Source organism: Phytohabitans houttuyneae, assembly GCF_011764425.1.
Classification (GTDB): Bacteria; Actinomycetota; Actinomycetes; order Mycobacteriales; family Micromonosporaceae; genus Phytohabitans; species Phytohabitans houttuyneae.
Genome location: NZ_BLPF01000003.1, coordinates 1078960 through 1190699, shown reverse-complemented (window position 1 = coordinate 1190699; position 111740 = coordinate 1078960). Strand labels below are relative to the sequence as shown.

General features: G+C 73.4%; 106 protein-coding genes, 3 tRNA genes and 3 pseudogenes (1 of these 112 running past the window's edge). 50 read left to right on the top strand and 62 right to left on the bottom strand.

Going from position 1 to position 111740, the window contains the following annotated elements; all coding sequences use genetic code 11:
* Positions 1–484: the 3' portion of a glutamate ABC transporter substrate-binding protein gene (locus Phou_RS40350; RefSeq protein ID WP_173067739.1), read on the top strand. 464 nt of this gene lie to the left of the window's left edge; only the last 484 of its 948 coding nucleotides appear in the window; the start codon falls outside the window, past its left edge; its stop codon occupies positions 482–484.
* On the opposite strand, the gene Phou_RS40345 is transcribed toward Phou_RS40350, so the two are convergent.
* Positions 472–786, bottom strand: a complete 315-nt coding sequence (locus tag Phou_RS40345; protein ID WP_173067736.1) for a hypothetical protein — start codon at positions 784–786, stop codon at positions 472–474. The two genes, Phou_RS40350 and Phou_RS40345, sit on opposite strands and share 13 nt — an antisense overlap.
* Before the next feature lie 330 nt (positions 787–1116).
* On the bottom strand, positions 1117–1332 hold the full coding sequence (locus tag Phou_RS51735; RefSeq protein WP_218579504.1) for a hypothetical protein: 216 nt from the start codon (positions 1330–1332) through the stop codon (positions 1117–1119).
* An 87-nt stretch (positions 1333–1419) separates the two neighbouring features.
* Here Phou_RS51735 and Phou_RS40335 point away from each other — a divergent pair, with 87 nt between their 5' ends.
* Positions 1420–2106 carry a helix-turn-helix transcriptional regulator gene (locus Phou_RS40335; RefSeq protein ID WP_173067733.1) on the top strand — a complete coding sequence of 229 codons (687 nt, stop codon included), beginning with the start codon at positions 1420–1422 and terminating at the stop codon, positions 2104–2106.
* A 6-nt stretch (positions 2107–2112) separates the two neighbouring features.
* Here Phou_RS40335 and Phou_RS40330 read toward each other — a convergent pair whose 3' ends face one another.
* A complete protein-coding gene (locus tag Phou_RS40330) occupies positions 2113–2823 on the bottom strand; it encodes a TetR/AcrR family transcriptional regulator (protein WP_173067730.1) in 711 nt (236 codons plus the stop codon).
* Positions 2824–2982: 159 nt separating this feature from the next.
* On the opposite strand from Phou_RS40330, the gene Phou_RS40325 reads away from it, so the two are divergent.
* The 5 genes from Phou_RS40325 (at position 2983) to Phou_RS40305 (ending at position 7854) form a co-directional block, all read left to right on the top strand.
* Positions 2983–3804 (top strand): siderophore-interacting protein, encoded by an 822-nt coding sequence (locus Phou_RS40325; protein ID WP_173067727.1) that lies wholly within the window; start codon positions 2983–2985, stop codon positions 3802–3804.
* A gap of 147 nt (positions 3805–3951) precedes the next feature.
* Positions 3952–4965 carry an ABC transporter substrate-binding protein gene (locus Phou_RS40320; RefSeq protein WP_218579503.1) on the top strand — a complete coding sequence of 338 codons (1014 nt, stop codon included), beginning with the start codon at positions 3952–3954 and terminating at the stop codon, positions 4963–4965.
* The gene (locus Phou_RS40315; protein WP_173067721.1) at positions 4952–6004 is read left to right on the top strand and encodes a FecCD family ABC transporter permease; all 1053 of its coding nucleotides are present in this window, start codon (positions 4952–4954) and stop codon (positions 6002–6004) included. The genes Phou_RS40320 and Phou_RS40315 overlap by 14 nt, the downstream gene beginning before the upstream one ends.
* Positions 6005–6007: 3 nt before the next feature.
* Entirely contained in the window at positions 6008–7078 is a 1071-nt protein-coding gene (locus Phou_RS40310) for a FecCD family ABC transporter permease (protein WP_173067718.1), read from the top strand.
* The gene (locus tag Phou_RS40305; protein ID WP_173067715.1) at positions 7075–7854 is read left to right on the top strand and encodes an ABC transporter ATP-binding protein; all 780 of its coding nucleotides are present in this window, start codon (positions 7075–7077) and stop codon (positions 7852–7854) included. Before Phou_RS40310 ends, Phou_RS40305 begins: the two co-directional genes overlap by 4 nt.
* A gap of 169 nt (positions 7855–8023) precedes the next feature.
* Here the strand turns inward: Phou_RS40305 and Phou_RS40300 are convergent, their stop codons facing one another.
* Complete coding sequence (locus Phou_RS40300) at positions 8024–8272, bottom strand: hypothetical protein (RefSeq protein WP_173067712.1); 249 nt, start codon at positions 8270–8272, stop codon at positions 8024–8026.
* A gap of 151 nt (positions 8273–8423) precedes the next feature.
* Between Phou_RS40300 and Phou_RS40295 the strand changes: the two genes are divergently transcribed.
* Positions 8424–10043, top strand: a complete 1620-nt coding sequence (locus Phou_RS40295; RefSeq protein WP_173067709.1) for a cellulose-binding domain-containing protein — start codon at positions 8424–8426, stop codon at positions 10041–10043.
* A gap of 112 nt (positions 10044–10155) precedes the next feature.
* Entirely contained in the window at positions 10156–11595 is a 1440-nt protein-coding gene (locus Phou_RS40290; RefSeq protein WP_173067706.1) for a cellulase family glycosylhydrolase, read from the top strand.
* A 9-nt stretch (positions 11596–11604) separates the two neighbouring features.
* Here Phou_RS40290 and Phou_RS40285 read toward each other — a convergent pair whose 3' ends face one another.
* From Phou_RS40285 to Phou_RS40270, 4 genes are all read right to left on the bottom strand, one after another.
* Positions 11605–11859, bottom strand: a complete 255-nt coding sequence (locus Phou_RS40285; RefSeq protein ID WP_173067704.1) for a hypothetical protein — start codon at positions 11857–11859, stop codon at positions 11605–11607.
* Between the two features lie 14 nt (positions 11860–11873).
* On the bottom strand, positions 11874–12551 hold the full coding sequence (locus Phou_RS40280) for a YceI family protein (RefSeq protein WP_173067701.1): 678 nt from the start codon (positions 12549–12551) through the stop codon (positions 11874–11876).
* Positions 12552–12755: 204 nt separating this feature from the next.
* Positions 12756–13556 (bottom strand): SAM-dependent methyltransferase, encoded by an 801-nt coding sequence (locus tag Phou_RS40275; protein ID WP_173069031.1) that lies wholly within the window; start codon positions 13554–13556, stop codon positions 12756–12758.
* 81 nt (positions 13557–13637) lie between these two features.
* Entirely contained in the window at positions 13638–14069 is a 432-nt protein-coding gene (locus tag Phou_RS40270; protein WP_173067699.1) for a hypothetical protein, read from the bottom strand.
* 49 nt (positions 14070–14118) lie between these two features.
* On the opposite strand from Phou_RS40270, the gene Phou_RS40265 reads away from it, so the two are divergent.
* Complete coding sequence (locus tag Phou_RS40265; protein ID WP_246274276.1) at positions 14119–14538, top strand: pyridoxamine 5'-phosphate oxidase family protein; 420 nt, start codon at positions 14119–14121, stop codon at positions 14536–14538.
* Between the two features lie 101 nt (positions 14539–14639).
* On the opposite strand, the gene Phou_RS40260 is transcribed toward Phou_RS40265, so the two are convergent.
* Entirely contained in the window at positions 14640–16745 is a 2106-nt protein-coding gene (locus Phou_RS40260) for a cellulase family glycosylhydrolase (RefSeq protein WP_173067693.1), read from the bottom strand.
* Between the two features lie 111 nt (positions 16746–16856).
* Positions 16857–18116 carry a pectate lyase gene (locus Phou_RS40255; protein WP_173067690.1) on the bottom strand — a complete coding sequence of 420 codons (1260 nt, stop codon included), beginning with the start codon at positions 18114–18116 and terminating at the stop codon, positions 16857–16859.
* Between the two features lie 226 nt (positions 18117–18342).
* Here Phou_RS40255 and Phou_RS40250 point away from each other — a divergent pair, with 226 nt between their 5' ends.
* Positions 18343–20442 carry a sigma-70 family RNA polymerase sigma factor gene (locus Phou_RS40250; protein ID WP_173067687.1) on the top strand — a complete coding sequence of 700 codons (2100 nt, stop codon included), beginning with the start codon at positions 18343–18345 and terminating at the stop codon, positions 20440–20442.
* A gap of 22 nt (positions 20443–20464) precedes the next feature.
* Positions 20465–22093 (top strand): discoidin domain-containing protein, encoded by a 1629-nt coding sequence (locus Phou_RS40245; protein WP_173067684.1) that lies wholly within the window; start codon positions 20465–20467, stop codon positions 22091–22093.
* On the opposite strand, the gene Phou_RS40240 is transcribed toward Phou_RS40245, so the two are convergent.
* The 7 genes from Phou_RS40240 to Phou_RS40210 form a co-directional block, all read right to left on the bottom strand.
* On the bottom strand, positions 22073–22561 hold the full coding sequence (locus Phou_RS40240) for a GNAT family N-acetyltransferase (RefSeq protein WP_173067681.1): 489 nt from the start codon (positions 22559–22561) through the stop codon (positions 22073–22075). The two genes, Phou_RS40245 and Phou_RS40240, sit on opposite strands and share 21 nt — an antisense overlap.
* 83 nt (positions 22562–22644) lie before the next feature.
* Complete coding sequence (locus Phou_RS40235; protein ID WP_173067678.1) at positions 22645–23337, bottom strand: cupin domain-containing protein; 693 nt, start codon at positions 23335–23337, stop codon at positions 22645–22647.
* On the bottom strand, positions 23334–24227 hold the full coding sequence (locus Phou_RS40230; RefSeq protein WP_173067675.1) for a DUF6807 domain-containing protein: 894 nt from the start codon (positions 24225–24227) through the stop codon (positions 23334–23336). The genes Phou_RS40235 and Phou_RS40230 overlap by 4 nt, the downstream gene beginning before the upstream one ends.
* Complete coding sequence (locus Phou_RS40225) at positions 24218–25294, bottom strand: Gfo/Idh/MocA family protein (RefSeq protein WP_173067672.1); 1077 nt, start codon at positions 25292–25294, stop codon at positions 24218–24220. The genes Phou_RS40230 and Phou_RS40225 overlap by 10 nt, the downstream gene beginning before the upstream one ends.
* A gap of 73 nt (positions 25295–25367) precedes the next feature.
* On the bottom strand, positions 25368–25829 hold the full coding sequence (locus tag Phou_RS40220) for an SRPBCC family protein (RefSeq protein WP_173067669.1): 462 nt from the start codon (positions 25827–25829) through the stop codon (positions 25368–25370).
* A complete protein-coding gene (locus Phou_RS40215) occupies positions 25826–26164 on the bottom strand; it encodes an ArsR/SmtB family transcription factor (protein WP_173067666.1) in 339 nt (112 codons plus the stop codon). Before Phou_RS40215 ends, Phou_RS40220 begins: the two co-directional genes overlap by 4 nt.
* A gap of 12 nt (positions 26165–26176) precedes the next feature.
* Positions 26177–26530 carry a glyoxalase superfamily protein gene (locus tag Phou_RS40210; protein WP_173067663.1) on the bottom strand — a complete coding sequence of 118 codons (354 nt, stop codon included), beginning with the start codon at positions 26528–26530 and terminating at the stop codon, positions 26177–26179.
* A gap of 84 nt (positions 26531–26614) precedes the next feature.
* On the opposite strand from Phou_RS40210, the pseudogene Phou_RS40205 reads away from it, so the two are divergent.
* A pseudogene (locus tag Phou_RS40205) lies at positions 26615–27288 on the top strand (dienelactone hydrolase family protein).
* Between the two features lie 21 nt (positions 27289–27309).
* Here Phou_RS40205 and Phou_RS40200 read toward each other — a convergent pair.
* The 7 genes from Phou_RS40200 to Phou_RS40175 form a co-directional block, all read right to left on the bottom strand.
* The gene (locus Phou_RS40200; RefSeq protein ID WP_173067660.1) at positions 27310–27885 is read right to left on the bottom strand and encodes a hypothetical protein; all 576 of its coding nucleotides are present in this window, start codon (positions 27883–27885) and stop codon (positions 27310–27312) included.
* Between the two features lie 140 nt (positions 27886–28025).
* Positions 28026–28859, bottom strand: coding sequence for an alpha/beta fold hydrolase (locus Phou_RS40195; protein WP_173067658.1), 834 nt, complete (start codon positions 28857–28859; stop codon positions 28026–28028).
* A gap of 284 nt (positions 28860–29143) precedes the next feature.
* A tRNA-Ser gene (locus tag Phou_RS40190) sits at positions 29144–29226 on the bottom strand.
* A 12-nt stretch (positions 29227–29238) separates the two neighbouring features.
* Positions 29239–29310 (bottom strand) — tRNA-Gln (locus Phou_RS40185).
* A gap of 116 nt (positions 29311–29426) precedes the next feature.
* Positions 29427–29500: transfer RNA gene (locus tag Phou_RS40180), tRNA-Gly, on the bottom strand.
* Between the two features lie 95 nt (positions 29501–29595).
* Positions 29596–29727 carry a hypothetical protein gene (locus Phou_RS54775; protein ID WP_281365153.1) on the bottom strand — a complete coding sequence of 44 codons (132 nt, stop codon included), beginning with the start codon at positions 29725–29727 and terminating at the stop codon, positions 29596–29598.
* Between the two features lie 82 nt (positions 29728–29809).
* The gene (locus Phou_RS40175) at positions 29810–30712 is read right to left on the bottom strand and encodes a cyclase family protein (RefSeq protein WP_173067655.1); all 903 of its coding nucleotides are present in this window, start codon (positions 30710–30712) and stop codon (positions 29810–29812) included.
* Positions 30713–30861: 149 nt separating this feature from the next.
* Here Phou_RS40175 and Phou_RS40170 point away from each other — a divergent pair.
* Positions 30862–31731 (top strand): annotated as a pseudogene (locus tag Phou_RS40170) (magnesium and cobalt transport protein CorA); the annotation flags it as partial.
* A gap of 202 nt (positions 31732–31933) precedes the next feature.
* On the opposite strand, the gene Phou_RS40165 reads toward Phou_RS40170, so the two are convergent.
* Together Phou_RS40165 and Phou_RS40160 are read right to left on the bottom strand one after the other, a co-directional pair.
* The gene (locus tag Phou_RS40165) at positions 31934–32845 is read right to left on the bottom strand and encodes an LLM class flavin-dependent oxidoreductase (protein ID WP_173067653.1); all 912 of its coding nucleotides are present in this window, start codon (positions 32843–32845) and stop codon (positions 31934–31936) included.
* Between the two features lie 80 nt (positions 32846–32925).
* Positions 32926–35721, bottom strand: coding sequence for an immune inhibitor A domain-containing protein (locus tag Phou_RS40160; RefSeq protein ID WP_246274274.1), 2796 nt, complete (start codon positions 35719–35721; stop codon positions 32926–32928).
* Positions 35722–36248: 527 nt separating this feature from the next.
* On the opposite strand from Phou_RS40160, the gene Phou_RS40155 reads away from it, so the two are divergent.
* The 7 genes and pseudogenes from Phou_RS40155 to Phou_RS40125 all read left to right on the top strand — a co-directional run bounded on the left by Phou_RS40155 (position 36249) and on the right by Phou_RS40125 (position 41509).
* Positions 36249–37286, top strand: coding sequence for a polysaccharide deacetylase family protein (locus tag Phou_RS40155; RefSeq protein WP_173067647.1), 1038 nt, complete (start codon positions 36249–36251; stop codon positions 37284–37286).
* Positions 37287–37376: 90 nt separating this feature from the next.
* Complete coding sequence (locus Phou_RS40150; protein WP_173067644.1) at positions 37377–38126, top strand: alpha/beta fold hydrolase; 750 nt, start codon at positions 37377–37379, stop codon at positions 38124–38126.
* Between the two features lie 78 nt (positions 38127–38204).
* Positions 38205–38423: pseudogene (locus Phou_RS40145) on the top strand (hypothetical protein); the annotation flags it as partial.
* 29 nt (positions 38424–38452) lie between these two features.
* Positions 38453–38995 (top strand): carboxypeptidase-like regulatory domain-containing protein, encoded by a 543-nt coding sequence (locus tag Phou_RS40140; protein ID WP_173067637.1) that lies wholly within the window; start codon positions 38453–38455, stop codon positions 38993–38995.
* 39 nt (positions 38996–39034) lie between these two features.
* On the top strand, positions 39035–39991 hold the full coding sequence (locus tag Phou_RS40135; protein WP_173067634.1) for an ABC transporter ATP-binding protein: 957 nt from the start codon (positions 39035–39037) through the stop codon (positions 39989–39991).
* Positions 39991–40752 carry an ABC transporter permease gene (locus tag Phou_RS40130; RefSeq protein ID WP_173067631.1) on the top strand — a complete coding sequence of 254 codons (762 nt, stop codon included), beginning with the start codon at positions 39991–39993 and terminating at the stop codon, positions 40750–40752. The genes Phou_RS40135 and Phou_RS40130 overlap by 1 nt, the downstream gene beginning before the upstream one ends.
* A 10-nt stretch (positions 40753–40762) precedes the next feature.
* Positions 40763–41509, top strand: a complete 747-nt coding sequence (locus Phou_RS40125; protein WP_173067628.1) for an ABC transporter permease — start codon at positions 40763–40765, stop codon at positions 41507–41509.
* Here Phou_RS40125 and Phou_RS40120 read toward each other — a convergent pair.
* From Phou_RS40120 to Phou_RS40110, 3 genes are read right to left on the bottom strand one after another with little or no spacing between them, the layout of a single operon-like run.
* Complete coding sequence (locus tag Phou_RS40120; RefSeq protein ID WP_173067625.1) at positions 41502–42053, bottom strand: GNAT family N-acetyltransferase; 552 nt, start codon at positions 42051–42053, stop codon at positions 41502–41504. The two genes, Phou_RS40125 and Phou_RS40120, sit on opposite strands and share 8 nt — an antisense overlap.
* 35 nt (positions 42054–42088) lie before the next feature.
* Positions 42089–43195: a sensor histidine kinase gene (locus tag Phou_RS40115; protein WP_173067622.1), complete on the bottom strand. Its 1107-nt coding sequence runs from the start codon at positions 43193–43195 to the stop codon at positions 42089–42091.
* Positions 43195–43857 (bottom strand): response regulator transcription factor, encoded by a 663-nt coding sequence (locus tag Phou_RS40110; protein ID WP_173067619.1) that lies wholly within the window; start codon positions 43855–43857, stop codon positions 43195–43197. The genes Phou_RS40115 and Phou_RS40110 overlap by 1 nt, the downstream gene beginning before the upstream one ends.
* A gap of 88 nt (positions 43858–43945) precedes the next feature.
* Here Phou_RS40110 and Phou_RS40105 point away from each other — a divergent pair, with 88 nt between their 5' ends.
* The 7 genes from Phou_RS40105 (at position 43946) to Phou_RS40075 (ending at position 52893) form a co-directional block, all read left to right on the top strand.
* Positions 43946–44866 carry an ABC transporter ATP-binding protein gene (locus Phou_RS40105; protein WP_173067615.1) on the top strand — a complete coding sequence of 307 codons (921 nt, stop codon included), beginning with the start codon at positions 43946–43948 and terminating at the stop codon, positions 44864–44866.
* Entirely contained in the window at positions 44863–46335 is a 1473-nt protein-coding gene (locus tag Phou_RS40100; protein WP_173067613.1) for a DUF1349 domain-containing protein, read from the top strand. Before Phou_RS40105 ends, Phou_RS40100 begins: the two co-directional genes overlap by 4 nt.
* Entirely contained in the window at positions 46335–47063 is a 729-nt protein-coding gene (locus Phou_RS40095; RefSeq protein ID WP_173069026.1) for an ABC transporter permease subunit, read from the top strand. The genes Phou_RS40100 and Phou_RS40095 overlap by 1 nt, the downstream gene beginning before the upstream one ends.
* Before the next feature lie 61 nt (positions 47064–47124).
* The gene (locus tag Phou_RS40090) at positions 47125–47709 is read left to right on the top strand and encodes a TetR/AcrR family transcriptional regulator (protein ID WP_173067610.1); all 585 of its coding nucleotides are present in this window, start codon (positions 47125–47127) and stop codon (positions 47707–47709) included.
* Between the two features lie 174 nt (positions 47710–47883).
* Positions 47884–50805, top strand: coding sequence for an NACHT domain-containing protein (locus Phou_RS40085; protein ID WP_173067608.1), 2922 nt, complete (start codon positions 47884–47886; stop codon positions 50803–50805).
* 406 nt (positions 50806–51211) lie between these two features.
* A complete protein-coding gene (locus Phou_RS40080) occupies positions 51212–51949 on the top strand; it encodes an SDR family oxidoreductase (protein ID WP_173067605.1) in 738 nt (245 codons plus the stop codon).
* 23 nt (positions 51950–51972) lie between these two features.
* Positions 51973–52893 (top strand): LysR family transcriptional regulator, encoded by a 921-nt coding sequence (locus Phou_RS40075; RefSeq protein ID WP_173067603.1) that lies wholly within the window; start codon positions 51973–51975, stop codon positions 52891–52893.
* Between the two features lie 5 nt (positions 52894–52898).
* On the opposite strand, the gene Phou_RS40070 is transcribed toward Phou_RS40075, so the two are convergent.
* Positions 52899–53537 carry a LysE family translocator gene (locus tag Phou_RS40070; RefSeq protein WP_173067601.1) on the bottom strand — a complete coding sequence of 213 codons (639 nt, stop codon included), beginning with the start codon at positions 53535–53537 and terminating at the stop codon, positions 52899–52901.
* A gap of 40 nt (positions 53538–53577) precedes the next feature.
* On the opposite strand from Phou_RS40070, the gene Phou_RS40065 reads away from it, so the two are divergent.
* On the top strand, positions 53578–53904 hold the full coding sequence (locus Phou_RS40065) for an antibiotic biosynthesis monooxygenase family protein (protein WP_173067597.1): 327 nt from the start codon (positions 53578–53580) through the stop codon (positions 53902–53904).
* Here the strand turns inward: Phou_RS40065 and Phou_RS55155 are convergent.
* Positions 53891–55360 carry an ElyC/SanA/YdcF family protein gene (locus Phou_RS55155; protein WP_308784817.1) on the bottom strand — a complete coding sequence of 490 codons (1470 nt, stop codon included), beginning with the start codon at positions 55358–55360 and terminating at the stop codon, positions 53891–53893. The two genes, Phou_RS40065 and Phou_RS55155, sit on opposite strands and share 14 nt — an antisense overlap.
* A 203-nt stretch (positions 55361–55563) precedes the next feature.
* Between Phou_RS55155 and Phou_RS40055 the strand changes: the two genes are divergently transcribed.
* On the top strand, positions 55564–56424 hold the full coding sequence (locus Phou_RS40055) for an epoxide hydrolase family protein (protein ID WP_308784815.1): 861 nt from the start codon (positions 55564–55566) through the stop codon (positions 56422–56424).
* Positions 56376–56699 (top strand): alpha/beta fold hydrolase, encoded by a 324-nt coding sequence (locus Phou_RS55150; RefSeq protein ID WP_308784814.1) that lies wholly within the window; start codon positions 56376–56378, stop codon positions 56697–56699. Before Phou_RS40055 ends, Phou_RS55150 begins: the two co-directional genes overlap by 49 nt.
* Before the next feature lie 909 nt (positions 56700–57608).
* Here the strand turns inward: Phou_RS55150 and Phou_RS40050 are convergent.
* From Phou_RS40050 to Phou_RS40030, 5 genes are read right to left on the bottom strand one after another with little or no spacing between them, the layout of a single operon-like run.
* The gene (locus tag Phou_RS40050; protein ID WP_173067595.1) at positions 57609–58811 is read right to left on the bottom strand and encodes a glycosyltransferase; all 1203 of its coding nucleotides are present in this window, start codon (positions 58809–58811) and stop codon (positions 57609–57611) included.
* A complete protein-coding gene (locus Phou_RS40045; protein ID WP_173067592.1) occupies positions 58808–60391 on the bottom strand; it encodes an AMP-dependent synthetase/ligase in 1584 nt (527 codons plus the stop codon). Before Phou_RS40045 ends, Phou_RS40050 begins: the two co-directional genes overlap by 4 nt.
* On the bottom strand, positions 60388–60636 hold the full coding sequence (locus Phou_RS40040) for a hypothetical protein (RefSeq protein WP_173067588.1): 249 nt from the start codon (positions 60634–60636) through the stop codon (positions 60388–60390). Before Phou_RS40040 ends, Phou_RS40045 begins: the two co-directional genes overlap by 4 nt.
* The gene (locus Phou_RS40035; RefSeq protein ID WP_173067584.1) at positions 60612–61439 is read right to left on the bottom strand and encodes a nitroreductase family protein; all 828 of its coding nucleotides are present in this window, start codon (positions 61437–61439) and stop codon (positions 60612–60614) included. Before Phou_RS40035 ends, Phou_RS40040 begins: the two co-directional genes overlap by 25 nt.
* The gene (locus tag Phou_RS40030; RefSeq protein ID WP_173067581.1) at positions 61436–64972 is read right to left on the bottom strand and encodes a non-ribosomal peptide synthetase; all 3537 of its coding nucleotides are present in this window, start codon (positions 64970–64972) and stop codon (positions 61436–61438) included. The genes Phou_RS40035 and Phou_RS40030 overlap by 4 nt, the downstream gene beginning before the upstream one ends.
* Before the next feature lie 114 nt (positions 64973–65086).
* Between Phou_RS40030 and Phou_RS40025 the strand changes: the two genes are divergently transcribed.
* On the top strand, positions 65087–65536 hold the full coding sequence (locus Phou_RS40025) for a GNAT family N-acetyltransferase (RefSeq protein WP_173067578.1): 450 nt from the start codon (positions 65087–65089) through the stop codon (positions 65534–65536).
* Between the two features lie 4 nt (positions 65537–65540).
* Here Phou_RS40025 and Phou_RS40020 read toward each other — a convergent pair whose 3' ends face one another.
* Entirely contained in the window at positions 65541–66038 is a 498-nt protein-coding gene (locus Phou_RS40020; RefSeq protein WP_173067575.1) for a GyrI-like domain-containing protein, read from the bottom strand.
* A 9-nt stretch (positions 66039–66047) separates the two neighbouring features.
* Positions 66048–67310 carry a hypothetical protein gene (locus tag Phou_RS40015; protein ID WP_246274272.1) on the bottom strand — a complete coding sequence of 421 codons (1263 nt, stop codon included), beginning with the start codon at positions 67308–67310 and terminating at the stop codon, positions 66048–66050.
* 70 nt (positions 67311–67380) lie between these two features.
* Between Phou_RS40015 and Phou_RS40010 the strand changes: the two genes are divergently transcribed.
* A complete protein-coding gene (locus Phou_RS40010; RefSeq protein WP_173067572.1) occupies positions 67381–67731 on the top strand; it encodes a hypothetical protein in 351 nt (116 codons plus the stop codon).
* Here the strand turns inward: Phou_RS40010 and Phou_RS40005 are convergent.
* The 4 genes from Phou_RS40005 to Phou_RS39995 all read right to left on the bottom strand — a co-directional run bounded on the left by Phou_RS40005 (position 67728) and on the right by Phou_RS39995 (position 72063).
* A complete protein-coding gene (locus Phou_RS40005; RefSeq protein ID WP_173067569.1) occupies positions 67728–67919 on the bottom strand; it encodes a hypothetical protein in 192 nt (63 codons plus the stop codon). The genes Phou_RS40010 and Phou_RS40005 overlap by 4 nt on opposite strands.
* Before the next feature lie 81 nt (positions 67920–68000).
* On the bottom strand, positions 68001–68795 hold the full coding sequence (locus tag Phou_RS53845) for a hypothetical protein (RefSeq protein WP_246274270.1): 795 nt from the start codon (positions 68793–68795) through the stop codon (positions 68001–68003).
* Positions 68762–70966 (bottom strand): glycosyl hydrolase, encoded by a 2205-nt coding sequence (locus tag Phou_RS40000; RefSeq protein ID WP_246274268.1) that lies wholly within the window; start codon positions 70964–70966, stop codon positions 68762–68764. The genes Phou_RS53845 and Phou_RS40000 overlap by 34 nt, the downstream gene beginning before the upstream one ends.
* 125 nt (positions 70967–71091) lie before the next feature.
* The gene (locus Phou_RS39995) at positions 71092–72063 is read right to left on the bottom strand and encodes an NAD(P)/FAD-dependent oxidoreductase (RefSeq protein ID WP_173067567.1); all 972 of its coding nucleotides are present in this window, start codon (positions 72061–72063) and stop codon (positions 71092–71094) included.
* A 65-nt stretch (positions 72064–72128) separates the two neighbouring features.
* On the opposite strand from Phou_RS39995, the gene Phou_RS39990 reads away from it, so the two are divergent.
* A complete protein-coding gene (locus Phou_RS39990; RefSeq protein ID WP_173067564.1) occupies positions 72129–72713 on the top strand; it encodes a helix-turn-helix domain-containing protein in 585 nt (194 codons plus the stop codon).
* Here the strand turns inward: Phou_RS39990 and Phou_RS39985 are convergent.
* The 5 genes from Phou_RS39985 to Phou_RS39965 are packed head-to-tail and all read right to left on the bottom strand — an operon-like array spanning position 72697 to position 77223.
* Positions 72697–74490, bottom strand: coding sequence for a thiamine pyrophosphate-requiring protein (locus Phou_RS39985; RefSeq protein WP_173067560.1), 1794 nt, complete (start codon positions 74488–74490; stop codon positions 72697–72699). The two genes, Phou_RS39990 and Phou_RS39985, sit on opposite strands and share 17 nt — an antisense overlap.
* A 37-nt stretch (positions 74491–74527) precedes the next feature.
* A complete protein-coding gene (locus Phou_RS39980; RefSeq protein WP_173067557.1) occupies positions 74528–74899 on the bottom strand; it encodes a VOC family protein in 372 nt (123 codons plus the stop codon).
* 10 nt (positions 74900–74909) lie between these two features.
* Positions 74910–75728 carry a class I SAM-dependent methyltransferase gene (locus tag Phou_RS39975; RefSeq protein ID WP_173067554.1) on the bottom strand — a complete coding sequence of 273 codons (819 nt, stop codon included), beginning with the start codon at positions 75726–75728 and terminating at the stop codon, positions 74910–74912.
* Between the two features lie 59 nt (positions 75729–75787).
* Positions 75788–76195 (bottom strand): tRNA (N6-threonylcarbamoyladenosine(37)-N6)-methyltransferase TrmO, encoded by a 408-nt coding sequence (gene tsaA, locus Phou_RS39970; RefSeq protein WP_173067551.1) that lies wholly within the window; start codon positions 76193–76195, stop codon positions 75788–75790.
* On the bottom strand, positions 76192–77223 hold the full coding sequence (locus Phou_RS39965) for a LacI family DNA-binding transcriptional regulator (protein WP_218579501.1): 1032 nt from the start codon (positions 77221–77223) through the stop codon (positions 76192–76194). The genes tsaA and Phou_RS39965 overlap by 4 nt, the downstream gene beginning before the upstream one ends.
* A 96-nt stretch (positions 77224–77319) precedes the next feature.
* Between Phou_RS39965 and Phou_RS39960 the strand changes: the two genes are divergently transcribed.
* The 7 genes from Phou_RS39960 to Phou_RS39930 all read left to right on the top strand — a co-directional run bounded on the left by Phou_RS39960 (position 77320) and on the right by Phou_RS39930 (position 84654).
* Positions 77320–78642: an ABC transporter substrate-binding protein gene (locus tag Phou_RS39960; protein ID WP_173067545.1), complete on the top strand. Its 1323-nt coding sequence runs from the start codon at positions 77320–77322 to the stop codon at positions 78640–78642.
* The gene (locus tag Phou_RS39955; RefSeq protein WP_246274266.1) at positions 78639–79517 is read left to right on the top strand and encodes a carbohydrate ABC transporter permease; all 879 of its coding nucleotides are present in this window, start codon (positions 78639–78641) and stop codon (positions 79515–79517) included. Before Phou_RS39960 ends, Phou_RS39955 begins: the two co-directional genes overlap by 4 nt.
* Positions 79514–80365: a carbohydrate ABC transporter permease gene (locus tag Phou_RS39950; protein ID WP_173067542.1), complete on the top strand. Its 852-nt coding sequence runs from the start codon at positions 79514–79516 to the stop codon at positions 80363–80365. The genes Phou_RS39955 and Phou_RS39950 overlap by 4 nt, the downstream gene beginning before the upstream one ends.
* Complete coding sequence (locus Phou_RS39945) at positions 80362–82284, top strand: DUF2264 domain-containing protein (RefSeq protein WP_173067539.1); 1923 nt, start codon at positions 80362–80364, stop codon at positions 82282–82284. Before Phou_RS39950 ends, Phou_RS39945 begins: the two co-directional genes overlap by 4 nt.
* Before the next feature lie 78 nt (positions 82285–82362).
* Positions 82363–82884 carry an EXLDI protein gene (locus tag Phou_RS39940; RefSeq protein ID WP_173067536.1) on the top strand — a complete coding sequence of 174 codons (522 nt, stop codon included), beginning with the start codon at positions 82363–82365 and terminating at the stop codon, positions 82882–82884.
* A gap of 31 nt (positions 82885–82915) precedes the next feature.
* Positions 82916–83857 carry an ATP-binding cassette domain-containing protein gene (locus Phou_RS39935; protein WP_173067533.1) on the top strand — a complete coding sequence of 314 codons (942 nt, stop codon included), beginning with the start codon at positions 82916–82918 and terminating at the stop codon, positions 83855–83857.
* Positions 83854–84654, top strand: a complete 801-nt coding sequence (locus Phou_RS39930) for an ABC transporter permease (RefSeq protein WP_173067517.1) — start codon at positions 83854–83856, stop codon at positions 84652–84654. Before Phou_RS39935 ends, Phou_RS39930 begins: the two co-directional genes overlap by 4 nt.
* Before the next feature lie 2 nt (positions 84655–84656).
* Here the strand turns inward: Phou_RS39930 and Phou_RS39925 are convergent, their stop codons facing one another.
* Positions 84657–85556, bottom strand: coding sequence for a CE1 family esterase (locus tag Phou_RS39925; protein ID WP_246274264.1), 900 nt, complete (start codon positions 85554–85556; stop codon positions 84657–84659).
* A 74-nt stretch (positions 85557–85630) separates the two neighbouring features.
* On the opposite strand from Phou_RS39925, the gene Phou_RS39920 reads away from it, so the two are divergent.
* Together Phou_RS39920 and Phou_RS39915 are read left to right on the top strand one after the other, a co-directional pair.
* Entirely contained in the window at positions 85631–86527 is an 897-nt protein-coding gene (locus Phou_RS39920) for a helix-turn-helix domain-containing protein (RefSeq protein ID WP_173067510.1), read from the top strand.
* 119 nt (positions 86528–86646) lie between these two features.
* Positions 86647–87687: a hypothetical protein gene (locus Phou_RS39915; protein ID WP_173067507.1), complete on the top strand. Its 1041-nt coding sequence runs from the start codon at positions 86647–86649 to the stop codon at positions 87685–87687.
* 233 nt (positions 87688–87920) lie between these two features.
* Here Phou_RS39915 and Phou_RS39910 read toward each other — a convergent pair whose 3' ends face one another.
* Together Phou_RS39910 and Phou_RS39905 are read right to left on the bottom strand one after the other, a co-directional pair.
* A complete protein-coding gene (locus Phou_RS39910) occupies positions 87921–88727 on the bottom strand; it encodes a hypothetical protein (RefSeq protein ID WP_173067504.1) in 807 nt (268 codons plus the stop codon).
* A 24-nt stretch (positions 88728–88751) separates the two neighbouring features.
* Positions 88752–89591, bottom strand: a complete 840-nt coding sequence (locus Phou_RS39905; protein WP_173067501.1) for a M55 family metallopeptidase — start codon at positions 89589–89591, stop codon at positions 88752–88754.
* 158 nt (positions 89592–89749) lie between these two features.
* On the opposite strand from Phou_RS39905, the gene Phou_RS39900 reads away from it, so the two are divergent.
* Positions 89750–90259, top strand: a complete 510-nt coding sequence (locus Phou_RS39900) for a DUF2231 domain-containing protein (protein WP_173067498.1) — start codon at positions 89750–89752, stop codon at positions 90257–90259.
* Between the two features lie 54 nt (positions 90260–90313).
* Here the strand turns inward: Phou_RS39900 and Phou_RS39895 are convergent, their stop codons facing one another.
* Positions 90314–91258, bottom strand: a complete 945-nt coding sequence (locus Phou_RS39895) for an AraC family transcriptional regulator (RefSeq protein WP_173067495.1) — start codon at positions 91256–91258, stop codon at positions 90314–90316.
* Between the two features lie 44 nt (positions 91259–91302).
* On the opposite strand from Phou_RS39895, the gene Phou_RS39890 reads away from it, so the two are divergent.
* Positions 91303–92157, top strand: a complete 855-nt coding sequence (locus Phou_RS39890) for a Rossmann-fold NAD(P)-binding domain-containing protein (protein WP_371872253.1) — start codon at positions 91303–91305, stop codon at positions 92155–92157.
* Between the two features lie 42 nt (positions 92158–92199).
* On the opposite strand, the gene Phou_RS39885 is transcribed toward Phou_RS39890, so the two are convergent.
* Both Phou_RS39885 and Phou_RS39880 read right to left on the bottom strand, forming a co-directional pair.
* Positions 92200–92811 carry a dihydrofolate reductase family protein gene (locus tag Phou_RS39885; protein WP_173067488.1) on the bottom strand — a complete coding sequence of 204 codons (612 nt, stop codon included), beginning with the start codon at positions 92809–92811 and terminating at the stop codon, positions 92200–92202.
* Positions 92811–93596, bottom strand: a complete 786-nt coding sequence (locus Phou_RS39880) for an ArsR/SmtB family transcription factor (RefSeq protein ID WP_173067485.1) — start codon at positions 93594–93596, stop codon at positions 92811–92813. The genes Phou_RS39885 and Phou_RS39880 overlap by 1 nt, the downstream gene beginning before the upstream one ends.
* A gap of 256 nt (positions 93597–93852) precedes the next feature.
* Between Phou_RS39880 and Phou_RS39875 the strand changes: the two genes are divergently transcribed.
* Positions 93853–97146 carry a glycosyl hydrolase family 95 catalytic domain-containing protein gene (locus Phou_RS39875; protein WP_173069013.1) on the top strand — a complete coding sequence of 1098 codons (3294 nt, stop codon included), beginning with the start codon at positions 93853–93855 and terminating at the stop codon, positions 97144–97146.
* Between the two features lie 268 nt (positions 97147–97414).
* Here the strand turns inward: Phou_RS39875 and Phou_RS39870 are convergent, their stop codons facing one another.
* Positions 97415–98089: a response regulator gene (locus tag Phou_RS39870; RefSeq protein WP_173067482.1), complete on the bottom strand. Its 675-nt coding sequence runs from the start codon at positions 98087–98089 to the stop codon at positions 97415–97417.
* Positions 98086–99225, bottom strand: a complete 1140-nt coding sequence (locus Phou_RS39865) for a sensor histidine kinase (protein WP_173067479.1) — start codon at positions 99223–99225, stop codon at positions 98086–98088. The genes Phou_RS39870 and Phou_RS39865 overlap by 4 nt, the downstream gene beginning before the upstream one ends.
* 203 nt (positions 99226–99428) lie before the next feature.
* Between Phou_RS39865 and Phou_RS39860 the strand changes: the two genes are divergently transcribed.
* On the top strand, positions 99429–100046 hold the full coding sequence (locus Phou_RS39860) for a hypothetical protein (RefSeq protein WP_178135005.1): 618 nt from the start codon (positions 99429–99431) through the stop codon (positions 100044–100046).
* On the opposite strand, the gene Phou_RS39855 is transcribed toward Phou_RS39860, so the two are convergent.
* Positions 100036–101013: an RNA polymerase subunit sigma-70 gene (locus Phou_RS39855; protein ID WP_173067476.1), complete on the bottom strand. Its 978-nt coding sequence runs from the start codon at positions 101011–101013 to the stop codon at positions 100036–100038. The genes Phou_RS39860 and Phou_RS39855 overlap by 11 nt on opposite strands.
* Positions 101014–101085: 72 nt before the next feature.
* Between Phou_RS39855 and Phou_RS39850 the strand changes: the two genes are divergently transcribed.
* Complete coding sequence (locus Phou_RS39850; protein ID WP_173067474.1) at positions 101086–102624, top strand: MFS transporter; 1539 nt, start codon at positions 101086–101088, stop codon at positions 102622–102624.
* Positions 102625–103046: 422 nt separating this feature from the next.
* Here Phou_RS39850 and Phou_RS39845 read toward each other — a convergent pair whose 3' ends face one another.
* The 3 genes from Phou_RS39845 to Phou_RS39835 all read right to left on the bottom strand — a co-directional run bounded on the left by Phou_RS39845 (position 103047) and on the right by Phou_RS39835 (position 106627).
* Positions 103047–104660: an amidohydrolase gene (locus Phou_RS39845; RefSeq protein WP_173067472.1), complete on the bottom strand. Its 1614-nt coding sequence runs from the start codon at positions 104658–104660 to the stop codon at positions 103047–103049.
* Positions 104661–104739: 79 nt separating this feature from the next.
* Positions 104740–105963 carry a ferredoxin reductase family protein gene (locus Phou_RS39840; RefSeq protein WP_218579499.1) on the bottom strand — a complete coding sequence of 408 codons (1224 nt, stop codon included), beginning with the start codon at positions 105961–105963 and terminating at the stop codon, positions 104740–104742.
* A 67-nt stretch (positions 105964–106030) separates the two neighbouring features.
* Positions 106031–106627: a TetR/AcrR family transcriptional regulator gene (locus Phou_RS39835; protein ID WP_173067469.1), complete on the bottom strand. Its 597-nt coding sequence runs from the start codon at positions 106625–106627 to the stop codon at positions 106031–106033.
* A 38-nt stretch (positions 106628–106665) separates the two neighbouring features.
* Here Phou_RS39835 and Phou_RS39830 point away from each other — a divergent pair, with 38 nt between their 5' ends.
* Together Phou_RS39830 and Phou_RS39825 are read left to right on the top strand one after the other, a co-directional pair.
* A complete protein-coding gene (locus Phou_RS39830; RefSeq protein ID WP_218579498.1) occupies positions 106666–107931 on the top strand; it encodes an NAD(P)/FAD-dependent oxidoreductase in 1266 nt (421 codons plus the stop codon).
* A 122-nt stretch (positions 107932–108053) separates the two neighbouring features.
* A complete protein-coding gene (locus tag Phou_RS39825) occupies positions 108054–109565 on the top strand; it encodes a GMC oxidoreductase (RefSeq protein ID WP_371872252.1) in 1512 nt (503 codons plus the stop codon).
* A gap of 49 nt (positions 109566–109614) precedes the next feature.
* Here Phou_RS39825 and Phou_RS39820 read toward each other — a convergent pair whose 3' ends face one another.
* The 3 genes from Phou_RS39820 to Phou_RS39810 all read right to left on the bottom strand — a co-directional run bounded on the left by Phou_RS39820 (position 109615) and on the right by Phou_RS39810 (position 111709).
* A complete protein-coding gene (locus Phou_RS39820; protein WP_173067463.1) occupies positions 109615–110082 on the bottom strand; it encodes a hypothetical protein in 468 nt (155 codons plus the stop codon).
* A 41-nt stretch (positions 110083–110123) separates the two neighbouring features.
* Complete coding sequence (locus Phou_RS39815; RefSeq protein WP_173067460.1) at positions 110124–110777, bottom strand: RhiA family protein; 654 nt, start codon at positions 110775–110777, stop codon at positions 110124–110126.
* A gap of 290 nt (positions 110778–111067) precedes the next feature.
* Positions 111068–111709, bottom strand: coding sequence for an AfsR/SARP family transcriptional regulator (locus Phou_RS39810; protein WP_173067455.1), 642 nt, complete (start codon positions 111707–111709; stop codon positions 111068–111070).
* Positions 111710–111740: the final 31 nt, after the last annotated feature.

Sequence of the window (111740 nt, the reverse complement as noted above, 5' to 3'; positions counted from 1 at the left end):
CCGGGACTGGCGGCAGGTGGCGTTCTCGACCGAGTACTACGGCGCCGCCCAGCGCCTGCTCGTGCCGGCCGGCTCCGGCATCGACGGCATGGACGACCTCGCCGGGAAGAAGGTCTGCGCCGCGGCCGGCAGCACGTCGATCCGCAACCTGGCCGACTACCCCGGCGTCATCCCGGTCGCCACCACCGAGGTGATCGACTGCCTGGTGCTGCTCCAGCAGCACCAGATCGCCGCGGTGTCCACGTCGGACGTACTGCTCGTCGGGCTGGCCGCGCAGGACCCGACGACGGAGGTGGTCGGCCCGCCGCTCAAGCCCCAGCCCTACGGCGTGGCCACCGCACCGGCCGCCACCGACCTGGTCCGCTTCGTCAACCGGGTGCTCGAACGCGTCCGCCTGGACGGCACCTGGCGCGCCCTGCACCAGCGATGGCTCTCCGGCCTCGGCACCACCCCCGCACCGCCCGTGGCCCGCTACCGCGACTGACCCGCGGTGGGCGGCGGCTCCGGCCGGTTCACCCGCCACTTCCCCATCCGCCGGTACGCCTCGTACACCCGCCGCAACGCCGCCCGCGCCTCGACCTCACTGTCGTACCGCCCGACCGCGCTGCGCAGCCCACCCGCACCGCGGCCGGGGATGCCCGGCCCTTCCCGCAGCCGCAGCTCCCACGCGAACGGCGGGGCGCTCTCCCCCAGCAGCTCCACCGCCACGAGCACCGGCGCGTCCTGGTCGTCCGGGATCCCGCGGTCCACGAGGTAGGCGTGTTCGACGTAGTAGGGCAGGCGCATCGCCGCATCGTACGGGTGTACGAAGACCGCATGTCAAGATCACCCATGGCGTGGTGGCGGAGCGGCCCGCGGCGGGTGAGCGTTGCGGCGGGGCGGAGCGGCGCGCGGTGGAGCAGCGGCGGAGCCGCGCGTCGGGCGGGGCGGCGGCGCACAGAGATCCGGAGCTGGGCGCAGCGGTGCGCCCAGCTCCAGAGCCCCGCCGGCGGCGGTGACCCCCCGCGGGCAGGCCCGGCCGGGCGGCGGCCCCACTCCGCCGCCGGCCGTAGGCCCGGGTCGCGCACCACGGGGGTTCGACCGCTGCACCGGACGCCTCGCCGCCCGGGCAGCGCGCTACCGGTCGACGAGCGACTCCAACGGCACCTCGGGGTCGGCGAGGCGGTCCGCGTCGACCGGCTTGCCGGACCGGATCAGCGCCTCGTACGGCCGGTCGTCCTCCTGCCCGACGAGGACGATCCCGCCGCCGAAGCCCTCCTCACGCAGGGTCTGCGCGGCCATCGCACCGGCCTGGCCGGCACCCACGATCACGTACGCTCCGTCGGCGGTCATGCGCGGCTCCCTGTATCGGACATCGGAGTCGACGTTAGAGCGGCCGGTTCTCTTTCGTCAAGAAGCGCGTCCGTTAGAATGCGGCGGATGAGCCAGGACGACTTCGACGCCGCCCTGAGCCGCCTCGCGGCGCTCGGTGAACCGGTCCGCCGCACGCTTTACCGCTACGTCGTCGCCCAGCCCGAGCCGGTCAGCCGCGAACGCGCCGCGGCCGGCGTCGGCGTCGCCCACCACCTGGCCAAGTTCCACCTGGACAAGCTGGTCGAGGACGGCCTGCTGGAGGCCGAGTACCGGCGGCCACCCGGGCGCGGCGGCCCCGGCGCCGGCCGCCCGGCCAAGCTCTACCGCCGCGCCGCCGGCCAGCTGGCCGTGAGCCTGCCCGAGCGCCGCTACGACCTGGCCGGCCACATCATGGCCGAGGCCATCACCACGGCCGGACGGACCGGCACCTCCGTGGACGGCGCGCTGACGAGCGCGGCCAGGGCGGCGGGCCGCGAGCTGGCCCACCCGCCACGCGACGGCGACGGCCTCACCGCGGTCGCCGAGGCCCTGTCCGGCGCCGGCTTCGAACCGCGCGTCACCGACGACGGGGTGGAGCTGAGCAACTGCCCGTTCCACCAGCTCGCCGAGCGGTACACCGCGCTGGTCTGCGGGATGAACCTCGACCTGGTCGGCGGCCTGCTCGACGCGCTGCCCGCGAAGGACCTGCGCGCCCACCTGGCGCCGGCTCCGGGCCGCTGCTGCGTGGCGATCACCAGGGCCCGCCCGCGCTAGGGGCGGTCAGGTGCCGGCGTCGCGGGTCTGGTGCGGGCGGCCGTTGAGGGCGGCCACGATCAGCCTTACGACCTCGCCCATGATCTGGTCGGCCGGCGGGCGGTCGGCGCGGCGGGCCCACTGGTACGCCAGCTCGTTGACCGTGCCGACGACGGCCATCGCGGTCATCCGGTAGTCGCGGCTCTCCGCCTCGCCCCGGGCCACGGCCCGCTCGACCTCGGCGGTGAACAGGTCGATGAAGCGTTCCCGCCACGCCTGGCGGTGCAGCTCCATCGTCGGGCCGGCGCCGAGCACCTCGACGTACGCCACCCGGGCCCGGGCCGGGTCGCGTGCGGTCACCCCCAGGTACGCCCGCACGGCGGCGCCGATCCTCGTCTCCAGCGGCTCGGGCGAGGTCTCCGCCAGGGCCGCGGACATCGCGCGCATCGCCTCGGTGGTGATCCGGTCGTGTACCGCGATCAGCAGCCCCTCGGTGTCCGGAAACTCGCGGTAGAAGTCGCGCGGTGTCGCGCCGGCCTCCACGCACAGACGCTCCACAGAGGTCAGTGCGAACCCGTCCCGCCCGAACAGGGCGAGCCCCGCCGCGAAGAATGCCTCACGCTGCCGCACCCGCCGGTCGATCGCGGGCTGACCGGCGTCGCCGTTCCACGGTCCGGAGTTCCAGCCCAACACCGCCCCTTCCGCCGGTCGCCGCACCCGCGCGAGAACCCGTGCCAACCGTTCATACGAAGACGAAATCCTCGCACCGTGCCAAGGCGGCGGCAATCAAACTGGGGAGGCGTACGCCTTTTGTCGGCTATCGGCCACCCGCTAGGGGGCTTGACGGCAAGTTAGGCTAGCCTAATCCAGCGAGATCTATCGGAGGGGATCGGTGGTATGACCGCACCGCGACGGCAAGGTCCGACCCAGCACGTGCTCGCGGTCGAGACGACCGAGTGGCTGACCCCGCACCTGGTGCGGGTGGTCGCCACTGGCGACTCGCTCGGTGACTTCGCCGACAACGGGCACACCGACGCGTACGTCAAGCTGGTCTTCGTCGACCCGGACCTCGGCCTCGCCCCGCCGTACGACCTCGCCACGCTGCGGGCCACCCTGCCGCCGCACCAGCTTCCGGTCGTGCGCACGTACACGGTCCGGTGGGTGGACCGGGCGGCGCGGCGGCTGGCCATCGACTTCGTCACCCACGGCGACACCGGCGTGGCGGCGGTGTGGGCGGCGAAGGCCGCGCCCGGCGACCGGCTCGTGGCGGCCGGCCCCGGTGGTGGGTACGCGCCGGACCCGGCCACCGCGTGGCACGTGTTCGCCGGCGACCTGTCCGCCCTGCCGGCCATCGCCGCGTCCCTGGAGGCGCTGCCCGAGGACGCGGCCGGTGTCGCGCACATCGAGGTCGCCGACCGGTCCGACATCCTCGCGATCAAGTGCCCCGAGCGGGTCACGCTCAACTGGCTGGTCAACACCGACGAGAGCGACACCGGCTTCCTGGCGCGCGCCGTCGACGGCGCGGACTGGCCGGCCGACCCGGGCGCGGTGCAGGTCTTCGTCCACGGTGAACGCGAGTCGGTCAAGGCCGTCCGCCAGGTCCTGCGGGACCGGGAGATCCCGCGCACGGCCATCTCCATCTCCGGCTACTGGGCGCGCGGCCGCACCGAGGACGTGTTCCAGGCCGAGAAGCGGGAGCCCATCGGCCGCATCGACTGACACGCCATCGCCGAGCGCGCACGGCCGGCGACTCGTCGCAAGGGGACGGTGAGTCTGATCATCGGACTAGACGAACCGCCGCAGGCTGGTTAGCCTAACCTAACTCCGCACCGCGGATCCCCCATCAACGAGAACGGAACTTCCACCATGCGCGCATGGCGTACCGTCGTGGCCGTGGCGGCGCTGAGCGCCGTCCTGGCCGGTTGTGGCGACGACTCCTCCGGTGGCGGCGACTCGGCCGCCGCCGCCCCCGCCGGTCCCTGGTCGTTCACCGACGGGTCGGGCCAGGTCGTCAAGGCCGACAAGACCCCGACGCGGATCATCGCGCACGCCGGCGAGGCCGCGGCGCTGATGTCCTTCGGCATCAAGCCGGTCGGCATCTTCGCCGACGAGTCGGTCAAGACCGACCCGAACCTCAAGAACCTCGACCTCACCGGCATCGAGATCCTCGGTGAGGAGTGGGGCAAGATCGATGTGGAGAAGGCGGCGGCGCTGCGGCCGGACCTGATCGTCGGCGACTGGTGGCCGGCCGAGAAGGCGCACAGCGGCATGGAGGAAGGCGTCGACGAGAAGAGCAAGAAGCTCGCCGAGCTCGCTCCCGTCGTCGGTGTCTCGCAGGGCAAGTCGATCGTCGCGCTCGCCGACGGGTACGAGGACCTCGCCGCCAGCCTGGGCGCCAAGGTGGACAGTCCGGAGATCGCCGCCAACAAGAAGCGGTTCGAGGACTCGGTGGCCGCGTTCAAGCAGGCCGTGGCGGGCAAGGCGGACCTCACGGTCGCGGCGATGTCGCCGGCCGACGACAAGGTGTACGTGGCGAACCCCGAGTACGCGCCGGAGCTGCTCGACCTGCAGAGCTGGGGCCTGAAGGTGATCAACCCGGCCAGCCCCGACCCCGGCTTCCCGTACTGGGAGAACCTGAGCTGGGAGAACGCCGACAAGTACCAGCCCGACCTGATCCTGTGGGACGGCCGCTCGTTCACCGCCACGGCGAACGCGGAGTGGGGCAAGAAGCAGCCCACCTGGTTCAAGATCAAGGCCGCCAAGGCCGGCGCGGTGGTCGCGTGGCCGGCGTTCTGGCTGCACACGTACGGCGACTTCGCCACCGAGCTGGACAAGCTCACCGAGGCGGTCAAGGCCGCGGATCCGAATGTCGGCGCCTAGCCGTTACGCGACCCGCACCGCGCCACGCCGCGCGCGGCGAGCCTTGGCCCTCGGGCCGGGGCTCGCCGTGCTGTGCGCGGTACTCGCCGTCGTCGCGTTCCTCAGCGTGACGCAGGGCTCGCGGTCCATCGGCCTGTCCGACGTGCTGCGCGCGCTGGGCAGCCTGGACAACGACGGCTCGATCACCAGCACGGTCACGCTGGAGCTGCGAGTACCCCGCACGCTGCTGGGCATCCTCGTCGGCGCGGCGCTCGGCGTCGCCGGCGCGATCCTGCAGGGCGTCACCCGCAACCCGCTGGCCGACGCCGGCATCATGGGCATCAACTCCGGCGCCGCCGCGTTCGTGGTCTTCGCGATCACGGTGCTCGGCGTGCGCGGCGTCGGCGTGTACGTGTGGTTCGCCTTCATCGGCGCGGCCGGCGCGCTCGTGCTCGTGTACGCGATCGCCTCGCTGGGTCGCGAGGGCGCCACGCCGGTGAAGCTGGCCCTCGCCGGTGCCGCGGTGACCGCCGGCCTCGCCTCGGTGACCACCGGCATCGTGATGACCAATGTGGACGCCCTGAACGAGCTGCGCTTCTGGCAGGTGGGTTCGCTCGCCGGCCGGTACGCGCCGATCCTGGTCGGGGTGGCCCCGTTCCTGCTGGTGGCGCTCGCCGTCTCGATGTTCTTCGGCCGCGCCCTCAACGGCCTGGCGCTCGGCGAGGACGTGGCCCGCGGCCTCGGCCAGCACGTGACCCGCACCCGTGCGGCGGCGTTCGCCGTGGTGGCGGTGCTCGCCGGCGCGGCCACCGCCGCCTGCGGGCCGATCGTCTTCGTCGGGCTCGTCGTGCCGCACCTGGCCCGGTTCATCTGCGGGCCGGACTACCGCTGGATCCTGCCGTACTCGATGCTGCTGGCCCCGATCGTGCTGCTGCTGGCCGACGTCGTCGGCCGGGTCGTGGCGGCGCCGGACGAGCTGCAGGTCGGCGTGGTCCTCGGCGTGGTCGGCGCGCCCGCGTTCGTCGCCATCGTGCGCTACGCCCGGCTCTCGGAGGTGTGAGCGATGGCAGCGACCACCGCGTTCAAGACCGTGGCGCCATCCTCGGCGGCCGCGGCGGCCGTGCGCGGAAACCGGCGGCGCCGCGCCGCCCGCTCCGCGGCGGTGACCTGCGCGCTCGCCGTCGCCGTGTTCGCCCTTTTCGTGGTCACGATGATGGTCGGCAGCTTCCGGCTCGGCGCGTGGGAGGTCATCGCCTCGGTGCTGCACCTGCGCGACGACCCGAGCGTCGACTTCGTGGTGCGCGGCCTGCGCCTGCCCACCGCCGCCTCCGCGGTGACCGTCGGGCTGGCGCTCGGCGCGTCCGGCACGATCTTCCAGCAGCTGCTGCGCAACCCGCTGGCCTCGCCCGACTTCGTCGGCATCACCTCCGGCGCCAGCCTCGCCGCGGTCAGCGGGATCGTGCTGCTGCAGGCCAGCGGCCTGGTCGTCAGCGGCCTCGCGCTCGGCGGCGCGATCGTCGCCTCCCTCGCCATGTACCTGCTCGCCTGGCGCGACGGGGTCACCGGCTACCGGTTCATCCTCATCGGCATCGGCGTCGCGGTCTTCTTCGAGGGCCTCGTCGGGTACGTCCTCAGCCGCGCCCAGCTCTACGAGGCGCGGCAGGCGATGCACTGGCTGACCGGCTCGGTCGGGCAGGCCAGCAGCGACGAGCTGCGGCTGCTGGCCGGCGCGCTGATCGTGCTGCTGCCGGTGGCCGTGCTGCTCCAGCGGCCGCTGCGGGCTTTGGAGCTCGGCGACGACGCGGCCCGCGCGCTCGGCACCCGCACCGAGCTGAGCCGCGCCGGGTTGCTCGCCGTCGCGGTGGTCCTCGTCGCGCTGGCCGTCGCGGTGGCCGGCCCGATCGCGTTCGTCGCGCTGGTCGCCGGCCCGATCGCGAACCGGCTGCTCGGCCCGGCCACCGGCGGGGTAGTCGCCGCCGCGCTGACCGGCGCCGCGCTGCTGCTGACCGCCGACCTCGTGGCGGTACACCTCATGCCGACGCCGCTGCCCACCGGTGTGGTGACCGGAGCCGTCGGCGCCCCGTACCTGTTGTGGCTGCTCGCCACCACCAACCGGCAAGGAGCGGGCGGATGACCCGACTGCGCGCGCAGGGCCTCACCCTCGGATACGACGACCGCACCGTCGTCGCGGACCTCGACCTCACCGTCCTCGACGGGCGGGTCACCGCGATCGTCGGCGCCAACGCCTGCGGCAAGTCCACCCTGCTGCGCGGCCTCGCGCGGCTGCTGCCGCCCCGCGACGGCGCCGTCTTCATCGACGGCAGGTCGGTCGCGGACATGCGCACCCTCGACGTCGCCAAGGTGCTCGGCCTGCTTCCGCAGAGCCCGATCGCCCCCGACGGCATCACGGTCGCCGACCTCGTCTCCCGCGGCCGGTACCCGCACCAGGGCTGGTTCCGCCGGTGGACCGAACGGGACCACGACGCGGTCACCCGCGCCCTCGACGCCACCGGCGTGGCCGACCTCGTCGACCGCCCGCTGCGCGACCTGTCCGGCGGGCAGCGGCAGCGCGTGTGGGTGGCGATGGCGCTGGCCCAGGACACCGACCTGCTGCTGCTCGACGAGCCCACCACGTACCTGGACATCAACCACCAGGTCGAGCTGCTGCGGCTGCTGCGCAAGCTCAACGCCGGCTCCGCCAAGACGATCGTCATCGTCATGCACGACCTCAACCTCGCCTGCCGCTACTGCGACCACCTGATCGCCATGTGCGACGGCGCGATCGTCGCGGAGGGCTCCCCCACCGAGGTGGTCACGGCCGAGCTTGTCGAGAAGGTCTTCGGGCTCAGCTGCGTCGTCGTCCCCGACCCGGTCGCCGGCACCCCGATGATCGTTCCCACCGAAGGCTGACCCGCCCGCCCCGCCCCTTTTCGCTGTCGATCAGGGAGTTGGTGGGCGTGTCCCCTCGGCGTGTCCACCCTCGAAGTCCCTGATCAACCGCGCCGCGCCGGGACCGCGCGCCGGGACCGCCGCGCCGGGACCGCGGGCCGCGCGCGGCCGGCGCGCGCGAGCGCGCGGTCTACTGGCGGCCGGTGCAGACGTGGCCGCGCAGGACGAGCGGCGGCAGGTGGCGCTCGCCGTCGAGGCAGACGACGGCGCCGAGGCGGCGGCTGTAGGCGTACCGCTGGGTGGGCGCCACGGCGGCACACGGCTGCGGCGCGCGGTCGAAGCAGCGGTTGCGTCCATTTTGGAGGGTGCCCCAGACGACCGGGCCGCCGCAGTGTCGGCAGTCGTCGGGACGCAGGGGGCTGAGGGCACTCGCGGTCATCGCCGAGGACTATATCCGACATATGTCCACAAAGGCCGCATCGCCCACGCGGTGCGGCGGTTTCTGTTGTCCCGGCCGCCCCGCCGGCGTCTACGACGGTGCCGGCCGGACAGGGACCGCCGGCGTCAACCCACGACGAAGGAGCAGCAGCATGCACGACAGACGGCGCCCGGGCGCGCTGTGGGTGTCCGCGGTCGCGGCGGCGACCGCGGCCACGGCTGGTGTGGTGGTCACGGCCGGTGCGGCGCAGGCGGCGGTCGGCTGCCGGGTCGGGTACACGGTGGCCTCGCAGTGGCCGGGCGGCTTCAGCGCGAACGTGACCCTCACCAACGTCGGCGACCCGCTCACGGCCTGGACGGTCAGCTGGTCCTTCGCGGCGGGGCAGACCGTCAGCCAGGGGTGGAACGCCACCTTCAGCCAGAGCGGCAGCACCGTGCAGGCCGCGAACGTGAGCTGGAACGGCAGCCTCGCCACCAACGCCACGGCCTCGTTCGGCTTCAACGGCTCGTGGAACAACAGCAGCAACCCGGTGCCGGCGAGCTTCGCGGTCAACGGCGTGACCTGTACCGGCGGTGTCACGCCGACCACCGCGCCGCCCACCACGGCACCCCCGACGACAGCACCCCCGACGACAGCACCGCCCACGACGGCACCTCCCACCACGGCACCGCCGACGACGCCGCCGCCGTCGGGCGACACGCTGTACGCGGCGCCGGGCGGCACGGCGGGCGCGGCCGGCACCCTGGCGAACCCGACCACGCTCGCCTCGGCGATCACCCGCGTGCCCACCGGCGGGACGATCTTCCTGCGCGGCGGCACGTACAGCCTCGCGCAGACGGTCACCATCGCGCCGGGCAACAACGGCACGTCGAGCGCGCGCAAGAAGCTGTACGCGTACCAGGGCGAGACGCCGGTGCTCAACTTCTCGGCGCAGAGCGAGGACACCGCCAACCGCGGGCTCGCGCTCAACGGCGCGTACTGGCACGTGCGCGGCATCGTCGTCGAGCGGGCCGGCGACAACGGCATCTTCGTGGGCGGCAGCAACAACATCATCGAGCGGACAGTCACCCGCTACAACCGCGACTCGGGGCTGCAGCTGTCCCGGATCGCCTCGGACACCCCGCGCGAGCAGTGGCCGTCGAACAACCTCATCCTCAGCGCCGAGTCGCACGACAACGCCGACTCCGACGGCGAGGACGCCGACGGGTTCGCCGCGAAGCTCACCTCCGGACCGGGGAACGTGTTCCGGTACGCCGTCTCGCACAACAACATCGACGACGGCTGGGACCTCTACACCAAGACGGACACCGGCGCGATCGGGGCGGTGACCATCGAGGACTCGGTCGCGTACAACAACGGGACGCTCAGCAACGGCGGCCAGGCCGGCAACGGCGACCGCAACGGCTTCAAGCTCGGCGGCGAGGACATCGCGGTCAACCACGTCGTGCGGCGCAGCATCGCGTACCGCAACGGCAAGCACGGGTTCACGTACAACCGGAACCTGGGCACGATCACGATGTCGAACAACCTCGGCGTCGGCAACACCGAGCGCAACTTCAACTTCGACGGCGGCACCTCGGTGTTCCGGAGCAACACCTCGTGCGACAGCGGTTCCACCGACCGGATCATCGGCAACTCGGACAGCTCGAACCAGTTTTGGTCGGGGTCGAACGGGTCGCGCTGCGCGGCGTACACCGGCGCTCTGGGTTGGTCCTTCGCCTCCGACGGCCGTCTCGTGGTCACGCTCGGCGGCCGGGTGGTCACCCTCTAGTGATCATGGTGGGCCGGTGCCGGGGGCACCGGCCCACCGCTTGACAAACGGGCCGGGCCGCCGTGAAACTGGGAGCGCTCCCATCGACAATCCCCGATATGAAGAGGATCGTATGAGACGTTCCGCGGCATTGATCATGGCCGGCGCGGTAGGCGCCGCCGGCCTCACCGCTGCGGTGCTCCCGCAGACCATGGCCTCGGCCGCGGCGGGCTGCCGCGTGGAGTACCGGATCGTCAGCCAGTGGCAGGGCGGCTTCCAGGGCGACGTGCGGGTCACCAACCTCGGCGACCCGATCAACGGCTGGTCGCTCGGCTTCGACTTCCCCAACACCGGCCAGCGGGTGACCCAGGGGTGGAGCGCCACCTGGACCCAGTCCGGCACCCGCGTCACCGCGGCCAGCTACAGCTGGAACGGCAACCTCCCCACCAACGCCTCGACCTCCATCGGCTTCACCGGCTCGTGGTCCGGCGCCAACCCGGTGCCGACCAACTACAGCCTCAACGGCCACCTCTGCAACGGCCCGGTCACGCCGACGACCGGGGTGCCGACCAGCAACCCGCCGACGAGCAACCCGCCCACCAGCGCCCCGCCGACGACGCCGCCGCCGACCGGCACCACCCCGGTCGCGATCAACGGCCAGCTGCGGGTCTGCGGGGTCAACCTGTGCAACCAGTTCAACCGCCCGATCCAGCTGCGCGGCATGAGCACGCACGGCATCCAGTGGTTCGGCAGCTGCTACAACAACGCCTCGCTCGACGCGCTGGCCAACGACTGGAAGGCCGACCTCTTCCGCATCTCGATGTACGTGCAGGAGGAGGGGTACGAGACCAACCCGACCGCGTTCACCAACCAGGTGAACAACCTGGTCGAGCTGGCCACGGCGCGCGGGCTGTACGCGCTGATCGACTTCCACATCCTCACGCCGGGTGACCCGAACTTCAACCTCGAGCGGGCCAAGACGTTCTTCGCCGCGGTGTCCGCCCGCCACGCCAACAAGAACAACGTCATCTACGAGATCGCCAACGAGCCCAACGGCGTGAGCTGGGGCTCCATCAAGAGCTACGCCGAGCAGGTCATCCCGGTGATCCGCGGCAACGACCCGGACAGCGTCGTGATCGTCGGTACCCGCGCCTGGTCGTCGCTGGGCGTCTCCGAGGGCGGCAACGAGACCGAGGTGATCAACAACCCGGTCAACGCCACAAACGTGATGTACGCGTTCCACTTCTACGCCGCCTCGCACCAGGACAACTACCGCGCGGCGGTGAGCCGGGCGGCGACCCGCATCCCGCTGTTCGTCACCGAGTTCGGCACGGTGGACTACACCGGCAGCGGGCCGTTCGACCAGGCCAGCAGCACGACCTGGATCAACCTGCTCGACTCACTGAAGATCAGCTACGCGAACTGGACGTTCTCCGACCACAGCGAGAGCAGCGCCGCGCTGCTGCCGGGCACCTGCAACGGCGGCAACTACAGCGGTACCGGCGTGCTCAAGCCGTCCGGCCAGTTCATCCGCAGCCGCATCATGACCCCGGACAACTTCCCGACGAGCTGATCACAGCCGTCACCCGCGGCGCCCCTCCTGGCCGGGAGGGGCGCCGCTTTCTGTCCGCTCAGCCGTTGGCCGGGACCAGCGCCGGCCGGCGGCGTCGTACAGCTCCCGGTCGCCGAGCGGCCGGGACAGCGGGACGGTCACCGTGCACGGGCCGGCGAGGTCCGGGCAGGCCGCCGAGGTGACATCGGGCCTCGGCGGGATGACCTGATTCGCGGGTACGTCATCCGTCGCGGCGGCGCCCGGGCAGGCGTGCTGACCAGCCACGACGCGGCGGCCGGTCAGGGCTGGCGGATCGCCTCCCCGGCGATCTCGATCTGGACGGTGCGGCCGACGAGGACGCCGCCGGTCTCCAGCGCCACGTTCCACAGCAGCCCGAAGTCCTCGCGGTTGATCTCGGCGGTGGCGCTGAACCCGAAGATGTCCTGCCCGTACGGGTCGGTGCGGGCGCCGCCGAACTCCACCTGCAGGTCGACCGGGCGGGTGACGTCCTTGACGGTCAGCTCCCCGGCCAGCACGAACCGGCCGGGCGACTGCCGGGGCACCGGGCCGCCGCCGTCGCGCAGACCCTGGCGGTACCCCTTCAGCCGGGCCCAGAAGAAGATCGGGTCCTCGGTCTCGGGCCGCCCGATGCCGGTGCTGCGGTACGACAGCGTCGGGTAGGTCGCCACGTCGAGGAAGTCCGCGCTGCTCAGGTGCGCGTCCCGGTCGGCGCTGCCGGTGGTGATGCTCGTCGCGTCGATCGTGGCGGTCACCGCGGACTCCAGCGGGTCGTCGGCCACCGTGATCCGGGCGGTCGCCGCCGCGAACTCGCCGCGCACCGGGCTGACCATCATGTGCCGGGCGAGGAAGCCGATCCGCTTGTGCGCGGGGTCGAGCTCGTAGGTCCCCGGTGCCGGGATGGTCAACCCGTCCCAGGTCCGGGTGGCGAAACCACTCACGACGCGCGCAACCCCCATCTCGAACCGCCTCCGCTGGCCTTGATCCACAATAAAGAGGCTGCTCAGAAGCCCTGGGAGTCGATCGTGAAGGGTCGGCAGGCGGCTCGGCCGCCGCTTTCCTTGACGTAGCAACGATTTCGCCCGCGCGACGGCCTGGACACCGATCGACCAGTGGTGATGCCGTACGCGCCGGGCGTGAAGATTCTCACGGCCGGCCGCGGCCTACAGCTTGGTCGCCACCCCGACGAGGCCCGGAATGTCCGGTCCGACCGAGCCGGGGGACGACGGGTGCCACTGCAGGACGCCGACCACGCCGGGGTCGGTGAGCCACCAGCCGGTGAACAGCTCCTCGATCTCGCTCTTGGACCGGAACGTCAGCGGCGCCGCACTGGAGCTGTAGGTCTTGACCGTCCGCTCCACATCCTCGGTCATCTCCGCCGGGTGGGTCATGTGCGAGATGACGAGGCCGCTGCCGGGTGGCACCGCGTCGCGGTACACCGCGAGCACGCCGCGCGGGTCGTCGGAGTCGGGCACGAAGTGCAGCACCGCGACCATCAGGATGCCGACCGGACGGCGGAAGTCGATCAGGCGCTGGGTGACCGGGTCGCCGAGCACCGCCTCGGGGCGGCGCAGGTCGGCCTGGACCACGCCCACCCGGTCCGACACGTCCGAGACGAGGTGGCGACTGTGCGTGACCGCGACCTTGTCGACGTCGACGTACACCACGCGCGCGTCCGAGGTGGCGCCGAGCGCGATGTCGTGCACGTTGCCCACCGTGGGGATGCCCGCGCCCAGGTCGATGAACTGCCGCACACCGGCGTCCAGCAGGTGCTCGACCGCGCGCCCCAGGAAGCTGCGGTTGGCCGCCGCCCACCGCCGCGCGTCCGGCTCGACGGCCAGCATCTGCTCGGCCAGGGCCCGGTCGGAGGCGAAGTTGTGCCGACCACCCAGCAGATAGTCGTACACACGGGCCGGGCTGGGCCGCGAAAGGTCGACGCCTTCCGCCCAGGTCGGCTGGTCCATCGGCACCCCTGCCAGGATCGAGGACGGCCAGGCAACTGCGGGGTCCAGCTTAGTCAGTCCACAAGAGAGTCGCGGGGACGCTCACGCCGGGAAGCGCTCACGGAACCGTGCGTCGTCGCCGTCGACCACCGGGTCACCGGCGTCCGCCAGGTAGAACGCGAGGAAGGTGCTGTCCTCGTCGCAGCCGGCCAGCAGTTCCCGCCACGTCCACAGGTTGGGGTGCGGGATGTGGGTCGCCGCCTCGGCCGGTGTGAGACGCGCGACAGCCTCGGCGAAACGCGCGCGGTCGAGGGGGAAGACGCCGGTCGTCGCCACGTACCCGCAGACCGAAGCCATCACCACCGCGGGCAGCACGCGGGCCGCGCCGGGCGGGTTGACGTGCGCGAACGTCAGCTCGTCGCCGTCCTTGCGGGCGACGCCGTGCGCGGCCGGCACCGCGTAGCCGGGTATGCCGGCCGCGTACCGCTCCCCCGCCGCCCGCAGGTCGCCGTCCGTAACCCATGCCTCGGCCATCGCGCGCTCCTCCCGCTCGCCACGGATCTTAGAGGGGTACCGTCGACGGGTGAGCGCGCTCAACGAACGTGACCGCGAGTTCCTGCGCCGCCCGCGGCTGGGCTTCCTCACCGTGCCCGGCCGGGACGGCGACCCGGTGCCGGCGCCGCGGCCGGTGTGGTTCGAGGTGGCCGGCGACGGCACGTTCCAGATCTTCTCCGGCGCCGGTTCGCCGAAGGTCCGCCGGCTCCGCGCGCGGCCGCGTGCCTCGCTGGTCGCGGCGAACGAGGTCGGCGAACCCGAGTACTGGGTCTCCGTGACCGGCCCGGTGACGGTGTCGCCGGACGGCGGCGCCGAGCTCGCCTCGCGCCTGGCCGACCGTTACTGGGACCTGTCCGACCCCGCGCTCGCCGCGGTGCTGGACGGCATGCTCCGCGACGAGCTGGTCCGCATCGTCATCCATCCGGAGACGGTGCGCCGCTACGGCTGACCGGGTCGCCGCCGCGTCCGATGTGGACAGCGGGGCCGTAGGCCAGGCAGGCTGCGGGCACGACCGGCTGGTTCGCCGGCCGTGCCCTTGTGCCGCGCGAGCTAGCTCGTGCTTCCGGTGACGTTGCCGCCGGACTCGGTGACGTAGTACGTGAGCGTGGTGCCGCTCCAGAAGTGGAACGTCAGCGTCACCCGCTGGCCGTCGTTGACCTCGGCGAAGAACTCCGGCTTCAGCGTGATCGTGTTGGCGCTGTAGTTCGGCGCGAACGTGACGTCGAACTCCTTGAAGGAGGTCCAGTTGTGCGGGCCGGCGTTGCTGCCGTCCGCGTACCTGGCCTCCATCGTGGCGAGCTGGTCGCCGCGGAACTGGGTCGGCACGGTGAACGACCCGGTCGGCCCGGTCGCGTTCGACAGCACCGGCGGGTCGTACGTGATGATGCTGATCCGCCACGGCACGCCGGCCGAGAAGCGGGCCTGGATGTTCGCGTTGACCCCGTAGGCGCGGGAGCCGACCAGCCGGGTGACCGCCGCCGCGGTGAGCGTGAGCGTGCCGCCGGAGACCGTGTAGTCGGTGCCGCTGACCAGGTCGGTGTTCCCCTGCCGCAGCCCCTGGAAGGTCAGGCCGTTGAGGTTGAGCGCCAGGCTCTTGCTGGTGATCGAGCCGGTGCGCGGCACGTACACCTGGTCGCTCGCGGCGGTACCGGAGCGGGTGGTCCAGCTCGACTTGATCTGGGCGATCAGCTCCGGGTCGCTCCACTGGAACGAGGTGCGGCCGAAGTGCTGGCCGTTGTCCCACAGCTGGGTGGTGATCCGCCGGTTGCGGGCGTAGTAGCCCAGGTACTCGAAGAACTTCAGCTTCTCGCCCTGCTCGATCGTGCCGGTGTGCCGGTCGAAGCCGAGCAGCCCGTACTCGCCGATGATCACTGGGATGTTGCGGGACACGAACGCGTTGTACACGCGGTCGAACTGGGCCACGAGGTCCTGCTGCGCGGTGGCGTCGAAGCGGGTGCCGCCGGCCACGTTCACGCTGAACGGCCAGTACCCGTAGAAGTGCACGGTGGCGATCAGGTTGGGGTCGTTGAGTGCGTTGAACGTGGCGGTCAGCTCGTCCACCCGCGCCTGGTCGGCCGAGGTGTGCAGGGTGGGGAGCACGAGCAGGCGAGTCGCGTTGTTACCGCCGGAGGCGCGCACGATCCGGTGGAACGAGGTGTTGAGCTCGTTGAGTAGCTGCGCGTTCTGCGCGTCGCCGGAGCTGCCGGTGAACTGCGGCTCGTTCACGCTCTCCAGGGTCAGGCGCGGGCCCGCGTCCCGGAAGGCGGCGGCGAGCTGCGTCCACAGCGCGTTGTACCGGTTGAGCACGTTCGTGCGGTCGGTCGGCATCGTGTTGATCCACTGCCACGAGTCGTGGTGCAGGTTGATCATCACGTAGAAGCCGTCCGCGAGCGCCCAGTTGACCACCTCGCGCACCCGGTTCAGCCAGGCCGCGTCGATCGTGTAGTTCGGCGCGCCGCCGTGGTGGTTGGTCCAGGTGACCGGGATGCGGATGCTGTTGAAGCCCTGTGCGCGGATGTTGTCCAGCAGCGCCTCGGTGACCCGCGGGTTGCCCCACGCGGTCTCGTCCGCGCCGACCGCGTCGAACGAGTTGCCCAGGTTCCATCCGGGCTGCATGGCGGCCACCGCGGCCATCGCGTTGCCGGCCGGCGGCGGCGTGGTCGGCGGCCGCGAGGTGGGCGGCGCGCTCGTCGGCGGTCCGCTGGTCGGCGGCTGGCTCGTCGGCGGCGGCGTCGTACCGACCGCGCCGGTGCAGGTGACGCCGTTGAGGGCGAACGAGGTGGGCGCGGTGTTGGTGCCGGTCCACGAGCCGTTGAAGCCGAACGAGACGGTCGCGTTGGTGGCGATCGCGCCGTTGTAGCCGACGTTCGTCGCGGTGACCGTGGCGCCGGAGGACGTCACGTTCGCGCTCCACGCCTGGGTCACCCGCTGGCCGGACGGGAAGGTCCAGACCAGGCTCCAGCCGTTGACCGGGTCACCGAGGTTGGTGATGCCGACGTTGGCGGTGAAGCCGCCGGGCCACTGGCTGCCGGCCGCGTACGTCACGCGGCAGCCGGCCGCCGCCTGCGCGCTCGTGGCCAGGATGACGCCGGCCGCGGCGACGAGTCCGGCCGTGGCGGCGGCGACGATTCCGAGCCGCCGGCGTGTTCGCCTCATAGGTGCCCTCCAGAGAAACACGGCGCGCGGGAGGCCGGGCGCCACCCGCGCGCCGTGAACACTAAGTTGGAGCGTTAAACTTTGTCAATCGGTGGTCGCCGATGTAGGCGGCTACCGGTAGGTGATGTCGGACGTGGCGTAGAAGCAGTTCGTGCTGTCCGCGCCGGTTCCGACCTGGGTCGGCTCGTCACCGCTGTTGTTGCCCCGGTACTTGCGGCAGATGACCATCGCCCGCGACGAGTCGTTGACGATCGTGATGCCGCTGAACCGGGCGGTGTCGCCGTAGTTGGTGTTGATGCCGGCGATCGTGTTGCCCGGCCGGGTCAGCGTCACGTTCCGGATCACCACGTGGCGGGCGTGCTGCGTCGAGCAGTTGCCGCACGAGCGGTAGAACGTGCCGAAGTTGGTGGCCTGGAAGTTCTGGATGGTCAGCGTGCCCGGCCCGTTGTGCTGGAAGACCTTGTCGCTGGCGCTGCGCGCGCCACCGCCGTCGACCAGGAAGTTCGGCGAGCCGCTGCCCCGGAACGTGGCCGCGTCCTCGCCCACGTCCTCCCACCACACGTTGCGCAGCGTGCAGGCGCCGGCGCAGTGCACGCCGTCGCCGGCCGGACCGCCGATGATGACGTTCTGCAGGGTGGCGCCGGAAGCCAGGCTGAACATCGGGTCCTGGCTCTCCTCCTGCCCGCCGTCACCGATGCAGCAGTACCGGCGCATCCCGCCGTCGAGCGTGCCGGAGACGTTGATCGTGCCGTTCACCGAGACCTGCCCGGTCGGCGTCGGCCAGCTGCCGGACGGCGGCGGCTGCGTCGGGTTGCCCCCGCCACCGCCGAGGTTGACCAGCTGCCACTGCTGGTTCGCGCCGTTGAGGTCGGTGAACTGGGCGATCGGCGCCCCGTCGGCGGTGGACCACTCCCACAGGTCGAGCGCCTTGTTGCTGTGGCGGCTGATGAACCGGACGTAGCCGCTGTCCGAGTCGGCCAGCCGGAAGTGCTGCCGGGTGTTGCCGTTGTCGGTCGCCTGGACCAGGCGGGCGCCGTCGGTGGCGTCCGGCAGGGTCAGCACCTTGCCGCTGTGCACCGACCGCACCTTGTAGTAGCCGCTGCCGGCGTCGACGAAGCGCCACCGCTGCACGGCGAGGTCGTTGCGGGCGAACTGGACGATGGGGGCGTTGTCGCCCGTGGCCCAGTTGTACACGTCCATCGCCTTGCCGCTGTGCCGGTTGACGAACACGTAGTCGGCACTGGTGCTGACGGTCGCCGCCGACGCCGTGGTGACGCTGACGGTCGTGATCGCGCCAACGGCGGCGAGGGCGGTCGCACCGGCGACGAGCGCCAGGCGGCGCCCCCTGCCGATGCGTCTCAGTTGGATCATCGTGGGGCTCCTCTGTGGTCACGGTGAGCAAGGTGGTGGCCGTGGGAGGTGACGGCACCCTGGTAGACACCCGCGGGCAACGGCGGATAACCAAAATCCTCGATCTGGCTATCAGGAATACGCTTCCCCCAGCGACAACGCAATACATAGTTGGTTGTCTTTACTTACTTACGTCGTTGTGTCACCATCGTGCCGGCCGGATCGATCGGTGGTGAGCGGCGCAGCCATGACTCAGAGTGAGATCGAGGCCGCCCCTGGCGTCACCGCGCTGGTGGTGCGCGCGCAGGCCGGCGACCGCGACGCGCTCGACGCGCTCGTCGCCGCCCACCTGCCGGTGATCTACGGCGTCGTGGGCCGCGCCCTCGGCGGCCACGCCGACGTCGACGACCTCGTGCAGGACACCATGATCAAGATCATGCGTGGGCTGCCCGGCCTGCGCGAGCCCGACCGCTTCCGCGCCTGGGCGATCACCATCGCGTACCGGCAGGTCCAGCGCCACCTGCGGGACCGCCGCCGCACCCTGCTGCGGGTCCGGGACGCCCCGGCGGAGCTGCCCGACCCGCGCGCCGACTTCGCCGACCACGCGGTCAGCGCGCTCGCCCTCACCGGGCAGCGGCGCGAGCTCGCCCAGGCCTCGCGGTGGCTCGACGACGGCGACCGCCAGCTGCTCGCACTCTGGTGGCAGGAGGCGGCCGGCGAGCTCACCCGCGAGGAGGTGGCGGCGGCGCTCGCGGTCAACGCCAAACACGCCGCGGTACGCCTGCAGCGCCTCCGCGAACGCCTCGATGCGACCCGTGGGCTCGTCCGCGCGCTCAGCGCCCACCCGCGCTGCCCCGAGCTCTCCGGCCAGCTGCGCGGCTGGAACGGCACCACCGCTCCCCTGTGGCGCAAGCGGCTGGTCCGGCACACCCGCGACTGCGCGCGGTGCGCGGGCCACCGCCGCGGCCTCGTACCGCTCGACCAGCTGCTACTCAGCCTGTCCGCGCTCCCCGCACCCGTCGTCCTGGCCAAGGGCACGTCCCTGTCGGCCGGCCCGGGGCTCCTCGGCTACCTGCATAAGAAGCTGCTTGTCGCCGCGGCGGCCACCGCGGTGGCGGGTGGCGGCTTCACGTACGCCGTGGTGGAGAAGCCCTTGCTGCCGGCCCTGCCCTTCGCCGAGCCGGCCGTGACCGGGGCCGGGAGCGGGACGGCGCCGGCGACCGGCCCGGCCACCACCCCCGCGCGGGCGGGCACGGCGCCGCCGGGCGCGACGGCGGTACCCGACATCGTGGTCGCGCCCGACGGGTCCGACGCCGGCGACGGCAGCCTCGCCCGTCCCTACGCCACACTGCACAAGGCGGTCGCCGCCGTCCGGCCCGGGCAGACGATCGCGATGCGCGGCGGCACGTACCGGCCCACGGACGACCTGGTCATCGACGTCGACGGCGAGCCGGACCGCCGCATCACGCTCACCAACTACCGCGACGAGCGGCCGGTCATCGACGCGCGCGACGTGCCGATCCGCAAGTGGGCGGTCACCCACCGCGGCGACTACTGGACCGTGCGCGGCCTGGAGATCAAAGGCTCACTCAGCCACGCGTACGTCTGCGTCTCCTGCCGCGGCAACGTCTTCCAGCGACTGTCCTTTCACGACAATGTCCGCTCCGGGCTGACCCTGCGGGATCCGGGCACCGTCGACAACCAGGTGCTGGACAGCGACTTCTACCGCAACTACGACCCGCGCGAGAAGGGCCGCGCCGGCGTGGGCCTGGCCATCAAGTTCGGCGACGGCACCGGCAACCTCGTCCGCGGCTGCCGCGCCTTCGACAACGCCGACAGCGGCTTCGACGTCGGCCACTTCGCCGACCCGGTGCGCCTGGAACGCAACTGGGCGTACGGCAACGGCGTCAACCGGTGGAACGCGCCCGAGTGGCAGGCCAACGCCGACGGCTTCCACCTCGGCGGCGGCAGCCCGGCCCCGGCCGCCGCGCACCAGCTGCGCGACAACGCCGCCTGGGACAACGTGCGGTACGGCTTCGACGACGGCGGCAACCCCGGCGGCATCGAGCTCTCGCACAACACCGCGTTCCGCAACGGCGAGATCGGCTTCCACCTGGCGACGGCGACCGCCGCGCTGACCGGCAACGCGGCCGCCGGCAACCCGACCCCCGCCGAGATCGGCGACGAGCAGGCCCGGTCCGAGGGCAACACCTGGGACGGCGGCCAGGAGCCCGCCTTCGACTCGACGGACCCGGCCACGGCCCAGGGTCCGCGCCGGCCGGACGGCTCGCTGCCGGCCACCCGCTTCCTGACCGGCGACGCAAGGTACGGCGCCGCGATGGGCTGATGCACAAGGGAAGGAGCTCGGCATGAACGTTCTGATCGCGGCCGCCCTGGCGGTCGCGGCGACAGGGGTGGCGCCGCCCGCGCCGGTTTCGCTCGAACCCCAGCTGGTCACCAGCGTGGACACCAGCGCCGGCGGCACCGGGGCGCGGCTGCTGATGGGTGACGTGAGCGGCGACGGGCGGCTCGACATCGTGACGATGCAGCCGACGTACTCGGCCGACGACCGGTACATCGGCCGGCAGGTGCAGGCGCTCGCCGCCTTCGACCTGGGCGGCGGCGGCCAGCTGTGGCAGGTCGGCACCCCCGACCCGCGGGTCACCAACAACGGCACCGACATCCCCGCCGAGATCTACGACATCGACGGCGACGGCGACAACGAGGTGCTCGCCGTGATGGAGGGCGAGCTGCGCATCTTCGACGGGCGGACCGGGCAGCTCACCCGCGCATTCCCGGTGCCCGGCCCGAACGCCTGGGACACCATCGTCATCGCGAACGTGCGCGGGCTCGACCGGCCGCGGGACATCATGTTCAAGGACCGGTACGAGCAGGTGTGGGTCACCGACAGCGAGGGCAACCTGCTCTGGACGCACCGCGGCACGGTCGGCCACCGCCCGTACCCGCACGACTTCGACGACGACGGCCGGCAGGAACTGCTGGCCGGGTACGACTTCGTCACCCCCGACGGCGAGCTCGTCTGGACCGCGAACATGGCCGACCACCCCGACTCCATCGCGGTCGGCGACATCGACGGCGACGGTGCCGAGGACGTCGTGTTCGGCGGCGCGGGGCTGGGCGGTGACAGCACCAACGCGTACCGCTCCGACGGCACCCTGCTCTGGCAGAACCTCGACGCGGTCGAGGCGCAGCAGGTCGGCCTCGGCGACTTCCGGCCCGACCTGCCGGGCCTCGAGGTGGCCGGCCTGGACCGGGTGGACCGCACCGCCACCACCGGCAAGGACTCGCTGTACCTGGTCTCCGCGACCGGCCAGACGCTGTGGAAGGAGCAGCGGAGCACGCTCGGCTGCTGGGGCACCGTGCTGGAGCCGCTGCACAACTGGGACGGCACGTACCGCGACCTGCTCCTGGCCTGGAACAGGGGCTGCGGCGAGGTGGCCGGCATCTGGGACGGCACCGGCCAGCGCGTGGCCACGTTCCCGGTCGACGGGCGCATGGTCCGCGCGGACGTGTGCGGCGACGACCGCACCGAGGTGGTCGACTACGTGATGGGCGACCGCGCGTACGTGTACTCCAGCGCGCCGTGCGACCTGGCCGCGAAGGTGACCGGCCGGCCGCTGCCGCAGGCGAAGAAGCACTACAACTACAGCCGGTACACGGCCGAGGAGATCCCGGTGGACCACGCCGGCGGCCTGCGGTGGAGGCCGGGGCACGGCGGCTGGCACGTCGACCTGGGCCGGCTGCGCGAGCTGACCGGCGTCGAGGTCACGTTCGCCGCCCGCCGGCACGCGGTCGACTACCGGGTGGAGACCTCGGTGGACGGCCGCCGGTGGACGGTGGCCGCGCGGGACGCCACCGACCGCGTCGGCGCCGGCCGCGTCGAGTTCACCGGGCTCGGCCGCTACGTGCGGGTGGGCGTCGACCGCTGCGCCGGGCCGGCGAGGCTGACCGGCGGCTCAGTCCTGGGAACCCGCTAGCAGCTCCTTGCCGAACGAGTGCACGTCGGGCTCGTCGCGGTAGAAGCCGAAGTTGGCGATCCGGCGGTACCCCGACGTCTGGTACAGCCGGATCGCCTCGGGCTGGCGGCCGCCGGTCTCCAGCACCGCGCGCTGGAGCCCGCTGTCCCGCGCGGACCGCTCCACCTCGGCCAGGACCGCCCGCGCGATGCCGCGCCCGCGGGCGGCCGGCGCGGTGTACATCCGCTTGATCTCCGCGGCCGCGCCGTCCGCGCCGTGGGTGCGCCACGCGCCGGAGGCGACCGGCTCGCCGTCGAGGTAGGCGACGAAGAACGCGCCGCGCGGCGGCTCGAAGTCGGACGGGTCGACCGGCGTGCCGTCACCCTCACCGTCGTCGTACCGCACGCGCAGGTCGTCAAGAGCCGCCTCGACCATCACCTGCGCGTCCGGGTCGAGGTAGCCGACCCGCCTGATCTCGATCTTCCCCATGCCCCCATCCTGCCCGAGCGCGAACAGCGCCGTCCCGCGCCGCCCTCCGCCGGATCACGAAGGCCGCTCAGGCGCGACAGACGCTAGTGGGTCGTCAGGCGGCCGCACATGCCCCAGCGTTCGCCGCTGGGCGCCTCGCGCACCGCGGCGTCGCGCAGGTGGGCGGCGTCGCCGCGCTCCAGGGCGTCGAGCACCTCGGCGGTGCGCCGGGTCTCCCGGGCGACCGTTTCGTCGAAGATCCGCCGCCAGCCGGCGACGGCCGGGCGGACCAGGGCGGCCGCCTGCGCGTAGAACGCCTCGAGGGGTGCGCTGTCGCCGGCGCGCAGGGCGTCGGCGAGGCGGCGGAAGCCCTCGACGGCCAGGTCGCGGCGGCGCCCGACCGCGGCCTCGACGTCGCCGCCGGGCGGGAGGGTGGCGGCGGCCCGGTACGCCTCCGGGTCGGCGAGCACGTCCGGCGGGAACGTCATCACCGCGTCGCCCGCCTCGGGCAGGCCGGCGTTGGACATGACGACCACGACGTGCAGGCCGCCGCGGTTGACCGCCCGGTGGATGGCGCCCGGAGTGAACCACACGGTCGTGCCGGCGCGCAGCGGCGTCTCGGCGAAACCGGCGCCGGACAGGGTCTGCAGCGCGCCCTCGCCGGCGGTCACCACGTACGCCTCGGTGGAGGCGGTGTGCACGTGCGGCGTGCCGCCCTCCAGGCCGTCCGCGCACCGTCCGGTGTAGACGGTGAGCCGGCTGACCGAGGTGCCGCCGGGAAACACCGGGGCGCTCACGACAGCACCGAACGGCCGAGCGCGGCCAGCTTGCGGGTGCCGTCGTCGCCGCGGTCACCGGCGGCGACCACGACCGCGTACCGGAAGGCGATGCCCTCGCCGGGTGCCACCGCGAGCTCCTCGTGGAAGAACGGGGCCGGGCAGAGGCAGGCGAAGTGGGCGCTGCGCGCGAACCACGGCGTCGGGTGCCTCGGGTTCGCCGGGTCGTCGACCATCACGATCGTGGTGCCGCGCCCGGCGCCGCTGCGGTAGGCGAGCCACTCCGCGCGGACGCCGCGCAGGTCGTCGCCGCCGGCGCGCTCGGGCGACTGCACGGTGCCGCCGGTGAACGAGCGGGGCCCGCGCCAGAACAGGCCGCCGTAGCCGGCGTTCGGCCGGCCCTTGGTGGTGGGCGAGCCGAAGTCCAGTGTGGAGCCCGACGTGTTTGTCATGGCCGTGCTGAAGGCCAGGACCCAGGTGCGGCCGTCGAGCACGGTCACGGTGAGGCCGCGCCGCTCGTCGCAGACCGGCCGCCCGGCCTCGGAGCTCCACTCCAGCCGGTGCGCCACCTCGGCCCGGTCGCCGCCGGCCGCGAGCGTGGTCAGCTCGCGGTGCACCGCGCTGCCGTTGTTGGCCAGCTGCGTGTAGCGGCCGTCCACATAGGTCGGCCCGCCCCAGAAGTTGTGCTCCCCCACGTGCGGCAGCGACCACGCGATGCCCTTGTGCCACACGTGGTCGTCGGGGCGGAAGGCCGTCACGACATCGCCGGCGAGAGTGCGCACCGGGTGCAGGTACGGCTTCGGCGACTCCACCGTGGGGGTGTCCGGCCCGTACACGTACGTGAGGAGGTCGACGTTGCCGGCGGTGACGGTGACCGACCGCCCGGTGACGTGGTGCGCCCTCAACGCCATGGCGCGCCCGTCCCGTCCATCCGCTCCACGAACGCGGCCGGCACCGCGCCGCTTTGCACCCGCTCGCCGGTGAACGCGGAGGCGTAGACGGCGGCGATGAACTCGACCGTCGGGCGGGCGTCGGCGAGCGTCACCGGCGGCGGCAGGCCCGCGTCGAGCGCCTCGTACACGGAGGCGAGCTGTCCACTGTGGCCACTGCCGCCGGGCGCGGGGTCGGCCGCCCAGCGCGCCGCGACCGCGTCGTGGCCGGGCGCGGGCGTGACCCGCCAGTCGGCGTCGGTGTAGCTGTAGAGATGCTCCAGCTCGACCGTCGCGTGCTCGTAGTCGAACCGCAGCGCGGTCACCTGCCGCGGCGACAGCACCGAGTTGACGACGGTGGCGACCGCTCCGCTGTCGAAGGTGACCAGCGCCATCGACACGTCCTCGGTGTCGACCTGCCGCGCCTGGCGGGCGGCGACAGCGGTGACCTCCCGCCACGGGCCGAGCACCGACAGCAGCAGGTCGAACTGGTGGATGCCGTGCCCCATCGTCGGCCCGCCGCCCTCGGAATCCCAGGAGCCGCGCCACGGGACGGCGAAGTAGTCGCCGTCGCGGTACCACTGGGTCAGGCACGTGGCGACGAGCGGGCGGCCGAGCTCGCCCGCCGCGGCCATCCGCCGCAGCCGTGCCGCGCCCGGGCCGAACCGCTGCTGGAAGATGGTGGCCACGAAGGCCGCCGAGCCGCGCTCGGCCTCGGCGAGCCGGTCGAGCTCGGCGAGCGAGACGACCGGCGGCTTTTCCACGAGGGCGGTGACACCGGCGGCCAGGCACCGCGACGCGAGGTGCGCGTGCGGGCCCGGCGGCGTGCAGATGTGCACCAGGTCCAGCTCCTCGGCCAGCAGCACCTCGTCGAGGCTCGTGAAGACCAGCGGCACGTCCCACTCCCCGGCGAACGCGCGCGCCCGCTCGGCGTCCACGTCGACGGCGGCCACGAGGCGGCCCCGGCCCGACTCCCTGACGGCCCGCGCGTGGGCGCCGGCTATGCCACCGGTGCCGACGATCGCCGAACGGTAGATGCGCTGCGCCATTCATCTGACCCTATGCGGGCGATCGTGAGCCGGCCAAGCGAAAGCTCAGGTTCCGGGAAGGGTGTCGGCTACGTCATACACCGGCGGGCCCGCTCCGGCCGTCGAGCACCGCGGCGAGCCGGCGGCGGACGCGGCCCTGCCACCCTCCGCCCAGGATCTGGCGGGCGAGCTGCTCGGTGGGGTCGTCGGGGTCGAAGCCGCTGTGCTCCAGCAGCACGCGGGTGCCGGTGCCCTCGGCGGCGAGGGTCCACGAGACCTCCGTGCGGTTGCCGTCCGGGTGGGCGGCGTCGACCCAGCTGATGCGCAGGCGGGACGGCGGGGTGATCTCGAGGACCTCGCACGCGATGCGGCCGGAGAAGCCTGTCGCGCCGACCGGGCGGGCCTGGAGGGTGAAGCGGTGGCCGGGCTCGGCGCGGAAGTCGTTGGGCATCAGCCACTGCGCCATCAGCTCGGGCGTGGTCAGCGCCCGCCACACCTTGGCGGGCGGGTGCGGGTAGAAGTGGTCGACGCGGATCGCCTTCAGGTCCTCGGTCATTCCGGACCCATCCGGTCGACGACCTCGCCGAGCGCGGTGAGGCGGTCGCGCCAGAAGCGCTCGTACGGGCTCAGCCAGCCGGCCAGGTCGGCGAGGGGCGCGGCGGTGACCCGGTAGATCCGCTGCCGGCCCACCGCCCGCTCCTCCACCAGCCCCGCCTCGCGCAGGGCCCGCAGGTGCTCCGACACGCTCGGCCGGCTCATCTCGAAGAGGCGGGCCAGGTCGCCCGCGCTCCGGTCGCCGGCGCGCAGCGCGTCGAGGATGTCCCGGCGCGTGGGGTTGGCCAGCGCGGCGAAGAGCTGGTCGAGCGGGGTTTCCTTGACGCGTCGGGGCACCGGGTCAGCATCTCACCCGTGCAGGACGAACCCGTTTCCGTCCGGGTCGGCGAACGTCGCCTGGCGCCCCCACGGCGTGTCGGTGGGACCCTCGACGGCGATGCCGGCCGCGCGCAGGCGGGCCACGTCGGCGTCCACGTCCGAGCTGCCCAGCACGGTCCCCTGGGCCAGGCCGGCGGTCGCGCCGGGGAACGGCTTGTGCAGCACCAGTGACGTGCCGGCGTCCGGGCCCACCTCCAGCCACCGGTTGTCGTGGAAGGTCTGGTCGGCCTTCACGCCGAAGCCGAGCACGTCCACGTAGAAGTCCCGGGCCTTTTCCTGGTCGGAGACGAAAACGGTCATCGTCCGCACGCTGTCGATCGTCATGCCGCCGACGATACGTAGGAAGTTTCCTACATGTCAACCGCGACGAGCCGGTATAGCGGCGGCGGCGCCGGGTACCCGTACCCCATGAAGCTGGATGCCGCCGGCACCGTCCTGGAGGCCGACCTGGCCGTCCCGGCGCAGGCCCGGGGGTGGTGCTCTTCGCGCACGGCAGCGGCAGCTCGCGGCTGAGCCCGCGCAACCGCATGGTCGCCGGCCGCCTGGCGAGCGCGGGTTTCGGCACGGTACTGACCGACCTGCTCACGCCGGACGAGGCGGAAGCGGACGCGGAGCTGCGGTTCGACATCGCGCTGCTCGCGCGCCGGCTGACCGCGGTCCTCGACCTCCTGCCCGAGCACGCGGTCCTCGACCGCCTCCCGGTCGGGCTCTTCGGCGCCAGCACGGGCGCGGCCGCGGCGCTGCTGGCGACCGCCGAGCGGCCCCGGCAGGTACGCGCGGTCGTCTCCCGCGGCGGGCGCCCCGACCTGGCCGGCGACCGCCTGGCCGGGGTGGTCGCGCCCACGCTGCTGATCGTCGGCGAGCGGGACCCGGAGGTCATCGCGCTCAACCGCGCGGCCACCGCGGGCCTCGGCGGCGAGTGGGCGCTGCGGGTCGTGGCGGGCGCCGGCCACCTCTTCGAGGAGCCGGGCGCGCTGGACGAGGTCGCGAGCGCGGCCACCGCCTGGTTCAGCGTCCACCTCGCCGCGCGCACCGGCGACGACCCGGACGGCATGCTGATGGAGGGCGGCGGCCACGCGTAGCCGCGGGAACGGGGCGGCCGCTCAGCTCTGCGCCGAGAGGAAGCCCACCGCCGTCGCGGTCCACCATCCGGCCTGCGAGACCAGCGAGGCGAGGCCGCCGGCCGCGAGCAGTGTCCACGGTGGACGCGACTCGGTGTACGCGCCGAGCCGGTGCTGCAGCCGCCCCACGTAAAGGCCGTTGAGGGCGACGGCCAGCACTGCGACGAGCTTCACCCGGGTCTGCCCGGCGCCGATGTTCGGGCCGAGCAGCGCGCCGCTGGCGACCAGGCCGGCGAGGCCCAGCCAGACGAGCAGGTGCGCGTTGTGCGTCGTGCGCAGCAGCGTCGGCAGGTCGAGGCGGCGCAGCATCCACTGTAGACCGAGCCAGTCCATGGCGAGCACGGCGCCGAAGCCCACCACGAGCGCGGCGAGGTGACAGAAGAGCGCGAGGCGGTGCACCTCCGGACCCACGTCGATGTGCGGCGAGGTCCAGACGACCGCGACCCACACGGCGGTGATGGCGGCGGCCGCGCGCAGGACGAGGCGGCGCGGCCGGCCGGCGTGGCGCGGACTGTAGTAGGGCTGACCCGCCGTCGGGGCGGGTGTGGTTGTGGACATGCGCGCCTCCGGCGGCGACCACGCCACTCCACGCTACGGAGCGGCACCTGGAATGAACGGATGCCCAGATGTCGCCCGTTCCCGCTCCGCGCAGCGTATCCATATCGACGTAGGTAAATCAAGCCTGGTTGAGCGGTTGACTACTCGCTCAGGAAGCCGAGCAGCGCCGGGTTCACCTCCTCCGGGTGGGTCCACCCGATGTTGTGCGGCCCGCCCTCGACGGTCACCAGGCGCAGGTCCTTGACCAGGCCCGGCAGCCGCTGCGCGGTGCTCGCGTAGGGCAGGATGCGGTCCTCGGTGCCGTGCACCACCAGTACCGGCACGTCGATCTTCGGCAGGTCGCCGCGGAAGTCGGTCAGCCAGGCGTCGACGCAGGCGTACGAGGCGAACGGCGAGCCGTCCGCGGCCACGTTGAAGCTTGCCTGCCAGGCCTGCGGGCTGATCCGCTCCGGCGCCAGCTTGTCGGTGTTGTAGAAGTTGTCGAAGAAGTCCTTGAAGTACGCGTACCGGTCGGCGAGCACCGCCGCCTTGATGTCGTCGAAGACCTTCTGGTCGACGCCCTCGGGGTTGTCGCCGGTCTTGAGCAGAAACGGTGGGATCGCGCCCAGCAGCGCCGCCTTGCGCACCCGGGCCGAGCCGAAGTTGCCCAGGTAGCGGGTCACCTCACCGGTGCCCATCGAGAAGCCGACCAGCACCGCGTCGGTGAGGTCGAGGTGCTCCATCAGGATTTTGAGGTCGCTGGCGAACGTGTCGTAGTCGTACCCGAGCGTCGGGCGGCTCGACTGGCCCCACCCGCGCCGGTCGTACGCGATCACGCGGTAGCCGGCCTCCAGCAGCTCGCGGTGCTGGCGCTCCCACGAGCGCCCGTTGAGCGGGTACCCGTGGATGAGCACCACCGGCTGCCCCTGGCCGTGGTCCTCGTAGTAGATCTCGATGTCGGCGCCGTTCTCAGCGCCGACCTTCACTCGTGCCATGACGGTCCTGCCTTTCCTCGTGACGGCCTCCGCCCATCCTGCGTGCGGTCCCGTCCCGATTTCTGGCGTTTCACCGCCTTTCGATATCGCGTGCGGCCTCACCCGACCGGCCGCGATACTGCCGCCTCAGCAGTTGCCGCGCGGCACCGAGCGCGGCGGCGTGAAGCGCGGGAAGAGCGCGGTCAGTTGCCCAGTGCGCATCAAGAGACCGGCCGCGAGGTCCGGAGGGCGGCCCGTGTCCCGCCGGACGGGCGCCGGGCCCTCCGGGGCCGCGGCGGGACGAGCGGAGAGTGCCGGAGTCGAACCGGCAACGGGGGTGTCCCGCACGGGTTAGCAACCCGCTTGCCTTGCCAATGGCGAACCCTCCAGAGATGGTGAGCTGGGAGCGGAGGATTCGAACCCCCACGCGTTGGTTCAGAGCCAACGATGCTGCCGGTTACATCAGCTCCCAGGGCCGCCGCTACGCGCAGCGGCGGGGCGGCGGAAGGCAGCCGCGCCGGAGGGTGCCGACACTGAGCCGGTGTACGTACATCGCGTGCCTCCTCTCGCCGTCGTGGACGCCTTGTTTGGAGCGGCCACCGAGGGTCGAACTCGGATCGTCGCCTCGGCAAGGCGATGCTCTCCCGTTGAGCTATGACCGCGCGCGAATATGCGAATGGACAATGGCAAAGCCGGTGTAAAAGAAACGCCGCCCGATCCCGATCCGGGTGGGCGGCGTCAGCGCGGTGTGCCTGCGCTAACCTCGCCGCCTCGGACCCTGGCTGTGCCGCTGGCTGGCGGTGACGAAGACGAGCCGCCCGACCGTGGGCGCGCCCGCGAAACCGCACAGCGCCTGGCGCTGCGGTTTGGCGATGGCTTGCCACAACATGTCGGGACTCCTTTTTCGGTGTTGTTGACAATTACGGTAAGCCCGCCGCGGGTACCCGCGCAAGGCTTTAAATGTGACTGTCCTATTCGGTCACCGTCGCGTACGCGCGCACCGGAAAGGTGCCGAAGTCCCGCACCCTCGGCGGCGCCGCGTGCAGCCGCGCGCCGGACGGCGGCAGCTGGTCCAGGCCGGTGAGGTGCTCCAGCACGGGGATGCCGGCGGCGAGCAGGATGGAGTGCGCGGGCCGCGCGTCGCTCGCCGTGCTGTCGATGTTGACGCTGTCGATGCCGACCAGGCGGGCGCCCGCGGCCACGAGCGCGTGCGCGCCGTCCTCGGTGAGGTACGGAGAGTCCGGCCCGCCGTACGCCTCGGTGCCCCAGTGCCGGTCCCACCCGGTGTGCAGCAGGACGGCGGCGCCGGCCACGTCGTAGGGCGCGAGGGCCGGCGCGCTCACCCCCGGCTCGGCGCTGCCGGCCAGCCGGACGAGCACCACGGGCAGGTCGGCGACGGCGTCGAGCGGTACGGCGGCGAGGTCGGCGCCGTCCGCGTACCGGTGGAAGGGGCTGTCGAGGTAGGTGCCGGTGTTGCCCACCATGCTGATGCGGTCGATGGCGAACTCGGTGCCGGGCGCGTAGCGCCCGCGCGAGTCGGCCCGGGTCAGGTGCGGCGTGATCTCGGGCCCGGGCAGCCCGGGGTACGTGGTCATGCCCTCGGTGATCACGTGGCTGAGCTCGACGAGCCGCCGCTTTCCGGCGGACGCGGGCGCGGCGGTCCGGGTCCCCTTGTGCGCCTCGGCGAAGACCCGCACCCCGGCGAGCCGCACCTCGCCCACCATCAGCAGGCCCAGCTCGCGGACGAACAGGTCGGCGAGCGCGTCCTCGGCCACCTCCGGGCCCGGCACGTCCAGCCGGAAGCCCTGCACCTGCAGGCCGCCGCCGTTGAGGAAGGTCACGTCGGCGTCGAAGGCCGCCCGGTACTCGGTCATGCGCCGATCGTCCCGCACCGGGCTGTTCAGCGGTAGCGCATGCTCCTACATCCCGCGTTCAGATCCGCTGAAGGCTAGACGGCGGACATCGTCCGCCCCGGGCGCGGGTATAACGGCAGGCGACGGCGGGGCTACGGGCGGAGGCGGACATGGCGGACAACTGGCGCACGCGGGTACGGCCGCGGCTGTTGCGGCGTTCCCACGGGCGCCCGGCCGACGGCGCGCCACCCGAGCTGTCGATGGACCCCCGCGCCGCCGCCGACGAGCCGCGGGTGCCGGCCGTCGAGGAGAGCGTGGTCACCTCGGCCATCTACGCGCAGGGGCGGCGGGTGGAGACGCCGCCGACGCTGGCGCAGATCTCCGAGCGGCTGGAGCGGGTGCCCGGCGCGATGGCCTGGATCGGCCTGTACCGGCCGTCGGAGGCGCAGCTGCTGACCGTGGGCGAGGAGTTCGGGCTGCACGCGCTCGCGGTCGAGGACGCGATCGTCGCGCACCAGCGGCCGAAGCTGGAGCGGTACGGCGAGACGCTCTTCGTGGTGCTGCGGGCGGCGCGCTACCTCGACGACGTGGAGGAGGTCGACTTCGCCGAGCTGCACCTGTTCGTGGGGCACAACTTCGTGCTCACCGTGCGGCACGGCGCGGCGCCCGACCTGCCGGCGGTGCGGCGGCGGCTGGAGGGCGACCCGGAGCTGCTGGCGCGCGGCCCCGAGGCGGTGCTGTACGCGGTCCTGGACGCCGTCGTCGACGGATACGCGCCGGTGATCGCCGGGCTGCAGAACGACATCGACGAGATCGAGACCCAGGTCTTCGGCGGCGACCCGAAGGTGTCCCGCCGCATCTACGAGCTGTCCCGCGAGGTGCTCGAGTTCCAGCGGGCCACCCGGCCGCTGCTGGAGATCCTGGCCGGGCTGACCGCCGGGTTCGACAAGTACGGCACCGACCAGGAGCTGCGCCGCTACCTGGCCGACGTGGCCGACCACGCCACGACGGCGGCCGAGCGGGTGGACGGCTTCCGGCAGGTCCTCGCCGACATCCTCACGCTCAACGCCACGCTCGTCTCGCAGGCCCAGAACGAGGAGATCCGGCAGCCAGGCCGGGGATCTCGGCGAGCGCCGGCGAGCCGCCGGCCGGAGCGGTGCCCGCGGGAGCATGCGGTCAGCGGCTGGCGCGGACCGGGGCAATCGGCCTCGAAGGATCCGCGACGGCCGTGCGGCGCCGGGCTCAGCAGGAGTACGGCGGACCCGGTGGCGGCGGGGTCGGCGCGGGGTGCAGGGCGGGCAGGATCTGGCGGGCGATCAGCTCGAAGTGCCGGCGCCCGGCCGTGTCCGGCAGGCGCAGGTAGACGCGGGCGGTGCCGATGCTCTGGTATTCGTGGAGGGCGGCCACGATCTGGTGCGGCGTGCCGGCGAGCGTCTCGTCTTCGTCCGATATGGACGGTGGGTGGCGGGCGCACAGGTCCGGGTCACTGTGGACGGTCACGGCCGCGGAGTGGCGCAGCGGCGGCCGGCCGCGGTGCAGGCGGCCGCCGTGGCTGCTGGCGTCGTCGGCGTCCCAGTACTGGCGGGCCGTGTGGCGCAGGCCGCGGAACGGGACGTTGACCTCGTCGGCCCAGCGCGCCGCGAGGTAGCTGGTGGTGCGGCGGCCGCTGCCGGAGACGATCAGCGGCGGGCCGGGCTGCTGCACCGCGGTGATCGCCGGGCTGTCCAGCACCGTGTGGTAGCGGCCGGTGAAGGTGAACCGCTCGCCGGGCTGCGTCCACCACAGCCCGGTCAGCACGGCGAGCGTCTCGTCGAGGCGGCTGAAGCCCTCCGGCAGTGGCGGCAGCCGGTTGGGCTCCGGCGAGTTGCGGGTGGCGGCGAGTGCGAGCTCGAAGCGCCCGGCGCTGCGCCGGTCCAGGTCGGCCGCGGCGGCCGCGATGCGCTCGGGGCTGGTGAGCGCCGACGGCGGGAGCAGGACGCCCAGGCGCAGCCGCCGGGTGCGCCGCGCCACCGCCTGCATCGAGGACCATCTGTCGTTTGTGGACGACGCCACGAGCATGCCGTCGAACCCGTGCCGCTCGACCGCCTCGGCCAGGTGGACCAGCTGCCGGGCGGTCGTGGCCGGCCGGCCGGCCACGTACAACCAGACCTGCATTGCGCAACTCTAGGGCCGCCGGGGCAAACGGTGGGGCCGCCGCCAGCGATGCTGGCGGCGGCCCCTTGGGTCTTACCTCGTTACGGCGCCGCGGGCGGCGGGGTCACCTGGACGGTGACCCACTGGTTCTTGTAGCCGGGGTAGAGCAGCCGGAACCCGACGCCGAAGTTGACGCCGGCGTCGCCGGGGTTGCCGGTACCGGTCAGGACGCCGCCACCCAGGTCGATGCCGTACTGGCTCTTCACGGGCTTGCCGTTCTTGTCGACGATCCGCACCGTGTACGGCGCGTTGCCCTCGGAGGGCAGCACGACCGACGCGTCGGAGTCGCGGAAGAACAGCGGGCTCTCAGGGTCGAGGTCCGGACGGTACTCGATACCGGGGTACCAGCCCTTGGCGTCGGTGAAGTTGGTGACGCCGGACTGGGACTTGAACTTGGTGCAGTACGAGCTGAAGGGCTCGCTCGGCGCCTCGTAGCACTCGGTGAACGGGTACGTCTTGCCGAAGCCGAACGCCGCGTTCGACGACTGCGGCCGCGAGGGCAGGTTGTTGAGCAGCGACGGGTCCTTGTCCGCCGCCACGCCCTGCCGGCGCAGCGGGTCGAAGTGCGAGTCGACGATCAGCAGGCCGCCCTTGGAGCCGATGCTCGGCGGGTCGAACAGGTTGTTGAGCACGTGGTTGTTGTTGCCGTAGCTGGTGTCGCGGTACCACACCAGCATGCCGGGGGCGTTGTAGGGCACCCGGTCGACCTTCCACGCGCCGTCGCGCAGGTAGTTCGTGTTGTACGCGTACTTCAGGCCCTCGTCGAAGCCGTCGTGGTTGCGCCACTCGGCGAGGTAGTAGTGCGCGAAGGAGAAGTTGCCGGGCGAGATGGCCCAGCCGGCGCCGGTGGTGTTGGTGAACGAGGTCACCGTGGGCGTCCAGCCGTTGTTGCCGCTCTCGACGTCGTCGGACCACGTGGTGGTGCCGTCCGCGGTGACCGAGAAGTCGTCGGTGAACCACCCGACGTCCTCGAACGCCTCGTCGGTGGCGTACCGCAGCCGCAGCTGGACGGTCTGGCCGGCGAACGCGTTCAGGCTGACGTAGTCGTGCCGCCACTCGCCTCCGGTGGAGCCGGTGAGGCCGTACTTCTTGTCGCCGTAGTCGTGCATGCGGCCGTGCGGGTCCGGGTAGCCGTCGTCGGTGGAGACGAGGTTGCCCGCCTCGTCGAAGACCTTCTGCTCGGCCCACGTGGCGCCGCCGTCGGTGGACACCTCGACGAAGCCGAAGTCCCAGTCCTCTTCGATCTGGTAGTGGTTCCACAGCCAGAAGCGCACGTCGGTGCCGGCCGGGACCGCGACCTCGCGGGTCAGCCGCACGTCGGCCCAGGACTGGTCGTTGTTGGTCCACCACTGGCCCTCACCGCTGTGCGGCGTGGAGAGGTTGACCTGCTTGGTGGGCAGGTTGACCCGTACGCCGTCCTCGGTGCCGACCGGAGTGCGCGACGTCTGCCCGATCTTGACGCGGGCCGGGTCGTCGCCCGGGTTGAGGATCAGCGGGTCGGCCCAGCCGAGCACGAACTTGTCCCACAGGCCCATGTGCGTCGGGATGCCCTGGAAGATCGGCCCGGTGTGCGAGCCGGAGGACATCAGGTCCCAGAAGTCGACGTCGGAGTCGCCACCGGACGCGGTGTCGTACAGGTCCGGCAGGCCCAGGTCGTGGCCGTACTCGTGGGCGAAGACGCCGACGCCGGAGTCCTCGGGCTGCACGATGTAGTTGGCGATCATCTTGTCGGTGCCCGGGATGGTGTGACCCGGCACGACGGTGGAGGAGTGCGCCCAGATCGCGTACGGGCCCTGGGCACCGCCGCCACCGGACTTGTCCTCGCCCGCGTGCACCAGCACGAGGTGGTCGACCACGCCGTCCGGCTCGTTGAGGTTGCCGTCGCCGTCCGCGTCGGACACGTCCTCGATGTCGTAGTCGGCCCACGGGAAGCTCGGGTTCTGGGCGGCGAGCACGTTGACCGCGTCGATGCCGAGGGTGGCCGCGCCGCCCGGGTTGTCCGGGTGCCCGTTCATGTCCTGGCTCGGGCCGGCCTCCCACACGCCGTCGGTCTGCGTGCAGGTGTCCGCGCCGTACCACGCCTCGGAGTGCGGCACCGTCACCCAGGGGGTCGCCTCGCCGTCGACGGTGTACGCGCCCTTCGACATCTCCAGGTACATGTTGTGCATCGTGTACCCGCGCAGGTTGATGCCCCGCCGGCCGTCCGGGCCGCGCAGGTCCTTGCGCACCCGCTCGGTGATGCCCTCACGGGTGTAGAGCATGTCGTTGTACAACTCCGGCGAGAAGTCCGGCACCCAGAAACTGTTGTTGTCCGGGTGGGACGCGTCGGCCGGGTTCGGGATGTTGTTGTGCAGCGGCCCGTTCTGCACATTGCCGGGCACGCAGTCACGCTCGTTCTGCGGTGTGGTGGCGTCGTCGAACGTCGCCTGCGGCACCATCACGCCGCTGAAGTCGTCGTTGGCGTTGGGGTTGAACTCGATGAGAATGGTCAGCAGCTTGGCGACCTGGGTCTCGTCGGCCTGCTTGTATCGGATGTGCCGGGGGTTCTTGCCGGTGCGGATGGCCTCGTCCTCGGTCTTGGCGAGGCTCCGCGCCGCGACCGGGTTGCCCTCGAAGAACTTCCGGCCGTACTGCGTGACCGGGTCGGGCTGGCCCTTCTTCACGTCGCGCTTGGCGCCCTCGGCGACCGTCTCCCGGCCGTCCGAGGTGCGCTCCACCTTCGGCTCGACGTAGTTGATGTAGTAGTCCCGGTCAGTCGGGATGTATTTGGCGGGGCGGTCAGCCGCCGCCGGACCGGCCGAGGTGACCGACACCCCGGCTACGGCGAGAACCAGCACAGGTATCGAAACTAATGCCCGTCTTTTCCTGCTTGTCCACATAGTCCCCCGTTGGATGTACCACGTAGCAACGTCCTCCCCTTTCCGCGCGCGTCAATGCACGAGGTCGATCACCCGACGCACCCGGTCGGATACGCGGGCAACGAAAGGACGCTATTCCACGCCCGCTCTATGGACAACCACCGTTGCCGTCGTGGGGACGGTCCACTTCGAGCATCCGGACAGATCGTGCTTGTCCGTCATGCCTCCCCCTTCCGGCCGGCGGGCTCCATACAGGACTGTCGCGGTCCGGCCCAGGCGCCGAAATGTCTTCCGGAAAACTTGCGGGATCGGATGCTGCCAGGTCGCGCCCGTTGGCCGGCGCCGAGGGCGGCTGAGCCCGTATACCCCTGGCAGGCAGGGGCTTGTGCTCCGAAAACTACCGAGTCATACTGCGAAACGTTCCAGTGGATCGCGGTCCATCAATGCCTCCCGCGCCGCTGAACCGCGCCCCGCGCACGTCCCCACCCACCAGGAAGGGCACCGGCATGTTCGGAAGACTCGGCAGTACCCACCCACCGGCCGGCTCCCGCCGGCTGGCGCACACCGCCCGGCTCGCGGCCCTCGCCACCGCCGTCGCCATGGGCGGCGTGGCCATCGCGGTCACCGCTGCACCGTCCAGCGCCGCCGCGTGCAACGGCTACGTCGGGCTCACCTTCGACGACGGGCCCACCGGCAGCACCAGCGCCCTGCTGAACGTGCTGCGCAACAACGGCGTGCGGGCCACGATGTTCAACGTCGGCCAGAACGTGCAGAACAACCGCGCCGCGGCCCAGGCGCAGGTCGCGGCCGGCATGTGGGTCGCCAACCACAGCTGGAACCACGCCCACATGACCACGATGAGCCAGTCCCAGATGCAGTCCGACCTGTCCCAGACGAGCTCGGCGATCCAGTCGGCCACCGGCGTGCGGCCGCAGCTGTTCCGCCCGCCGTACGGCGAGACCAACTCGACGCTGCAGTCGGTGGCCTCCTCGCTCGGCATGCGGCAGGTCCTCTGGGACGTCGACTCGCAGGACTGGAACGGCGCGAGCGTGAGCGCCATCGTGTCCGCCGCCGGCCGGCTGCAGAACGGCCAGGTCATCCTCATGCACGACGGCATCCAGAACACCCAGAACGCCATCCCGCAGATCATGGCGAACCTGACCAGCCGCAACCTCTGCCCCGGCATGATCTCGCCGTCGACCGGCCGCGCCGTGGCGCCCGACGGCGGTGGCGGCGGCAACCCGACCACCCCGCCGCCGGGCGGTGGCGGCTCCTGCACCGCGACGGCCACCACCCCCAACGTGTGGGGCGACCGCTACAACACGTCCGTCACGGTCAGCGGCGCCAGCAGCTGGACGGTCGTCATCGGCATCACCTCGCCGCAGCGGGTCACGACCACCTGGAACGGCAGCTTCAGCTGGGACAGCAGCGGGACGGTGATGACGGTGCGGTCGAACGGCAGCGGCAACACGTTCGGCTTCACCACGATGATGAACGGCAACAGCGGCGCCCGACCGCAGATCAGGTCCTGCACCGCCGGCTGACACCCCGCGCCGGTGCGTGGCGGTCCGCCGCCACGCACCGGAGGGCACCCGCCGTGAGCTGCGGGGTCCGCGGTCGGCGATGCTGGCGGCATGACCGATCTTCGGGTACGCGCCGGCGGCGGCGAACCGCCCACATTCCTGCTGCTGCACGGCCTCGGCGCCACCGGCGACGTGTGGTCCGGCCTCACCGGCGCCATCGGCGGCTCCGCCTGGGTCGCGCCCGACCTGCCGGGGCACGGCGGCTCGGCGCCGCTCGCGGATTACACGTTCGCGGCGGTGGCGGACGCGGTCGCCGGGCTCGTCGACCCGCGCGGCACCGTGGTCGTGGGCCACTCGTTCGGCGGGGTGATCGGGCTGCACCTCGCCGGCCGGCCCGGCGTGCGCGCCGTGGTCGGGCTCGGCATCAAGGTCGCGTGGACAGCCGACGAGCTTTCCCGCGCGGCGGCGCTGGCCGCGCGGGAGGCGCCGGTGTTCGCCACGCGCGAGGAGGCGGTCCGCCGCCACCTGAAGGTCGCCGGCCTCGACGGGCTCACCGACCCGGCCGACCCCGCGCTCGACGCGGCCGTGGTGCGGGTGGACGAGGGGTGGCGGCCGGCGTTCGACCCACGCGCGTTCGGTGTCGGCGAGCCAGGTGTGGCCGCACTGCTGGCCGCCGCGCCGGTACCGGTTGTCCTGGCCCGCGGCGAGCACGACCGGATGGTGGACGCGGCCCAGCTCGCGGCCCTCGTTCCGAACCCGGTCACCCTCCCCGGGCTGGGCCACAACGCCCACGTCGAGTCCCCAGCCGCCCTCCTCCCCCTGCTCCACGGCCGCGCTGCGGGCCGTGCTGCTGGCTGTTGATCAGGGAGTTGGTGGGCGTGTCGGCCGGCGTGTCCACCCATGAGGTCCCTGATCAACGGGGAGGGGCGGGTGGATTGCGGGGATCGGGGTATGCGTACCGCGAGGGGTGGTGCGATGACGGAGAACAGTGAGCGGCGGCCGCGCGAGGAGCAGCCGCGGACCGGGTCCGACCAGCCGTGGGAGCCGGAGGACCTGGTGGTCGCCGAGGGGCGGGACCCCACGCCGGAGAACATCGCGCGGGCGCGGCGGCGGCTGGCCGAAGAAGGGCCGGCGGCGATCGAGAAGACGGTGCCGTAACCGAGGCGCGCGGCGGTGGGAAACGCAGGGTGCGACCTCTCGTCACATTGATAGACCAGTGGCTCGGCGGCGCCGAGTCGGAGGCGGCGACCCGGCCGGTACAGGTCGTGGCCGGGCAGAGCGTGACGCTCGACGAGCGCCAGCTGCCCACCGGGATGGTGCGCGGCCGGCTCACCGACCGGGCCGGGCAGCCGCCGGTCGCCAGCGGCGTGGTCATCGAGGACGCGGCGCGCGGCCGGCAGTTCCCGGCCACCACGGCGGCCGACGGCACCTGGTTCAAGATGGTGTGGCCCGGCACGTACACCGTCCGGTACGAGTCCGGCGGCCAGGTGCAGTGGGCGACCGGCCGCAGCAGCGCGGCGACCGCCGACCCGGTGCGCGTCGCCGCCGGCGGCACCACGCAGCTCGACGAGGTGCTGCTGCCGACCGGCTCGCTCACCGTCCGCGCGGCCGGCGGCCGCGGCGCTTGGCGGAGCCGTCCCGGGCGGCGCCTGGACGCTGCGACGGCAGGCGGCACCGGACGCAGAACCCGTCTTGTACAAAGCAGTCGTGAAATTTCGTCTCGCTGTTAAAGAATTGCGGATAGCTGCGCGATTTCCTACGCTGCCCGCGTGAGTGACGATCTCCTGGTCGAGGCGCGCGGCCTCGTCAAGCGTTACCCGGCGCGGGACCGGCACGGCTCGCCGTTCGTCGCGGTCGACGGGATCGACTTCCAGCTGCGCCGGGGCGAGTCGTTCGGGTTCCTCGGGCCCAACGGGGCCGGCAAGTCCTCCACGATGCGGATGATCGCCTGCGTCTCCCCCGCCACCGGCGGCACGCTCCGCGTGCTCGGCATGGACCCGGCCGCCGACGGGCGACGGATCCGGGCGCGGCTGGGCGTGGTGCCGCAGGACGACGCGCTCGACCGCGAGCTGTCCGTCCGGGAAAACCTGCTCATCTACGGGCGGTACTTCGGGCTGCCCAAGGCCGTCATCGCGGAGCGCAGCGCGCGGCTGCTGGAGTTCGCGCAACTGGAGGAGCGCGGCGCCGAGCGGGTCGACGCGCTCTCCGGCGGCATGCGGCGGCGGCTCACGATCGCCCGCTCGCTCATCAACGAGCCGGAGATCCTGCTCCTCGACGAGCCGACGACCGGCCTCGACCCGCAGGCCCGGCACGTGCTCTGGGACCGGCTCTTCCGGCTCAAGCAGCAGGGCGTGAGCCTGGTGCTCACCACCCACTACATGGACGAGGCCGAGCAGCTCTGCGACCGGCTCGTCGTGATGGACAAGGGGAGGATCGTCGCGCAGGGGTCGCCGGCCGAGCTGATCGCCACGCACTCCACGCGCGAGGTCCTCGAGCTCCGCTTCCCGGTCGGCGAGCAGGCCACCGCCGTGGACAAGCTGCGCGCCGCCCGGCACGCGGACCGGATGGAGGAGCTGCCCGACCGCCTGCTCTGGTACACCGCCGAGGGCGACGCGGCCCTGGCGGCGGTACACGAGCTGGGTCTTAGACCCGCGACGGCGCTGGTGCGGCGGGCGAGCCTGGAGGACGTCTTCCTCGCGCTCACCGGCCGGACCCTGGTGGACTGATGGCGATCAGGGCCTTCCGGTACTGGCTGCTGCGCTACCGCCGCACCTGGCGCGGCACCGTCGTGATCAGCGTGGCCAACCCGCTGCTCTTCCTCGTCGCGATCGGCTCGGGGCTGGGGCAGATCGTCGCGCCGGACACGCGGGCGCTCGGCGGGGTGAGCTACCTGGCGTTCTTCGCGCCGGGCATCCTGGCCGCCGCCGCCATGCAGAACGGCCTTGTCGAGTCGGCCTTCCCGGTCAGCTGGGGACGCCGGCCCGGCGGCAGCTATCCGGTCGCGGTCGCCACCCCGCTGGAGCCGTCCGACCTGCTGCACGGGCACGCGCTCTTCATGGCGGTACGGGTGACGATGAGCGCCGCCGCGTTCCTGGCCGTCATGGTGGCGCTGGGCGCCGCGCGGTCCGCGATGGTGCTCCTCGCGCTGCCGGCCGCGGCGCTGACCGCGATGGCGTTCGCGCTGCCGGCCGCGGCGTGGGCGGTCACGCTGTCCGATGTGGAGCCGGTGGGGCGGGTCTACAAGTGGGTGGTCATGCCGCTGTACCTGTTCTCCGGCACGTTCTTCGCGGTCGCCCAGCTGCCCGAGGCGCTGCGCCCGGTCGTGTACGTCACGCCGCTGTGGCACGGCGTCGACCTGTGCCGCTCGCTGAGCCTCGGCACAGCCACGTGGGCCGGGTCGCTGGGTCACGTGGCGTACCTGACCGCGATGGGCGCCGCCGGCTACCTGCTGGCCCGCCGCAACTACCGCCGTCACCTGCACGCCTGAGGAGGCACACGTGCATCTGATCGTCGTGCGCCACCTGTGGGTGCTGCGCCGCGGCCGCCCGTGGGGGCTGCTGGTGGACGGCATCTTCGAGCCGTTCCTCTACCTGCTGTCGATCGGCATCGGCGTCGGCCAGCTCGTCGTGGCGGGGCCGGAGACGAGCCGGTACGCCGCGTTCGTCGCGCCCGCGCTCCTGGCCACCGCGGCGATGAACAGCGCCGTCAACGAGACCACCGGCTCGTTCTGGTTCCGGGTGCGGTTCGAGAAGGTGTACGACGCGATCGTCACCACGCCCATGCGGGTCGGCGACATCGCGGCCGGCGAGATCGCCGCCTCGGTGCTCCGAAGTGGACTGTCCTCGACCTGCTTCCTTGCCGTCATCACCGCGCTCGGCATGGTCCGCTCGTGGTGGGCGCTGCTCGCGGTGCCGGCGGCGGTGCTCGTGGCGTTCGCGTTCTCGGCGGCCGGGCTGGCGGTGGCCACGCTGATGCGCGACTTCCACCACCACCAGTACCTGCAGCTGTGCATGCTGCCGATGTTCCTGTTCGCGACCACGTTCTTCCCTCTGTCGCTGTACCCGCGGCCGCTGCAGCCGGTGGTCGCCGCGCTGCCGCTCTACCAGAGCATCGAGCTGATCCGCGGCCTCACCACGGGCGCGCTCGGCGCCGGCACGCTCGCCGCGGTGGCGTACCTGGCCGCGATGGGCGGCGCCGGCTGGTGGGTCGCGCACCGCCGCCTCGGCCGGATGCTGCTCACCTGACTTGGGCCCGCCACTCCTCGGCCAGCAGCGACCAGACCTGGATGTCGTGGTGGACGCCGCGGTACGGGTACGCGCCGCGCATCGTCCCCTCGTTGGTCATGCCGAGCCGCCGGGCGGCCGCGACGCTGCGGGCGTTGTCGGGCACGCAGCGCCACTCCACGCGGTGGATGCCGCGCTCCTCGACGGCCCACTCGATCATCCGGCGGGCGGCGATCGTGACGAGCCCGCGGCCGCTGGCCTCGGGCGACAGCCAGACGCCGATCTCGGCCGTGCTCAGCCGGGTGTCGAAGATCCGGAAGAGCGTGCCGCCGACCAGCTCGCCGTCGAGCCAGATGCCGTAGATCCGGCCGCCGTCGCGGGCCACCTCCTCGGCGTACCGCTGCAGCCACGCGCGGGTGCCGTCGACGTCGACGAGGGACTGCGCCCAGGGCAGCCAGCGGGCCAGGTGCTCGCGGTGGCGGGCGATGTACGCGGCGAACTCCTCCGCCAGCCACGGCTCCAGCGCCCGCATCTCGGCGCCGTCGGTCAGGGGCCAGGTGAGCATGGGTCAACCTCCGAGGGGCACGTACACAACAGTTGTTATGTACCTGCGGGGAAGGCTACCTCGACGTCGAGCCCGCCCTCGGGTCGGGCCGTGACCCGGAGCGCGGCGCCGTGCGCGACGGCGATCGCCCGCACGATCGCAAGCCCCAACCCGTGGCCGTCACGGCCGGCGGCCGTGCTGGCCGCGCTCGCCCCCGCCGGTCGCCCCGGGGTCAGGCGGTCGCGGCCCAGGCGCTGAAACGGCTGGAACAGCCGCTCGACCTCGCCGGGCGGCACGACCGGCCCGGTGTTCCACACCCGGACCAGGCCGCCGGAGCCGGTCCCGCCCGTGCTCACCTCGACCCGGCCGCCCGGCGCGTTGTAGCGAACGGCGTTGTCGACGAGGTTTGCCACGAGGCTCTCCACAAGGCTCGGGTCGCCGGCGGCCGGTGCGGGCGCGAAGGCGGTGTCGATCCGGACGCCGCGCCGGTCCGCCTCCGCGCGGCGGGCGGCCACCGCGTGACCGGCCACCGCCGCCAGGTCGAACCGCTCCCGCCGCTCCACCCCCTGCTCCCCGCTGGCAAGCGTGAGCAGCGCGTTGATCAGCCGCTCCTGCGCGGCGCCGAGCGCGATGACCTCCTGGCAGGCGGCGCGCAGCGTCTCGGCGGTCGCGTCCGGGTCGGCGAGCGCGACCTGCAGCAGCGTCCGCTCGGCGGTCAGCGGGGTGCGCAGCTCGTGCGCGGCGTTGGCCACGAACCGCCGCTGCGACTCGAACGCCGCCTCCAGCCGCGCGAACAGGTCGTCGAGCGTCGCAGCCAGCTCCGCGAACTCGCGGCCGCGCCCGGCGTCGCCGAGGCGGCGGTGCAGGTTGGTGGCCGAGATGTCCCGCGCGGTCGCGACGATGCCGCGCAGCGGCCGCAGGAACCGGCCGGCGACGAGCCAGCCGAGCACGACCGCGAGGACCACCATCACGGCGAGCAGCAGCACGAACAGCGCGACGTCCGGCCCCTCCTCCACGCTCGGCTCCTCCGCCGGCCCGACACCGACCGGCGAGCTCGAACCGGTCTGCGAGAAGGAGAGGCTGAGCAGCAGGACGCCGGAGATGAGGAACGGCACCGTGTACAGCAGCATCAGCTGCGTGCGCAGCGAGCGGCGGCGGGCCATCAGGCGGCGCCGATCCGGTACCCGGCCTCGCGCACGGTGTGCACGACCGGCGGGTCGCCGAGCTTGCCGCGCAGCCGCCGCACGGTGGTCTTCACCGCGGTCGTGAACGGGTCGGCCGCCTCGTCCCAGACCCGCTCCAGCAGCTCCTCCGCGGAGACCACCCGGCCGCCGGCCGCCATCAGGCACTCCAGCACCGCGAACTCCTTCGGGCTCAGGTCGAGCCGCCGGCCGCCGCGCGCGGCCACCCGCGTGTTCGAGTCGAGGGTCAGGTCACCGCACGAAAGGACGGGCGGCAGCACCGTGGTCGGCCGCCGGGCGAGGGCCCGGATGCGGGCCACCAGCTCGGCGAAGTCGAACGGCTTGGGCAGGTAGTCGTCGGCGCCGAGGCCCAACCCCTCGACGCGGTGCTTGACCGTACCGGCGGCGGTGAGCATCAGCACCCGGCTCGCCGGGTGGGAGGCGACGATCCGCCGGCACACCTCGTCACCGTGCGTACCGGGGATGTCGCGGTCGAGCACCACCACGTCGTACCGCGTGACGGCCAAGTGCTCCAGCGCGTCGTCGCCGTCCAGCACCACGTCGACGGCCATGCCCTCGCGGCGCAGCCCGGTGCCGATCGTCCGGGCCAGGATCTCGAAGTCTTCCACCACGAGCACGCGCATGTGCCCCACGATGCCAGGCCGAAAGTGTCAACGGAGTGTCGTTGCGCGGCACCGTGCTGACACCGGCCGGCGCGTACAACTCCTGGCCATGACTACTGACGCGACCATCGAGGTGCGGGGGCTGCGCAAGCGGTACGGGCCGCACCTCGCCCTGGACGGCATGACGTTCACGGTGCGGCCGGGACAGGTGACCGGCTTCGTCGGCCCCAACGGCGCCGGCAAGTCCACGACCATGCGGGTGATCCTCGGCCTGGACCGGGCGGAGGCGGGCACCGCGCTGGTCGGCGGCCGGCCGTACCGGAGCCTGCGCCACCCCATGCGGGTGGTGGGCTCGCTGCTGGACGCGAGCGCGCTCCAGCCCAGCCGCACCGCCCGCAACCACCTGCTGTGGCTGGCCCACTCGCAGGGCCTGACCGCCGCCCGGGTGGACGAGGTGCTCGACGTGGTCGGCCTCGGCGGGGTGGCCCGGCGGCGGGCGGGCGGGTTCTCGCTCGGCATGCGGCAGCGGCTCGGCATCGCCGCCGCGCTGCTGGGCGACCCGGCCGCCGTGCTGCTGGACGAGCCGTTCAACGGGATGGACCCGGAGGGCATCATCTGGACCCGCGGCTTCCTGCGGTCGCTGGCCGCCGAAGGCCGGGCCGTCCTGGTGTCCAGCCACCTGATGGGTGAGCTGCAGGGCACCGCCGACCACGTGGTGATCGTCGGGCGGGGACGGGTGATCGCCGACGCCACCGTCGCCGAGCTGCTGACCGCGACGGCCGGCGGGCGGGTGACGGTGCGTTCGACGTCGGGCGCGGCCGCCGCGGTGCTCGCCGAGGCCGGCGCGGCCGTGACCGCGACCGGCCCGGACACGCTGACGGTGTCCGGGCTCGGCGCCGAGGAGGTGATCGGGCTGCTCGGCGCGCGCCGGGTCCCGTTCTCCGAGGTGTCCGCGCACCGGGCCACCCTTGAGGACGCGTACCTGGAGCTGACCCGGGACGCGGTCGAGTACCGGGCGGCGGCGTCATGACGGGGTTCCTGACGGCGGTGCGCGCGGAGTGGACGAAGTTCCGGACCGTGCGCGGCTGGGTGGTCGCGACCGCGGTCGCGGCGGTGGCGATGGTCGGGCTCGGGCTGGCGCCGGGCATGAGCGGCTCGTGCGGGCAGCGCGGCCCGGGCTCGGAGTGCGCCCTGCCGGTGGGACCGGGCGGCGAGGAGGTGACGGACTCGTTCACGTTCGTGCACCGGCCGCTGACCGGTGACGGCAGCGTGACGGCCCGGGTGGCGTCGATGACCGGGAGCGTGCCGGACGCGGGCGAGGTGACGGTGCCGTGGGCCAAGGCCGGCCTCATCGTCAAGGACGGCACGCGACGCGGCTCCAGCTACGCGGCGGTGCTGCTCACCGGCGCCCACGGGGTACGCATGCAGCACGACTTCGTCCACGACCGCGCCGGCTCGGCCGCCACCGGCACCCGCTGGCTGCGGCTGACCCGGGCCGGCGACACGGTCACCGGTGCCGAGTCCGCCGACGGTACGCGGTGGACCGACGTCGGCTCGGTGCGCCTCGACGACCTGCCGTCCACTGTGGAGATCGGCCTGTTCGCCACGTCGCCGCAGTACGCGGAGATCATGAGCCAGTCGATCGGCGCGATGAGCGCGTCCAGCACGCCGAGCCGGGTCACCGCCGTGTTCGACGGCGTGACGCCGGCGGACGGGTGGACCGACACGGTCGTCGGCGCGGTGGGCCGCCCCGGCGAGGAGCCGCTGAGCGGGTACGAGCGGGACGGCGGCACCTTCACGCTCACCGGCAGCGGCGACATCGCCCCCGCGGTGGCGGGCGCGGCCGGCCTCGGCACGACGATCACGCAGACGCTCGTCGGCACGTTCGCCGCGCTGATCGTGATGGTCGTGGTGGGCACGATGGTGGCCACCGGGGAGTACCGGCGCGGCCTCATCCGCACCACCCTGGCCGCCACGCCCGGCCGCGGCCTGGTGCTGGCCGCGAAGGCGGTGGTTGTCGCGTCCGTGACGTTCCTGACCGGCGTGGCCGCCGCGGCCGTAGTGGTCACGCTGGGCAAGCGGCTCCTGCGCGGCAACGGCGTCTACGTGCACGCGGTCAGCACCGCCACCGAGCTGCGCGTGATCATCGGCACCGGCGCGCTGCTCGCGGTCGCCGCCGTGCTCGCCCTCGCCCTCGGCACGCTGCTGCGCCGCGGCGCGACCGCGGTCACCGCCGCCGTGGCGACGATCGTGCTGCCGTACCTGCTGGTGATGGCGGCCCTCCCGACCGACGCCGGCCGGTGGGTGCTGCGGGTGACGCCGGCGGCGGCGTTCGCGCTGCAGCAGAGCGCGAAGCAGTACGACCAGGTGGCCAACCTCTACATCCCCACCGACGGCTACTTCCCGCTGCCGCCGTGGGCCGGCTTCGGGGTGCTGGCCGGGTACGCGGCCGTCGCTCTCGCCGGCGCCGCCCTGCTGCTGCGGCGGAGGGACGCGTGATGCCCGTGGCCCTGCGCGCCGAGTGGACGAAGCTGTGGACGCTGCCCGGCACGGCCTGGCTGCTGCTCGGCGCCGCGGTGGGTACGGCCGGGCTGGGCGCGCTCGCGGCGGCCGCCTGCTCGCCGGGCGAGTGTGGCGCCGACCCGACCCGCACCAGCCTGACCGGCATCCACATCGGACAGTCGGTGCTCGCGGTCCTGGCGGTCCTGGTGATCGGCGGCGAGTACGCCACGGGCATGATGCGCGTGACGCTCGCCGCCCTCCCCCGCCGCCCGGCCGTCCTCGCGGCAAAGGCGGCCGTGCTGGCGGCGGTCGTGCTGCCGGCCGCCGCGGTGGCGGTACCCGTGGCGGTGCTGTCCGCCGACGGGCCGTCACCGGCCGGCGGCGGCGCGGTGCTGCGGGCGGCCGCCGGATCGGTCCTGTACCTGCTGCTCGTCGCGCTGCTGGCCCTCGGCGTGACGGCGGTGGTGCGCCAGCCGGCGGCGGCCATCGGCGCCGTGCTCGGCCTGCTCTACCTCTTTCCGATCGTCGCGATGTCCATGTCGGACGAGGACTGGCAGCGCCGCCTGCAGAAGCTGGGACCGATGAGCGCCGGCCAGTCGATACAGGCCACGACCGGCCTGGACGAGCTGCCGATCGGGCCGTGGGCGGGCCTGGGCGTGCTCGCGCTGTGGGCCGCCGGCGCGCTGCTGGTGGGAGCGCTGGTGCTCCAGGCCCGGGACGCCTGACCAGCCGACCGGTCCCGGCCCGGCGGCCGGGACCGGCGGCGGTGGCCGGTAGCGTGAGGGGGTGCCGGCTCGGGGGGATCATGACGCGCGGCGGCTCGACGTGTCCCGGGCCGTGTGGCAGGTGCTCGCGGACAAGGGGTTCGGCGGGCTGACCCTGCGCGCCGTGGCGGCCGAGCTCGGCTCGACGACCGGGCTGCTCACCCACTACTTCCCCAGCAAGCGGGAGCTGCTGCGGCACGCGCTCGACGTGGCGCAGGAGCAGGGCGAGCGGCTGGCCCGGCCGGACGCGGGCGCCGAAGGGCTCGCCGGGCTGCGGGCGGCGCTGCTGTTCGTCCTGCCGCTCACCCCCGAGGCCACGGTCATGAACAGGGTGTGGGTCAGCTTCTGGGACGCCGCGCTGGGCGACCCGGAGCTGACCGCGTACGAGGCGCGGCGGTACGAGCGGTGGCGCGGCCTGCTCCGCCCGCACGTCGAGGCGGCACTGCGCCGCGGCGAGCTGGCCGCCGGGTCCGACGTGGACGACGTGGTGGCGGGCGCGGCCGCGTTCGGCCACGGGGTGGTCACGCAGGCGCTCTTCGACCCGGACCGCTTCCCGCCCGAGCGGCAGGTCGCCCTCGTGGATCAGTACATCGCGGCGCTCCGCTAGGGGCTGTGTCAAAGAGTTTGTCGGTGCGAGCCGAAGTCCAGGCGGTGTCAGGTGGTGGCGGGCGCAAGGTCGCATACCGGTGTTGTATGCGGCCTTACGCCCGACGCCGCATGGCGGCGTCTGGGCCCGGCGCAGCCCGGCAAGGAATTTGACACAGCCCCTAGCGTCGGGCGCATGCCCCAGGTTCTCAGCTACGCGGACGCGGTACGCCTGCTCGGCGGGCGCGACAGCCGGGTCGTCGCCGCGATCGAGGCGCTGACCAGTGGCGCGATGCTCGGCGCGGCCGTGCCGTTTCCGGTGGTGCTGGGGTGGTTCGACGCCAAGTCCGAGTTCGTGCGGCTCGGCCACCAGCTCGTGCGCGGGCTGTCCGACCGGCGCAGCGGCCTGTCCCGGTACGGCCGGACCCAGCGCCTGGAGGCCGCGCACGCGGTGATCGTCGTGACCGCGTACTTCGAGGCGCTCGCCGAGGCGGAGCTGCCGATCGGGTTCGCGGACCTGGAGCTGACCAAGCAGGAGCAGCTGGCCCTGGCGGGCGGCGCCGACCCGACGGTCGCGCTCCCGCAGGCGATCTTCTCGGTGGGCCTGCTGCTGCCCCGCCCGCAGTACCCCCGCGAGCGCGTGCTGGAGACCCTGCGCGACTACTACGCCGAGATCTCCGACGGCCTCGCCCGGTTCGTCAGCGGGCTCGCGGTGTGGGAGCGGCTGCCGCAGACCGACCGCGACCGGTTCCGCCGCACCCTCGACGCGCTCCCGCCCGCGGCCGAGGCCCGCTACGACGAGCTGTTCCGCCAGCTCGGTGCCGACTTTCCCGAGGTCGCGTTCTGGTCCAGCCTGCGCGAGCACTCGGCCACCCGCGCGGAGCTGCGCGGCCTCGGCGTCGCGCTCACCGGCCTCGGCCAGGTGCTCGACGGCATCTCCACCGGGCGGGTGCCGGACGAGCGGCGGGCCGCCCTCGCCCGCGCCCACGAGGCCGCGCTGGACCGGCCGATCGTGGAGGCCGGCGACGTGCCGCCGGGACTGCGGGTGCCGGCGCTCGGCGAGGCGTACGTGACGCCGCTCTACCGGGTCGCCAACGCCGGCGGGCGCACCAGCGACGAGGCGTTCTGGTCCGATGTGGAGGTCCGCGACGACCTGCAGGAGTTTCTGGCCGGGTTCCTCACCTCGCCGCGCGCGGTCGAGGCGCCACTGCTCGTGCTCGGCCAGCCCGGCTCCGGCAAGTCGGTGCTCACCAAGGTGCTCGCCGCCCGCCTGCCGGCCGCCGACTTCCTGCCCGTGCGGGTCGCCCTCCGGGACGTGCCGGTCACCGCCGACCTGCAGGACCAGATCGAGTACGCGATCCGCGCCGAGACCGGCGAGCGCCTCGAATGGCCGGCACTGGCCAGGTCGGCCGGGGACGCGCTGCCGGTGGTGATGCTCGACGGCTTCGACGAGCTGCTGCAGGCCACGGGCGTGAGCCAGTCCGACTACCTGAGCCGGGTCGCCGCGTTCCAGCGCCGCGAGGCCGAGCAGGGCCGGCCGGTCGTGGTGATCGTGACCAGCCGCACCAGCGTCGCCGACCGCGCGCGGGCGCCGGAGGGGACGGTGGCGGTACGGCTGGAGCCCTTCGACGAGCCGCGCATCGCCATCTGGGTCGACGTGTGGAACAGGGCCAACGCCACCCACCTCGCCGCCCGCGGCCTGGCACCGCTCACGCTCGCCTCGGTGATGCCGCACCGGCAGCTGGCCGGGCAGCCGCTGCTGCTGCTCATGCTCGCGCTGTACGACGCGGACGGCAACGCGCTGCGCCGCCTCCCGCTCGCGGCGGACGGCGGCCTGGGGCAGGACGAGCTGTACGAGCGGCTGCTGCACAGCTTCGCCCGCCGCGAGGTCACCAAGCACCGGCCCGGACTGTCCGAACGGGACACCGAACGCGCCGTCGAGGAGGAGCTGCGCCGGCTCTCGCTTGTCGCGTTCGCCATGTTCAACCGCAACACCCAGTGGGTCACGGAGGCCGACCTCGCCGCGGACCTCGCGGCCGTCATGGCCGAGCCGCCGCCCGCCGCGACCGACCTGCGCGCGCCGCTGGGGCGGGCCGAGATCGTGCTGGGGCGGTTCTTCTTCGTGCACCGGGCCCGCGCCGTGCGCGACGGCACGCAGCTGGGCACGTACGAGTTCCTGCACGCCACGTTCGGCGAGTTCCTGGTCGCCCGGATGACCTTCCAGGCGCTGCGCGACCTCGCCGCGCGGGACGCCGCCGCCACGCTCTCGTTCGGCGCCGCACCGGTGGACGACGACCTGCTGCACGCGCTGCTGTCATTCTCGGTGCTGAGCGTCCGCACCCCCATCGTCGCCTTCCTGCGCGGCATGCTGTCCGGTGTGGACGGTGCCGAGCGCGCGGCCCTCGGCGACCTGCTGGTCCGCCTCTTCCGGCTCGTGCACCAGGCACGCGCCACCCGCCGCCTGTCCGCGTACCAGCCGCGCGTCCTGCCGGTGCCCACCCGCTACGCCGCGTACAGCGCCAACCTGCTGCTGCTCGCCGTCCACGCGGCCGGCCCGCTGCGGGCGAGCACGCTCTTCGACGAGGACGCGGTCACCGGCTGGAAGCGGCAGGCGATGCTGTGGCGCGCCCAGCTCGCCTGGGACGAGTGGCAGAGCCTCGTGGAGCTGCTCACGCTCGAACGCGTCTGGGCCGGCGCCACCCGCGACATCGTGCTCGGCCTCGACGACGGCACGTTCGAGACCCCGCCCGTCGACCTCTACTGGACGTACGAGATCCCACCCGGCGACCCCCGCCGCGGCGGCTTCACGGCCGCCGTCTCCCGCGACACCGAGTACCTGCGCCGCCGCACGAACTTCCTCTGCCGCACCAGCGACGATGCCGCGATCCACAACCTCGAGCCGCTGGAGGCCGCCCTCCCCGACGCCAGCCGCACGATGGTGGACGCGCCCGACCACGCCTTGCGCTCCATCGCGCACGCCCTGCTGGAGGTGTGGCTGCTGCGCGCCCGCGAGACCACGCCGGAGGAGCGCGACCGGGTCCTGCGCCGCTTCACCGACCTGGTCCGCCGCACCCCCTGGGACGAGTACCTGGACCTTGTCGACGAGAGCGACGCCTGATCCGGCTTTCAAAGACCCAAACAGATGCGAGCTACCGCGATGTCCGCGGTGGTCCGGACCGTTGCTCCCGCGGCCTCACCCTCCGCGGTTGCGCACCCCACCGGTCCGCGCCTTGGCGCCGACTCCCGGGGGTGCCGCACGGGGCATACCAAGCTGGGCGCAGCGATGCGCCCACCGCCCGTGGTGCGCCGCGGCGCGGGTTGGGGCCGCTCCCACAGGAACGACGCCTGCCCCAGCCACTCCACCCGGCGAGCGCCGAGCCGCAGCCGCGCAGCGGGCGCACCCCCGGGTCGCGGGGTAGAGCGGTCGGGCGGATCGTGGCGGAAGAGCCAGCATCAGTTGTGTTGATGATGACCATCGTCAGGATTCGTTGGCGTTGATGCTGCTCCGGGTGCAGCCTGGACGCATGGATATCACCACACAGCGGGTAGCGATCGTGACCGGCGGCTCGCGCGGGATCGGCCGGCATGCCGCCGAGCGGCTCGCCGCCGACGGTCTGGCAGTGGTCGTCGGCTACGGCGGCGGCAAGGTCGAGGCGCAGGAGGCGGTCGCGGCCATCACCGCCGCGGGCGGCAAAGCGATCGCGGTACAGGCGGACGTGGCCGACGAGTCCGCGGTGGCGGCGCTGTTCGACGCGGCGGAACGGGAGTTCGGCGGCGTGGACGTGGTCGTGCACGCGGCCGGCCAGATGGTCCTCTCCACCGTCGTCGACCTCGACCTCGCCGACCTGGACCGCATGCACCGCACCAACATCCGCGGCACCTTCGTCGTGGACCAGCAGGCCGCCCGCCGCGTGCGGGCCGGCGGAGCCATCGTCAACTTCTCCAGCACGATGACCCGGCTGCAGGTGCCGACCTACGCCGGGTACGCGGCGTCGAAGGGCGCGGTCGAGGCGGTCACGCTCATCCTCGCCCGCGAGCTGCGCGGCCGCGACATCACCGTGAACGCGGTCGCCCCCGGCCCCACCGCCACCGCCCTCTACTTCGACGGCAAGGACGAGGCCACGATCGCCCGCGCGGCCGCCCAGCCGCCCCTGGAGCGCCTGGGCACGCCGGCGGACATCGCCGAGGTGGTCTCGTTCCTGGCCGGGCCGGCCCGCTGGGTCAACGGCCAGGTCATCTACACCAACGGCGGTATCGCCTGATGCCGTGTGTGATCCTGGGCGGCGTGGAGCTGAGGCATCTGGAGTACTTCGTCGCGGTCGCGGACGAGCGCAGCTTCACCCGCGCCGCCGCGCGCCTGCACGTGGTCCAGTCCGCCGTGTCCGCCGCGGTCTCCGCCCTGGAACGCGAGCTCGGCACCACCCTCTTCGCGCGCAGCGCCCAGCGGGTCGCCCTCACCGGGCCGGGCGAGGCCCTGCTCCCCAAGGCCCGCGCCGCGCTCGACGCCGCGCAGGCCGCCCGCGACGCGGTGCTCGAGGCCGGCACGCAGCTGCGCGGCACGGTGACGGTGGGCTGCCTGACCGGCGTGGGAGGCATCGACTTCGCCGGCCTGCTCGGCGCCTACCACGCCGCCAACCCGGGGGTACGCCTGCTGCTGCGCGCCGCCACCTGGGACGGCTCGGCCGGGCTGGCCCGCTCGCTGGGCGCCGGCGAGATCGACGTGGCGTTCCTCGGCGTGGGCGGCCGGCCCTTCCCACACCTGCGCACGCGCGAGCTGCTGCGCATCCCCCAGGTGCTCGTCGTGCCCGCCGCGCACGAGCTGGCCGGCCGCGGCGAGGTCACGCTCGCCGAGGTGGCCGGCGAGCCGTTCATCGACTACCCGCTCGGGTACGCCAACCGCACCGCAAACGACCGCGCCTTCGGCGCCGCCGGCCTGGAACGGATGATCGCGATGGAGGTCACCGACGTCACGGTGGCGGCCGACTTCGCCGCGCACGGCCTGGGCGTGACGATCCTGCCGGTGCGCGCGGTGCCGGACAGCCCGCGCTGCGTACCGCTGCGGGTCACCGACCAGTCGCTGGAGTGGTCTTTACACGTCGCGACCGCCAAGCACCGCCACGTGAGCGCCGCGACGGCCGCCCTGATCGACATGGTCGACCCCTACGTCGACGCGGGTCCCGCCCGGACACCTTCGCGGGCGGGCTGAGGCGCCTAGGCTTTGCGGCCCTCCACCGCGAGCCCCACGCCGAGGCCGACCATCGTGAGGCCGGCCGCGCCACCGATCATGTCGAGGCGGCGGGCGGAGCGGGCGAACCACGCGCGCGCGGTGCCCGCGACAAGGCCCCACACCGTGTCCGAAGCGAGCGCGATCAGCGCGAACACCCCACCCAGCACCACCATCTGCAGGCTGGCGTGCCCCGCGGCCGGGTCGACGAACTGCGGCAGGATCGCCGCGAAGAAGACCACCGTCTTCGGGTTGGTCACGCCCACCACGTACCCCTGCAGGAAGGTGCGGCGCCCGGCGATCGGCTCGACCCTGGCCGCGAAGGCCTCGCGCAGCGCCTTGCGGTGCCGGATGGCCTGCACACCCAGGTACACCAGGTAGGCGGCGCCGGCCAGCTTGATCGCCGTGTAGACGAGCGCGGACGTCTGCACGATCGCGCCGACACCGACCGCGACCAGCACGGCCGCGGTGAAGCTGCCGACCGCGCCACCGGCGACGCTGGTGAACGCGGCCCGGCGCCCGTACGCCAGCGCGCGGCTGATGGCGAAGAGCACGGCCGGGCCGGGCACGATGATCAGCAGGAACGCGGCGAGCGAGAAGGCGAGCAGGTGGTCAGGCGACGGCATGTGCCCGACGCTACCGGAACGCCGGGCTAGGGTGGGCGCCATGATCGCGCGCATGTGGCAGGGGGCCGTGCGGCTCGGGGACGCGGACGTGTACGCCGACTACATCCGGGAGACCGGGTTCGCCGCCTACGGCCAGACCCCGGGCAACCGGGGTGCCTGGCTGCTCAGGCGGGACGAGGGCGACCGGACCACGTTCGTCACGCTGTCGTACTGGGACTCGTACGACGCGATCCGGGCGTTCGCCGGCGAGGACATCGAGGCGGCGGTGCTGTACCCGGAGGACGAGCGCTACCTGCTCGACGGCGCCTCGACGGTCACCCACTTCGAGATCGCCGACGAGATCCCGCCGCCGGTCAGGGCAGGCTGAGCGCGTCGTCCACACCGGTCTCGTGGCGGCCGAGGTGCACCGGGTCACGGCCGGAGACCACGTCGACGACCGCCTTCACGCAGGCGCCGAGCTCGCGGGTCGAGCCGACCCGCCACGTCTGCCGGTACCGCTTGACCGTCTCGTCACCCACGCCGGTCGCCTCCACGCCGAGGCGGCGGCAGAGCGTGACCGCGCGCGGCAGGTGGAACGACTGCGTGACCACGATCGCCTGCCGCACACCGAAGACGCGGCGGGCGCGGGCGCACGAGTCGTACGTGTCGAACCCCGCGTGGTCCAGCACCACCTTCCCGGACGGCACGCCGGCGGCGGTGAGGTAGCTGAACATGCCGCCGGGCTCGTTGTACTCCCAGCTCATGTGGTCGCCGGAGACGAGGATCGCCCGCACCTTGCCGGTCTCCAGCAGCCGGCGCGCCACGTCCAGCCGGGCGGCGAGAAACGGCGAGGGCGTGCCGTCCGCGTACACCTGGGCGCCCAGGACCAGAGCGACCGGCGCCGCCGGTACCTCCTCGGCGGTGAAGATGTGCCCGTCGGAGGCGCTCCGCACCCAGACGACGCTGCCCACGACGGTGGCCGTGAGTGCCAGCGTGGCGACGGCGGCGACCTTGACGGCGCGGCGCGTCCAGCGGCGGACCCCGGCCTTGGACGGGAGGCGAAATCGCATGGATCTCACCTTGCCAGCGCGGGTCAAACTGGCGGACGCCGCCCGGACGACGTAGGCAGGGACCATGCACACGATCACGCTGGACGAGGTCGAGGAGTGGGCCGGCGCCCCGCTCGTGGTGTTCGTCGGGGTCAGCACCGGCGGCTCGCTCGCGCACGCCGTCTTCGACCGGTGGGCCGCCGCGCTGGACCGGCCGTGGGAGCTGCGCGGGCTGGACCTGCCGGTCGGCACGCCCCCGCAGACGTACCGGCGGCTGCTGTCCGCCCTGCGCGGCAACGCGGCCGTGGAGGGCGCCGTCGTCACCGCGCACAAGCTCCGCCTGTACCGCGCCTGCGCCGCCGACATCAGCCCCGACGACGAGCTGGTCGAGATCACCCGGGAGGTGAACACGCTGTCCACCGGGGACGGAAAGGTCCGCGGGTACGCCCGCGACGCGCTCGCCCTCTCGCACGTGCTCCCGCCGGCGGCGGACGTGCTGTGCCTCGGCGCGGGCGGCGCGGGCACGGCGCTGCTGCTCACGCTGCAGGGGCGGCGGGCGGTGCGCGCCACGTTCGCGGACACGTCGCCGGAGGCGCTGGACGACCTGCGCGCGGTCGCCGAGCGGGCCGGCGTCGACGGGGCGCGCCTGGCGTACGTGCCCGTCAAGGGGCCCGACGACTGCGACGCGCTCGTGGCCGGGCCGCCCGCGCCGCAGCTCGTCGTCAACGCCACCGGGCTGGGCAAGGACGCGCCGGGCAGCCCGGTGACCGACGCGGCGCCGTTCGGGCCGTCCACATTGGCGTGGGACTTCAACTACCGCGGCGGGCGGGACTTCCTGCGCCAGGCCGCGGCGAAGGGCGCGCCCACGGTGGACGGCTGGGACTACTTCGTCGCGGGCTGGACCGGCTGCCTGACCGCGATCGCCGGCGTGCCGTTCACCGAGGGGTGCTCGCCGACTTCGCCGCGGCGGCGGCTCCCTACCGTCCACAGGAGAGCGCATGACCCCGTACCGCATCGATGTGCCGCAGGCCGACCTCGACGACCTGCGCGACCGGCTGCGCCGCACCCGGTGGCCGGAGCGGGAGACGGTGGACGACTGGTCGCAGGGCGTGCCGCTGGCCTACCTGCGGGACCTGTGCGACCACTGGGCGACCGGCTACGACTGGCGCCGCCTCGAGTCGCGGCTCAACGCGATCCCGCAGCTGCGCGTGGAGCTCGGCGGGCTCGGCATCCACGTGCTGCACGCCCGCTCGCCGCACCCGGACGCCCTGCCGCTCGTGCTCACCCACGGGTGGCCGGGGTCCATCGTGGAGTTCCTCAAGGTGATCGGGCCGCTGACCGACCCGCCCGACCCGGCGGACGCGTTCCACGTCGTCTGCCCGTCCCTGCCCGGGTACGGCTTCAGCGACAAGCCCACCGCGCCCGGCTGGGGCGTGGAGCGGATCGCGGCGGCGTGGGCCGAGCTGATGGCGAGGCTCGGCTACGCGCGGTACGGCGCGCAGGGCGGCGACTGGGGCACCAGCGTCACCACCAGCCTCGCCCAGCAGGACGCCGCGCACCTGGCCGGCATCCACCTCAACCCGCCGATCGCCGCGCCCGACCCGGCCACCTACGACGACCTGACCGACCGCGAACGGGAGAGCCTCGCCGCGCTGGAGCACGCCGCGCGCTGGGAGGACGGCTACTCGCTGGTGCAGGGAACGCGCCCGCAGACCGTCGGCTACGGCCTGGTCGACTCCCCGCCGCCCTGTGCGGCTGGATCGTGGAGAAGTTCCGCGCATGGAGCGACTGCGACGGCGACCCGGAGACCGTGTTCACCCGCGACGAGATGCTCGACAACATCACCCTCTACTGGCTGACCGCCACCGCCACCTCCTCCGCGCGGCTGTACTGGGAGAGCATCCGGCGCGTACAGGAGTGGTTCACCAAGTCCACATCGGACACGGTGGACGTACCGGTAGGCTGTTCGGTCTTCCCCAAGGACCTCCCCCGCCCGTCGCGGCGGTGGGCGGCCCGCCGGTACACCGACATCCGCTTCTGGAGCGAGCCCGAGCGGGGCGGCCACTTCGCCGCGTTCGAGGGCCCGGAGCGCTTCGTCGAAGACGTGCGGGCGTTCTTCAGGCTGGTCCGCTGAGCCGCCCGCTGACCGCTTGGGGCAGATCCATGTGAGCTACCGCGACGCCCGTACTGGTCCGGACCGTTGCTCCCGCGGCCTCACCGTCCGCGGCTGGCCCAGCTCACCCCGAGGAGCGCGCTCCCGCAGATCCGAGGTTCTGCTTCCAGGACTGGTAGCGGCGCGCCCGCGGTTGGGGCTTCGGTTGTGGAGGCTCCGGAGCTGGGCGCATCGCTGCGCCCAGCCCTCAACCGGGTCGGCGTCAACTCAACCAGGCTGACCCTCGACGCCCCCCACGACCGGCCGGACGCACGAGGTCCGCTCGCTGGCGGAGCTGCTTCAGCAGCCGGTCCGGTCGGGGTGGAATCCGCCCGCTCGACGGTGTGGCACTGCTCCATCCGTGCTCGTCCCACCGACCGCCACCTCTCAGACGACCGCGGGAGACACATCGCTGCGGAGGTGACGGCCGCCGTGGGGTCTGGCACCGCCCGGCGACGCGGTGGCGGTGCGGTGGGCGGCCGTGCGGCGAGCGCGCCACGACTCGGAACAAGCCGCAGCCGTCCTGGCCGCCGCTGCGGAAGCGTGGGAGGGCTCGGAGGCCGGGCCGCTCACCAACGCGGCCGAGACCGTCGACCGGGCGGGCCCACGACCGCGACAGACGCCGCTCCGCCTACCGGACCGCCGGCGGGAGACCTGCACTCGATTGCCCGACTCATTGCCTCGGCCGGGAGACCCGGATGGAGGGGAGAGCTGCGGAAGCAGGCCGTTTGGGGTGAGCCGGGCGACGGCGGAGGGTGAGGCCGCGGGAGCAACGGTCCGGACCACCACGGGCATCGCGGTAGCCCAAAAATCCTCGTCGGAGCCGGGCCCTTGGCCACGGACGGATGCGCAACGCGGGAGGGTGCCCACTGCGGCGGGTGAGGGGCGGGCTCAGTCTCCGGTCCGTGAGGCGTCGACGGCCGCGCGGAAGCTGGCGGCCATGTCGTGCTTCTCGATGGCGGTGGCCAGCTCGCCGGCGCGGACCCGGGCGGCGTCGTCGGTCAGGGCGTGCCGGACCGCCGCGCGGATCGTCGCCTCGGTGGCGCGGCCGCCGCGCAGCAGCCAGCCGGCGCCGGACCGCTCCACCAGGGACATGTTCAGGTACTGGTCGAGGTTGTCGCAGATGCCGAGCACCGGCACGCCCGCGGACAGAGCCTGGTAGGTGCTGGGGCTGCCGCCGTTGCCGATCGCCAGCCTGGCGCGTGGCAGCATCCGGGCGGCCGGCAGCAGCTCGGCCACCCTCGCGTTGGGCGGCACCGGGGTGGGCGCGGGATGCCCGGCCGTCGCGGCGACCACCGTGAGCGGCAGGCCGGACAGCGCGCGCAGAACGCGGGCCAGCATGGGAGAGCGTCCGGAGCTGCCGAGCGTCACGTAAACGATCGGGCGGTCGCCGGGCAGCTCGTCCCACCACTGTGGACACGGTAGGTCGGGCGACCAGGTCACCGGGCCGAGGAAGCGGTGCGTCGGCGGCGGGTGGGCGACCGGCACGAGCTCCGGCAGGTCGGCGTAGAGCGTGGTGTCCGCCCGGGTGTACGCGTCCCGCACGTCGGCCGGGCCGGGCGGGAGGCCGTGGTGGCGGCGCAGCTCGCGGTACGCCCGGCCGTGCCACCGGCGCGCCGCGGGCTGGCCGAGGTCGAAGAGCCGCTGCGCCAGGCGCACCCCGGCTAGCCGGGTGAGCGTGATGTCCGGCACCGGCGGGAGCACCCGCGCGTAGGGGCTCCAGTAGGCGTTGGTCACCGTCAGGTACGGCACGCCGGCCAGGCGGGCGCTCACGTCGAGCGAGAGGCGGAAGTCGCCGACCACCGCGTCGGGCCGGAACCGCTCGATGAGCGCGAGGTCGTCGGCGACGTACGCGCGCAGGTCCGCGCCGCGGTAGATGGGTGTGCCGCGGGCCAGCGCCGCCGCGAACCGGGCTCGCGGGATCGTGCGGATCGGCACGTACGCGCCCGGCGGCTCGCCGGTCAGCCGGTTGAAGCGCGGGTCCCACGCATGGCAGACCTGGTACGCGCCGGGCTCCAGCGCCCGCGACAGCGCGAGGCACCGGGTCACGTGGGCGAGCGTGACCGCCTCCGCGACGAAGAGGACGCGTTTCACGGGACGGCGAAGCCGGCGTCGCCGCGGCGCAGGGCGGCGATGAGGTCGGCGTGCTTGGCCTCGATCAGCGCGCGCTTGAGCTTGCCGGTGTGGGTCAGCTCCTCGGCGCGGCCCGGCTCCCACCGCTCGGCGAGCACCGCGAAGCGGCGCACGCGCTCGGCGGCCGGCAGCCGCTCGTTGGCGGCGGCAACCGTGGCGGCGACGTCGTCGGCCGTCCACCGGTCGGGCGGTGCGGCGACCACGAGGAGGGCGTGCAGGTCCGGCTGCCCCTCGCCGACCACGCAGGCCTGGTCGACCAGCAGGTTGGCGCGCAGGTGGCTCTCGACCCGGGTGGCGGGCACCGGGTGGCCGCCGGCGAGCGGGAAGACCTCCTCGCGCCGGCCGTGCACGCGCACGTACCCGCCGGCGTCGATCGCGCCGAGGTCGCCGGTGTGCACCCAGCCGTCGTCGTCCACATGGGACGGCGTGTCGACGTACCCGAGCATCTGGCTGCCGGACCGGACGAGCAGCTCGCCGTCGCCCGCGGTCCGGACCTCGACGCCGGGCAGCGCGCGCCCCGCCGTGCCGACCCGGATCCGGTCCGGGTGCCCGCACGTGGCCGCGGAGACGAGCTCGCTCTGCCCCCACCCCTCGACGAGCGGCACGCCCGCGTCCACGAAGTACTCCTGCACCGGCTCGGCGAGCGCCCCGCCGCCGCTGAACGCGAACTCGCACTCCTCCAGCCCGGCGAGCGCGCGGGCGGCGTACAGCTTCTCCCACACGCGCAGCACGCCGCCGAAGAACTGGGGCCGCACGTCGGGCAGGTACTCGGGGAGGCGGCCGGGCTCGGGGCACAGGTGGACGGTGCCGGCCCGGACGAGCGGGTACCAGGTGGTGACGAACCGCTCGGTGGCGTGCGCCCGCGGCAGGTACGACAGGAAGCGGGTGCCGGGCGCCACGGGCCGGAAGCGGGCGAACGACTCGGCGTGCCACAGCACGTTGGCGTGGGTGTGCTGGACGCCCTTGAGGGCACCGGTGGTGCCGCTTGTGTAGTTGACCGACACCACGTCGTCCGGCTGGGCGGCCCGCCAGGTGCGCTCGAACGCGCCGTCGCCGCGCTCCGCGGCCGCGCGGCCGGCGGTCATGACCCGCTCCCAGCCGCCGTCCTCCAGCACGACGAAGCGCAGCGCGCCTGCCGTCGTCGCGGCGGCCAGGCGGGCGCCGGCCGCGCCGTCCTCGACGATGACGAGCGCGATGCCGAGGGTACGCAGCACGGTGGACAGCTGCGCGTCGGTGAAGCTGTCGAACAGGCACACCGGCACCGCCCGCGCGTGCAGGAGGGCGAGGTCGGCGACGGCGAGCTCGGGGCGGTTGGACATGAGCAGGCCCACCCGGTCGCCGGGGCGCACGCCGGCCGCGACGAGCCCGAGGGTGGCTGCCTCGACCTCGGCCCGGTACTCCCGCCAGCCCAGCGTGCTCCACCGCGCGCCGTCGCGCCACCGGAGCGCGGGCAGGTCGGGGTGGTCCCGGGCGTTGTCGTGGAACGCGTCCAGCAGCGTCCGTCCCGCCACCGCCTCGGTGATCTCCGCCGCCTCGGTCACTGTGCCTCCTGGATCGTGGTGAGCCACTCCCACGGCTGCCGCCGCGCGCCGTACGCCCCGCGGGGTGCCGTGAACAGCCGGAAGACGAACACCGGCGTGGCCGTGGCGGGCACGTCGAACGCCGCGCGCAGCAGCCCGCCCATCCGGGCGACCTCGGCCCGCTCGCCGGAGGTGAAGCCCTCGCCGCCGAACGCCTCCAGGCGCAGCAGCTGCAGCGTGCTCACCGTCCACGGCTGCAGCGCCACGCCGGCCCGGGTGGCCTCCAGCCACAGCCGCTGGACGGCCCGGCCGGCGGCGACCATCGCGTCCGGGGTGGCCCCGGCGGTCGTGTACAGGCAGCAGATGTGCGAGCAGCCCCGGACGAGGTCGCGGGCGGTGTCGCCGAGCCGGGCGCGGGGCAGCGCGAGGCGGGTCCAGGGCAGGCGGCGCAGCACGCGCAGCAGCGTGCGGGTCGACGGGGCAGGCCGAGCGTGTCGATCTGCAGGCCCTCGCTCCGGTCCACCGCCTCCCGCTCGGTCCAGCAGATCTCCCGGATCATGTCGTCGAACATGACCCGGTGCCGCATCCGGATCGCGTCGGCGAGGCCGAGCGCCGCGACGTGCGCGTCCTTCGCGCCCCCGAACGCGTGGACGGCGACCGACGGATCGGCTGTGGCGGCGAGCCGACCCACCACGGCGTCGTCGAGCGGCAGGCCCTGGTGGAGGTCGCGGTTGGTGACCCGCTCGCCCAGCAGCGCGGCGAGGGGCTCGGGCTGCGGGTCGCGCCGGCCGGTGAACGTGATCGTGACGACGCCCTCGCCGACCGCGACCTCGTGGTCCAGCCCGCGCTCCCGCGCCGTGATGACCACGTTTTCGGTGAAGCAGCCGGCGGCGAACCGTGAGGCGTACCCGCCGACGTCGAGGAAGCTGCCGCGGGACGGGTCGATGTCGACGGCGATCCGGTCGCCGGCCACGGTGACCCGCCAGGGCTGGGCGTTGCCGCCGGAGGGTGCGAGCACGCCGGCGGAGCACAGGGCGGCGATCTCGTCGCGGGTCAGTCTGAACGTCACCGGCGGCTCCTCCTCAGGGTGGCCTCGACCGTGGCGCCGATGCCGGCGAGCGGTCCCGGCTCGAACATCTCGAAGTGTCCACAGGGGACGTGGTGGCTCTCGACCCGCCCGGCCACATAGGGTGCCCAGTCGCCGCCGGCCGCGGTGGCGAGCAGCAGCAGGTCGCCGTCGAAGACGGCCGGGGTGTGCGCCGCGGCGAGCCGGGTGTGTCCCGCGGCCGCGTCCAGCAGGTCCGCCCGGGTGGCGGGGTCCAGGCGGGACAGTCCGGGCGGGTGGTCGGGCGCGGGGTGGGGCGCGGCGTGCGGGTGCGCGTCCAGGATCGCGAGCAGGCCGACCTCCTCGCCGGCGGCGCGCAGGGTGACCGCGGCGGCGTGGGCCAGGTAGCCGCCGAACGACCAGCCGAGCAGGTGGTAGGGGCCGGTGGGCCGGATCGCGCGGATGCGGGCCACGAGGGTGGCGGCCAGCCCGTCGACGCCGCCGGCCGGCTCGGCGCCGGTCAGCTGCAGGCCGTACACCGGGCGGGCCGGGTCGAGGTGGTCGCGCAACGGCGCGTAGCACCAGGCCAGGCCGCCGGCGGGTGGCAGGCAGAAGAGGGGGTCGAGGTCGCCGGCGGCCCGGATCGGCAGTACGCCGGCGTGCCTGCCGCCGCCCTCGGCCAGGCCGGCGACGGTCGGTGTCTCGAAGACCCGGTGCGGGGGCATGGACAGGTGGCGGGCGAGTCGGGCGGCGAGCAGCGAGTCGCCGCCGAGGTCGAAGAAGTCGTCGTCGGGGCCGACCTTGGGCAGGTCGAGTACGCCGGCCACGACGTGGCAGAGCTCCTCCTCCAGCGCCGTGGCGGGCGCCCGGCCGGCGGCGGGCGGCTCTGGCCTGGGCAGGGCGCGGTGGTCGAGCTTGCCGTTCGGGGTGAGGGGCAGCCGGCGCACCGCGACGACCGCCGCCGGCACCAGGTGGCCGGGGAGCGTCCGGGCCGCGTGCCGCCGCAGCGCCGCGCCGTCGACGAGGTTGCCGGGGGCGGGCACGGCGTACGCCACGAGACGGCGGTCGCCGGTCCGGTCCTCGCGCACGATGACCGCGACCTGCGCCACCGCCGGGTGCGCGGCGAGCACGGCCTCGACCTCGCCCGGCTCGACCCGGTGCCCGCGCACCTTCGCCTGGCGGTCGGCGCGGCCGGCGAACTCCAGCTGGCCGTCGTCGCGCCACCGGGCCAGGTCGCCGGTGCGGTACATGCGGGAGCCGGGCGGGCCGAACGGGTCGGCGACGAACCGCTCCGCCGTGCGCCCGGGCCGGCCCAGGTATCCGTGGGCCAGCCCGGTGCCGGCCAGGTAGAGCTCGCCGGTGATGCCGGGCGGCAGCGGGTGCAGGGCGGCGTCCAGCACGTACGCGGCGGTGCCGGGGATGGGGCGCCCGATCGGCGGCGGGCCGTCGTGTGTGTCCGCTGTGGACAGTGGCGGGCTCGTGGTGGCGCAGACGGTGGCCTCGGTCGGGCCGTACGCGTTCACCATCCGCCGCCCGGGTGCCCAGCGGTCGACGAGGTCGGGCGGGCAACGCTCGCCGGCGACGACAAGCGTGGTGACGTCCGGCAGGCCGTCTGCGGGGAGGGTGGCCAGCACCGAGGGTGGGAGCGTGACGTGGGTGGCGCCGCCGCTGCCGAGCGGGGCCACCACCAGCGTCGCCCCCGCGACGAGTGTGGTCACCACCTCGGCGACGGCGGCGTCGAAGCTCGGCGAGGCGAACAGCAGCACCCGGCTGCCGGGCCCGATGCCGAACGCCTCGGCCTGCGCCGCCGCGAGGGCGGCCAGCCCGCGGTGCGGCACGACGACGCCGTTGGGCCGGCCGGTGCTGCCGGAGGTGAAGATGAGGTACGCCGGGTCGTCCGCCCGCGGTGGCGGAAGCGGTGCGGGCTCCGGGTCGGTGCGCGCCGCGCGGACCTCGGGCGGAGTAAGGACCAGCGCCGGCCGGGCGTCGGCGAGCAGGGCCGCGACGCGCGCGGGCGGGTAGCCGGGGTCGACCGGCAGGTACGCGGCGCCGGCCCGCATGATGCCGAGCATCCCGACCACGCTCTCCACGCCGCGCGGCGCCCGCAGCGCGACCACCGTGCCCGGGCCGGCGCCGGCAGTGGCGAGGCGGTGCGCGAGCCGGTCCGCCCAGGCGTCCAGGGCGGCGTAGTCGAGCCGGTCGCCGCCGCCGTCGACCGCCACCGCGTCCGGCGTGGCGGCCGCCCGCCGCGCGACCAGCACCGGAAACGGCACCGGCGGCACCGTAGCGGCGGCGCGGGCCGGCGGTCGCCACGTAGGTCCGCGCAGGTCGAGGTCGCCGACCCGGCGCTTCGGGTCGGCGGCGGCCGCGCGGAGCAGCCGCAGCAGGGCGCCCTGGTGTGCGGCGAGGTCGTCGGGGCCGTACGCGCGGGAGGTCAGGTCGAGCTGCACGCCCCGCCCGTCCGGCCGCCCGAACGCGAAGACCGCCAGGTCGCCGACCGGCCCGTTGGCGAGGTTGTGCCGCACCGCCGGGTGGCCGCCGAAGCGCAGCTCGTCCTCGAAGGACATCACGTTGACCGCCGGGCCGAGGAGGTCGCCGGCGTCGAGGTCGCGGCGCAGGTCCTCGTACCGGTAGTGCTGGTGCGCCACCGCCTCGCGCACCGCGGCGGATACCTTGTCGACAAGCTCCAGCACCGGCGTGCGCGGGTCGACCGGTAGCCGCAGCGGCACGATGTTGGCGGCCGGCCCGGGGGTGCGGCGGGCCAGCGGCGTGGTGCGGGCGGCGACGGGCAGGGCGAGCAGCACGTCGCGCTCGCCGGTCACCCGGTACAGGTACGCCGCCACGGCCGCGATCAGCAGCCGGGACCAGGAGATCCCGGTGCCCGCGGCGAGCTCGCCCAGGAAGGTGGTCACGGTCCGCGGACCCTCAGCCCGCGGGGTGCCGCGCCCGAGCGGGACCGGCGGCTCCGCGCGGCCCGCCAGCCGATCCATCCAGTACGCACGGTCGCGGTCCCGCTCCGCGGACAGCTGGTACGCCGACTGCTCGGCGAGCAGGTCGGTGAGGCGTCCGAACCGCGACGGCGGTGGCGCCAGGCCCATGGCCAGCGCGGTGTAGACCTCGGCCAGGCGGGCCGTGGTCAGCACCACCCCGTAGTAGTCGGTGGCGGCGTGGTGGAAGCGCTGGTACCAGACGAAGCGGTCCGCGGCGACCCGGAGCAGCGCGAACGTCGCCGGCTCGGGCGAGGGACGCGAGAGGTCCGCGCGCATCCATGCCATGGCCTCGCCCTCGCCGGGCAGGTCGGCGAAGGGCAGCTCGCGCTCGGTGTACCCGATGATGGTCTGCTCGGGCCCGTCCTCCGCGAACCGCAACCGCCACGCGTCGGTCTCGGCCAGCACCATCCGCCAGGCCCGCTCCATCAGCGTCCGGTCGACGGGTCCGCGGATCTCCAGGCACTCCGCGAGGGTGGCGGCCCGTCCGGTCGGGTCGAGCCGGTCGGCGAGCCAGAGCCCCTCCTGCGCGGCGGACAGCGACAGCCGCGTGCCGTGGCGCTCCCCCATCGTCCCCCGCACCCCTCCGCGACGGCACCGGCCGCCGCCGGGTGGCCACGCTACCTCGCGCGCGCAACCCCGTCCGGTCGGGTTTTGTCGGCTGCTGGTGGCACAGTGGCCGGCATGGCTGACGTACGGCTCAGGGACGTGGAGCACGCCGACCTGGAGGTGTTCCTGGCACAGGAGCACGACCCGGAGGCGGCCGCCCGCTCGAAGTTTCCGCCCCGCCCGCGCGAGCGGTTCATGGCGCACTGGGAGACGAAGGTGCTCGGCGACCCCACCGTTCACGTGCGGGCGGTGACCGTCGACGGCGCGCTCGCCGGCAGCGTCGTGGCGTGGTGGGACGGCGAGCGCCGGTTCGTCGGCTACTGGCTCGGCCGGCAGTGGTGGGGCCGGGGCGTCGGCACCCGGGCGCTGCGCCTCTTCCTGGAGCGGGAGGCGGCGCGGCCGCTCTACGCCGACCCGGTCGCCACCAACACCGGCTCGGTGCGGCTGCTGGAAAAGTGCGGCTTCGTGGCGGAGGAGACCGTGCGCCACGGCGACAACGAGCACGTGGTGCTGGTGCTGCGCTGAGCCGTCAGTCGGCGAGGCGCATGCTCAGCTCGGTCTCCCATTTCGTCTTGCGCGGCTCGGTGCGGGGGTCGGTGAGGTACGCCTCGTACCGGCAGCCGAACGCGTCACCCTCCGCGGTGTCCCGGCGGTCGAGCCGCACCCGGTTGTCGCGGACCCACTGCAGCAGCGTCTTGTTGGCCCGCAGCGAGTGGTTGCGGTACGTCAGCGTCGCGTACCGCCCGGCGGGCAGGCTGCCGCGGCGCACCCGGTCGCCGTCGCCGGCGAGGGGCTTCGCGGTGACCGCGCCGACCTCGATGTCCATCGGGCCGTCCATGTCGATGACGTGCAGCCGGAAGAAGAGCGGGCCGGCGTCGTCCACGCCGCGGCCGTCCAGCCAGGCGACGAGGTCGTTCATGAGGGTGTCGCGGACCCGCAGCATGCCCCGAAACGGGGTGACCACGCGGATGCCGACGTAGTCGACGGCGGGCCGCTCCTCGACCCGCGGTGGCTTGATGAGGTCCACTGTGTCTCCTCAGTCCTTCCGCCGGATGTCGTAGTGCAGGACCAGGAAAGGCAGGCCGAAGACCCAGAAGGCGTGCTCCGCGCGGAGCGCGCCGTCCCGCACGAAGACGTCCAGGCGCTCGGCGAAGCCGTGCACGGCGAGGGTGGTCAGCGCGCCCGACTCGGGATCGATGTGGGTGAGGTAGTGGCCGGGCTGGTCGAGGTCGCTGCGGCTGGTCAACACCAGACCCCCGTCGGGGCGCGGCTCCGGGACCAGTGTGGCGGTGAAGCTGGCCTGCGGCAAGGGGAACCCGACGCTCACGTAGCCGCGGTCCCCGTGCCGGTAGGTGGTGTATATGCCGACGTAGATGGGCTCGTCGGTGTCGGCGAAGGAGCGGATCCACCCGCGGATCCCGACCACGCCGTCGCCTTCCGGGCTGATCGTGTCGATGCGGCTGCGGATGCCGCGCTGGGTCTCGCGCTGGTTCATCGGCACGTTCGCCTGGCCGAGCGGGCGGGCCAGAAGGCTCCGGTAGAGCAGGTAGCCGGGGCGCACCCACAGCCGCCACCGCGGCACGATGTCGAGCGCGAAGCGGGTCGTGTGCTCGTAGAACTCGCGTACCCGCGGGTCGACGCCGGCCGGGTCGAAGCCCGGTCCGGCCAGCTCGTCGAACGAGGCGACGATGCCGACGTCCGGGGCGTCCGCGCGGAAGTGGCCGCCGATGGCCGCGGCGAGGTCCCGGACGTATCCGGTCCCGACGTAGCGGGTGCGGGCGGCGAGCGGCACCACGAACGGCAGGTCGGCGGCGGGCACCCGCTCGGCCAGCAGGGTGACCTGCGGGTCGCGGAAAATCAGGGCCGAGAGCGTCCGGTACGCCAGGACGGTCACCGCCGCCACGACCGCGGCCGGTGCCTCCCAGCCGAGCGACAGCGCGAGCCCGGCGGCGAGACCCACGACGGGGCCGAAGAGCACCTTGTGCGGCCGCACCCCGAGGAGCCCGACGACCACGCCGGTGCCGATGCCGACCAGCAGCGGCCCGGCGCCCAGCCGTCCGGCGAGCCAGCCGAGCGGCGCGGCGAGCGCCACGCTTGTCGCGATCCGGGCCCACAGGGCGGGGATCTGGCCGGGACGCTGCCGCGCGCGGGCCACGGCCTCGCACGCGGCGAGCCCCGCCGCACCGGCGAGCGCGCCGGCGACGGCGGCGGCGGTGCCCCAGTGCCCGGCCATCGCCGCGCCGGCCAGCCCGCCGAACACCGCGGCGAACCCCACCGCACCCCGCTTCGTCTGTGCCACGGGCGGCAATCTACCCGGCGGTTTGCCGGAAAGTACGCTTGGCACCCGGCCGAGCTGGGAAGACTCAGGTATGGCGAAATACACGGTCAACCCCGAGGCGGTGGCCCGGGCGCGCGAGCTGATCGATGCCCGGCAGTACGTCCTGGACAGTGACTGGGGCACGGTCCAGCCCGACGCGGCCGCGCAGAACGCGTACCTGAAGTCGCACTCCTGGGAGGAGTACGCGCGCTGGCACCTCGGCCTGACCGAGGGCGCCACCGACGGGACGAAGGCGCGGTACGCGTTCGTCTACGGCGACCTGCGCCGCGTGCACCGCACCGCGCTGATCGCCTGCGTGTACCGGGCCTCGGAGTGGCGGCACAAGGACATCGAGCTTGCCGCGCACGACCTCCTGCAGCGCCTCGACGCGAAAACCGCCTAGGGATCCACGGTCTCGTCGGAGCGGCGGTGGTCGATCCGCAGGCCCGGCGAGGGCTCGATGTAGTCCTCGCGGGCGTCGGAGTCGGCGAGGATCGCCTCGGCCTGCGCCTCCGGGTCCTCGCTGCCGGCCGCCCGCTCCTCGGGCAGCAGGTGCTCGGCCCGGCTCTCCACGCGGTCAGGTTCGCTCATGCGCACCGCCTTACCCGGCGGGCGCGAAAGCCAACCGTGGCGCCCCGCCGCCCGGAGGCGGGGCGCCACGTCCGGTGTGGCTCAGGCGAACGGCATCCGGATGATGGACTGGTTGCCGACGCCGAGGGTGGTCGGCGCGTTGCCGATCGCGCTCCACACCTCGACCCGCACCGTGCCGTTGCTCAGGCTGCCCAGGGTGCCGGTCGACGACGCCAGCCCCGCCGCCTGGGTGTAGTGCTCGTAGCCGGTGACCGGGTCGGTGGCGAAGTACCGGTACGTCTCGACCCGGTCGAAGCTTCCGTTGCCGGTCAGGTCGTACGAGACCCGCACCTGGGTGCCGTTGCCGACCGAGCCGCCCGCGTCCAGGAAGAGGTCGAACGCGGTGGCCCCGCCGTTGTACGCCATCGTGAGGCCGGTCGCGGTGAAGGTGACCGGGTTGAACGGCGTGCCGTCGTGGTTGGTACCGCCGGCCGACGGCACCGTGACGGTGCCCGCCGTGCCCGCACCGGCCAGGCCGCCGCCGCTGAGCAGGTACCGGTTCGGCGAGCCGGTCGGCGGCTGGCTCGTCGGCGGCGCCGTGGTCGGCGGAGCGGTCGTGGGAGGTGCGGTGGTCGGCGGTGCGGTCGTGGGCGGTGCGGTCGTCGGCGGCGCCGTGGTGGGCGGGTTGCTGGGGTTGGTGCCGCCGCCGGCGCTGCCGCCGCTCCAGGAGAACGCACCGGTGGTCACGGTCCGCCCGGCGGGCACGGAAAGCGTGGTACCGGTGGAGAACGTGACCGTGATGGGCGAGCCGCTGATGTTCGACGCCACGTAGGTGCGGGCGCCGTTCTTGAGGAACGTCGCCGTCAGCGGGTGGTTGGCCGACACCGACGTGTCCACCGTGCCCAGTGCGGCGAGGTTGCGGATCCAGTGGAAGGTGTGCGCCTTGCTCTCCCCTCCTCGGAGGTGAAGCCGCTGTTGGCCCGGAAGTTGGCCAGGGCCGCGTCGCCGTTGCCCAGCGCCTGGAACTCCCACAGGATGTCCTGCCAGACGGTCGGCGGTCCGCCGTTGTTGCGCACCAGCTCGGCGTAGTTGGTGTTCACATAGGACGGGTTGTAGCCGAGGTACAGGTGGCCGCCGGTGATGGGCAGCATGTTGATGCCCTGGATCATCTCCGGCTCGCCGCTGAACCAGGTCGCGTACGCGCCGCCGTCACCCCACACCATGCCGACCGTGGAGTGGCCGAACGCGGACGGGAAGTTCTGGTCGGCCGCGTCGAACCAGTACTCCTGGATCGCCGCCGCCTGCGTGGTGTAGAGGAAGATGCCGGCGTTGCGGACCGCCGCGTTGCCGGTCGCCTGGCCCCACTGGATGAGGGCGTTGGCGAAGTTCTGACCCTCCGAAGAGGACTCCTGGTTGTTGCCGGCGCCGAACGAGCCGTGCCCGGAGGCCCAGTCGTGGCCGGCGTAGATGTCGAAGTCGCGCAGGTACGGGAAGCGGGTGTCGCCGCGGTCGTAGTTGTTGGCGTCCCGGATCAGCAGGTCGATCATGCCGCCGTACTGCCCGGACGAGGCCCACGTGGGGTCGAACTTGGCCAGCGTCGCGGCCGCCGCGATGAAGTACCCGTAGTGGAAGTGGTGGTCGTTGAGCTCCTGGTCCGAGCCGTACGAGGCGGGGTAGCCGATCAGCGTGCCCCAGTTGGCGTTGTAGTAGAACAGCTGGCCGCCCTCGCCGGACGAGGCGGTGAGCCAGTTGTTGAGCCGGTTGCGGATCGCGGTGAGCGCGCTGTTGCGCACGGCGGTGTTGCCCACCTGGTCGGCGATCTCGGCGATCCGGGCGGCGCGGCCAAGGCCCTTGCCGGCCCAGTACGTGTCGCCGCCCGAGGGGCCCTCCGGGCTGCCCTGCACGGCGGCGAGGTAGTTGTTGAGCGTGGTCAGGTCTGCGCCCGCGCTGTCCGCGACCGCCGGCACCTCGGGCAGTACGCCGCGGAACGTCATCTGGGTCTGGAAGCTCGGCACCCCGACCAGCGTCCGCATCGCCCCGCGCGCCGAGACGTAGGTCTCGGTGATCGGTGCGGCGCCGCTCAGGTACCGCCACTGGTGCGGGTAGAGGCTGACGACAGTCCCGCTGGCGCTCCCCTCGCGGGCCGTGGTGGTGAAGGCGTACGTGGTGTTCAGGCCGTTGTTCGCCGGGTTGTAGGCGTACGAGACGCGGGTGCCGGTGACGTGTGCGTGCGCGTACTGGCCATAGCGGTTGGCGAGGTCCACACGGTTGCCGCTGCTGGGCAGGAGGGCGACGGAGAAGTAGCCGCGACCGGCCAGTGTGGACGTGATGGTGCCGCCGCTGACGGTCCACGCCGCCCCGGTCGGCGCGTACGCCACGTAGTCGCTGCCGCCGGCAGTGAAGCCCAGCGTGGCACCGCTGTCGAGCCACACGGTGGGCGTGCCGGCGGTGGTGATCTGGGCGTTGCCGCCGGTCGCCTGGAAGTACGCGAACGGCAGCCCGTGGCCGATCGTGGCGCGCAGCGTGCGGGTGCCGTCGGTCCAGTACGGCGACACGGTCCAGTCGCTCCACCCGTCCACCCGCACGATGGGGGCGTTCAGCCCGGCGACACCGACGAGGAGGTCCTGCGAGTACGAGTAGTGGTACTCGCCGACGGTGGTCGGCGTGCCGCTGATGCTCGGCGTGGTCGTGTACGAGAAGCCCAGGCCGCCCGCGAACGTGTCGTACGAGATCGGGTGGGCGTGCAGCGGCAGGCTGTACGCGCAGTCCGAGCGCTTGAACACCAGTGACGACCACCAGTCGTTTGTGGGCACGGCGCCGGCCGGCGCGTTCGCGGTCAGAAACTGGCGCGGGTTGCTGGAGATCGTCCCGCACCCGGACGGGAGCGCCGCGCCGGGCGGGAGCGTCTCGGTGTAGCTGCCCGCCCCGACCGGCGCGGCGTCCGCGGCCCTGCCGGCCGCGATCGTGATCAGTCCGCTGGCGAGGATGACGACCGCGCCGGCGGCGAGCAGGCGAAGCCGCTGCCGCTTTCGGGGTCTCTGAGTCGTGGTCGACGGTCCGGCTCTCATCGTGACCCCTTCAGGTCGGGACGGCGTGCGTCCTCATGGGATGGAACGCCAGGTACGCGCTCCAACCCGCCGACGTGAGAGCGCTCTCCCAGCGGGACCAGAGTGACCGGTGTCGTTGGCTGATGTCAAGCGATTGTTGCCGGTGGATTGCCATCCTGCGACGCGCGACCGGCTGCCACGGCGCGGTCGGCGTCCTCGGCGACAAGGTCCATGTTGATCGCGGCACCGGCCACCGTGCCCTGCGCCGCCGCGCCCACCACCTGTGCCATCAGGTCGGTGACGTTGCCGGCCACCCAGACACCGGGCAGGTCGGTCTGCCCGGCCGGCCCGGCGGCGTAGGCCGCGCCCACGCCCATCGGGTGCTCGACCGGCTTGAGCCCCAGGTCGTCCAGGACCGGCGAGGAGGCGACCATGCGCGGGGAGATCGCCACGATGTCGCGGGCGACGACGGTGCCGTCCGCCAGCCGCAGCCCGGCGATCCGGTCGCCGGACACCTCGACGGCCGCCACCTCGCCCTCGACCACCCGCACACCGCGCGCGGCCAGCCGCTCGGCCTGCTCACCGGTCAGCGGCGCCGCGGTGTGCGTGAAGAGCACCACGTCCGCCGACCACTGGCGGAACAGCAGCGCCTTGTCCGCCGACATCGTGCCGGACCCGAGCACGCCGATGGCCCGGTCGCGCACCTCCCAGCCGTGGCAGTACGGGCAGTGGACCACGTCGTGCCCCCACCGCTCGCGCAGCCCGGCGACGTCGGGCAGCTCGTCGACGAGGCCGCTGGCCACCAGCAGGCGCCGGGCGGCGAGCCGGTGGCCGCTGTCCAGGTCGACCTCGAACCCGCAGTCCGTGCGGCGGGCGCCCCGCGCCGCGCCCGCGACGAGCGTGCCGCCGTACCGGGTCACCTCTGCCCGCCCCTCGGCGACCAGCGCGGCCGGCGTCATCCCGTCGCGGGTCAGGAAGTTGTGCACACCCTCGGCGGGTGCGTTGCGCGGCTCGCCCGCGTCCACCACGGCCACCGCCCGCCGGGCGCGGGCCAGGGTCAGTGCGCCGCTCAGGCCCGCGGCGCCGCCACCGATCACGATCACGTCGAACTGTTCCATGCGTTCACCGTGCACCGGCCGCCGGAAGGCGGCAAAGGTTCTTGCCGTTATGGCAAACTGGCCGGGTGGACGACGACCTGGACAGCGTTCTCGCCGCGGTCGGGCCGCGGCTGCGTGAGCTGCGGCGGCGGCGCGGCACCACCTTGACCGACCTGTCCGCCGCGACCGGCATCTCGGTCTCCACCCTCTCCCGGCTGGAGTCCGGCCAGCGCCGGCCCACGCTCGAGCTGCTGCTGCCGCTGGCCCGCGCGCACGGTGTGCAGATCGACGAGCTGGTCGGCGCGCCGGCCACCGGCGACCCGCGCGTGCACCTGCGCCCGATCCGGCACAACGGCATGACCATGGTGCCGCTGACCCGCCGGGCCGGCGGCGTGCAGGCGTACAAGCTGATCATCGAAAGTGGACGGTCCACGCCGGAGCCCAAGACGCACGAGGGCTACGAGTGGATGTACGTGCTGAACGGACGCCTCCGCGTGGTCCTCGGCGACCGCGACTTCGTGCTGGTGGCGGGCGAGGCGGCCGAGTTCGACACGCGGGTGCCGCACTGGTTCGGCAGCCTCGACGGCGAGCCGGCCGAGCTGCTGAGCCTCTTCGGGCCGCAGGGCGAGCGCGCCCACCTGCGGGCCCGTTCGGTCACCCGGGATCGCTGAAGCCCTCGCCGGCGCGTTCGCGCCGCAGGTGAGCGGCGGCCCGGCGGGCAAGCGGGGTGTCCTCGGCGGCGAGGCCGGTGTACATCGGCTGGATCTTCTCGAACGGCTGCAGCGGCGGCAGCAGCGGCACCGCCGGGTCGACGACCGCGTCGATCACGAACGGCCGGTCCGCGCGCAGCGCCTCGTCCCAGGCCGCCTCGACCTCGTCCGGTGAGCTCACCCGGACGCCGCCCAGCCCCAGCAGCTGCGCCCAGCGTGCGTACGGCACGTCGGGCAGGTGCTGCGAGGCGTGGAAGCGGGGCTCGCCCTCGGTCTCCCGCTGCTCCCAGCTCACCTCGGCCAGGTCGCGGTTGTTCAGCACGCACACGGCAAACCGCGGGTCGGCCCAGTCCCGCCACCGGGCGGCGACCGTGATGAGCTCGGCGAGGCCGTTCATCTGCATGGCGCCGTCGCCGGCCAGCGCCACCACCGGCCGCGCGGGCTCGGCGAGCTTGGCGGCGAGGCCGTACGGCAGGGCGGAGCCCATCGAGGCGAGGGTGCTGGACAGGTGGGCCGGTACACCGGGCGGCAGGCGCAGGTGCCGGGCGTACCAGTAGGTCACCGAGCCCACGTCCACCGCCACCATCGCGTCGGCGGGCAGCCGGCCGTTCAGCGCCCGGACGACGCCCTGCGGGTTGAGCGGGTCGGCGGCCGCGGCGGCCCGTTCCGCGGCGATCCGGTCCCAGTCGCGCACCCACGTCCGCACCCGCTGCCGCCACGCATCGTTGTCGCGGCGCTCGACCACCGCGAGCAGCGCCTCGATCGTCTCGGCGGCGTCGCCGAGCAGCGGGACCTCGACCGGGTACCGCACGCCGAGCCGGCGGCCGTCGATGTCGATCTGCACCGCGCGGGCCTGCCCGGGCGCGGGATAGAACTCGGTCCACGGGTCGTTGGTGCCGACCAGCAGCAGCGTGTCGCAGCCGCGCATCAGCTCGGCGCTCGCGGTGGTGCCGAGGTGGCCCATCACGCCGGTGTGGAAGGGCAGGCCCTCGTCCAGCACCGGCTTGCCCAGCAGCGACGCGGCCACGCCGGCGCCCAGCCGGTCGGCGAGCTCGACAAGGCCCTCGCCCGCGCCGTAAGCACCCTGGCCGACGAGGATCGCCACCCGTTCGCCGGAGGCCAGCACCTCGGCGGCGTCCCGGATGTCGCCGGCGCGCGGGATCACGCGGGCCGGGCGCACGCCGGCGCTGGTCGTCATCACGCCGTGCTCGTGCGCGCCCGGTTCCGGCGCGGGCTCGGTCTGCACGTCGTGGGGCAGCACGACGCAGGTCGGGCTGCGGGTGGCCAGCGCCGTACGGAACGCCCGGTCGACCAGCATCGGCACCTGCTCGGGCGTGTGCGCGGCCTGTACGAACTGGGCGCACACGTCACCGAAGAGGCGGACGAGGTCGATCTCCTGCTGGTACGCGCTGCCCAGCACCGTCGACACCTGCTGGCCCACGATCGCGACGACCGGCTTGGAGTCCAGCTTGGCGTCGTAGAGGCCGTTGAGCAGGTGCACCGCGCCGGGCCCCTGCGTGGACAGGCACACACCGACCCCGCCCGTGTACTTGGCGTGCCCGACAGCCATGAGCGCGGCCGTCTCCTCGTGACGCGCCTGCACGAACACCGGCTTGCCGGCGCGGCGCAGCGCGCCCAGCACCCCGTCGATGCCGTCCCCGGAGTAGCCGAAGACGCGGTCCACCCCCCAGGCGTGGAGGCGTTCGACAAGGACGTCGGAGACGGTGCGCTCAGCCATGCCTCCGAGGTACCCGCGCAGGGGCCGGCAAACCCCCTTACGCCGGGCCGGCGAGGCCCATCAGGTTGCCCTCGGGGTCGGTGAAGTGGGCGACCACGAGGTCGCGGCCGGGTGCGCGCTCCGGGCCCATCACCCGCTTGCCGCCCAGGCTCTCCGCCCTGGCCAGCGCGGCCGCCACGTCCGGAACCCCGACGTAGAAGACCGTGTGCGGCGCGTGGCCGGCGCCGCCGCCGACACCGCCCGGTATGCCGCTGTCGGGTTGGGTGAACCCGTACCGCCCGGGCTCGGAGACCGGCGCGGCGATCGGGCCGCCCGTGTCGAACGCCCAGCCGAACAGCTCGCCGTAGTAGCCGCGGAGCCGCTCGGGATCGGCGCCGATGATCTCGAAGTGCACGACCGGCTGTGCCATACCCGCGAACCTACAGCGGCCCTTCCGACGGCCGCCACACCAGGAGCACGGTCTCCCGCGAGCGCTGCGCGAACCGGCCCGACGGCGACGCGTCCCGCAGCAGGTCGCGCAGGTCCCGCTCGAACTCGCCGACCCGCGCGCCGAAAAGGTGCGGCGCGGACCAGGACAGCGAGAACGCCTGCGCCACCACCTGGTCGGCGGAGCGCTCGTACACCGTGCCGCCGCCGGCCGGCAGCCGCTCCGGGCCGGTGTAGCCGGCCGCCCGCATGATCTCCGCCTCGCCGGCGGGCGTGCCCTGCGGCAGCAGCGCCGTGCCCGCGCGGCGCACCGGGCCGAGGTAGCGGCGCACCAGCGCGTCGATCGCCTCGTGCGGCGGCTCGGGGTGCGGCAGCGGGTCGGTGCCGTCATCGCCGCGGTGGGTGATCCCGTCGACGTGCACCCAGGCGCCGCCGGGCTCGAGCATCCCGCGGACCCGCCGGGCCACCAGGGGGCGGTCCATCCAGTGGAACGACTGCGCGAACGTCGCCACGCGGAAGGTGCCGAGCCCGGCCGGCAGCTCCTCGGCGCGCAGGTGCCTCCACTCCAGACCGTCCACAGGCGACCGGCGCGCCTCGGCGATCATGTCGGGGTCGGCGTCGACACCGACCGCACCCGCGAACAGCGGCGCCAGCTCGCGGGTCAGCGTGCCGGGGCCGCACCCCACGTCGAGCAGCCGTCCGCGCCCGTCGAGTCCCAGCCCGGCGCGGAGCACCTCGGGCAGCTCGGCGGGGTACGGCAGCCGGCCGGCCGCGTAGTACCGGGCGGCGCCGGTGTAGAGCGCTTCGTTCACCCGCCGACCTTAAGGCAGCCCGCCCGGCGGCACGCAGCGATTTCCCCGGGGGCGACGCCTCAGCGGCCGCCGCCGATCACCGGCTTGACGTCGACGACGGGCGTGCCGTCGACGGCCTCCAGGTCGCGCACCCGCACGCGGGTGCCGCCGACCGCGACCACCCGCACCCGGTGCAGCCCGACCGGGTTGGGCCGGTCCTGGGAGCGGGTGCTGAAGACACCGGTCAGCGGCGTGGCCGGGTCGTCGCGCGGATGCACGGCCAGCACGTCGCGCCGCGCCTTGTGCAGCCAGGTCAGCACCCACACCTCGTCGCCGGCGGCCAGGTCGGCGAGGCCCTCGGCCATCTCGGGCCGGAACACCAGCGTCGCCTCGGGCGCGCCCTCGACACCCTGCTTGGGCGCGGCGGCGGGGTCGGCGAGCGGCGACTCCACGTACCCGATGGGGTGTATCTCGTAGTCGGAGGTCATGGCCCGCCATCATGCCCGACCACCGCGGGGGCCGGGCCGGTCGACTCGCGGACGGTGAGGTGCGTGGAGAGCACGACCGTGCGGCGGACGGCGTCCGGCGGCGTCTGGCCCTTCAGCCGCGACAGCAGCATCGCGACCGCGACCCGGCCGGCCTGCCCGATCGGCGCGGTCAGCGTGGTGAGCGGCGGGTGGCAGAAGTCGGCGCCGAAGATGTCGTCGCAGCCGACGATGCTCAGGTCGTCGGGCAGCCGGACACCCCGCTCGCCCAGCCGGCTCAGCATGCCGATCGCGAGCAGGTCGTTGAAGACCACGCACGCGGTGGCCCGGGTGTTGAGCACGGCGTCGGCCGCCGCGGTGCCGGAGGGGCGGGAGCCGGCGAACGGGCCGACGCGGCGCACCTGCAGCCCGAGCTTGGCCGCCGCGGTGCGCATCGCCCGCCAGCGCGCCTCGTTGGGCCAGGAGCGCTCGGGGCCGGAGACGTAGGTCAGGTCGCGGTGGCCGAGCGAGGCCAGGTGCTCGACGGCCTGGACGATGCCGCTCGGCGTATCGATCATGACGCTCTGCACGCCGCGCACGTTGCGGTTGATGGTGACCAGCGGGATCTCGGCGGCGAGCAGCGTGAGAGCGCGCTCGGACAGGCGGGACGCGGCGAGGATCGCGCCGTCGAGCGACTGGCGCATCCGGTGCAGCATCTGGGTCTCGACCTCGGCGGAGTCCTCGCTGTCGATGAGCAGCTGGGCGTACCCCGCGGCCTTGAGGGCCTGGTGCGTGCCGCGGATGATGCCGAAGTAGAACGGGTTGGTCACGTCGGAGACCAGCACCGCGATCGTCTGCGTGCGGCCGGAGGTGAGCGCCCGGGCCTGCCTGTTCGGGATGTAGTCGAGCTCCCGCGCGGCGGCCTCGATCCGCTCGCGGGTGCTCGTGCTGACCCGGCCCGGCTTGCTGAGCGCGCGGGACACGGTGGACGCGGCGACGCCGGTCGCCGCGGCGATGTCGTTGATGGTCACCGGGCGGCCGCGCTCCTGCACGGGCACAGGCAACCACAGTTGGCAAAAGATGGCAAACGGTTGCCATGACATTGCCACGGAGTTACGTTCGCCACCACCGCAGTGAGGAGCACCGATATGAAGGCCATCCGCGGCGCCATCGCTCTCCTTCTCGGCTCGGCCCTGCTGACCGCCTGCGGCTCGGACGGCGGCGGCGGCACCGACGGCGCGGGCAAGACGCTCGACGTCCTGATCGGGGCCAACACGATCTACCCGGAGCAGCAGCGCGAGTGGTTCGACGAGGTCTCGGCGACGTTCAAGGCGCAGACCGGGGCGACGGTGCGGTTCGAGACCTTCGCCACCCCCAACGACGAGCTGACCCGCATACAGACCTCGGTGCTGTCCGGCCAGGGTCCGGACGTGTACGCGCTGGGCACCACGTTCACGCCGACGGCGTACGCGACGAAGGCGTTCGTGGAGCTCAGCGCCGAGGACTGGGGCAAGCTCGGCGGGCGGGACAAGTTCCTGCCGTCCACATTGGGCATCTCCGGGCCGGACGAGCAGCACGAGGTCGGCGTCCCGTTCACGAGCCGCCCGTTCGTGATGGCGTACAACAAGGACCTGCTCGCCAAGGCCGGCTTCGACAAGCCCGCCGACAGCTGGGACGGCCTGCGCGACCAGGCCAGGAAGCTCACCTCCGCCGGCGTGTACGGGCTGGCCGTCGCCTACGCGGACAGCTTCGACCCGTGGAAGTTCATCTGGGCGATGTCGCTGCAGGCGGGCAACCCGCTCGTCGACGGCGGCAAGGCGCGGCTCGACGACCCGACGACGGCGGCCGCCTACCGCACGTACCTGGGCTGGGTCGCCACCGACAAGGTCGTCGACCCGGCCGCGGTCGGCTGGAAGAACGCGCAGGCCATCGCGGCGTTCGGTGCCGGCAAGGCGGCGTTCCTGCCGATGGTGTCGGCGACCTCGAAGGTGACGCTGGACAAGTCGGCGGTCGCCGGGCGGTACGGGTACGCCATCATGCCGACGATCCCGCCCGGCGCCACCGCACTGCCGGCCGGTGGCAGCGGCGCGGCGAGCATCCTGTCCGGCGACAACCTCGTGGTCGCCTCGTACTCCAAGGACAAGGACCTCGCCTTGGCGTTCGTGAAGATGCTGACCGACGTCGAGGCGCAGCGCTCGTACTACAAGACCTTCGGCGAGCTGCCCACCAACGCCGCGCTCGCCGCGGAGCTGCAGGCCGACCCGGCGCTCGCCGCGATGGTCGAGTCCTCGTCGAAGGCCGTCGGCACGCCGTTCACCGGCGCCTGGAGCCAGATCCAGCTCGCGCTCGTCAACGTCGTCGTCCAGTCGGTGCCGGCCCTGTCGTCGGGCACGGTGGACAGCGCCAAGCTGGACGCGCTCATCAAGCAGGCCCAGTCGACCGCGCAGGGCGCGCTGGACAAGGCCAAGTGAGGCGCGCGCGCCGCGTCGCCGAGCGCCAGCGTCCCCTGTGGATGCTGGCGCCCGGTGGTGTGCTGCTGGTGCTCGTGGTCGGCGTGCCGCTGGCGGTGGCCGGCCAGATCTCGCTGCTCGACCTCGACCAGTACACGTTCCGGCAGTGGCTGGACGCGCCGTTCGTGGGGCTGGACAACTACGTCGAGGCGGTGCGCGATTCCAGCCTGCCGCACGCGATCTGGGTCAGCACCGCGTACGCGGTGATCGTCACGCTCGTCACCCTGCCGGTCGGGGTGGCCGCCGCGCTCGCCGCGCACGACCGCTTCACCGGCCGGGGGCTGGTCCGCTCGGTGCTGCTGGTGCCGTACGTGCTGCCCGCGTTCGTGGTCGGCACCGTGTGGCGGGTGATCCTCCAGCCGGACGGCGTCGCCGACGCGGCGGTCGGCCGCGCCGGCCTGGACGCCGGGCTCTGGCTCAACGGGCCGCGCAGCTTCTGGGCGCTCGTCATCGTCCAGGCGTGGACCGCGTGGCCGCTGCTCTACCTGCTCACGCTCGCCGGACTGCAGACCGTCGACCCGGAGGTGCACGAGGCGGCCGCGATCGACGGCGCCGGGTGGTGGGTGAAGCTGCGGCGGCTCATCTTCCCGTACCTGCGCGGCCCGGTCGCCCTCGGCCTCGTCATCACGTTCCTGCACAGCGTCAACAACTTCACGCTGCCGTACGTGCTCTTCGGCGTGCCCAGCCCGCGCGACGTGGAGGTGCTGCCGGTGCTGACCTACGTGGAGAGCTTCCAGAACTTCCGGTTCGGCCTCAGCGCGGCCATGGCGGTCTTCTCGCTCGGCGTGGTCGCGGTGCCGCTGCTCGGGTACCTGCGGGCGGTGCGGCTGACATGAGACACACCCGCCTGCTGCCCCGGCCGCTGCAGCTCGCCGTGCTGGCCGTGCTGCTGCTCGTCGTGCTCGGCCCGGTGTCGTACATGCTCTTCGCGTCGGTCAGCTCCGACCTCGCCGTCGCCTCCGGCGCCTACCTGCCGGACACCGTCGACCTCGGCGCGTACCGCCGCATCTGGTCCACGGTGGACCTCGGCGGCGGCCTGCTCAACAGCCTGCTCGTGGCCGGCGTGGTGGCCGCCGCCTCGGCGTTCGTCTCGGTCGGCAGCGCGTACGTGCTGGTGCGCTTCGCCTTCCGCGGCCGGGTCGCGATCCTCCGCGCGCTGCTGGCGATGCAGAGCATCCCGGGCACGCTGGTGCTGCTGCCGGTCTTCGTCCTCTTCGCCAGCGCGTCCGCGGCGATCGGCGTGCAGGTCATCGGCACCCGCTGGGCGCTCGGGCTCACCTACCTGACGTTCGCGCTGCCGTTCTCCACCTGGGTGATGGTCACGTACCTGCGCGGCCTGCCGCCCGAGCTCGACGAGGCGGCCCGCATCGACGGCGCCTCCTCCTGGCGGATCCTTACCCGCATCATCGTGCCGCTGAGCTGGCCGGGCCTGATCGTGTCGGGCATCTTCGCGTTCCTGCTCGGCTGGAACGACGTGCTCTTCGCGTCGGTGATGACCGACCCGGACACCCGCACCGCCGCGGTCGCGCTGCAGGTCTTCGGCGCCACCCAGGAGGGTGGGGCGATCCCGGTGTACGGGCAGCTGATGGCCGCCGCGCTCGTCTGCGCCGCACCCGTGGTGGTGCTGTACCTGGTCTTCCAGCGCTATCTGGTCGGCGGGCTGACCGCGGGAGGGGTCAAGTGACGGTGGGGTACACGCGGGCCGACTGGGAGTCGCTCGCCGACCGGCTGCTGCTCGCGGTACGGCCGTACGCGTCGCCGAGCCACGCGCTCGTCGACCTGCCCGGCCCGGTGAGCCGCTCCGGCGCCTGGAGCGACGGCCTCGAAGGGTACGCGCGCACGTTCCTGCTCGCCGCGTTCCGGGTCGCCGGCGCCGGCGGCGCCGACCCGCACGGGCTCCTGCCGTGGTACGCGCGGGGGCTGGCCGCCGGTACCGACCCGGCCTCGCCCGAGCGGTGGCCCACGCTGCACGAGCGGCGCCAGGCCCGGGTGGAGGCGGCGTCGGTGGCGATCGCGCTGCACGAGACCCGCCCATGGCTGTGGGACGCGCTGGACGAGCCGGTGCGGGAGCGGGTGGTCCACTGGCTGTCCGCGTTCATCGGCACGAGCGGCTACGACAACAACTGGATCTGGTTCCAGAACATCGCCGAGGCGTTCCTGCGCACGGTCGGCGGCCCCTGGTCGAAGGAGGACATCGAGCGCAACCTGCGCCAGCACGAGGGCTGGTACGTGGGCGGCGGCTGGTACTCCGACGGTGGCTCGGGCGGCGGCCGGCGGCAGAACTTCGACTACTACAGCGGCTGGGCGATGCAGTTCTATCCACTGTGGTACTCCCGGATCCTCGGCGAGCGCCCGGACCCGGCGTGGTTGGAGCGCCTCCGCGCGTTTCTCGGCGAGGCGCGGCACCTTGTCGGCTCCGGCGGCGCGCCGCTGTTCCAGGGCCGCTCGCTGACGTACCGCTTCGCGATGCTGGCACCCTTCTGGACCGGGGCGCTCTTCGGCGCCACTCCCCTGCCCCCCGGCCAGACGCGGCGGCTCGCCGGCCGGGTGGTGCGGCACTTCGTGGACGGCGGGTCGGTCGACGCGCGCGGGCTGCTGCCGATCGGGTGGCACGGCCCGTACCCGCGGATCCGGCAGCTCTACAGTGGACCCGGTTCGCCGTACTGGGCCAGCAAGGCGTTCGCCGGGCTGCTGCTGCCGCCGGACGATCCGGTGTGGACGGAGCCGGAGCAGCCGCTGCCGGCCGAGCGGAGCGACGCGGTGGTCTCGCTGCGCGCGCCCGGTTGGGTGGTCTCGTCCACGGTGGACGACGGGATCGTGCGGATCGCCAACCACGGCAGCGACCACCTGTGGGACCGGCACGCCGAGGTGGACGACCCGTTCTACAAGCGGCACGCGTACGCCACGCACGCCGCGCCCGACCTCTCCGACCGCGCGCACCGCGAGCCGCTCGACTCGCACGTCGCCCTGCTCGACCCGACCGGCCGCCCCTCGCACCGCGGCCGGATCGAGCGGGTCGCGCAGGGCTCGCACTGGGCGGTGTCCCGCTGCCGCGCGATGTGGCTGCACCCGTCCGGCGCCGGCGCTCCGGCCGCCGGCTGGTACGGCATCCGCACCGGCCCCTGGCTGACCACCGCGTCCGCCCTGCGCGGCCCGGTCGAGGTCCGCCTCGTCCGGGTGGACGGAGCGCGGGTACCCGAGCCGCTCGGCGAGGACCCGGAGGCGCACTGGCCGGCCGAGGCCGGGCCGTGGCGGGTGCACCTGGGCGGCTGGGCGGTCGCCGGCGACCGGGTGGCCGTCGACAGCGGGGAGGGCTGGGCGCGCGCGTCGGCGGACGGGCTCACCGGCGCGGTGTACGCGCTGCGCGGCTTCGACGACGCCGGCGTGAGCGAGAGCGACGGCGCCAACCCGCTCGGCGCGCGCTCAGCGGTGCCGTGGGCCCGTACCCGCGCCGCCGCCACGCCGGGCGACGTGCTCGCGGCGGCCGTGGTGCTCACCGGCAACGACCGTGGCCTGCCCACCCTTCCGGCGGTCGAGGTGCGGGACGGCGCGGTGACGGTGCGCTGGCCCGGCGGCGAGGTGGACGAGGTCCCGTTCGACTGACCCCCGCGCCGGCTTGACGAGCCTTGCGTGTACGTAGACGTATACGTATAGTCGAGCCGAGCAGAGAGAATGTTGCGCATGCCGAACAAGACGATCTACGTGTCCGACGACGACCTGCCCCTCTTCCGCCGGGCCCAGGAGCTTGCCGGGGGCAACCTGTCGGCGGCGATCTCCACGGCTGTGCGCCGCTACGTCGACATCGAGGAGGGTCGGCAGGAGGGGTACGACGAGATCATCGTGCGGATAGGTCCGGGCAAGGGCCGCAAGCAGCGGTTCTCCGGCGTGCTGCTGGGCGAGTGGGGGCGGTCCACGAGCCAGCGGTTCGAGATCTTCCGGGTCTACCGCTCGCGCACCGGCAAGTTCGTCGTCCACGTCGAGCGCTCGGCGCAGATGACCAGCGACAGCGAGAAGTGGACCACCGGCTGGCGCTCCTGGGTGGGCAACTGGAGCAGCGGCCAGGCGTGGGGCGTCACCGCGCCGGAGTCGGTCCTGCACATCGCCGGCACCCTCGCGGAGCTGCGCGACCTGCTCCCCCCGGAGCTGTACGAGATGGTCGCCGACATGGCCGACCAACCCCCCATCGAAGACCTCGACATCTGACCCGCCGGCGGCCCGGCGGGTAGGAGCTGCCATGAACCCACCCGCCATCCAGACCGCCGGGCTGCGCAAGTCGTTCGGCGACAAGCTCGTGCTCGACGGGGTCGACCTCGCCGTCCCGCCGGCCACGGTGTACGCGCTGCTCGGCCCCAACGGCGCCGGCAAGACCACCGTCGTCCGGGTGCTGTCCACATTGCTCAGGCCGGACGCCGGCACGGTGCGGGTCGGCGGCCACGACGTCGTGGCCGAGCCCGACGCGGTGCGCGCGTTGATCGGCGTGACCGGGCAGTTCTCCGCCGTGGACAACCTGCTGACCGGCGTGGAAAACCTCCGCCTGATGGGCGACCTGCACCACCTGCGCCGGGACGAGGTGCGGCGGCGCACCGAGCGGCTGCTGGCCCACTTCGACCTCGTGGAGGCCGGCGGCAAACCCGTCCAGGTGTACTCCGGCGGCATGCGCCGCCGCCTCGACCTGGCCATGACGCTGATGGGCGACCCGCGCATCATCTTCCTCGACGAGCCGACCGCCGGCCTCGACCCGCGCAGCCGCCGCGGCATGTGGCAGGTCATCCGCGACCTCGTCGCCGACGGCGTCACCGTCCTCCTCACCACGCAGTACCTGGAGGAGGCGGACCAGCTCGCCGACCGGGTCGCGGTGCTCGACCACGGCCGGGTGATCGCTGAGGGCACGCCGACCGCGCTCAAGCGGCGCGTGCCGGGCGGCCACATCCGCCTGCGGTTCGCCGACGCGGGCGCGCTCGCCACGGCCGCGGCGCTGCTCGACGGCGCCAGCCCGGACGACGAGGCGCTGACGCTGGTGGTGCCGGGCGACACGGGCGTGCGGTCGCTGCGCGCGCTGCTCGACCGCCTCGACAGCGCCGCGGTCGAGGTCGACACGCTCTCCGTGCACCTGCCCGACCTCGACGACGTCTTCCTGGCCCTGACCGGCCCGCAGCGGCGGGAGGCCGTCGCATGACCACGATGAGCTATGCGCTGACCGACACCGCCGTCATGTTCCGGCGCGGCCTGCTGCACATGCGGCGCTACCCGGTGCTCACGTTCATGACGGTCTTCCTGCCGGTGGTGTTCCTGCTGCTGTTCGTGTACGTCTTCGGCGGCACGCTCGGCGACGGCCTCGGCGGCGCGGCCAGCGGCTCGTTCGCCGGTGGCCGCGAGGCGTACGCCAACTACGTCGTGCCCGGCATCCTGCTGATGACCGTGGCCGGCACCGCGCAGGGCACCGCCATCACGGTCGCGATGGACATGACCGAGGGGATCGTCGACCGGTTCCGCACGATGGCGATCTTCCGGCCGTCGGTGCTCTCCGGACACGTGCTCGGCAGCATGGTGCAGTCGCTGCTCAGCCTCGTGGTCGTCGCCGTCCTCGCGGTCGCGACCGGATTCCGGCCCAACGCCACGCCGGTCGAGTGGCTGGCCGCCGCCGGCGTGCTCATGATGATCACGTTCGCGGTGGTGTGGCTGTCGGTCGCCCTCGGCCTGGTCACCAAGAGCGTGGAGAGCGCCAGCAACCTGCCCATGCCGCTGCTGCTCCTGCCGTTTCTGGGCAGCGGCTTCGTGCCGACCGACTCGATGCCCGCCGCGCTGCGGTGGTTCGCCGAGTACCAGCCGTTCACGCCGGTCATCGAGACGCTGCGCGGACTGCTGCTGGGCACCGGGATCGGCCACAGCGCCTGGCTCGCGACCGGGTGGAGCGTGGCCGTCACCGCGGTCTGCTTCCAGTGGGCCAAGTGGCTCTACAACCGGGAGCGGTAGCGCTATCCCTTGCGGGGGTGCGCGGCGAAGAACCGCCAGATCAGGTCGGTCGCCACCACCCCCGCGTCGCGCGCGGCCATCGCGCCCGCGGTCGCGCCGGGCCAGGAGTGTCCCATCCCCCCGATGGTGTAGACGTCGATGTCACTCCCGTCCGCGCAGCGTCCCCGGCTCAGCGTGACGTTGGCCGCCGGCCGCTTCGGCGCCGGCTTCACCTCGGCGCAGCGCAGCCGCTTGCGCCAGCTCACCAGGCCCTCCGCGAACTCGCCCGCGTACCGGTCCTGGTCGCCGATGAACGTGATCACCGAGACCGGGCTCTTCGGCGCGTAGTCCGCGCCGGCCGGCAGCGCGCCGATGAAGCCGCCGCTCACCACGCCGATGGCGGCGAAGACCCCGGTCGCCTCGACGGCCGCCCGGAAGCTGAGGTCGCCGCCGTTGGAGATGCCGGTCAGGTACACCCGGTCGGCGTCCACGTTCCACCCGCGCACCAGGTGCGCGGCGAGCGCCGCGAGGAAGCCGACGTCGTCCTCCTGTCCACAGCAGACGAACGCGTTGAAGCCGCCGTTGACGCCGTCCGGGTACGCGGTGAGGAACCCCTCCCGCTCCGCGAGCGCGTCCAGGCCGACCATCTCGCTCATCGTCAGACCATCACCGGGGTACGGGTGCAGCGCGATCACCAGCGGCACCGGCTTGGAGCCGTCGTAGCCGGCCGGCGCGTGCAGGCGGAAGCGGCGGGTCGCGTCGCCGTGGTCGAGCGTGAGCGCGTGCTGTCCCGGCGCCGGCTTCACGGCCGCGGCGGTAGTCGGTGCCGGCCCGCTCACCGCCGGCGCGGGCTCGTCGTCACCGCACGCGGCGAGGCCGACCAGCAGGGCGGCCACCACCGTCCACACCAACGTCCGTCGCACCGGCATACCCTCCGTGGCGGCGCGGCGCCGGGTCAACCCTTTCGGTCAGCGCCGAACCCCGGCAAGCTGCATGGGTGATCACGTTGCGGCTGACTCCGGCGGACCTGGGTCGGGTGCGCCTCGTGCCCCGCCCCCACCCGGTCGGCGCCGCCGTCCTCGCCAGCCAGGCGCTGCGCGGCACCGCGGCACCCGGCCCGCTGCGGCACCTGCTGCCGGCGCGCGGGATGCTGCCCGACTTCGTCACGCCGTACCAGGGGCTCGACTCGCTGGAAGCGGGGCTCGACGCGATCCGCGCCACGCCCCGCCGGCGGGTGCGGGCCGACGTGGCACGGGCGTACGCGCACCTGCCGGCCACGCCGTGGCGGCGCCGGCTCGCCGCCGGTGACCGGGACGCGGTCGAGCTGCTCGCGTCCGCGCTGCGGGCGTGGTTCGACAAGCAGCTGCGTCCACAGTGGAACGACTTGGAACTTGCCCACCGCCGCTGGGTGGACCGGGCCGCGCGGGAGTGGGCGGTCTCCGGCGTGGACGGCGTGCTCGGCGGCATCGGTCCGAGCGTGCGGTGGTCGTCGCCGGTACTCGAAATGGAAAGCTGGTGGAGCGCGGACCTGGCCGGCAGCGGCGAAGGCCTCGTGCTCGCGCCCAGTCCCTTCGCCGGTCCGCGGCCGCGGCTGCTGGTCGAGCCCGGACGCCCGGCCCTGCTGGTGTTCGCGGTGGCGCCGCCGGCGGCGGCCGACACCGAGGCGCTCGCCCGGCTGCTCGGGCGGACCCGGGCCGAGGTGCTGCGGCGGCTGGGCGAGCCGGGCCGGCACACGACGACGGCGCTGGCGAAGGCGGCGGGCATCAGCCTGCCGTCGGCCTCGGAGCACGCGGCCGCGCTGCGCGCCGCCGGCCTGCTGAGCAGCGAACGCGAGGGCGGCGCGGTCGTGCACCGGCTCACCCCGCTCGGCGTCGAGGTGCGGCGCGGCGGCTGACCGCGAATCCTCCCCGTCGACCGGCATCTATCCGGTTTTCGCCCGCCGGCTACACATACGCGATCGCCAGCCGCGAAGATTCCTCACAATCGATCCCATCCGGATTGTGGGGAGGAACCATGTTCACCAGGTCCACAGTGGCTGCCGCCGCCACCGCGGCGCTCGCGGCCGTGGGGCTCGCGGTGCCGTCGCCGGCCGCCGCCGCACCGAGCCGCGCGCAGCTCGCCCTACGCTGGGCGCCCATCCACCACCAGGACGTGGACGCGACCGGCACGCACGCGCTCGGCGGCCGCGCCGACTACATCACCCGCGTCGACTTCGACGGCGACCTCAACGGCCGCAACAACTGGGACAACGCCGGCCAGTCGGGCGCGTCGCTGGCCGCGCACGCCTACTACTCGGTCGCCGAGACGAGCAGCCACTGGTACATCACGTACCTCTTCTTCCATCCCCGCGACTGGGTCGACCACCCGTTCTTCGAGACCGAGCACGAAAACGACGGGGAGGGCATCATGCTCGCCGTCGAGCGGGACGGCTCGGAGTACGGCGTGCTGCGCGGCGCGGTGTCGGTCGCGCACACGAACTTCTACTCGTTCACGCCGGCCGGCAGCAGCTGGACCTCCGGGCGGGAGAGCGTCGACGGCACCCTCACCTTCGCCGCCTCGCCGCACGACTCCTTCTCCCACCCGGTGACCGCGCAGGAGCCGCAGGGGCACGGCCTCAAGGCACACCCGCAGTACGCGATCAACGGCGACGGCGTCATCTACTACCCGTCCACGGTCGCCGAGACGCCGAGCAGCGGCAACGACCGCGACGTGCGGTACCAGCTCGTCGACATCTTCGCCGCCGGCGGCCTGTGGGCGGAACGCAACAACACGGGCCTGTTCGCCAACCTCGGCACGTTCGCCGGCGACACGTCGGGCGGCTGCGGCACGGGGACGTTCGGCTGCGGCACCAACTCGGCCAACGCACCGTGGGGCTGGGACGACGGAGACGACCTGCCCGGCCGTGGCGAGATCGCGACCAACCCGGCCAAGCTCTCCGCCGAGTACTTCGCGATCCCCGGTGGCGTCTCCCGCACGTACACGTACAACCCGTACAGCGGCGCGGCCGCCGCCCTGGAAGCGGCGGCGAAGACCGCGCCGCGCGTCGTCGACTGACGGGGCTCGCGCAGTGCGGCCGGGCGCCGGTGGTGCGTCCGGCCGCAATGCTTCGCCCGGCCTGCCGCGTGCCTTCCGGGCCGGCGTGCCTTCCGGGCCGGCGTGCCTTCCGGGCCGGCGTGCCTTGCGCCTTTCGGGCTGCTTCTGACCAGGCGGCGCTCGCCTGTTCGGGCTGCTCCTGGCCAGGCGACGCGGTCTGCCGGGGCGGCCGGCCGGGGTCGGGGCGCGGGCGGTCAGCGGCGGAAGGTGGCCCAGGCGGCGATGCCGAGGGCGGCGAGGGCGGCGCCGAGCTTGACCGCGCCGGGGACGGGCAGCGCGTGTGCGGTGAGGCCGACGGAGGCGGCGGCCAGGACTGCCGGAACCGCCGCCCAGACCGCCCGCGACGGCGCGCGCCGGCCGCGGACGACCAGCGCAATCACCACGGTCAGCACGAGCAGTCCCACGGAGGCCAGCGCGAAGCTGCTGCCGGCGCCGCCCGGCGCGGACGCCTCGGCCGCGGCGTCTCCCCGGAAGAGGGCGGCGTAGCCGACCCCCAGGAGGGCCGCGGACACGCCGACCACGGCCGCCCAGCGCACCCATGCCGCGCGCCGGCCCCGGTACGGCACCGGCGCACCGGACGGCGCGACCCATCCGTGGGTGGCGCCCGGGTCGCTGGGACGCCCCATGCCGGACGGTGCGCCCGGCGGCTCGCCACCGGTCCAGGGACGGGGCCGCTGCGGCAGGGCCCACGGCGGCTCGGGTGGAGCGGCCGGCGCCGGTCCCGGCACGGCCGGCGGCTCCGCGGGTGGTGAGCCGGCGGACGGCTCCTGGTCGGCCCGCGGCGGCGCGACCGGCGACGGAGAGGGTGCGAGCGGCGGCGGGAGCGCGGCCGTCTCCATCGGCAGGTGCGGCGCGGGCGCCGGTGGCGGCATCCCGCTCTCGCCGCGGCCGGCCCGCTGCAGCCGCGCCTCCCGGAGGGCCAGCGCCGACACCGCGAGGCTGGCGATCCCGGTCACCACCTGGATCACGTCGGTCGTGGACGGCACCCCGACAGTGTCCACTGCCCACCGTCCGGACGCGACAGGTCAGCCGGGTTTGACCTGGGCGAGCTGGACCAGGAGCTGCACCAGCCGGTACGCCTCCGTCACGTCAGCCGCGGTGAAGGCGACCGTCCGGCCGCCGGCGGCGCGCTCCACGCCGGGCACGAGCGTGGCCAGATCCACTGTGTACGGTCCATACAGGTCGACCTCCAGCCGCACCGGACCGGGCAGCACCAGCGCGGGCACCCGCTCGCGGCGGCCGACCGCCTCGGCGGCACCCGCGCGCAGCCGTTCGCGGGCCTCGTCCGGGTGCAGCGTCTCGGCGGCGGCTTGGCCGAGCGCCCGCTTGACCGGCACGGTCAGCGCATCGGGCACCAGCTCGGCCAGCTCGGCGCAGGCGGCGTCGTCGCCGCTGAGCAGCACCACCGGGGCGCCCACGGCGCCGGCCAGTACCGCGTTGAGGCCGATCTCGCCCATCGGCCGGCCGTCGAGCCGCACGTCGAGCAGCGCGTCGCTGCTGGTGTGGGCGAGCACCGCGGGACCGGTGCCGGCGCGCGCGTGGTACCCCACGAACAGCACCGCGTCGCCCGCCTCGTGGAGACCGGCCATCATGCCCAGCGGGCGCGGCTTGCCGCGCACCAGCCGCACCCGGCGGTCGAGGCGCTCGGGCAGCAGGTTGCGGAACGGGCCGTGCGCGTCCGCCACCACCACCGCCGCACCGGGTTCGGCGTCGAACACGCCGGCGACCGCGGCGTTGACCTCCGCGGTCATCAGCTCCCGGCCGCGCTCGTAGTCGTACCCGCCGGGGTTGGTCTCGGTCGTGTGCACGATCCCGGAGACGCCCTCCAGATCGGCGGAGATGAGCACCCTCGGTGACCCGGACATCCCCCAACCCTAGGTGTGGGCGCCTCGTCAGGCGTGTCACGGGCCGATGGACCGATTCTTCCAGCTTGATCACTATCTTGTTGAGGGTTGAACCAACAGCGCCGGCCGCACGTGGTTTCCGTACGCTAACGCCCAGCTCACGACCGAGGAGGCACCCGTTGTTCGAGGAGTTCCTGGGGATTCCCGCCCATCCCCTGCTGATCCATGCGGCGGTGGTGTTCGTGCCACTGCTCGCGCTGACGACGGTGGCGTACGCGCTCGTGCCGTTCCTGCGCCCGCACATCCGCCTCGTGCTCGCCGGTCTCGCGGTCCTCGGCCCGGGCGCGGCGATCATGGCGCGCCTGTCCGGCGACGCCTTCTTCGAGCGGATGCGTGAGCGCGGCCGGGTGACGGACGGCTTCATCCCGGTCATCGAGCGGCACCAGGGCTACGGGGAGAACACGATGTGGGCGGCGATCGCCCTCGGCGTGGTGACGCTCGCGCTCGTGTTCTTCATCGCGCCGAGCGGCGCCGCGCTGCGCTACGCGGGCACCGCGGGCGGTACGGGCGGCACCCGGGCGATCACGCTGGCGCTGACCGTCGTGTCGCTCGTCGCGGCCGCCATCGCGCTCTACTACGTCATCCGCACCGGCGACTCGGGGTCCAAGGCGGTGTGGGAAGGGCAGTGACTGACCGGCCGCTCAGGCACGGCTCTCCTGAGTGGCCGGTCACTGTGCGGCGGCTCAGCTCGCGACGGGCTGGGCCGCCGCCCGGTACTCCTGCGGGCTCACCCCGCGCACCCGCTTGAAGGCCGCGCTCAGCGCGAACGGGCTCCCGTACCCCACCTGGCGGGCCACCGCGCCGAGCGTCGCGTCCGGCTCGCGGAGCAGGTCGGCGGCGAGCGCGAGCCGCCACGAGGTGAGGTACGCCATCGGCGGCTCGCCGACCAGGTCGGTGAAGCGGCGGGCCAGCGCCGCCCGCGACACGCCGAGCCGCCCGGCGAGCCCGGCGACCGTCCACGGGTGCTCCGGATGGTTGTGCAGCATGCGCAGCGCCCGCCCGACGACCGGGTCGGCCTGCGCGCGAAACCACCCCGGCGTCGACTCGGCCCGCGCGAACCAGGCCCTCAGCACCGCGATCAGGAGCAGGTCGAGCAGGCGGTCCAGGACCGCGGACTGGCCCTGGTCGTCCTTGGTGATCTCGGTGGCGAGCAGCGGCACGAGCGGGCTGTCCCACTCCTCGCCGGTCAGCACGAGCACCGGCGGGAGCGCGCGCAGCAGCCGGTCGCTGATCTCGCCGGCGCTCTGGTAGGTGCCGACGAGCATCACCGAGGCACCGTCGTCGGAGTTGCCCCACGTGCGCACGCCGCGGTCCATCGCCACGCTCAGGTCCTCGCCGTACAGCGTCGTGCACCGCTCGTCCGGGTGGATGATGACCTGCGGCGGCGTGGCGGGGTCGTCGGCCACCGTGTACGGCTCCGGCCCGCGCGCCACCACGATGTCGCCGGCCCGCACCTCGACCGGCGCGGCTCCCTCGGCCATGAGCCAGGCGCTGCCCCGCGCGACGGCGATCACGGCCAGCGCGGCCCGGTCCTGCACGCGGACCGACCACGGCGGGTCGAGCACCACGCGGAGCAGGAAGGCGCCGCGGGCGCGGGGGCCGTCGAGCAGGCCGGCGAGCGCGTCCACCCGCCCAGGTTAGACGATCGCGTATGCCGGCGCGCTCGTCGCCCATGGTCCACGGCGGGGCCCGCGAGTGGAATAAACGCATGACTTACCTGCTGATTGGCGGTACCGGCAAGACCGGCCGCCGGGTCAACGACCGTCTCACCGCCCGCGGCCTCCCGGTGCGCGTCGGCTCCCGCTCGGGGCAGCCGCCGTTCGACTGGAACGCCGACCCCGACACCTGGCTCCCGCTCTTCGAGGGGGTCACCGCCGCCTACGTCACCTACTACCCCGACCTCGCGTTCCCCGGCGCGGCGGAGTCGATCCGGGCCTTCGTGGAGCGGGCCACCGCCGCCGGCGTCAAGCGCTTCGTCCTGCTTTCCGGCCGCGGCGAGGAGGAGGCCGAGGTCAGCGAGATGGGGGTACGGGAGGTCGCTCCGGAGTGGACGGTGGTCCGCGCGACCTGGTTCGCCCAGGACTTCAACGAGCACTTCCTGCTCCCGCCCGTGCTGGCCGGTGAGATCGCGCTGCCCACGGACGTGCCGGAGCCGTTCGTCGACCTGGAGGACGTGGCGGACGTGGTGGTCGCGGCGCTCACCGAGGACGGCCACCACGGCCGGGTGTACGAGCTGACCGGGCCGCGGCTTGTCACGTTCGCCGAGGCGGCGGCGGAGATCTCGGCCGCCTCGGGGCGCCCGGTGCGCTTCGAGAGCGTCACGCCGGCCGAGTGCACGGCGCGGATGGTCGCCGGCGGCGTGCCGGTCGAGGAGGCGGAGGCGCTGACCGACCTGTTCGCCCGGATCCTGGACGGCCGCAACGCGCACGTGACCGACGACGTGAAGCGGGTGACCGGTCACGAGGCCCGCGACTTCCGCGACTTCGTCCGGGCCGCGGCGGCGACCGGGGTGTGGAGCGTGAGCTGACCCGCGGTGGAAGGAGGCGCGGCCACGGGGGCCGCGCCTCTCCTACGCTCCGTACGTCCCGTAGCGGGGTGCGCCGGCCGACTCGAAGACCTGGATGACCAGGCCGCCGGGCGTCGTCTCGTTGCGCACCACGCGCAGGCCCGCCGGTGCGCCGCCGGGCGGAAACAGGCGGCGGCCCTGCCCCAGCACGACCGGGGCGACCACCAGCCGGAACTCGTCGACAAGCCCGGCCGCCAGCAGCGACTGGGCGAGCGTGGCGCTGCCGTGGACCTGAATCTCCCGCCCCGGCCGGCTCTTGAGCTCGGCGACCTCGGTGGCCAGGTCGCCGGCGAGGATCGTGCTCGGCTCCCACGGCGCGGTGGTCAGCGTCCGCGAGGCGACGAACTTGGGCAGGCCGTTGAGCTTCGCCGCGAACGGGTCGTCCGGGTCGGTCACCTTCGGCCAGTCGCGGGCGAAGTTCTCATAGGTACGCCGGCCGAACAGGAAGGCGTCGGCCCCGGCGATCCAGCCGGCGGCCACGGAGAGGAACGCCTCGTCCATGTGCGGCACGAGCCAGCCGCCCTGGGTGAACCCGCCGTCACGGTCCTCGTCGGGCGAGCCCGGTCCCTGCGCGACACCGTCCAGCGACAGGAACTCGGTGACCACGAGCCGCATCACCGCACCTCCAGCGCCTCGCCGGTCTCCAGCAGCGTCTTGAGGCTGGACATGATCGGCGGCCAGCCCTCGGAGACACCGCCGAGCACCACGCTGCCGGGGTCGAAGCCGTCGTGCGTCACGGTGAGCCTGACCAGGTCACCGACGGGCTCGATGTCGAACGTGACCTTCGAGCGGCGCTCCGCCGACGCCTTCCGGAGAAACTCGTGGTCGTCGCCGAACGCCGCCACGAACTCCGGCGTGATGGTGTGCCACGAGTAGCTCAGCGTGCGCGGCGGCTCCGCGGCGAGCACCACCGAACCGCCGTCGGCGATGGCCAGCTTGTCCAGGTCCCAGATAACCGGGCTGCCCACCTGCCAGTCGGACTTGAGCTCGATGCCCCAGTAACGCTTCGTGAAGGCGGGGTCGGTGAGCGCGGTCCAGGTCCGCTCCGGTGTGGACTTGATGTACGTGATGTAGACGAACTTGTCGTCCATCGTCTGCTCCTCCAAGGCGTGCTTGAGATCGGTGAGGGCGTCGGCGCGCGCCCTGTCGTACCGCGTCATCCACCGGTCGGCGATGGCGTTTATCGGCTCGGAGTTGAGAAAGTGCAGCTTTTCGCGCCCCCGTCGCCGCGTGCTGACCAGGTTCGCCGCCTCAAGCACCGCGAGGTGCTTGCTCACGGACTGCCGCGCCATCGCCAGGCCCGCGCAGAGCTCCTGCAGGGTCTGGCCGTTGCGCTCGTTGAGCCGGTCGAGCAGCCGGCGGCGGCTCGGGTCGGCAAGCGCCTTGAAAACGTCGTCCATCGTCGCCATCCGTTAGGCAGCCATCTGGCTGCATTTGACAATAGGCAGCCGCCTGGCTGCATGTCAACCGCATCCCCGGTCGCACTGATACATCGGAGGTATCGCGATCAGCTCTTGTTTCGTGTCGATGTCGTCCGTAAGGTCACCGACGAAACATCGGATGACAGGAGTTGTCTCATGTCCGTCCTTCCCCACCATCGGCTGCGGCGCCTGCTGGCCACCGGCGTCGCCGCCACCCTCGTGACGGTCGCCCCGCCTGGGGCGGCTCACCCCCACCTCGGCCGCACCGGCCGGTCCCACCGCGGCCGGCGACCCGCTCACCCTGTGGTACGACGAGCCCGCCACCAACTGGGAGACCCAGGCGCTGCCCATCGGAAACGGTGCGCTGGGCGGCATGGTCTTCGGCGGCGTGGCCACCGAGACGGTCCAGTTCAACGAGAAGACACTGTGGACCGGTGGCCCCGGTTCCGCGCAGGGATACAACTTCGGCAACTGGACCTCGCCCCGCCCCGGCGCGATCGAGCAGGTGCAGCGCGACCTCGACGCGCGGCTGCGCATCCCGCCGCAGGAGGTGGCCAACCGGCTCGGGCAGCCCAAGAGCGGCTTCGGGTCGTACAACACGTTCGGCGACCTGACACTCCGCCTGCCCGCCGACCCGGGTGCCGTGCAGGAGTACCGCCGTGAGCTCGACATCGCCAACGCGGTCGCCCGCGTGACGTACGTGTCCGGCGGTGTCCGCTACACGCGCGAGTACTTCGCCAGCAACCCGGGCGGCGTGCTCGTCGTGCGGGTCAGCGCCGACCAGCCGGGCAAGGTCGGCTTCACCGCCGCCGTGACCGCGCCCAACAACCGGTCGAAGACCACGACCGCCACGGGCGGGCGGATCACGTTCGCCGGCGCGCTCAACGACAACAAGCTCACGTTCGAGAGCCAGATCCAGGTACGCAACGAGGGCGGATCGCGCGCCGACAACGCCGACGGCACCGTCACGGTGAGCGGCGCGGACGCGGCCGTGGTGATCCTGGGCGCGGGTACCGACTACGCCGACCGGTACCCGTCCTACCGCGGAGCCGACCCGCACGCCGCCGTCACCGCCAAGGTCGACGGCGCCGCCGCCACGCCGTACGAGGATCTGCTCGCCGCGCACCGCGCCGACCACCGCGCGCTGTTCGACCGGGTCTCGCTCGACATCGGGCAGTCGATGCCCGGCATACCCACCGACGAGCTGCTGAAATCCTATGTGGACGGCACGAGCGCTGCCGACAAGGCGCTGGAGGCGCTCTTCTTCCAGTACGGGCGCTACCTGCTCATCGCCTCGTCCCGGGACGGCTCGCTGCCGGCCAACCTGCAGGGCGTGTGGAACAACTCGACGAACCCGCCGTGGGACGCCGACTACCACGTCAACATCAACCTGCAGATGAACTACTGGCCGGCCGAGACCACCAACCTGTCGGAGACGACCGCGCCGCTCTTCGACTACGTGGACGCGATGGTGCCGCCGGGCCGCCACACCGCGCAGTACATGTACGGCAACCGCGGCTGGGTCGTCAACAACGAGACCAACCCGTACGGCTTCACCGGCCTGCACAACTATCCACAGTCGTTCTGGTTTCCCGAGGCGGGCGCGTGGCTCGCGCTGCACTACTGGGAGCACTACCAGTTCACCAAGGACACGGCGTTCCTGCGTGAGCGCGGGTACCCGCTGATGAAGGAGCTCGCCGAGTTCTGGCTGGACGAGCTCGTGGTCGACCCGCGCGACGGCAAGCTGGTGGTTTCGCCGAGCTTCTCCCCCGAGAACGGCGAGTTCACCGCGGGCGCCTCGATGTCGCAGCAGATCGTGTGGAGCCTGTTCACCAACCTGCTCGAGGCCGGCAAGGTGCTCGGCGGCGACGGGCCGTTCCGCAACACCGTCAAGGCCGCGCTCGCCCAGCTCGACCCCGGCACGCGGATCGGCTCGTGGGGTCAGCTGCAGGAGTGGAAGGGCGACTGGGACAGCCCGACCGACCAGCACCGGCACGTCTCGCATCTGTTCGCCCTGCACCCGGGCAGCCAGATCGCCCCGCTGACCGACCCGGAGTACGCGGCGGCGGCGAAGGTCTCGCTGACCGCGCGCGGCGACGGCGGCACCGGCTGGAGCAAGGCCTGGAAGATCAATTTCTGGTCCCGGCTGCTGGATGGCGACCACGCCCACAAGATGCTGAGCGAGCAGCTCCGGTTCAGCACGCTGTCCAACTTGTGGGACACGCACCCGCCTTTCCAGATCGACGGCAACTTCGGCGCCACCGCCGGTGTCGCGGAGATGCTGCTGCAGAGCCACACCGGCGACGTACACGTGCTGCCGGCCCTGCCCGGCTCGTGGCCGGACGGCTCGGTCAAGGGCCTGCGGGCACGCGGCGACCTCACCGTGGACACGCGGTGGGCCAGCGGCGCGGCGCAGGAGATCGCGGTGACCGCCGGCACCACCGGCGACGTGGCGCTGCGCAGCACGCTCTTCGCCGGCCCGTACCGGCTGGTCGACACCACGACCGGCCGGCGGGTGCTGGCGGAGGGGAACGGCGAGCGGATCACGTTCACCGCCCGCAAGGGTCACCGGTACGTCGCCACCGCCGACGTGAGCGTGGCCGTCGCGGCTCCGTCCACTCTGGAGGTCGGCGACACCGCGACGGTGGACGCGACGGTGCGCGCCGCCGCCAACGTCGCGCCGTCGAGCCTGCGGCTGGCCGTGCCGGAGGGCTGGACCGTGCGGCCGGGCACCGTGCAGGTGCCGCGCCTGCGGGCCGGCGACTCGCAGGTGTACCGGTTTACGGTCACCGTCACGGACGCCGCGACGCCGGGCGACGCGCGGCTGACCGCCCGGCTCGTCGGCCCCGACTGGCGGGCCGCCGGCCACGCGACGGTACGGCTGCCCGTGCCGCCGCCGTGCCCGGTCCCCGACCCGGGGGGCGCGCTGGTGGCGTGGGACCCGGCGAGCGGCGACACGGTGGACGACGCGTCGTCGTACGGCCGGGACGCCACCGTCCAGGGTGGAGCCGCGTACACGACGGGCGGCCCGACGCCGAGCGCGCTGGTGCTCGACGGCAACCGCTTCCTGCGTACCGCGCCGACGACGCTGGGGTACCTGCCGAAGGCCACGTTCGCGGCCGAGGTGAAGGTGACGACGAGCGGCAGCTACCGCCGCCTGTTCGACTCCCAGCCGAGCGGCGACCCGGGCACCGACGGGGTGCTGATCGACCTGACCCCGTCCAACCAGGTGCGCTTCATCGGCGCCGGCCAGGGTGTCACGACCAGCGCGGTCGTGCCGGAGGGCCGGTACGTCAACGTGGTCGTCACCCTCGACGAGGGCGACCTGACCGTCTACCTCGACGGCCAGGTGGCGGCGACCGCGCAGGTGGGTCCGGCCATCTTCGGGTGCAACAACCGCGAGCTGCGGTTCGCGGCGGACCAGGGCGGCGGCCAGCGGCTGACCGGCGAGGTGGACCGGATGGCCATCTTCGGATCGGCACTGTCCGGAGCTGATGTGGGCAGGTGGCAGGCGCTCGCGTTCGGCTGAGCGTCCAGTGTGGAACGGCCGTGGTGGGCTCGCCTCGCCACGGCCGTTCGCCGTCGTGGGTGGTGTTTGCCGCTCTTTGCTGGCGTGGTGGTTGCGGCCGTTTGCCGTCGCAGTCGTTGCGGCCCTCGGCCGACGCGGACGTTGCGGCCCTCGGCCGTCGCGGTCGTTGCGGCCGTCGGCCGACGCGGTCGTTGCGGCCGTCGTGGTGGCCTGGCGGCGCGGCCGTTCGGCGTCGTGAGGGCGGCGGGCCTGGTCGTGTGCGGTGGGCTCAGGGGTCGGGCAGCAGGCCGTGGTCGTGGGCGTAGACGGCGGCCTGGGTGCGGTCGCGCAGGCCGAGCCGGCCGAGGATCCGCGAGATGTGGTTTTTGACCGTGCCCTCACTCAGGAAGAGGCGGCCGGCGATCTCCCGGTTGGTCGAGCCGGTCGCGACGAGGCGCAGGATGTCTATCTCGCGGGCGGTGAGCACCTCGTCCGGCCGGGGCGCGGGCGGCGGCGCGACCGGGCGGGCGCCGCCACGGGCCAGGGCGGCGGCGAGGCTGGCGGTGACCGACGAGTCGAGCTGCGCGACGCCCGCGTTGGCCAGCCGCACCGCCTGGGCGAGGTCGGCCGCGGGCAGGTCCTTGAGCAGGTAGCCGCTCGCGCCGGCGCGCAGTGCCTGCAGCACGTACTCCTCGTCGTCGAACGTGGTCAGCATGATGACCCGGACCTCCGGCGCGCGCCGGTGCAGGATCGCCGCCGCCTCCACGCCGTCCATCTCGGGCATCCGCACGTCCATCAGCACCACGTGGGGCGCCAGCTCGACGGCCGCGTTGACGGCGGACTTGCCGTCGGCGGCGGTGCCGACGACCGCGATGCCGGGCTGGATGCCGAGCAGCGACGCGATGCCCTCGCGCACCAGCTGCTGGTCGTCGACGACGAGCACCCGCACGTCGCCGCCGCTCACGCGCTGCTCCAGGCGGGCGCGTGCGGGATCGTCACGGTGACGACGGTACCGGCGCCGGGTCCACTGTCGACTCTCACCTCGCCGCCGACCAGCTCGACCCGCTCGCGCATGCCGAGCAGGCCGAAGCCCTCGCCCGGCGCCGCGAACCCGCGCCCGTCGTCCGCCACGACAAGCCGCGCGCCGGCGTCGTCGAACGCCGCCGAGACAGTCACCGAGCTGGCACCGGCGTGGCGGCGCGCGTTGGTCAGCCCTTCCTGAGCGGCGCGGTAGAGCGCGGTGAGCGCCGCCGCGTCGTACCGGTCCGGCTCCCCCGTGACCGTGACGGTCACCGCCGGCTCCCCCGCGTCGCGGGCCAGGGCGCCCAGCGCGTCGCGGAGCGAGAACGGCTCCTTCTGCTCGCGCAGGGCGTGCACCGAGCGGCGCACGTCGGCCAGGGCGTCCCGCGCCGACCCCCGCGCGTCCTCGACGGCCCGCGCGGCGAGGGCGGGGTCGCGGTCGGCGAACGCGGTCGCCTTCTCCAGCTGGATCGCGATCGCGGTCAGGTGGTGGCCGAGGCTGTCGTGGATGTCGCGGGCGACCCGGTTGCGCTCCATCGCGGCGGAGAGCTCGGCGACCCGGTCGAGCGTGGCCGCGAGGCGCGTGCGGGCGTCCCGCTCGGCGCTCGCGACCGCGGCCATGCAGACCGCGAGCACCAGCCCGATGGTGAACATGAGAAGGTCCGAGACGTACTCGGCGTCGCGCGGCCAGTCCGGTGTGGACACGGTGAAACCGGTGACGATGAGGGCGAGGCAGGCGGCGGCGAGGGCGATGCTCGTGGCGCGGCCGAAGGCGAAGTACGCGACGAACGGCACGAGCACGAACAGCGCCCGCGACGTGCCCGACCCGTCCAGCAGCGCGGCCGCGGCGAAGAGCCCGACCCGCACGGCGAGCAGTCCGGCGGCTGTGGCCCGGCTCGGCGGCCGCCGCCACTCGACCGCCTCCACCGCGAAGAGAAGCGCGAACACGAGCGCGAAGCCGGTGAGGTCGCCCAGCCGCACCTGCCCGCCGCCGATCAGCGACCAGTAGACGCCGCCGGCGAGCACCGCGCCGTAGACCACGGCCACCGCCCACGGGACGGGCCGCCGGGGACGGTCCATCCGGTACTCCTTCCGTCACCCCTGCCCAGCAGGCTACGTCCGCGCATCCGCGTCCGGACCACCCGCGACCGCATTGTGGCCGTTCCACACGTGCCATCCGGCCAACTACCGCCCGCACACGCTCTGGCCACGTGGCACTTACTTCCCGTGGTCGTCCACACCTACGGTCGCCGCAAACACGTACCGGAAGGAAGGTGCTCGCGATGTCCACAACCTGGCTTCTGCGGTTCGGGGCCGCCTGTGGAGTGGTCCTCGGCCTGTCCACAGCCGTGCCCGGCCTCATCGAGGCGTTCACCGGCGAGACCGCGGCGACGAGCTTCGTCATCGGCCTCGGCGCGGCGTTCGGCGCGCCCGCGTTGACCGCCCTCTACCTGCGGCAACGTACCGAGTCGGGCCGCTTCGGCGCGGTCGCGTACGCGGTGAACCTGATCGGCCTCGGCCTCTTCGCCGGCGTCGCGTTCGCCCTCAACCTTGTGCTGTTCTACGTCGACGAGGCGGTCGCCGACGAGGTGCTGGCCGGTCCGACGCGGTTCGCGGTGCTCGGCAGCGCGCTTGTCTTCGTTACAGGCACTGTCCTGTTCGCCGTCTCGATGGTGCGGACCCGCGTCCTGCCGGTGCTGCCGGCGGCCGGGTACGGCCTCGCGTTCACGCTGCTCGCCCTGCTCGCGCCGCTGCCGGACTCCCCGCTGACCAGCGCGGTGCACGTGCTGGCCGGCGGGTCGCTGATCTGGCTGAGCGTGGCGTTGCGGGCACCGGTGCCCATCCCGACGCTGGTCGGCCCGGCGGCGAGGGCGGGAGCGGCGCCGCCGGTCAGGGGGTGAAGGGCGGGACCAGGGCCGGGTCGAGGAAGACGTACAGCGCCGCGATCCAGCCCTCGTGCCACTCCAGCACGTGCAGGGCGCCGGGTGCGCCGGTCGGGTCGTACATGGCCACGGCTGACACCCCGTTGGCCCCGGTGACGACCCCGTGCGTGTACCGGCACCGCACCTCGCCCCGGCGCAGGAAGTCGCCGAACACGTCACGGCCGCGCAGCCAGAACGCGTACGGCGGCATCGACACGACGGCGTCCTGCCGGAGCATTGCCACGATGCCGTCGACGTCGAAGCGCACGAAGGCGTCGACGTACCGGGCGAGGAGCGCGGGGTCGACGGCCTCACCGCCCAGTGGTGCGGTGTCGCCGCCGCGTGCCTGTGCGAGTGCCGCGCGGGCCCGGCGCAGGGTGCTGTTCACCGCGTCGACGCTGGTGTCCAAAAGGGACGCCACCTCGGCGGCCCGCCAGCACAGCACGTCGCGGAGGATCAGCACCGCCCGCTGGCGGGGCAGCAGCACCTGGAGCGCGGCGACGAACGCGAGGCGGATCCACTCGTTGGACACCGCCCGCTCCAGCGGGTCGTCGCCGCCCACGAGCTGGGTGGGTATCGGCCGTACCCACGTCGAGTCGGCGAGCGCGGGGCCGAGGGCGTCCCGCGCGTCGCCGGCCGCGGTGAGGTCCATCGGCAGCGCGCGGCCACGCCGGTCGCCCAGCGCGTCGAGGCAGACGTTGGTGGCGATCTTGTACAGCCAGGCGCGCAGCCCGGCCCGCCCGTCGAGCCGGGCCAGCCCTCGCCAAGCCCGGATCATCGTCTCCTGCACCGCGTCCTCGGCCTCGTGGTGGGAGCCGAGCATGCGGTAGCAGTACGCGAGCAGGGGCCGCCGGAAGTCCTCCAGGTCGGCGGCGACGACGTCACGCGCCGTGACGGCATCTTCTTGCGCCGTGACGGCGTCGGGCGCCGTTTTCAGGATGGCCATACCTGTAGAGACCCCGATCAGGTCGAAAACTCGTCGCGACGATTTTGACGGCTGCCTCAAGTTCTAGCCGGCATGGTCAAACACGCACCGCCGCCGCTCCGCGCGGGGATCATCCTCGCGCTCGTGTGCGGCGCCCAGTTCATGGTCACGCTCGACATCGCCATCGTGAACGTCGCCCTTCCCTCCGTGCAGGCCGACCTCGGCCTCGCCCAGGACGACCTGCAGTGGGTCGTCATCACGTACGGCCTCGTCCTCGGCGGCCTGCTGCTGCTCGGCGGGCGGGCCGCCGACCTGCTCGGCCGCCGCCGGGTGCTGCTGTCCGGTCTCGGCATCTTCACGGTGGCCTCACTGTGCGCCGGCGTGTCCGGTTCGTTCTGGCAGCTCGTCGCCTCCCGCGCCGGCCAAGGGCTGGGCGCCGCGCTGACCGCGCCGGCCGCGCTAGCGATCCTGGCCGCCACGTTCGCCGAGGGGCCGGCACGCAACCGGGCGCTCGGCGCGCTCGGCGCGGTAGGCGGCAGCGCGGCCTCGGCCGGCGTGGTGCTCAGCGGCCTGCTGACCGCCGGCCCCGGCTGGGAGTGGATCTTCTACCTGAACGTGCCGGTCGGCGTCCTGATGGTCGCGCTGATCGTGCGCTACATCCCCGCGGACCGGCCGGCGAAATCCACAGGCGGCCGGAGGCAGGCGGACGTGCCGGGCGCGGTGGCCGTCACGGCCGGGCTCATGGCGATCGTCTACGCGATCAACAAGGGCGTCGACCGCGGCTGGACCTCGCGCACGACGCTCGGCTTCCTGGCGGCCGGCCTCGCCCTGCTCGCGCTCTTCCTGCTCATCGAACGCCGCGCGCGGCAGCCGCTCGTGCCGCTGTCGATGTTCCGCCGCCGCACGCTCAACGGAGCCAACCTCGTCGCCGTGCTGGTCTTCGCCTCCTTCTTCGCGACGATCTTCCAGGCGTCGCTGTTCATGCAGCAGGTCCTCGGGTACTCCGCCCTGCGCACCGGCTTCGCCTACCTCGCGATCGCCACGACCGCCGTCGTGGTCGCCGCCGGACCGTCGTCCCGGCTGATCGCCCGGCTGGGCCCGGGCTGGGCACTCGCCGTCGGGCAGGCCTGCTCCGCGGCGGGCCTGCTCTGGCTGGCTCGGGTACCGGTCGACGCCGGCTACTGGAGCGGCCTGTTCGCCGGGTTCCTGCTGACCGGCGCGGGTGTGGGGCTGTCCGGCGTCGCGGTGCAGGTGGTCGCGTTCACCGGCATCCCGCGGGAGGTGAGCGGCCTCGCCGGCGGCATGGTCGAGACGGCGCGGGAGATCGGCGGCGCCCTGGGGACGGCGGTGGTCGCATCCGTCGCGATCTCGGTAGCGGACGGCGCCAGCCCGGCGAACCTCACCGACGGCTTCCACGGCGGCTCGTATGTTGCGGCAGCCCTCAACATCGCCGCACTACTCGCCGCCATCGTCCTGCTCCGCCACCCGACCCCCGCCCCCACCGCCGCGGTCCCGGCCCCGCCCGCCGCGGCCTCGCCCGCCGCGGCCTCGCCCGCCGCCGCCTCGCCCGCCGCCGCTGCGGCACCGGCCGGGGCCGTGGTCCCGCCCGCGGCGGACCTCCCTCACGGTTGATCAGGGAGTTGGTGGGCGTGCCTGTCGGCGTGTCCACCCACGAAGTCCCTGATCAACGGCTGGACGCCCGGGCTGGAGACTCCGAGCGGTAACGGCTGGTCGGTCGCCGGCGCCGGCTCGCTCCTCGGGCCGGCGGCGCGCCAGCCCCACCGCGGTCGGTGACGACACCACGGACGGTGACGACAGCACGAACGGTGACGACAGCACGAACGGTGACGACAGCACGAACGGTGACGACAGCATGAACGGTGACGACGCCGCAGACCGTGACGACGACTGCAGACGGGCGGCCGGCGACCCCACGGGGCCGCCGGCCGCCCGCGTAATCGTCACCCCAGCCACGCGCCGGTCGCGGTCTCCAGCACAGTCGGCCTCACCTCGGAGGCCCAGCGGGCGACCGGCCCTGCCCAGCCAGACGGCCGTCAGTGGACCTGCTGGCCGTCCACGTAGGTGTGCACGACACGCGCCCGGTCGATCTCCTCAACCGGGCCCGCGAACGGGTCGCGGTCGAGCACCACCAGGTCCGCCGCGAGCCCGACCTCCAGGGCGCCGCACACCCGTTCGTGGTGGTTGACCCACGCGCTGCCGGCCGTGTAGGCGGTCAGGGCCGTGGACAGGTCCAGCGCCTGCTCCGGCAGGAACGGCGCGCCGGACTCGCCCGCGGCCACCCGCGTGACGGCCACCTTCACGCCCCACAGCGGGTCGGGGCTGCTGACCGGCCAGTCGCTGCCGGCCGCGAGGTGTGCGCCGGCGCGGTGGAGGTCGCCGAACGGGTACTGCCGCGTGGCCAGACCTTCCCCGAGGAACGGGATCGTGAACTCGTCCATCTGCGGCTCGTGGCAGGCCCACAGCGGCTGCATGTTGGCAGTCGCCCCAAGTTGTGCGAAGCGGGGGACGTCGGCGGCCTGTACGACCTGGAGATGGGCGAGGTGGTGGCGGCCGCCGCCCGGGCCGTTGCGGGTGCGGGCGGCCTCGACCGCATCGAGGGCCTCGCGGACCGCGCGGTCGCCGAGCGCGTGGAAGTGCACCTGGAAGCCCTCGGCGTCGAGGCGGGTCACGTACTCGCGCAGGTCGGCAGGGTCCACGAAGGACAGTCCGGCGTTGGCGGTGTCGTGGCCGTGCGCGTCGCGGTAGGGGCGGGTCATGGCGGCGGTGAAGTTCTCCGCGACGCCGTCGAGCATGATCTTCACGGCGGGCGTGCCGAAGCGGCGGCCGGTGGTGCGGCGTTCGCGCAGGTCGTCGAGCTGGTCCAGGCCGCGCTCGCGGTCCCACCACAGCGCGCCGGTGACCCGCGCGCGGAGCCGGCCGTCGGCGTCGGCCCGCCGGTACGTGGCGAGCGGGTCGGGCTGGCCGAGGTACGAGCCGACGATCGCGTCCTGCCACCCCGTGACGCCGAGGGAGAACAGGTACCGCTGGGCGAGGTCGAACGCGGTGTCCATGTCTTGTGCGGTGAGCGCGGGCAGCAGCCGCCCGACCAGCAGCGCGGCACCCTCGTGGAGCATGCCCGTGGGCGTACCGTCGGCGTCGCGCTCGATCCGCCCGTCCGGCGGGTCCGGCGTGTGGCGGTCGATGCCGGCCAGGGCCAGCGCGCGGCTGTTGACCCACGCGCCGTGGTAGTCGCGGTTGGGCAGGTACACCGGGCGGTCGGGCACCGCGTCGTCGAGCGGCTCCTTGCGCGGCGTGCCGCCCGGAAACGCCTCCATCGACCATCCCCCGCCGCGTATCCACAGCAGGTCGCGGTGTGCGGCGGCGTAGGCGCGCACCTTTTCCACATACCCCTCGGCGCCGTCCTCCCGGTCGAGTGTGCAGCCGAGCAGCTGGATGCCCGCGTACACCGGGTGCACGTGAGCGTCGGTGAAGCCGGGCAGCAGCAGGCCGCCGGCCAGGTCGACGACGGCCGTGCCCGGGCCGGCGAGGTCGGCCACGCCGGTGCCGACGGCGGCGATGCGGCCGTCGCGGACCGCCACACCGCCCGGCTGGGAGCGGCCGCCCGCGAAGATCGAGCCGCCCACGAAGACGAGGTCGGGCCGGGCCATCAGGCGAGGCTGAACTTTTCGGCGTGCACCTGGCGGCGGGGCACGCCGAGCGCGCGGAGGCTGTGGACGACGGCGTCCGTCATGGCCGGCGGTCCACAGACGAAGACGTCGCGCTGGACGATGTCCGGGATGGCGGCGGCGAGGTTGGCCGGTGCGAAGGGCACGTTGGGCGGGTTGCCCGCGCCGGTGCGGCCGGTGAGCACGTACACGTGGGCGCCGCGCGACTTGGCGAGGGCCTGCAGCTCGGGCAGCAGCACGGCCTCCTCGGGGTGTGCACCCGGTACAGGACGGTGGTCGGCCCGCCCGGCTCCTCCAGCAGCGCGCGGATCGGGGTGATGCCGACGCCGCCGGCGATGAGCAGCGACGCGGGGCGGGTCTGGTGGATGGTGGTGAACGCGCCGTACGGGCCTTCGGCGAACACCCGGCTGCCGACGGTGAGGTTGCGCAGGCCGGCGCTGCCCTTGCCGACCGCCTTGGCGGTGAGCCGCAGGGACCGGCCGTTGGGCGCGGCCGAGAGCGAGAAGGGGTTGCACCGCCACCAGCCGTGCAGGCCGGGAAAACGCCAGATGAAGAACTGACCGGCGCGGGCCGGCAGCTTGTCGAGGTGCCGGCCGGTGATGTGGACGGATACGACGTTGTCCGACTCGGGTATCACGGCCGCGACCCTGAACCTGTGGTAGAGGTTTCGCCAGACCGGCACGACCAGGCGGCCGGTGAGCAGGGTGCCGATCACGAGCGCCCACACCGACCACCAGTAGACGGTGGCCCACGTCGAGTCGAACGTCGTGCCTTCGAGCGCCTGGTGCACGAGGCCGATGCCGAGCGCCACGTAGACGAGCAGGTGGATCGCGTGCCACGCCTCGTAGGGCAGGCGGCGGCGCACGTACTTGAGGGAGACCGAGGCGACCACCAGGATGACGGCGGCCGCGCACATGCCCAGGAGCGAGGCGGTGACGCCGGCCAGGCTGAGGAACGTGTCCCACGGCGGGTCGGACCCCAGGACGGAGTACCCGGCGATGATGAACGTGAAGTGGAGGGTGAGGGTCGCGACAAGGCCGAAGCCGATCCACCGGTGCCACACGGTGAGCCGGTCCATGCCGATGCGCCGGTCCAGCCACGGCATGCGGGCCACCAGCACGAGTTGCAGCATCATGATCGACGCGAGGTGGAGGCCGAAGAACTTGCCGACGGTCAGGACCGAGTTCTTGCCCTGGCCGTAGCGGATGAACAGGTACTCCACCACGAGGAGGTGGACTGCGACGGCTGTCCACAGCGTCGCCCGCGCCACCGTGCCCACAGCCATGGCAATCGCTCCTACATGATCGGTTTCCGGCATTGTCAGTACGAGCATGGCCGCCTGGTGGGGTCAGTCAGGTATCCGACGCGCGCGGACCTCCCTGCGCGGCGAGGACGCTGATGACGTCGCGCAGGTAGGCGCGGCGGCCCTCCGCGGTGTCCGGCAGCACGCCCTCGGTGGAGTGGGCGAGCTGGGCGTGGCCGAGGTACGCGCTGTACGCCAGCAGGGCCCGTGACCGCGCCTCGGCGAGCGGGAAGCCGAGCCGGCTGAAGACGGTGACGATCAGCCCGATGCGCGCGCGGGTGACGCGGTCGATGGCCCGCGCCACGGCCGGCTGCCCGGCGGCGGCCAGCAGCGCGGGGCCGACGCGGTCGCGCTCGGCCGCCTCGATGACGCGCACGATGAGGGTGCGGAGCTGGTCCGCCGGGTCCTCGGTCGCGTTGGCGATCTCGGCGATCACCGCGGTGGTGGTGCGCTCCTCCCACTGGGCCAGCGCCGCCTCCAGCAGCGCGGCGCGGTTGGGAAAGTGCCAGTAGAAGCTCCCCTTGGTGGTGCCCAGGCGCGCGGCGATCGGCTCGACGGCCACCGCGGCCACGCCGCCGTCCGCGATGGCGTCCAGCGCCGCCGCCACCCAGTCCTCCCGCGCCAAGCGCCGCTTTCCCTCGGCCATGTGCATACGCTATCGTACGGTCTACCATACGGCAGCGTATGGTTCGTGTGGACGGTGGGGGACGCATGGGATACGACGTGATCGTGGTCGGTGCGCGGGTCGCGGGCGCCGCGACCGCGCTGCTGCTGGCCCGCCAGGGGCTGCGGGTGCTGGCGGTCGACCGGGCGACATTTCCCAGCGACACCCTCTCCTCGCACCAGATCCAGCCGCCCGGCGTGGCACGGCTCGCCCGGTGGGGGCTGCTCGACCGGCTCGGCGACGCGCCGGCCACGCCGAGGGTGCTCTTCGACTCGCCGGCCGCGGTGCTCGACGGCGCGTTCCCCAGCGGCGGCGCCATCCACAGCCCGCGCCGCACGGTGCTCGACCACGCGCTGGTCCAGGCGGCACGGGAGGCCGGCGCGGAGGTCCGGGAGCGCTGGCGGGTGGAGGAGCTCGTGTGGGAGCGCGGCGCGGTGGCCGGCATCCGCGGAAGTTCAGGCGGGCGTCAACTTCTGACCGAGCGCGCCCCGCTGGTGGTCGGCGCGGACGGAAAGCGGTCGTTCGTCGCGCAGGCGGTGGGGGCCCGGGCGTACCGGCAGCGGGCGCCGCGCTCGTTCGCCAGCTACACGTACTGGGCGGGCCTGCCGGTGACCGCCGGCGAGCTGCACCAGCGCGACGGGCTCGCCGTGGCGGTCTTCCCCACCAACCGCGACCTCACGATGGTGTACATGTCGGCGCCGCTCGCCGGCTTCGACGCGTTCCGCGCGGACGCCGAGACCGGCTACCTCGCGGCGCTCGACCGGTGCGGCGGCGACCTCGGCGCGCGGGTGCGGGCCGCCACCCGGGCCGAGCGGCTGCGCACGACACCCGACCTGCCCAACCACTTCCGGGAGGCGCACGGGCCGGGCTGGTGCCTGGCCGGCGACGCGGGCGTCACGATGGACCCGGTCTCCGCGCAGGGCATCGCCAACGCCCTGCGCGACGCCGAGGGACTCGCCGGGGCCGTCACCGCCGGCCTCGGCGGCACCCGCCCGCTGGATGCCGCCCTCGCCGCCCACCGGCGCGAGCGCGACCGGGCACTCCGACCGATGTACGACTTCACGCTCGGGCTCGCGATGTACCACAGTGGACCGGTCGAGCGGCTCTTCATGCGCGCCCTCGCCGAGCGCGGGGAGCCGGCGGAGGTGGAGCGCATGTTCGGGGCGTTCGCGGGGATGACGCCGGTGGACGAGTTCTTCAGCGCGCGCACCGCCCTGCGCCTCGCCGCCGCGCGGCTGGCGGACGGCGTCAACGCGCGGCTCTGCACCGCGCCTTTGGCACGATGAAAACTGGTATCTTTCAAAAAGGCGGACCGGCCTCCACCGATATGTCCGCGTAAATAAGACAATTACCTCGCGCCTCCATCGCGCAATCGGCAAACGAATGTCGACGAGTGGCCGATCACGGGATGCATTCCGATGAATGCGTAGCTAGCTTCATGGCACTCGCGATCAATATGGAGGCCGTCGTGGCGAAGCGCGCACTTATCATCGGTTCCGGCCCGGTAGGCAGCACTTTCGCCCGACTTCTCGTCACCGCGGGAATCGATGTCACGATGATCGACGCAGGCGGGAGGCGATCCACCGAGGTCGGGCGACATCTGCGCAATGAAACGATCTACCAGCACAACCCGGACACATTTACCAACGTCATCAGAAGTAGTGCGATGCGGATATCCGTTCCGCCGGCCAGAAAATCCGAAGCCGATTCGCACCTCAACCCCGACCAGGATCCGGCTACCAATCTCGGCGCGTCGCGGGTGGCCCGGGCAGTCGGCGGCATGGGCATTTTCTGGGCCTGTGCCACACCTCGGGCAAATCCGGTCGTCGAGCGCATTCCTCACGTCGGTGACGGCGAGCTTTCCCGGCTGTACGACGTGGCGGAAAAACTTCTGCACACGACCACCACGGCATATGAAATGTCGGTACAGGGCCGGGTCGTCACGGAAAGGCTCAACGAGAGCGGGTACGAGGTGCGCCGCCTCCCCCTCGCGGTCGAGCGGCTCAGCGTCGACCCGCCGGTCGTGCACTGGAGTGGCACCGAGATCATCCTCAAGGGCGGCGACCGCCACGCGCCGAGCGTCGCCGACGACCCGCGCTTCACGCTGCTGCCCGAGCACCTCTGCACCGCGCTGCTCCACAGTGGAGGGCAGGTGACCGGCGCGGTGGTGCGCGACCTGTCCACGGGAGCGGAGCGCACGCTCGTCGCCGACACCTACGTGGTGGCGGGCGGTTCGGTGCTCACACCGCAGCTGCTCTGGGCCTCCGGGATCCGCCCGGACGCGCTCGGCCGGTACCTGTGCGAGCAGACGATGGCCACCTGCCAGGTGGCCCTTTCCGACGACCTCGCCCGCCTCCTCGACGACGGGCCCGCCGCGGTCGAGCCGAACCTGTGGATCCCGGTCGCCGAAGGGCGGCCGTGGCACGCCCAGTTGCACCGCGGCATCTTCGGCTACGCGGCGGTGCCCGAGGGCGTCGACCGGCGGACCGTCACCGACCTTGTCTGGTTCAGCACCTGCGACGTGCGGCGGGAAAACGCGGTGACGTTCTCCGAGCGGGTCGCCGACCCGTACGGCCTGCCGCAGCCGACGTTCCACTTCGGACCGAGCGAGGCCGACCGCGCCCGCGCCGAGGACATGGTGAGCGACATGACGAAGGCGGCGACGGCGCTGGGCAAGTTCCTGCCCGGTGCGGAGCCCGCGTTCCTGGAGGCCGGCTTCGCCTTGCACATCACCGGCACCACGCGGATGGGCGCCGGGGCGGAGGACAGCGTCGTCGACCCGTACGCCAAGGTGTGGGGCCTTTCCAACCTCTACCTCGGCGGCGGCAACGTGATCCCGGCGGGCGTCGCCTGCAACACGACGCTCACCAGCATGGCTCTCGCCGTACGCGCCGCCGAGGCCATCGCGGCGGACACGTAGGAGCTCGGGCACCCGGCCGGGGGGCTCCGGGTGCCCGAGCGGAGGGGGGTCAGTTCGCCTGTACCCAATCGGGGTCGCCCGGAGGCGGCGTGAGCAGGCCGACCTCGCCGCGGTGGCCGTAGACGCGGATCCGGTCGTAGCCGAACTCGCGGAACGTCCGCAGCAGGCTCTGGGCGAAGGACGGGGTACCCGCGTCACCGTCGGCGCTCTCGCAGGCCGAGATGTAGACCGCGCCGTGGTAGTCGGTGGGGATGATGTCGCGCAGGTTGGCGAACAGGTCCTCGCCGGTCAGCCACAGCCACGCGTCGTGGTCGCCGATAATCGGCTGCGGCGGCTCCACGCGGTCCGAGTTGAACGCGCCGTGCGCGGTGATGAACAGGTTTTCGTCGGCCTGCAGCGGCGGGATGCGCCACTCGAAGGAGTGGTAGCAGTAGCCGAAGATCGGGCGCTGCGACGCGGCCTGGGCCACGGCGACGTTCCTCAGGTCGTCGTCGTCGGTGCACACAGTGAGCAACATGAAGGGTTTCCTTTCCGTGCCGGTCCGGCTGTGGACAGCGGTCAGTTGTGGCCGACGGACCAGGTGTGGTCGCGGCCGAAGGTGGCGGTGAGGCTGGCGACGCCGTCGTAGTCGAGTTCGGCCGCGTTGCTGACCTCCTCGATCAGCACCTGCCCCTGCTTCATCTGGGTGCCGGCGGCCACGTAGTAGACCGGCTGGGGCGTGAACTCGTGCAGGATGTTGGTCAGCGCGGGCAGCGCGAACGCCGGCGCGCCGGACATGCCGATGCCCACCGCGGCGAGCTGGTTCGGCACCGACTTGTCGACGTTGATGTAGAGGGTTCCGCTGGCGTGTGCGGGCACCCCGCCAGGTCCTTTGACGAACTCGTAGTAGTCGTTGTCCGCGTGGTAGATGAAGTTGGTCCAGCTGCCCGCCTGGCCCGCGGTGGCGTAGCCGGACTTGAACGGGTCGGCCGGAAACGTCTGGCCGGCGGAGTAGACGACGCCGGGGATGAGGGCGCCGGTCTGGGACCAGCTGAAGCTGTAGTCGAGGCTCCAGGTGAACGTGGCGACGCTGTTGGGCGCCGTGTACTTGCGGAACCAGGCCAGCGACCGCAGGTGCGGGTTCGTGAGCTGGCCGGCCGGGTTCTTCTGGAACATGAAGATGTCCCAGGGCTCGCTGGAGTTGTTCATGACGGTGAGCTGGTACTGCGTCACGGTGCTGCTCCTGCCTCTTGGCGTTTCGCGGACCCGGTCGGGTGCCGCGGAGCAAGACCACCAGCGGGCCCGCCTCGGCGGCGCCGTCGCGTGGCGACCGGCACGTGGTGCGACCGTCTGCGCGCGCGGCTGCGCGGCGGCACGGCACCGTCCCGGGGCCGTCACGGTGGCGTCACCGCACGCCGGGGCGCGGCGGGTACCCGTCACGGCGCCGTCACCACGGCGTCACCGTGGCGCGGGCGGCGCGTGGCCGCGGTGTGGCGCGAATGCCACGGTCGGTTGGTGATTGATCAGTCGGCGGTGAGGTACCGCGAGACCAGCGAACGCATCCCGATGCCCGGCTCGATGCCCAGGTCCGCGCGGACCAGGTCGCGGTAGCGGCGGTACTGCCGGACGGCCTCGTGCACGTTGCGCTGCACCAGGTGCAGCTCGACCAGGAGCTGGGCGGCGCTCTCCCGCAGCGGGTCCATCCGCATGACCTGGAGCAGGTACGGCAGCGCCTCCGCGGGCCGGCCGGCGGTCAGCAGCCGCTGCGCCGCCACCTCGATCGCCTGCACGGTGAGCATCCGGACGTGTTCGCGTGGATGCTCCAGCCACGGCTCGTCCCAGCCGGTGAGCAGCTCGCGGTCGCATCCGTCGGGCGGCGGCGGGGTCTCGGTGGCCGGCCACGCGCCGTGGACGACGTTCTTGGCCCACTCGGACGCCGACGCCAGGTCCACGGCGACCCGCTCGGCGATGGCGAGCGTCTGGCCGTCGAGGTCGAGGAAGTCGGCGCCGGTCCGCTGCAGACGCCAGAGCGCGGTGCGCAGGTCCGAGCTGGCGCGGGACTGCGGGCTCTCCGGCCACAGCAGCCCGGACACCTCGGCGCGGCTTGCGGGTCCGTGCACGGCCAGGACGGCCAGTACGCGGGCGGAGCTGCGCGCGATGGTCACGCGAACACCCTGGCGTCGCGCCTGGAACGCC

Bases quoted from the DNA above. Each gene is read 5' to 3' on its own strand.
- Phou_RS40345 (WP_173067736.1), bottom strand. From the start codon at position 786: ATGCGCCTGCCCTACTACGTCGAACACGCCTACCTCGTGGACCGCGGG.
- Phou_RS51735 (WP_218579504.1), bottom strand. From the start codon at position 1,332: ATGACCGCCGACGGAGCGTACGTGATCGTGGGTGCCGGCCAGGCCGGT.
- Phou_RS40335 (WP_173067733.1), top strand. From the start codon at position 1,420: ATGAGCCAGGACGACTTCGACGCCGCCCTGAGCCGCCTCGCGGCGCTC.
- Phou_RS40325 (WP_173067727.1), top strand. From the start codon at position 2,983: ATGACCGCACCGCGACGGCAAGGTCCGACCCAGCACGTGCTCGCGGTC.
- Phou_RS40320 (WP_218579503.1), top strand. From the start codon at position 3,952: ATGCGCGCATGGCGTACCGTCGTGGCCGTGGCGGCGCTGAGCGCCGTC.
- Phou_RS40315 (WP_173067721.1), top strand. From the start codon at position 4,952: ATGTCGGCGCCTAGCCGTTACGCGACCCGCACCGCGCCACGCCGCGCG.
- Phou_RS40310 (WP_173067718.1), top strand. From the start codon at position 6,008: ATGGCAGCGACCACCGCGTTCAAGACCGTGGCGCCATCCTCGGCGGCC.
- Phou_RS40305 (WP_173067715.1), top strand. From the start codon at position 7,075: ATGACCCGACTGCGCGCGCAGGGCCTCACCCTCGGATACGACGACCGC.
- Phou_RS40300 (WP_173067712.1), bottom strand. From the start codon at position 8,272: ATGACCGCGAGTGCCCTCAGCCCCCTGCGTCCCGACGACTGCCGACAC.
- Phou_RS40295 (WP_173067709.1), top strand. From the start codon at position 8,424: ATGCACGACAGACGGCGCCCGGGCGCGCTGTGGGTGTCCGCGGTCGCG.
- Phou_RS40290 (WP_173067706.1), top strand. From the start codon at position 10,156: ATGAGACGTTCCGCGGCATTGATCATGGCCGGCGCGGTAGGCGCCGCC.
- Phou_RS40280 (WP_173067701.1), bottom strand. From the start codon at position 12,551: ATGGGGGTTGCGCGCGTCGTGAGTGGTTTCGCCACCCGGACCTGGGAC.
- Phou_RS40275 (WP_173069031.1), bottom strand. From the start codon at position 13,556: ATGGACCAGCCGACCTGGGCGGAAGGCGTCGACCTTTCGCGGCCCAGC.
- Phou_RS40270 (WP_173067699.1), bottom strand. From the start codon at position 14,069: ATGGCCGAGGCATGGGTTACGGACGGCGACCTGCGGGCGGCGGGGGAG.
- Phou_RS40260 (WP_173067693.1), bottom strand. From the start codon at position 16,745: ATGAGGCGAACACGCCGGCGGCTCGGAATCGTCGCCGCCGCCACGGCC.
- Phou_RS40255 (WP_173067690.1), bottom strand. From the start codon at position 18,116: ATGATCCAACTGAGACGCATCGGCAGGGGGCGCCGCCTGGCGCTCGTC.
- Phou_RS40250 (WP_173067687.1), top strand. From the start codon at position 18,343: ATGACTCAGAGTGAGATCGAGGCCGCCCCTGGCGTCACCGCGCTGGTG.
- Phou_RS40245 (WP_173067684.1), top strand. From the start codon at position 20,465: ATGAACGTTCTGATCGCGGCCGCCCTGGCGGTCGCGGCGACAGGGGTG.
- Phou_RS40240 (WP_173067681.1), bottom strand. From the start codon at position 22,561: ATGGGGAAGATCGAGATCAGGCGGGTCGGCTACCTCGACCCGGACGCG.
- Phou_RS40230 (WP_173067675.1), bottom strand. From the start codon at position 24,227: ATGGCGTTGAGGGCGCACCACGTCACCGGGCGGTCGGTCACCGTCACC.
- Phou_RS40225 (WP_173067672.1), bottom strand. From the start codon at position 25,294: ATGGCGCAGCGCATCTACCGTTCGGCGATCGTCGGCACCGGTGGCATA.
- Phou_RS40220 (WP_173067669.1), bottom strand. From the start codon at position 25,829: ATGACCGAGGACCTGAAGGCGATCCGCGTCGACCACTTCTACCCGCAC.
- Phou_RS40210 (WP_173067663.1), bottom strand. From the start codon at position 26,530: ATGACGATCGACAGCGTGCGGACGATGACCGTTTTCGTCTCCGACCAG.
- Phou_RS40200 (WP_173067660.1), bottom strand. From the start codon at position 27,885: ATGTCCACAACCACACCCGCCCCGACGGCGGGTCAGCCCTACTACAGT.
- Phou_RS40195 (WP_173067658.1), bottom strand. From the start codon at position 28,859: ATGGCACGAGTGAAGGTCGGCGCTGAGAACGGCGCCGACATCGAGATC.
- Phou_RS54775 (WP_281365153.1), bottom strand. From the start codon at position 29,727: ATGTTGTGGCAAGCCATCGCCAAACCGCAGCGCCAGGCGCTGTGCGGT.
- Phou_RS40175 (WP_173067655.1), bottom strand. From the start codon at position 30,712: ATGACCGAGTACCGGGCGGCCTTCGACGCCGACGTGACCTTCCTCAAC.
- Phou_RS40165 (WP_173067653.1), bottom strand. From the start codon at position 32,845: ATGCAGGTCTGGTTGTACGTGGCCGGCCGGCCGGCCACGACCGCCCGG.
- Phou_RS40155 (WP_173067647.1), top strand. From the start codon at position 36,249: ATGTTCGGAAGACTCGGCAGTACCCACCCACCGGCCGGCTCCCGCCGG.
- Phou_RS40150 (WP_173067644.1), top strand. From the start codon at position 37,377: ATGACCGATCTTCGGGTACGCGCCGGCGGCGGCGAACCGCCCACATTC.
- Phou_RS40130 (WP_173067631.1), top strand. From the start codon at position 39,991: ATGGCGATCAGGGCCTTCCGGTACTGGCTGCTGCGCTACCGCCGCACC.
- Phou_RS40120 (WP_173067625.1), bottom strand. From the start codon at position 42,053: ATGCTCACCTGGCCCCTGACCGACGGCGCCGAGATGCGGGCGCTGGAG.
- Phou_RS40115 (WP_173067622.1), bottom strand. From the start codon at position 43,195: ATGGCCCGCCGCCGCTCGCTGCGCACGCAGCTGATGCTGCTGTACACG.
- Phou_RS40110 (WP_173067619.1), bottom strand. From the start codon at position 43,857: ATGCGCGTGCTCGTGGTGGAAGACTTCGAGATCCTGGCCCGGACGATC.
- Phou_RS40105 (WP_173067615.1), top strand. From the start codon at position 43,946: ATGACTACTGACGCGACCATCGAGGTGCGGGGGCTGCGCAAGCGGTAC.
- Phou_RS40100 (WP_173067613.1), top strand. From the start codon at position 44,863: ATGACGGGGTTCCTGACGGCGGTGCGCGCGGAGTGGACGAAGTTCCGG.
- Phou_RS40095 (WP_173069026.1), top strand. From the start codon at position 46,335: ATGCCCGTGGCCCTGCGCGCCGAGTGGACGAAGCTGTGGACGCTGCCC.
- Phou_RS40085 (WP_173067608.1), top strand. From the start codon at position 47,884: ATGCCCCAGGTTCTCAGCTACGCGGACGCGGTACGCCTGCTCGGCGGG.
- Phou_RS40080 (WP_173067605.1), top strand. From the start codon at position 51,212: ATGGATATCACCACACAGCGGGTAGCGATCGTGACCGGCGGCTCGCGC.
- Phou_RS40070 (WP_173067601.1), bottom strand. From the start codon at position 53,537: ATGCCGTCGCCTGACCACCTGCTCGCCTTCTCGCTCGCCGCGTTCCTG.
- Phou_RS40065 (WP_173067597.1), top strand. From the start codon at position 53,578: ATGATCGCGCGCATGTGGCAGGGGGCCGTGCGGCTCGGGGACGCGGAC.
- Phou_RS40055 (WP_308784815.1), top strand. From the start codon at position 55,564: ATGACCCCGTACCGCATCGATGTGCCGCAGGCCGACCTCGACGACCTG.
- Phou_RS40030 (WP_173067581.1), bottom strand. From the start codon at position 64,972: ATGGGGGAGCGCCACGGCACGCGGCTGTCGCTGTCCGCCGCGCAGGAG.
- Phou_RS40025 (WP_173067578.1), top strand. From the start codon at position 65,087: ATGGCTGACGTACGGCTCAGGGACGTGGAGCACGCCGACCTGGAGGTG.
- Phou_RS40010 (WP_173067572.1), top strand. From the start codon at position 67,381: ATGGCGAAATACACGGTCAACCCCGAGGCGGTGGCCCGGGCGCGCGAG.
- Phou_RS40005 (WP_173067569.1), bottom strand. From the start codon at position 67,919: ATGAGCGAACCTGACCGCGTGGAGAGCCGGGCCGAGCACCTGCTGCCC.
- Phou_RS40000 (WP_246274268.1), bottom strand. From the start codon at position 70,966: ATGAGAGCCGGACCGTCGACCACGACTCAGAGACCCCGAAAGCGGCAG.
- Phou_RS39995 (WP_173067567.1), bottom strand. From the start codon at position 72,063: ATGGAACAGTTCGACGTGATCGTGATCGGTGGCGGCGCCGCGGGCCTG.
- Phou_RS39985 (WP_173067560.1), bottom strand. From the start codon at position 74,490: ATGGCTGAGCGCACCGTCTCCGACGTCCTTGTCGAACGCCTCCACGCC.
- Phou_RS39980 (WP_173067557.1), bottom strand. From the start codon at position 74,899: ATGGCACAGCCGGTCGTGCACTTCGAGATCATCGGCGCCGATCCCGAG.
- tsaA (WP_173067551.1), bottom strand. From the start codon at position 76,195: ATGACCTCCGACTACGAGATACACCCCATCGGGTACGTGGAGTCGCCG.
- Phou_RS39960 (WP_173067545.1), top strand. From the start codon at position 77,320: ATGAAGGCCATCCGCGGCGCCATCGCTCTCCTTCTCGGCTCGGCCCTG.
- Phou_RS39950 (WP_173067542.1), top strand. From the start codon at position 79,514: ATGAGACACACCCGCCTGCTGCCCCGGCCGCTGCAGCTCGCCGTGCTG.
- Phou_RS39940 (WP_173067536.1), top strand. From the start codon at position 82,363: ATGCCGAACAAGACGATCTACGTGTCCGACGACGACCTGCCCCTCTTC.
- Phou_RS39935 (WP_173067533.1), top strand. From the start codon at position 82,916: ATGAACCCACCCGCCATCCAGACCGCCGGGCTGCGCAAGTCGTTCGGC.
- Phou_RS39930 (WP_173067517.1), top strand. From the start codon at position 83,854: ATGACCACGATGAGCTATGCGCTGACCGACACCGCCGTCATGTTCCGG.
- Phou_RS39915 (WP_173067507.1), top strand. From the start codon at position 86,647: ATGTTCACCAGGTCCACAGTGGCTGCCGCCGCCACCGCGGCGCTCGCG.
- Phou_RS39905 (WP_173067501.1), bottom strand. From the start codon at position 89,591: ATGTCCGGGTCACCGAGGGTGCTCATCTCCGCCGATCTGGAGGGCGTC.
- Phou_RS39890 (WP_371872253.1), top strand. From the start codon at position 91,303: ATGGTCCACGGCGGGGCCCGCGAGTGGAATAAACGCATGACTTACCTG.
- Phou_RS39885 (WP_173067488.1), bottom strand. From the start codon at position 92,811: ATGCGGCTCGTGGTCACCGAGTTCCTGTCGCTGGACGGTGTCGCGCAG.
- Phou_RS39880 (WP_173067485.1), bottom strand. From the start codon at position 93,596: ATGGACGACGTTTTCAAGGCGCTTGCCGACCCGAGCCGCCGCCGGCTG.
- Phou_RS39865 (WP_173067479.1), bottom strand. From the start codon at position 99,225: ATGGACCGTCCCCGGCGGCCCGTCCCGTGGGCGGTGGCCGTGGTCTAC.
- Phou_RS39860 (WP_178135005.1), top strand. From the start codon at position 99,429: ATGTCCACAACCTGGCTTCTGCGGTTCGGGGCCGCCTGTGGAGTGGTC.
- Phou_RS39855 (WP_173067476.1), bottom strand. From the start codon at position 101,013: ATGGCCATCCTGAAAACGGCGCCCGACGCCGTCACGGCGCAAGAAGAT.
- Phou_RS39850 (WP_173067474.1), top strand. From the start codon at position 101,086: ATGGTCAAACACGCACCGCCGCCGCTCCGCGCGGGGATCATCCTCGCG.
- Phou_RS39845 (WP_173067472.1), bottom strand. From the start codon at position 104,660: ATGGCCCGGCCCGACCTCGTCTTCGTGGGCGGCTCGATCTTCGCGGGC.
- Phou_RS39840 (WP_218579499.1), bottom strand. From the start codon at position 105,963: ATGGCTGTGGGCACGGTGGCGCGGGCGACGCTGTGGACAGCCGTCGCA.
- Phou_RS39835 (WP_173067469.1), bottom strand. From the start codon at position 106,627: ATGGCCGAGGGAAAGCGGCGCTTGGCGCGGGAGGACTGGGTGGCGGCG.
- Phou_RS39830 (WP_218579498.1), top strand. From the start codon at position 106,666: ATGGTTCGTGTGGACGGTGGGGGACGCATGGGATACGACGTGATCGTG.
- Phou_RS39825 (WP_371872252.1), top strand. From the start codon at position 108,054: ATGCATTCCGATGAATGCGTAGCTAGCTTCATGGCACTCGCGATCAAT.
- Phou_RS39820 (WP_173067463.1), bottom strand. From the start codon at position 110,082: ATGTTGCTCACTGTGTGCACCGACGACGACGACCTGAGGAACGTCGCC.